Annotated in this window: 96 protein-coding genes and 4 pseudogenes (2 of these 100 only partly in view); 37 read left to right on the top strand and 63 right to left on the bottom strand. The window is 66.6% G+C overall.

The annotated features are described in order from the left end of the window. From fabG to K6L26_RS30210, 9 genes are all read right to left on the bottom strand, one after another. Window positions 1–362, bottom strand: partial view of a 3-oxoacyl-ACP reductase FabG gene (gene fabG / locus K6L26_RS30250; protein WP_019347918.1) — the beginning only. The gene continues 418 nt to the left of window position 1, outside the view; 362 of the gene's 780 nt are visible here — the first part of the coding sequence; its start codon is at window positions 360–362; its stop codon lies beyond the left edge, outside the window. Window positions 363–381: 19 nt separating this feature from the next. Next, on the bottom strand, window positions 382–1,377 hold the full coding sequence (locus K6L26_RS30245) for a phosphotransferase enzyme family protein (protein WP_019347919.1): 996 nt from the start codon (window positions 1,375–1,377) through the stop codon (window positions 382–384). Beyond that, a complete protein-coding gene (locus K6L26_RS30240; protein WP_064896249.1) occupies window positions 1,378–2,040 on the bottom strand; it encodes a microcompartment protein in 663 nt (220 codons plus the stop codon). A 2-nt stretch (window positions 2,041–2,042) separates the two neighbouring features. Further along, a complete protein-coding gene (locus tag K6L26_RS30235) occupies window positions 2,043–2,324 on the bottom strand; it encodes a BMC domain-containing protein (protein WP_019347921.1) in 282 nt (93 codons plus the stop codon). Between the two features lie 12 nt (window positions 2,325–2,336). After that, on the bottom strand, window positions 2,337–2,600 hold the full coding sequence (locus K6L26_RS30230; protein WP_019347922.1) for a EutN/CcmL family microcompartment protein: 264 nt from the start codon (window positions 2,598–2,600) through the stop codon (window positions 2,337–2,339). A 54-nt stretch (window positions 2,601–2,654) separates the two neighbouring features. Continuing rightward, window positions 2,655–3,161: a hypothetical protein gene (locus tag K6L26_RS30225; RefSeq protein ID WP_221852359.1), complete on the bottom strand. Its 507-nt coding sequence runs from the start codon at window positions 3,159–3,161 to the stop codon at window positions 2,655–2,657. 66 nt (window positions 3,162–3,227) lie between these two features. Next, complete coding sequence (locus tag K6L26_RS30220; RefSeq protein WP_019347924.1) at window positions 3,228–3,833, bottom strand: BMC domain-containing protein; 606 nt, start codon at window positions 3,831–3,833, stop codon at window positions 3,228–3,230. Window positions 3,834–3,837: 4 nt separating this feature from the next. Further along, entirely contained in the window at window positions 3,838–5,391 is a 1,554-nt protein-coding gene (locus tag K6L26_RS30215) for an aldehyde dehydrogenase family protein (protein WP_019347925.1), read from the bottom strand. Further along, the gene (locus tag K6L26_RS30210) at window positions 5,388–6,668 is read right to left on the bottom strand and encodes a class-III pyridoxal-phosphate-dependent aminotransferase (protein WP_221852357.1); all 1,281 of its coding nucleotides are present in this window, start codon (window positions 6,666–6,668) and stop codon (window positions 5,388–5,390) included. The genes K6L26_RS30215 and K6L26_RS30210 overlap by 4 nt, the downstream gene beginning before the upstream one ends. Before the next feature lie 184 nt (window positions 6,669–6,852). Between K6L26_RS30210 and K6L26_RS30205 the strand changes: the two genes are divergently transcribed. Both K6L26_RS30205 and K6L26_RS30200 read left to right on the top strand, forming a co-directional pair. Next, on the top strand, window positions 6,853–8,388 hold the full coding sequence (locus K6L26_RS30205) for an APC family permease (RefSeq protein WP_036390517.1): 1,536 nt from the start codon (window positions 6,853–6,855) through the stop codon (window positions 8,386–8,388). Then, window positions 8,389–8,634 (top strand): hypothetical protein, encoded by a 246-nt coding sequence (locus K6L26_RS30200; protein WP_019347818.1) that lies wholly within the window; start codon window positions 8,389–8,391, stop codon window positions 8,632–8,634. It begins immediately after the preceding gene. Here K6L26_RS30200 and K6L26_RS30195 read toward each other — a convergent pair. Next, the gene (locus tag K6L26_RS30195) at window positions 8,614–9,516 is read right to left on the bottom strand and encodes an alpha/beta hydrolase (protein WP_065063128.1); all 903 of its coding nucleotides are present in this window, start codon (window positions 9,514–9,516) and stop codon (window positions 8,614–8,616) included. The two genes, K6L26_RS30200 and K6L26_RS30195, sit on opposite strands and share 21 nt — an antisense overlap. A gap of 74 nt (window positions 9,517–9,590) precedes the next feature. After that, the gene (locus tag K6L26_RS31930; RefSeq protein ID WP_019347816.1) at window positions 9,591–9,725 is read right to left on the bottom strand and encodes a hypothetical protein; all 135 of its coding nucleotides are present in this window, start codon (window positions 9,723–9,725) and stop codon (window positions 9,591–9,593) included. An 88-nt stretch (window positions 9,726–9,813) separates the two neighbouring features. Here K6L26_RS31930 and K6L26_RS30190 point away from each other — a divergent pair, with 88 nt between their 5' ends. Beyond that, a complete protein-coding gene (locus K6L26_RS30190; protein WP_036390515.1) occupies window positions 9,814–10,641 on the top strand; it encodes a MerR family transcriptional regulator in 828 nt (275 codons plus the stop codon). Next, on the top strand, window positions 10,638–11,411 hold the full coding sequence (locus K6L26_RS30185) for an SDR family oxidoreductase (RefSeq protein ID WP_065063166.1): 774 nt from the start codon (window positions 10,638–10,640) through the stop codon (window positions 11,409–11,411). The genes K6L26_RS30190 and K6L26_RS30185 overlap by 4 nt, the downstream gene beginning before the upstream one ends. 28 nt (window positions 11,412–11,439) lie before the next feature. Here the strand turns inward: K6L26_RS30185 and K6L26_RS30180 are convergent, their stop codons facing one another. Next, on the bottom strand, window positions 11,440–13,602 hold the full coding sequence (locus K6L26_RS30180; protein WP_065063126.1) for an acyl-CoA dehydrogenase family protein: 2,163 nt from the start codon (window positions 13,600–13,602) through the stop codon (window positions 11,440–11,442). A 123-nt stretch (window positions 13,603–13,725) separates the two neighbouring features. On the opposite strand from K6L26_RS30180, the gene K6L26_RS30175 reads away from it, so the two are divergent. Continuing rightward, window positions 13,726–14,949 (top strand): alpha/beta hydrolase, encoded by a 1,224-nt coding sequence (locus K6L26_RS30175; RefSeq protein WP_036390511.1) that lies wholly within the window; start codon window positions 13,726–13,728, stop codon window positions 14,947–14,949. A gap of 28 nt (window positions 14,950–14,977) precedes the next feature. Continuing rightward, window positions 14,978–16,396: a WS/DGAT/MGAT family O-acyltransferase gene (locus K6L26_RS30170; RefSeq protein ID WP_047038790.1), complete on the top strand. Its 1,419-nt coding sequence runs from the start codon at window positions 14,978–14,980 to the stop codon at window positions 16,394–16,396. 97 nt (window positions 16,397–16,493) lie between these two features. On the opposite strand, the gene K6L26_RS30165 is transcribed toward K6L26_RS30170, so the two are convergent. After that, on the bottom strand, window positions 16,494–17,399 hold the full coding sequence (locus K6L26_RS30165; protein ID WP_065062318.1) for a LysR family transcriptional regulator: 906 nt from the start codon (window positions 17,397–17,399) through the stop codon (window positions 16,494–16,496). Window positions 17,400–17,505: 106 nt separating this feature from the next. On the opposite strand from K6L26_RS30165, the gene K6L26_RS30160 reads away from it, so the two are divergent. Further along, on the top strand, window positions 17,506–17,919 hold the full coding sequence (locus tag K6L26_RS30160; protein WP_065062407.1) for a cupin domain-containing protein: 414 nt from the start codon (window positions 17,506–17,508) through the stop codon (window positions 17,917–17,919). Between the two features lie 22 nt (window positions 17,920–17,941). After that, window positions 17,942–18,859 carry an NADP-dependent oxidoreductase gene (locus K6L26_RS30155; protein ID WP_065062320.1) on the top strand — a complete coding sequence of 306 codons (918 nt, stop codon included), beginning with the start codon at window positions 17,942–17,944 and terminating at the stop codon, window positions 18,857–18,859. Between the two features lie 7 nt (window positions 18,860–18,866). Here the strand turns inward: K6L26_RS30155 and K6L26_RS30150 are convergent, their stop codons facing one another. From K6L26_RS30150 to K6L26_RS30110, 9 genes and pseudogenes are all read right to left on the bottom strand, one after another. After that, window positions 18,867–19,712 carry a TauD/TfdA dioxygenase family protein gene (locus K6L26_RS30150; protein WP_036390504.1) on the bottom strand — a complete coding sequence of 282 codons (846 nt, stop codon included), beginning with the start codon at window positions 19,710–19,712 and terminating at the stop codon, window positions 18,867–18,869. A 29-nt stretch (window positions 19,713–19,741) separates the two neighbouring features. After that, window positions 19,742–20,077: a hypothetical protein gene (locus tag K6L26_RS30145; protein ID WP_036390502.1), complete on the bottom strand. Its 336-nt coding sequence runs from the start codon at window positions 20,075–20,077 to the stop codon at window positions 19,742–19,744. A 2-nt stretch (window positions 20,078–20,079) separates the two neighbouring features. Next, on the bottom strand, window positions 20,080–21,348 hold the full coding sequence (locus tag K6L26_RS30140; RefSeq protein WP_221852355.1) for an aromatic ring-hydroxylating oxygenase subunit alpha: 1,269 nt from the start codon (window positions 21,346–21,348) through the stop codon (window positions 20,080–20,082). 53 nt (window positions 21,349–21,401) lie between these two features. Next, window positions 21,402–22,145, bottom strand: coding sequence for an SDR family NAD(P)-dependent oxidoreductase (locus tag K6L26_RS30135; RefSeq protein ID WP_036390500.1), 744 nt, complete (start codon window positions 22,143–22,145; stop codon window positions 21,402–21,404). Further along, window positions 22,142–23,197: a ferredoxin--NADP reductase gene (locus K6L26_RS30130; protein WP_081281763.1), complete on the bottom strand. Its 1,056-nt coding sequence runs from the start codon at window positions 23,195–23,197 to the stop codon at window positions 22,142–22,144. The genes K6L26_RS30135 and K6L26_RS30130 overlap by 4 nt, the downstream gene beginning before the upstream one ends. A 68-nt stretch (window positions 23,198–23,265) precedes the next feature. Beyond that, window positions 23,266–23,718, bottom strand: coding sequence for a MarR family winged helix-turn-helix transcriptional regulator (locus tag K6L26_RS30125; protein WP_019348620.1), 453 nt, complete (start codon window positions 23,716–23,718; stop codon window positions 23,266–23,268). A gap of 76 nt (window positions 23,719–23,794) precedes the next feature. After that, window positions 23,795–25,052 (bottom strand): annotated as a pseudogene (locus K6L26_RS30120) (amidohydrolase family protein). Continuing rightward, window positions 25,049–25,378, bottom strand: coding sequence for a hypothetical protein (locus K6L26_RS30115; RefSeq protein WP_019348622.1), 330 nt, complete (start codon window positions 25,376–25,378; stop codon window positions 25,049–25,051). Before K6L26_RS30115 ends, K6L26_RS30120 begins: the two are co-directional and overlap by 4 nt. 4 nt (window positions 25,379–25,382) lie before the next feature. After that, entirely contained in the window at window positions 25,383–26,657 is a 1,275-nt protein-coding gene (locus tag K6L26_RS30110) for an aromatic ring-hydroxylating oxygenase subunit alpha (protein WP_036390498.1), read from the bottom strand. 146 nt (window positions 26,658–26,803) lie between these two features. On the opposite strand from K6L26_RS30110, the gene K6L26_RS30105 reads away from it, so the two are divergent. Together K6L26_RS30105 and K6L26_RS30100 are read left to right on the top strand one after the other, a co-directional pair. Then, window positions 26,804–28,264: an aldehyde dehydrogenase gene (locus K6L26_RS30105; RefSeq protein ID WP_221852353.1), complete on the top strand. Its 1,461-nt coding sequence runs from the start codon at window positions 26,804–26,806 to the stop codon at window positions 28,262–28,264. 10 nt (window positions 28,265–28,274) lie between these two features. Then, a complete protein-coding gene (locus K6L26_RS30100) occupies window positions 28,275–29,417 on the top strand; it encodes an amidohydrolase family protein (RefSeq protein ID WP_036390496.1) in 1,143 nt (380 codons plus the stop codon). On the opposite strand, the gene K6L26_RS30095 is transcribed toward K6L26_RS30100, so the two are convergent. Beyond that, entirely contained in the window at window positions 29,414–30,016 is a 603-nt protein-coding gene (locus K6L26_RS30095; RefSeq protein WP_036390495.1) for a TetR/AcrR family transcriptional regulator, read from the bottom strand. The genes K6L26_RS30100 and K6L26_RS30095 overlap by 4 nt on opposite strands. A 125-nt stretch (window positions 30,017–30,141) precedes the next feature. Here K6L26_RS30095 and K6L26_RS30090 point away from each other — a divergent pair, with 125 nt between their 5' ends. Genes K6L26_RS30090 through K6L26_RS30080 form a run of 3 tightly spaced genes read left to right on the top strand, consistent with a single transcriptional unit; the run spans window position 30,142 to window position 33,802 of the window. Continuing rightward, complete coding sequence (locus K6L26_RS30090; RefSeq protein WP_221852351.1) at window positions 30,142–31,311, top strand: spirocyclase AveC family protein; 1,170 nt, start codon at window positions 30,142–30,144, stop codon at window positions 31,309–31,311. Next, window positions 31,308–32,129: a CbbQ/NirQ/NorQ/GpvN family protein gene (locus K6L26_RS30085; protein ID WP_221852350.1), complete on the top strand. Its 822-nt coding sequence runs from the start codon at window positions 31,308–31,310 to the stop codon at window positions 32,127–32,129. The genes K6L26_RS30090 and K6L26_RS30085 overlap by 4 nt, the downstream gene beginning before the upstream one ends. Then, a complete protein-coding gene (locus K6L26_RS30080; protein WP_221852348.1) occupies window positions 32,126–33,802 on the top strand; it encodes a nitric oxide reductase activation protein NorD in 1,677 nt (558 codons plus the stop codon). Before K6L26_RS30085 ends, K6L26_RS30080 begins: the two co-directional genes overlap by 4 nt. Window positions 33,803–33,813: 11 nt before the next feature. Here K6L26_RS30080 and K6L26_RS30075 read toward each other — a convergent pair whose 3' ends face one another. From K6L26_RS30075 to K6L26_RS30055, 5 genes are all read right to left on the bottom strand, one after another. Beyond that, complete coding sequence (locus K6L26_RS30075) at window positions 33,814–35,187, bottom strand: FAD-binding oxidoreductase (protein WP_085142931.1); 1,374 nt, start codon at window positions 35,185–35,187, stop codon at window positions 33,814–33,816. A 2-nt stretch (window positions 35,188–35,189) separates the two neighbouring features. Next, window positions 35,190–36,443: an alpha/beta hydrolase gene (locus tag K6L26_RS30070; protein WP_019348954.1), complete on the bottom strand. Its 1,254-nt coding sequence runs from the start codon at window positions 36,441–36,443 to the stop codon at window positions 35,190–35,192. Further along, the gene (gene fadD12 / locus K6L26_RS30065) at window positions 36,436–38,073 is read right to left on the bottom strand and encodes an acyl-CoA ligase FadD12 (protein WP_221852346.1); all 1,638 of its coding nucleotides are present in this window, start codon (window positions 38,071–38,073) and stop codon (window positions 36,436–36,438) included. Before fadD12 ends, K6L26_RS30070 begins: the two co-directional genes overlap by 8 nt. A gap of 6 nt (window positions 38,074–38,079) precedes the next feature. After that, a complete protein-coding gene (locus tag K6L26_RS30060; RefSeq protein ID WP_019348956.1) occupies window positions 38,080–38,889 on the bottom strand; it encodes a 1-acyl-sn-glycerol-3-phosphate acyltransferase in 810 nt (269 codons plus the stop codon). 149 nt (window positions 38,890–39,038) lie between these two features. Then, the gene (locus tag K6L26_RS30055) at window positions 39,039–39,611 is read right to left on the bottom strand and encodes an HD domain-containing protein (protein ID WP_221852344.1); all 573 of its coding nucleotides are present in this window, start codon (window positions 39,609–39,611) and stop codon (window positions 39,039–39,041) included. A gap of 60 nt (window positions 39,612–39,671) precedes the next feature. On the opposite strand from K6L26_RS30055, the gene K6L26_RS30050 reads away from it, so the two are divergent. From K6L26_RS30050 to K6L26_RS30040, 3 genes are all read left to right on the top strand, one after another. Further along, the gene (locus K6L26_RS30050) at window positions 39,672–40,511 is read left to right on the top strand and encodes an arylamine N-acetyltransferase family protein (RefSeq protein WP_085142925.1); all 840 of its coding nucleotides are present in this window, start codon (window positions 39,672–39,674) and stop codon (window positions 40,509–40,511) included. 69 nt (window positions 40,512–40,580) lie between these two features. Next, window positions 40,581–41,498, top strand: coding sequence for a helix-turn-helix domain-containing protein (locus K6L26_RS30045; RefSeq protein WP_085142923.1), 918 nt, complete (start codon window positions 40,581–40,583; stop codon window positions 41,496–41,498). Between the two features lie 3 nt (window positions 41,499–41,501). Then, complete coding sequence (locus K6L26_RS30040; protein WP_036390485.1) at window positions 41,502–42,032, top strand: dihydrofolate reductase family protein; 531 nt, start codon at window positions 41,502–41,504, stop codon at window positions 42,030–42,032. Here K6L26_RS30040 and K6L26_RS30035 read toward each other — a convergent pair. The 3 genes from K6L26_RS30035 to K6L26_RS30025 form a co-directional block, all read right to left on the bottom strand. After that, a complete protein-coding gene (locus K6L26_RS30035; RefSeq protein WP_036390484.1) occupies window positions 42,013–42,660 on the bottom strand; it encodes a TetR/AcrR family transcriptional regulator in 648 nt (215 codons plus the stop codon). The two genes, K6L26_RS30040 and K6L26_RS30035, sit on opposite strands and share 20 nt — an antisense overlap. Before the next feature lie 390 nt (window positions 42,661–43,050). Then, on the bottom strand, window positions 43,051–44,526 hold the full coding sequence (locus tag K6L26_RS30030; RefSeq protein ID WP_047038811.1) for an aldehyde dehydrogenase: 1,476 nt from the start codon (window positions 44,524–44,526) through the stop codon (window positions 43,051–43,053). Window positions 44,527–44,581: 55 nt separating this feature from the next. Continuing rightward, window positions 44,582–45,340: a class I SAM-dependent methyltransferase gene (locus tag K6L26_RS30025; RefSeq protein ID WP_412178236.1), complete on the bottom strand. Its 759-nt coding sequence runs from the start codon at window positions 45,338–45,340 to the stop codon at window positions 44,582–44,584. Between the two features lie 48 nt (window positions 45,341–45,388). Here K6L26_RS30025 and K6L26_RS30020 point away from each other — a divergent pair, with 48 nt between their 5' ends. Next, on the top strand, window positions 45,389–46,558 hold the full coding sequence (locus K6L26_RS30020) for a glycosyltransferase family 4 protein (RefSeq protein ID WP_019345095.1): 1,170 nt from the start codon (window positions 45,389–45,391) through the stop codon (window positions 46,556–46,558). A gap of 72 nt (window positions 46,559–46,630) precedes the next feature. Here K6L26_RS30020 and K6L26_RS30015 read toward each other — a convergent pair whose 3' ends face one another. Both K6L26_RS30015 and K6L26_RS30010 read right to left on the bottom strand, forming a co-directional pair. Continuing rightward, complete coding sequence (locus tag K6L26_RS30015; RefSeq protein ID WP_221853497.1) at window positions 46,631–48,277, bottom strand: MmpA family trehalose lipid delivery protein; 1,647 nt, start codon at window positions 48,275–48,277, stop codon at window positions 46,631–46,633. A 20-nt stretch (window positions 48,278–48,297) separates the two neighbouring features. Beyond that, window positions 48,298–49,488 carry a cell envelope lipid trafficking protein PgfA gene (locus K6L26_RS30010; protein ID WP_036390480.1) on the bottom strand — a complete coding sequence of 397 codons (1,191 nt, stop codon included), beginning with the start codon at window positions 49,486–49,488 and terminating at the stop codon, window positions 48,298–48,300. Window positions 49,489–49,723: 235 nt separating this feature from the next. On the opposite strand from K6L26_RS30010, the gene K6L26_RS30005 reads away from it, so the two are divergent. Then, window positions 49,724–50,842: an acyltransferase family protein gene (locus K6L26_RS30005; protein ID WP_245008779.1), complete on the top strand. Its 1,119-nt coding sequence runs from the start codon at window positions 49,724–49,726 to the stop codon at window positions 50,840–50,842. Here K6L26_RS30005 and K6L26_RS30000 read toward each other — a convergent pair. From K6L26_RS30000 to K6L26_RS29985, 4 genes are read right to left on the bottom strand one after another with little or no spacing between them, the layout of a single operon-like run. Then, complete coding sequence (locus K6L26_RS30000) at window positions 50,805–52,289, bottom strand: AMP-binding protein (protein ID WP_221852340.1); 1,485 nt, start codon at window positions 52,287–52,289, stop codon at window positions 50,805–50,807. The genes K6L26_RS30005 and K6L26_RS30000 overlap by 38 nt on opposite strands. A gap of 1 nt (window position 52,290) precedes the next feature. Then, on the bottom strand, window positions 52,291–53,262 hold the full coding sequence (locus K6L26_RS29995) for a phosphotriesterase family protein (protein ID WP_019345100.1): 972 nt from the start codon (window positions 53,260–53,262) through the stop codon (window positions 52,291–52,293). 10 nt (window positions 53,263–53,272) lie between these two features. Further along, window positions 53,273–53,698 carry a PPOX class F420-dependent oxidoreductase gene (locus tag K6L26_RS29990; RefSeq protein ID WP_221852338.1) on the bottom strand — a complete coding sequence of 142 codons (426 nt, stop codon included), beginning with the start codon at window positions 53,696–53,698 and terminating at the stop codon, window positions 53,273–53,275. After that, a complete protein-coding gene (locus K6L26_RS29985) occupies window positions 53,698–54,177 on the bottom strand; it encodes a MarR family winged helix-turn-helix transcriptional regulator (RefSeq protein ID WP_221852336.1) in 480 nt (159 codons plus the stop codon). The genes K6L26_RS29990 and K6L26_RS29985 overlap by 1 nt, the downstream gene beginning before the upstream one ends. Before the next feature lie 120 nt (window positions 54,178–54,297). Here K6L26_RS29985 and K6L26_RS29980 point away from each other — a divergent pair, with 120 nt between their 5' ends. Beyond that, window positions 54,298–54,912: a class I SAM-dependent methyltransferase gene (locus K6L26_RS29980; protein WP_221852335.1), complete on the top strand. Its 615-nt coding sequence runs from the start codon at window positions 54,298–54,300 to the stop codon at window positions 54,910–54,912. Here K6L26_RS29980 and K6L26_RS29975 read toward each other — a convergent pair. Next, window positions 54,909–55,226 carry a GNAT family N-acetyltransferase gene (locus K6L26_RS29975; protein WP_036392445.1) on the bottom strand — a complete coding sequence of 106 codons (318 nt, stop codon included), beginning with the start codon at window positions 55,224–55,226 and terminating at the stop codon, window positions 54,909–54,911. The two genes, K6L26_RS29980 and K6L26_RS29975, sit on opposite strands and share 4 nt — an antisense overlap. A 40-nt stretch (window positions 55,227–55,266) precedes the next feature. Here K6L26_RS29975 and K6L26_RS29970 point away from each other — a divergent pair, with 40 nt between their 5' ends. Genes K6L26_RS29970 through K6L26_RS29960 form a run of 3 tightly spaced genes read left to right on the top strand, consistent with a single transcriptional unit; the run spans window position 55,267 to window position 58,544 of the window. Then, entirely contained in the window at window positions 55,267–56,853 is a 1,587-nt protein-coding gene (locus K6L26_RS29970; RefSeq protein ID WP_221852334.1) for an MFS transporter, read from the top strand. A 54-nt stretch (window positions 56,854–56,907) separates the two neighbouring features. After that, window positions 56,908–57,588: a TetR/AcrR family transcriptional regulator gene (locus K6L26_RS29965; RefSeq protein ID WP_047038833.1), complete on the top strand. Its 681-nt coding sequence runs from the start codon at window positions 56,908–56,910 to the stop codon at window positions 57,586–57,588. A gap of 14 nt (window positions 57,589–57,602) precedes the next feature. Beyond that, window positions 57,603–58,544 carry a R2-like ligand-binding oxidase gene (locus K6L26_RS29960; RefSeq protein ID WP_221852332.1) on the top strand — a complete coding sequence of 314 codons (942 nt, stop codon included), beginning with the start codon at window positions 57,603–57,605 and terminating at the stop codon, window positions 58,542–58,544. A gap of 252 nt (window positions 58,545–58,796) precedes the next feature. Here K6L26_RS29960 and K6L26_RS29955 read toward each other — a convergent pair whose 3' ends face one another. Beyond that, window positions 58,797–63,044 carry an alpha-(1->3)-arabinofuranosyltransferase gene (locus tag K6L26_RS29955; protein WP_245008661.1) on the bottom strand — a complete coding sequence of 1,416 codons (4,248 nt, stop codon included), beginning with the start codon at window positions 63,042–63,044 and terminating at the stop codon, window positions 58,797–58,799. Window positions 63,045–63,051: 7 nt separating this feature from the next. Further along, window positions 63,052–63,225: a DUF2613 domain-containing protein gene (locus K6L26_RS29950; RefSeq protein WP_019346098.1), complete on the bottom strand. Its 174-nt coding sequence runs from the start codon at window positions 63,223–63,225 to the stop codon at window positions 63,052–63,054. Window positions 63,226–63,328: 103 nt separating this feature from the next. On the opposite strand from K6L26_RS29950, the gene K6L26_RS29945 reads away from it, so the two are divergent. Then, entirely contained in the window at window positions 63,329–64,468 is a 1,140-nt protein-coding gene (locus K6L26_RS29945; RefSeq protein WP_221852330.1) for a glycoside hydrolase family 3 N-terminal domain-containing protein, read from the top strand. Between the two features lies 1 nt (window position 64,469). Here K6L26_RS29945 and K6L26_RS29940 read toward each other — a convergent pair whose 3' ends face one another. Continuing rightward, window positions 64,470–65,642: an amidohydrolase family protein gene (locus K6L26_RS29940; RefSeq protein ID WP_221852328.1), complete on the bottom strand. Its 1,173-nt coding sequence runs from the start codon at window positions 65,640–65,642 to the stop codon at window positions 64,470–64,472. Between the two features lie 85 nt (window positions 65,643–65,727). On the opposite strand from K6L26_RS29940, the gene K6L26_RS29935 reads away from it, so the two are divergent. Then, on the top strand, window positions 65,728–66,375 hold the full coding sequence (locus K6L26_RS29935; RefSeq protein WP_036390468.1) for a TetR/AcrR family transcriptional regulator: 648 nt from the start codon (window positions 65,728–65,730) through the stop codon (window positions 66,373–66,375). Here the strand turns inward: K6L26_RS29935 and K6L26_RS29930 are convergent. Beyond that, a pseudogene (locus tag K6L26_RS29930) lies at window positions 66,372–67,461 on the bottom strand (methyltransferase). The gene K6L26_RS29935 and the pseudogene K6L26_RS29930 overlap by 4 nt on opposite strands. Window positions 67,462–67,591: 130 nt before the next feature. Between K6L26_RS29930 and K6L26_RS29925 the strand changes: the two are divergent. The 3 genes from K6L26_RS29925 to K6L26_RS29915 are packed head-to-tail and all read left to right on the top strand — an operon-like array spanning window position 67,592 to window position 73,174. Further along, the gene (locus K6L26_RS29925) at window positions 67,592–69,067 is read left to right on the top strand and encodes a DUF3375 domain-containing protein (protein ID WP_064896188.1); all 1,476 of its coding nucleotides are present in this window, start codon (window positions 67,592–67,594) and stop codon (window positions 69,065–69,067) included. Beyond that, on the top strand, window positions 69,064–69,819 hold the full coding sequence (locus K6L26_RS29920; protein ID WP_064896186.1) for a DUF4194 domain-containing protein: 756 nt from the start codon (window positions 69,064–69,066) through the stop codon (window positions 69,817–69,819). Before K6L26_RS29925 ends, K6L26_RS29920 begins: the two co-directional genes overlap by 4 nt. Continuing rightward, window positions 69,812–73,174: an ATP-binding protein gene (locus K6L26_RS29915; protein WP_221852326.1), complete on the top strand. Its 3,363-nt coding sequence runs from the start codon at window positions 69,812–69,814 to the stop codon at window positions 73,172–73,174. Before K6L26_RS29920 ends, K6L26_RS29915 begins: the two co-directional genes overlap by 8 nt. Window positions 73,175–73,242: 68 nt before the next feature. Here K6L26_RS29915 and K6L26_RS29910 read toward each other — a convergent pair whose 3' ends face one another. Continuing rightward, window positions 73,243–74,058, bottom strand: a complete 816-nt coding sequence (locus tag K6L26_RS29910; RefSeq protein ID WP_048896070.1) for a MaoC/PaaZ C-terminal domain-containing protein — start codon at window positions 74,056–74,058, stop codon at window positions 73,243–73,245. A 13-nt stretch (window positions 74,059–74,071) separates the two neighbouring features. Then, window positions 74,072–75,424 (bottom strand): 3-oxoacyl-ACP reductase, encoded by a 1,353-nt coding sequence (locus K6L26_RS29905; protein WP_047038844.1) that lies wholly within the window; start codon window positions 75,422–75,424, stop codon window positions 74,072–74,074. Between the two features lie 73 nt (window positions 75,425–75,497). On the opposite strand from K6L26_RS29905, the gene K6L26_RS29900 reads away from it, so the two are divergent. Together K6L26_RS29900 and K6L26_RS29895 are read left to right on the top strand one after the other, a co-directional pair. Next, a complete protein-coding gene (locus K6L26_RS29900) occupies window positions 75,498–76,835 on the top strand; it encodes an acetyl-CoA C-acetyltransferase (RefSeq protein ID WP_372514778.1) in 1,338 nt (445 codons plus the stop codon). 489 nt (window positions 76,836–77,324) lie between these two features. After that, a complete protein-coding gene (locus K6L26_RS29895; protein ID WP_019349088.1) occupies window positions 77,325–78,233 on the top strand; it encodes a TIGR03564 family F420-dependent LLM class oxidoreductase in 909 nt (302 codons plus the stop codon). Between the two features lie 46 nt (window positions 78,234–78,279). On the opposite strand, the gene K6L26_RS29890 is transcribed toward K6L26_RS29895, so the two are convergent. Both K6L26_RS29890 and K6L26_RS29885 read right to left on the bottom strand, forming a co-directional pair. Beyond that, window positions 78,280–81,174 (bottom strand): MMPL/RND family transporter, encoded by a 2,895-nt coding sequence (locus K6L26_RS29890; protein ID WP_221852325.1) that lies wholly within the window; start codon window positions 81,172–81,174, stop codon window positions 78,280–78,282. Next, window positions 81,171–81,617, bottom strand: a complete 447-nt coding sequence (locus K6L26_RS29885; RefSeq protein ID WP_019348506.1) for an MmpS family transport accessory protein — start codon at window positions 81,615–81,617, stop codon at window positions 81,171–81,173. The genes K6L26_RS29890 and K6L26_RS29885 overlap by 4 nt, the downstream gene beginning before the upstream one ends. A 156-nt stretch (window positions 81,618–81,773) precedes the next feature. On the opposite strand from K6L26_RS29885, the gene K6L26_RS29880 reads away from it, so the two are divergent. After that, window positions 81,774–82,367 carry a TetR/AcrR family transcriptional regulator gene (locus K6L26_RS29880; RefSeq protein ID WP_036390453.1) on the top strand — a complete coding sequence of 198 codons (594 nt, stop codon included), beginning with the start codon at window positions 81,774–81,776 and terminating at the stop codon, window positions 82,365–82,367. Between the two features lie 10 nt (window positions 82,368–82,377). Here the strand turns inward: K6L26_RS29880 and K6L26_RS29875 are convergent, their stop codons facing one another. Both K6L26_RS29875 and K6L26_RS29870 read right to left on the bottom strand, forming a co-directional pair. Then, window positions 82,378–82,671: a DUF3618 domain-containing protein gene (locus tag K6L26_RS29875; protein ID WP_221852323.1), complete on the bottom strand. Its 294-nt coding sequence runs from the start codon at window positions 82,669–82,671 to the stop codon at window positions 82,378–82,380. Further along, window positions 82,658–83,068 (bottom strand): phage holin family protein, encoded by a 411-nt coding sequence (locus tag K6L26_RS29870; RefSeq protein ID WP_019348509.1) that lies wholly within the window; start codon window positions 83,066–83,068, stop codon window positions 82,658–82,660. The genes K6L26_RS29875 and K6L26_RS29870 overlap by 14 nt, the downstream gene beginning before the upstream one ends. A 139-nt stretch (window positions 83,069–83,207) precedes the next feature. Here K6L26_RS29870 and K6L26_RS29865 point away from each other — a divergent pair, with 139 nt between their 5' ends. After that, on the top strand, window positions 83,208–83,480 hold the full coding sequence (locus K6L26_RS29865) for a DUF4235 domain-containing protein (protein ID WP_061262157.1): 273 nt from the start codon (window positions 83,208–83,210) through the stop codon (window positions 83,478–83,480). A 1-nt stretch (window position 83,481) separates the two neighbouring features. Here the strand turns inward: K6L26_RS29865 and K6L26_RS29860 are convergent, their stop codons facing one another. The 4 genes from K6L26_RS29860 to K6L26_RS29845 all read right to left on the bottom strand — a co-directional run bounded on the left by K6L26_RS29860 (window position 83,482) and on the right by K6L26_RS29845 (window position 88,331). Then, window positions 83,482–83,973: a hypothetical protein gene (locus K6L26_RS29860; RefSeq protein WP_019348510.1), complete on the bottom strand. Its 492-nt coding sequence runs from the start codon at window positions 83,971–83,973 to the stop codon at window positions 83,482–83,484. A 116-nt stretch (window positions 83,974–84,089) separates the two neighbouring features. Continuing rightward, entirely contained in the window at window positions 84,090–84,722 is a 633-nt protein-coding gene (locus K6L26_RS29855; protein WP_221852321.1) for a DUF1361 domain-containing protein, read from the bottom strand. An 89-nt stretch (window positions 84,723–84,811) separates the two neighbouring features. Further along, the gene (locus tag K6L26_RS29850; protein WP_221852319.1) at window positions 84,812–86,401 is read right to left on the bottom strand and encodes a phospholipase D family protein; all 1,590 of its coding nucleotides are present in this window, start codon (window positions 86,399–86,401) and stop codon (window positions 84,812–84,814) included. A gap of 94 nt (window positions 86,402–86,495) precedes the next feature. Continuing rightward, window positions 86,496–88,331, bottom strand: a complete 1,836-nt coding sequence (locus tag K6L26_RS29845; protein ID WP_047038913.1) for an acyl-CoA dehydrogenase — start codon at window positions 88,329–88,331, stop codon at window positions 86,496–86,498. Between the two features lie 236 nt (window positions 88,332–88,567). Here K6L26_RS29845 and K6L26_RS29840 point away from each other — a divergent pair, with 236 nt between their 5' ends. After that, window positions 88,568–89,647, top strand: coding sequence for an NAD(P)H-dependent amine dehydrogenase family protein (locus K6L26_RS29840; protein WP_221852318.1), 1,080 nt, complete (start codon window positions 88,568–88,570; stop codon window positions 89,645–89,647). Window positions 89,648–89,728: 81 nt separating this feature from the next. On the opposite strand, the pseudogene K6L26_RS32090 reads toward K6L26_RS29840, so the two are convergent. Next, window positions 89,729–90,844, bottom strand: a pseudogene (locus K6L26_RS32090) (beta-ketoacyl reductase); the annotation flags it as partial. Between the two features lie 60 nt (window positions 90,845–90,904). Continuing rightward, window positions 90,905–100,804: pseudogene (locus K6L26_RS29835) on the bottom strand (type I polyketide synthase); the annotation flags it as partial. Between the two features lie 230 nt (window positions 100,805–101,034). Between K6L26_RS29835 and K6L26_RS29830 the strand changes: the two are divergent. From K6L26_RS29830 to K6L26_RS29815, 4 genes are all read left to right on the top strand, one after another. Further along, a complete protein-coding gene (locus K6L26_RS29830; RefSeq protein ID WP_047039717.1) occupies window positions 101,035–102,456 on the top strand; it encodes a condensation domain-containing protein in 1,422 nt (473 codons plus the stop codon). Between the two features lie 51 nt (window positions 102,457–102,507). Then, a complete protein-coding gene (locus K6L26_RS29825) occupies window positions 102,508–105,486 on the top strand; it encodes an MMPL/RND family transporter (RefSeq protein ID WP_047039719.1) in 2,979 nt (992 codons plus the stop codon). Window positions 105,487–105,581: 95 nt separating this feature from the next. Then, window positions 105,582–106,715 carry an acyltransferase PE gene (gene pe / locus K6L26_RS29820; protein ID WP_036392441.1) on the top strand — a complete coding sequence of 378 codons (1,134 nt, stop codon included), beginning with the start codon at window positions 105,582–105,584 and terminating at the stop codon, window positions 106,713–106,715. Between the two features lie 44 nt (window positions 106,716–106,759). Then, window positions 106,760–108,514 (top strand): AMP-binding protein, encoded by a 1,755-nt coding sequence (locus K6L26_RS29815; RefSeq protein ID WP_076111551.1) that lies wholly within the window; start codon window positions 106,760–106,762, stop codon window positions 108,512–108,514. 3 nt (window positions 108,515–108,517) lie between these two features. On the opposite strand, the gene K6L26_RS29810 is transcribed toward K6L26_RS29815, so the two are convergent. Next, a complete protein-coding gene (locus K6L26_RS29810; protein ID WP_036390433.1) occupies window positions 108,518–109,180 on the bottom strand; it encodes a GAP family protein in 663 nt (220 codons plus the stop codon). Between the two features lie 74 nt (window positions 109,181–109,254). On the opposite strand from K6L26_RS29810, the gene K6L26_RS29805 reads away from it, so the two are divergent. After that, window positions 109,255–109,740, top strand: coding sequence for a flavin reductase family protein (locus K6L26_RS29805; RefSeq protein WP_019343907.1), 486 nt, complete (start codon window positions 109,255–109,257; stop codon window positions 109,738–109,740). Window positions 109,741–109,764: 24 nt separating this feature from the next. Here the strand turns inward: K6L26_RS29805 and K6L26_RS29800 are convergent, their stop codons facing one another. From K6L26_RS29800 to K6L26_RS29765, 8 genes are all read right to left on the bottom strand, one after another. Further along, a complete protein-coding gene (locus K6L26_RS29800) occupies window positions 109,765–109,926 on the bottom strand; it encodes a hypothetical protein (protein WP_085980353.1) in 162 nt (53 codons plus the stop codon). Window positions 109,927–109,992: 66 nt separating this feature from the next. Beyond that, window positions 109,993–110,841 (bottom strand): hypothetical protein, encoded by an 849-nt coding sequence (locus tag K6L26_RS29795; RefSeq protein WP_131805826.1) that lies wholly within the window; start codon window positions 110,839–110,841, stop codon window positions 109,993–109,995. Further along, window positions 110,838–111,863, bottom strand: coding sequence for a tetratricopeptide repeat protein (locus K6L26_RS29790; RefSeq protein ID WP_047039726.1), 1,026 nt, complete (start codon window positions 111,861–111,863; stop codon window positions 110,838–110,840). Before K6L26_RS29790 ends, K6L26_RS29795 begins: the two co-directional genes overlap by 4 nt. Beyond that, entirely contained in the window at window positions 111,860–112,897 is a 1,038-nt protein-coding gene (locus tag K6L26_RS29785; protein WP_036390430.1) for a VWA domain-containing protein, read from the bottom strand. The genes K6L26_RS29790 and K6L26_RS29785 overlap by 4 nt, the downstream gene beginning before the upstream one ends. Next, on the bottom strand, window positions 112,894–113,970 hold the full coding sequence (locus K6L26_RS29780) for a hypothetical protein (RefSeq protein WP_019346908.1): 1,077 nt from the start codon (window positions 113,968–113,970) through the stop codon (window positions 112,894–112,896). The genes K6L26_RS29785 and K6L26_RS29780 overlap by 4 nt, the downstream gene beginning before the upstream one ends. Beyond that, on the bottom strand, window positions 113,961–114,434 hold the full coding sequence (locus tag K6L26_RS29775; RefSeq protein WP_019346907.1) for a hypothetical protein: 474 nt from the start codon (window positions 114,432–114,434) through the stop codon (window positions 113,961–113,963). Before K6L26_RS29775 ends, K6L26_RS29780 begins: the two co-directional genes overlap by 10 nt. Then, window positions 114,434–115,324: a DUF58 domain-containing protein gene (locus K6L26_RS29770; RefSeq protein ID WP_051752647.1), complete on the bottom strand. Its 891-nt coding sequence runs from the start codon at window positions 115,322–115,324 to the stop codon at window positions 114,434–114,436. Before K6L26_RS29770 ends, K6L26_RS29775 begins: the two co-directional genes overlap by 1 nt. A 9-nt stretch (window positions 115,325–115,333) precedes the next feature. Continuing rightward, window positions 115,334–115,343: the final stretch of an AAA family ATPase gene (locus tag K6L26_RS29765; protein ID WP_064896167.1), read on the bottom strand. Its footprint extends 995 nt past the window's final position; 10 of the gene's 1,005 nt are visible here — the last part of the coding sequence; the start codon falls outside the window, past its right edge; the stop codon is at window positions 115,334–115,336.

The following is a 115,343-nucleotide window of genomic DNA, read 5'->3' as shown; positions in this document are numbered from 1 at the left end:
TAGACGGTGCCTTTGAAGTTGACCGCGAGGACCTGGTCGATGTCTTCCGGGGTGAGGTCTTCCAGGCGCCCGGACGGGAAGATGCCGGCATTGGCGCAGACGATGTCCAGTCCGCCGTGCCGTTCGACGGCGGTATCCACGACGGCGCGGGCATCTTCGGGGCTGGTCACGTCCGCGCGCAGGGCGCTGACCCGCCCCGGAGCGTCGGCGAGTGCGGCGACCGCCTCATCGAGGTCGGACTGGTTGCGCCCGGTGATGAGGACGTTCACGCCGGCGTCGGCGAACGTCTGGGCGATGCCGCGGCCGATGCCCTTGCTGCCACCGGTGACGATGGCCGAGCGGCCCTGAAGCGATGCGAACATGTACGGGATCCTTTGCGAGTCAGGTCAAGGTGAGGCCGTTGGAGCGCAGGTAGCGCTCGGCGAGTTCACAGCTGCCGGCGGCATAGCTGACGGCCTTGGTGGCCGATTCCCTGGAGTGGCTGTGGCTACCCATCCAGGCCAGCAGCAGCAACCGGCGCAGCAACACGAACGAGGCCAGCATGTCCTCGTCCGAGGCCGGCAGGTCACGTCGGGTGCGGTAGCCGCGTACCCAGGCGTCCTGCCATTCCGGCAGCGCCGGGTCATCCTCGATGAACGACACCGCGGTACCGAAATCGTAGAAATACCAGCCGAATCCACAGTCGTCGAAGTCGATGACGGTGATCTTCGACGATCCCGCCGGGTCGGGATCCACCAGCAGGTTGGCCAGTCGCAGATCAGCGTGGATCAGACCGTAGACGTCGGGCCCGGTGCCGTAGGCGTGCAGCCGATCGTGCAGCAACGCCTGGGCGCGTTCCAGCACCTGTTGTTCGGCTGCGCCGACGCCTTCGGCATCGTGCCAGCGGCCCCAGCGTCCGGCCGCGCCCAGGCTGTGCTCCCAGTCCCAGGAGAACCGGCCGAACCCGGCCGGGCGTTCCCACCGCTGCGAATGATCGTGCAGCGCAGCGGTGATCCGGCCCAGCGTGTGGAAATCGTCGAGGGTCAACGTGCTCTCGTCGGGCTCGGCCCCGGCCACCATGCCGAAATGCACGGCATGGCGGTCTGTTCCGTCGGCATTGACGGTGACCAGGCGACGTCCGTCCGGGGTGGGCAGCACCGTCGGAACCGTGACATCACTGTCGGCCCGCAGCGCTGCCAGCCAGTCCAGTTCCGACTCGATCTCGTGGGGCCGGTGATAGTTCTGCCGGTGCACCCGCAGGATGGACTGGGTGCCGGCGTCGTCGACGAGATAGGTGGCATTCTCGGACAGGTTCAGCAACCGCAGCGTCGCGTCCGCCCCGATGTCGTACTGGCGTAACGCCAGGTGGGCGACATCGATCTCGTCGGTGATAACCATCTAGTGCTCCCTGCCTTCGATACCGTCCAGCACCGCGGTGATGCGATCCCGGGCCACGGTGACATCAGCGGTGCTGCCGCCGATGTAGAGCCTCCCAGCGGCTCCGATCATCTGCACGTCAACCACAGTAAGTCCAGGTGCGGCCCGTTCCGCCTCGTTGGCGGCCACCGCCGCGAACAGCGCCGGGGTCATCTCGTAGACCAGCAGGGACTGCCCGGGCAGGATCATCGAGGCCTGCCGGTTGCGGTTGAGGATCACCGCGTGCTGATCGGTGATGTTCTCGATGATGTCGTGGTACAGGATTCGCGGCCGCAGCTGGTCGGAAGCTTTGTTGCCGGTCCCGGCCAGGATCGCCTCGCCGGCCCGCTGGACATCCTCCAGGTTGGCCGAGTGGATCTCGAGCACGCCGAATTGGCGTTCCACGTACAGGATTCCGGGCTGGATGCCGGGGACCTCACGTAGGGCCAGGTCGATCACCCGCTCGATCGCCAAGGCGGGGGACACCTCGACGATCAGCGCGTGCTCACCCTCGTACGGCGGGTAACCCCGGGCCCGGGTCGGTGTTCCGAGGTAGGCGGCGAACTGGCGCTGCAGATCCTCCACCAACAGGTAGACGCGGATCTGGGTGCGAATCCGCGTGCTCTCCTCCGCTTCGGTCGGCATGGCTACTTGCTGGCGACCGAGAAGTGCGCGCCGAGCTCGTTGTGCGGACGCGGGATGACGTGCACGCTGACCAGTTCACCCACCTGTGAGGCGGTCTCGGCGCCGGCCTCGGTGGCAGCCTTGACCGCGCCCACCTCACCGGTGACGATCACCGCGACCAGGCCGTCGCCGACCTGCTGACGATCGGTGATGGTGACGTTGGCGGCCTTGACCATGGCATCGGCGGCGGCCAGCGCAGCCACGAAGCCCTTGGTCTCGATCAGTCCGATTGCGTTGCTGGACATGGGTGTTTCTCCTTATTTGTTGGGGTTGGAGTCGGGTTTGACGTCGATGGATCCGATGATGAGTGCGTCGACCGGAGGTGGGGTGCCGGTGAACCAGCCCGAGGCCACCGAGCCCTGCGCGACCAGAACGTGTTCGCCCACACCGCTGCCGAGGACGTCGAAGGCGATCAGCTTGGATCCGGTGCCGTCGATCTCGACCTCGAGGAACGCCCCGGCCGGGATGCCGTCGATCCGACGGGTCGACCACACGTTGCCGGTGACAACCGCTGAAATCATTTGCGCTCCTTCGTCGCTCGGGCCATCATGTGCGCTCCTCCGTCGCTCGGGCCATCATGTGCGCTCCTTCTCAATCGTGACGCCCAGACTGCGGGCCTTTTCGCGGGCGAGCGGGGTCAGCACCGCCTTGCGACCCAGCACGAGCGTGCCTCCGGCCATGTCGGCGATGTGCCGTTCGGTCACGGCACCGGATTCGATGCGCCTGCTGGCACCGCCGCCGGAGGCCCGAGTGGTCCCGGCCAGCCGGAAGCTCAGCCGGCCTGCCTTGAGATCGGCACGGGTCTTGGGACTTTCGAAGAGCCGCAGGAGCTTTCGGACGAAGTTGTCGAGGTCGCGGTCGTTGGTCAACTGCACGGTCTCGGTGCGGTTCTTGCCCTCGACGGCGTGCGGACCGGTGGGATCCACACCGAACTGGTCCGCGACCGTCGGCGGTGGAGCCGGGGCCGGTGGTGGGGGGACAGCCACCGGCCCCGGGGTCTTGGCGGTGGCCCTGAGATCCCGGACGGCCTCCCGCACCACCTCGCGCACCAGGGCGCGCAGTTCGTCATGGCTGATGCTCATGCGCGATCCGCCTTCGCTACTCGCTGCCAGCTCATGCGCGATCCGCCTTCGCTACTCGCTGCCAGCTCATGCAGTGGCCCTCGCCAGCGCATCCTGGGCGGCCTCGGCCGCGGTACGGACATCGGCTTCGGTGCCGGACAGGTAGACGCGGCCGGTGGCGCCGATCATCCGGAAGTCGACCACCTTGATGTCCGCGGCTTTCTCGGCTTCGTTGGTGGCCAGGATGGCGTAGGACGCGGGCGCCACCTCGAGGACGAACAGTGATTCGCCGGGCAGCACCATCGAGCCGATCTTGTTGCGGTTGATCAGGAATGCGTGCTGATGGTCGACGCTGGAGATGATGCGTGAGGCCAGCACGTTGGGCTGCACCGCGTTGCCAGTGTCGCCGCCCAGTTCGTCCAGGGCGGCGTCGGCAGCGGCCTTGACCGCACCGGTCTCGCCGTGGAACTCCAGATATCCGAATTGCCGCTCCACCACCAGGATTCCGGCCTTGACCTCGGCGTGCTTGAGCGCGACGTCGGTGATGCCCTCGATATCCAGGCCCGGGGCCACCTCGATGATCTGGGCGGCCTGGTTGGCGCGGGGAAGAGCACCCTTGATCCAGGTGCCCAGGTACGACATGGTCTGCGGTTGCAGCCGGTCGATGAAGATGAAGGAACGAAGTTCAGCCACAGCCCTACCTCTTGATCAGTTGTGCGAGTTCTTCGGCGACCAGCGCGCGTAACTCCGCCCGGAGGGCGTCCAAGCCCAGCTCGGTCGTGCGCGCCGGGGTGGACCGGTTCGGTGCGGTCCTTGTCTGAATCGGGCCACCGTGGCGGTCGTTGGAGGCGCGGGGATACTCCGGTACCGGCCCGGCCGGTGAGCGCCACGGGTTGATACCGGCGAAGTTGCCCATGGGCACGGCGGAGTCGCTGTTGTAGGCGATGCGGGCCCAGTTGATCAGGTTCTGCGGTTGCAGGTTCTCCCCGATCGAGCTTCTTCCGACGAACCCGGTGCCGATCGTCATCGACGGCGCGAGGTTGGTGTCCAGGCCGGAGCTGCCGGTCGAGTTGCCGACGTTGACCGATACCCGCAACACCGGCACCTGGGCCGCGAAATCGGTGATGACCGAGGGGTTTTCGCTGTGGATAGCGGCGGAGTGTCCAGCGCCGCCGATCCGTACCACCGCGCGGGCCGCCCGGATGCCGCGTGCGGCGTCGGCGGCGGTCGTCATGCCGAGCACCGGGGACAGCTTCTCGTGCGCCAGCATCTCCTCGGCGATCACGTCGTCGAACGGCGCGATCAGCACCCGGGTCTTGGCGGTGACCCGCAGCCCGGCCTGCCCGGCGATCCAGGCGGCGTCGCGTCCCACCACGTCGGTGTTGAGGTGGCCGTCGGCGAACATGTAGGCCCGTAGGCGGCGTGCGCCGTCCTCATCGAGGATGTGTGCGCCGGCGCGGGTCAGCGCACCGCTGAGCTTGCCGGCGATCGCGTCTTCGGCGATCAGGACGGATTCGTTGGTGCACAACACGGAGTTGTCGAAGGCCTTGCTGTCCACGATCCGCTTGGCCGCAGCGTTGATGTCGGCACTGGCCTCGACGAACACCGGCACGTTGCCGGGACCGACGCCCAGCGCCGGGTTGCCCGACGAGTACGCGGCCCGCACCACGCCGGTACCCCCGGTCGCGACGATGACGTCGGTGCGGTCGTCGGCCATGAGTGCCTGTACGAGTGGGATCGACGGTTCCTCGACCACCTGGACGATGCCGTCCGGCGCACCGGCGGCCACTGCGGCTTCGCCCAGCAGTCGGGCCGCGTCGGCCGAGCACTGCTTGGCCCGTGGGTGAGGGGCGACGACGACGGCGTTGCGCGTCATCAGGGCCAGGATCACCTTGAAATACACCGTGGCGACGGGATTGGTGGTCGGCGTCAATGCCAGCACGACGCCCGCGGGCCGCGGGAGCTCGACGATCTTGCGGGTCTCGTCGACGCGCGGCGACACGTAGTCTTCGCCACGGTAGTAATCGACGATCCCGCGGGAGCAGGCCCGGTTCTTGGTCACCTTGTCGGCCACCACGCCCATCCCGGTCTCGGCTACCGCTTCGGCGGCGAACCGCTCGGCCGCGGAGTAGGCGGCGTCCGCCACGGCGTTGACGATGCCGGTCACTGCGTCCGCGTCGTACTCGGCGTATGCCGCCGCAGCCCACCCGGCCCGCTCCAGCATGTGGCCGGCCTGTGCGGTACTGGTCATGATGCTTTACGTCCTCTCACGACGGTCTCGGCCCGGGCCACCGCGACGGCGAGGCGGTCCAGGACGTCCTCGCACAGCTCGCGCGAGAGCAGTAGACCCGGTTTGAATTGCAGGACACGGGGATCCAGCGTCGAGAAGATCGCCCAGACGCCGTTCTCGTAGAGTTCGCGCATCACGAACTTGGCGCCTTCGGGGTGGTCGAACTCCAGGCCGATCACCACGCCGTTCTGCCGGATGCCGACGAACCAGTCCGGATGGTCGGCCTGGATGCGTTGCAGCCCTTGGTCGAAGATGTCGGCGATGTAGTGCACCATCGAGCGCACCTCGGGGCGGGTGGAGATCTCCAGCGTCTTGAGCGCGGCGACGCAGCCCAGTTCGGCGCCGCCGAAGGTGGAGATGTGGCCGAAGCCGTCCTCGTCGAGCCACTTCGCGGCGCGATCGCTGAGCAGGGCCGCGGTGATGGGGTACATGCCGCCGGACAGACCCTTGCCGGTGACCAGGATGTCGGGCTCGATGCCGTGTTTGGTGATGCACCACAACTCGCCGGTACGCATCAGGCCGGTTTGCACCTCGTCGGCGATGTAGAGGGTGCCGTGTTTCTCGGTGGCGGCCTTGACGGCTTCGAGGTAACCCGGTGCGGGCAGCGGGAATCCGTAGGTGGCCGGGATGGTCTCCATGATGACGGCGGCGACATCGCCGGGCGCCAGCACCCGCTCCATGGCCTCGAGGTCGTTGAACGGAACCTGAAGGAACTCGTCCGGCTGGTCGGCCAGGAAGAACTTGGCGAACCGGTCGTCACCGGTGGCCACCGCCAGGCCGGTGTGGCCGTGGTAGGCCTTGACGATCGAGACGATCTTGCGGCGCTTGGTGGCGTGACGGGCGCTCTTGAGCGCGATGTCGATCGCTTCACCGCCCCCGGATCCGTAGGCCACCTTCGTGATCGAGGCCGGCGCGGTCTCGACCAGGCGCTGCGCCAGGGCGGTGCGGGCCACGGACGGGAAGTGGTGGTTGCCGACGTCGAAGTGCGCCATGCCGTCGGTGATCGCCTGCATCACTTCGGGATTGCGGTGCCCGAGGTTGTAGGTGCCTCCGTTGAGGTGCAGGTCGATCAGGCGGCGGCCGCCCATGTCCCACAGGAAGTATCCTTCGCGGCGGTCGATCACCAGATCGACACCGGTATCGGTCCAGAACTGTGTCTTGTCTGGATTCCAGAACGTCTTCGCCTTGTCCAGCACTTCGGCTTTGGACTCGAACGTGAACGTGCCGTAGTCGTACATGCGGCTCCCTCTCCAGCTATCCGGTAGCTGTGATGGGCCTCACCGTAAACGGTCGCAACCATTTCTGTCAATGGTTGCCGAAAGTGCTTGCCAATCGATTTTGGTAGTGCCAATATACGTAGGTCCCGGCTGTGGTCCAGCCCACATCGGGGGTCCCACTGTTACCTGGAAGGTATCCCGTTAGATGACCGATCAAGCTGTCGCCGGGAGTGAAGACACAGCTCACGACGTCCAAAGACTGAAACGCAACGCCGTCGGCACCGTCGGCGTCATCTTCATGGCGGTGGCGACCGCCGCGCCCATCACCGCAATGGTCGGCAACGTTCCCATCGCGGTCGGGTTCGGAAATGGTTCACACGCACCGGCCGGCTATATCGTGGCAACCGTCGTTCTCGGTCTGTTCGCCGTGGGCTACGCGACCATGGCCAAGCACATCACCACCACCGGTGCGTTCTACGGCTACATCTCCCACGGCCTCGGCCGCATCGTCGGGATGGCCAGCGGCGGCCTGATCACCATGGCCTACGTGGTGTTCGAAGCGTCCCTGATCGGGATCTTCTCGTTCTTCTTCCAGAACTTCATGCAATCCCAGTTGGGCATCCACATCCACTGGATCATTCCGGCGTTGCTGATGCTGGTGGTCAACGCGGTCCTGACCTACTTCGACGTCAACCTGACCGCCAAAGTGCTCGGTGTGTTCCTGGTGACCGAGATCGTGATGCTCGCACTCGGTGCGCTGGCGGTGCTGGTCAAGGGTGGTGGGCCGCAGGGATTCGCGGTCGCCGAGACCATCAACCCGATCGGTGCGTTCTCGCCGGCAGCCGGAATCGCCGGCGCCAGTGCCGGATTGGGCCTGTTCTTCGCCTTCTGGTCGTGGGTCGGGTTCGAATCGACCGCGATGTACGGCGAGGAGTCGCGTAACCCGAAGAAGATCATTCCCCGGGCCACCATGCTGAGCGTGCTCGGGGTGGGGGCGTTCTATGTCTTCGTGTCCTGGATGGCGATCGCCGGGACCGGGCCGCAGCACGCCGTCGAACTCGCTCAGGATTCGGCCACCTCCTCAGAGATCTTCTTCGGCCCGGTACGCAGCACCTACGGTGAGTGGGCCATCACGGTGTTCAACATCCTGCTGGTCACGGGATCGTTCGCTTGCGGCATGGCGTTCCACAACTGCGCCTCGCGGTACCTGTACGCGCTGGGCCGCGAAGGTTTGTCGACCGGCCTGCAGAAGACCCTCGGCGCAACACATCCCACGCACGGGTCGCCCTACATCGCTTCATTCGTGCAGAGTGGGATCGCCCTGGTGATCATCCTGGCCTTCCTCTTCGCCGGGATGGACCCCTACGTGCACATGTACACCCTGCTGGCGATCCTGGGCACCATGGCGATCCTGATCGTGCAGTCGCTGTGCGCCTTCTCGGTGATCAGCTACTTCCACATCCGCAAGAACCACCCCGTGTCCAAGCACTGGTTCAAGACACTGGTTGCTCCCGGTCTCGGTGGGATCGGCATGCTCTACGTCGTGTACCTGCTGTGGGAGCACAAGGATGCGGCGGCGGGCACGGCCTCGGGGACCCTACTGTTCAAGCTCACCCCGTGGATCGTGGTGGGTATCTTCGTCCTCGGCGCGGGTATGGCCACCTACTTCAAGCTGCGCGATCCGCGCCGCTACGAGTTGATCGGCCGGATCGTGTTCGAGGACAACGTTGTTCGAGACTAGATGGACTCGTTCGACCGCATGCTGCTGAAGTTCGTCCTCGCGTGGGCCCCCTATGGAGGTCCGCGCGAGGACGATGTTTGGCTGGAGTTCGGGATGACCGCCGAGCAGTTGTGCGCCCGGTTCGCCCGGATCGTCTCCGGTCACATTCCCAGGGCCAGGGCGCTGTCGGCCGCCGACCGCGGTCTGTTGGAGCGTGCCTGCCGGTACCTGCGGCACCAGCGGGAGTCAGGCAAACGCCGCGCGTAGCCGCTCGCACTGGCTGGCCATGAAGGCTTGGGCCACCGGGGTTTTCGCGGCGATCTGGTCGAAGCCGTGGAACGCCCCGTACACCTCTTCCACCTGGCAGTCGACTCCCGCGGCGCGCAGGCGCTCGGCATAGGCCATGTCCTCGTCGTGGAACAGGTCCAGGGTGCCGACACCGATCCAGGTGGGCGGCAGTCCGGCCAGATCCTCCCGGCGGCCCGGGACGGCGACGGCCGGATCGGCCCCGCCCAGATAGGCCGACCAACCGAACTTGTTGCTGCCCTGCGTCCACAACCGGTGGCCCGGGTTCTCCAGGTCAGGACCCACCGAGCGGTCGTCGAGCATCGGGTAGACGAGGATCTGCGCGGCCAGCGACACCTCGCCGCGGTCCCGGGCGAGCAGGGCCAGGGCGGCAGCCAACCCGCCGCCCGCGCTGGCACCGGCCACCGCGACCCGCGTGGGGTCGACCGCGGGCAGTGCCGCGAGCCATTTCAGTGCCGAGTAGCAATCCTCGAGGCCGGCCGGGTAGGGATTCTGTGGCGCCAGCCGGTACTTGACGGCGGCCACCGTGGCGCCGAGTTCCTTGGCGAAGCGCCGGCACAGGGCGTCGTCCTGCGCCGGGCTGCCCAGCACGTACCCGCCGCCGTGGATCCACAGCAGGGCCGGCGTCGGCTCGGTGACCCCAGTCGGCCGGAACAGGCGTACCCCGGCGCCGGAGCTCAGGGTGAGCACCTCGACGTCCTTGGGGGCCTGCCGGTTCTGCAGGGACGTCAGTCGTTGCAGTAGCGGCAGAGAACGCCTGGTCACCAGCTGTCTCGGGATGTAGCGGGCGATCCGTTCCAGGTCGGGGTGAAACGTCGGCCCGGCGCCTGTGCTTGAAGTCACAATTATTGTTCTACCGGGTGGTCTCGGCGCGATGTCAACCAGGCCCTTCCGTCGTCGGCGCAGCCGGCGGTGTGTCACGGCTTGTTCAGCACGATGAACAACGCGGCGATCAGGTCATCGCGGATCACGATGTAATTGGTGAGGATCAGCTCCTCGGGCAGGTTCGTCTTGTCGTAGTCACCGTCATAGCGGGCGCGCAGCACGGTCACCCCGACAGGGTCGACCGTTCGGTGACCGGAGAGTCAAGGCCGGGCGCAATCTTGAGTCTCCCCTTGGGGGAGCGACCACACTGATCCGGTGACCATCGATCTGTCCATCGGGGACTTCTCCCGTATGACGCAGCTGTCGATCAAGACCCTGCGGCACTATCACGAGGTCGGCTTGCTCGAGCCGGACCACATCGATTCGAGCACCGGGTACCGGTATTACGTGCCCGACCAGGTACCGACAGCCCAGGTGGTACGCCGGCTCCGCGGCTTGGGCATGCCGGTCGCCGACGTGCGTGCGGTGCTGACGTCAGCCCCCGCCGACCGCAATAGGCTGATCGGTGGTCACCTCGAGCGGCTGGAGAACCAGCTCGCAGAGACCCGGAGCGCGGTCGAATCCCTGCGCGCGATTCTCGAACGGCCGACGGAGAATTCCGCCGGTGCGACGATCGAAAACGTCAGTGTCGCAGCGACGCCGGCTGCCGCGATCACCGCGGCGGTCGACCGCGAAGACTTATTGCCCTGGTGGCATGGCGCGATGGGCGAGCTGCGGGCAACGGTGTCCGCAGATACGGGTTCGAGATCGGCCGGCCCTCCTGCGGCGTTGTTCGACTTTGACATCTTCGCCCGCGATCACGGCACCGCAACGGTTTTCATTCCGGTCGAAGGCGAGGTACGGCTGGCCGGACGGGTGCAGGAGGTGGTAATCCCGGCGGCCGAGCTCGCGGTCATACGACATCAGGGGCCACATGACGACGTTGACCTCAGTTACAGCGCGCTCGGCGAGTACGCCAACCGTCACGAGATCAGTATCGAGGGTCCGCTGCGTGAGTACTACGAACGCTTCACCTGGGATACCGACGACTCCGCGCAATGGCGGACAGCCTTGTGCTGGCCGGTCTTTCGGGCCGACGCATGAGCGGGCTGCAGGGACGACGTGCGGTGGTCACCGGCGGCACCAAGGGCGCCGGCGCAGCGATCTCGGCTCAGCTACGGGCAGCCGGCGCGCACGTGACCGCAGTGGCCCGACAAAGCCCGAGCGGCGGACCTTCGCCGGCCGACGATTTCGTTGCTGCAGATCTCACGTCGGTGGCCGACATCGCCGCGCTGGCGGCGCATGTTCGGCGCAACGGGGGTGCCCAGATCCTGGTGCACTGTGCGGGCGGTTCGGGCGCGCCGCCCGGTGGCTTCGCGGTGTTGAGCGAAAGGGACTGGGAAGACGAGCTGAATCTCAACCTGCTCGCAGCGGTCCGACTCGACCGGGCGTTGCTGCCGGCGATGATCGAATCCGGTTCGGGTGTCGTCGTGCACGTCGGTTCGATCCAAAGCCGGATGCCGCTCTATGACGGGACGATGGCGTACGCCGCGGCCAAGGCCGCCCTGCGGGCCTACAGCAAGGGCCTCGCCAATGAACTGGCACCCAAAGGTATTCGGGTGAACACCGTGTCGCCGGGGTTCATCCAGACCTCGGCCGCCGACGCACTGATCGATCGCATCGCCGCGGCCGGCAACGGCTCTCGCGAGCAGGCGCTCGAATCGTTGATATCCGCGCTCGGCGGGATTCCGCTGCGACGTCCGGCCCAGCCCGCTGAGGTTGCCGAGGTGGTGCGGTTCTTGGTGTCCGACGGCGCGTCCTCGATAGTCGGTGCCGACGTGGTGGTCGACGGCGGCACGGTCCCGACGGTGTAAGCCGGCAGGCGTGTATGCGCGCCGCCGACTACTTCAACAGGGGGTCGCGGGGCAGGCCCAGGATGCGCTCGGCGATGGTGTTGCGGGTGATCTCCGACGTGCCGCCGGCGATGGTCATCGCCCGGTTGCCCAAGTAGGCCCGCGTCAGCTTCGGCGTCTGGCCCGTCACCCCGGCCGAGCCGACCAGATCCATGCCCAGCGCCGTCAGATGCTGCGAGTGCTCGGCCACCAGCAGCTTGGTGACATTGCCCTCGGGTCCGGGCTCGGCTCCGGCGATGGCCCGGCTGACCCGCCGCAGGTTCAGCAGCCGCAGGGTGTGGCCGACGCCGATCACCTCGCCGGCCCGGCGCACGTAGCGGGCGCCGTCGGGATCCGCGTCGATCAGGGCCACCAGTTCGTCGGCGTCGAATCCGGTCGGTGCGGCCGAGCCACCGCCGATCGAGATGCGCTCGTTGCCCAGCGTGGCCCGGGCCACCAGCCACCCCTTGTTCACATCGCCCACCACGTCGGCGTCGGGGACGAAAACGTCGTCGAAGAACACCTCGTTGAAGTGCGCGTCACCGGTCAATCCGCGCAGCGGATTCACGGTCACCCCAGGGGCTTTCATGTCGATCGCCATCATGGTGACGCCCGCGTGCTTTGGCGCGTCAGGGTCGGTGCGTACGGTGGCCAAGCCCCACTGGCAGTGCTGAGCCAGGCTGGTCCACACCTTCTGCCCGGTGACTCGCCAGCCGCCGTCGACCCTCTTGGCCGCGGTACGCACCGCCGCGGCATCCGAACCCGCACCCGGCTCGGAGAACAGCTGGCACCACATCACCTGTCCGCGCAACACCGGTTCCACCCAGCGCTCGCGTTGATCATCGGTGCCTGCCTGGGCGATGGTCAGCGTCACCCAGCCGGTGATCCCCATGTCGGCCCGCTCAACGTCGGCGAACTCTTCTTCGATTACCAACTGCTCCAACACATTCGCCGCCCGGCCGTACGGCTTGGGCCAGTGCGGCACCAGATAGCCGGAGTCCACCAGATAATCGCGCCGCTGGTCCTCGGGCAGCGCCTTGACCGCCGACGCCGCAGCCCGTGCGTCCTGCCGGTACTGCTCGGCCTCTGCCGGCAGCGCGAAGGACGCAGCGTGTGCCTGCCCGCTGCGTTGCCCCTCGACGACGTCGATCAGCGGGTCGGCACCGTCACCGAGCACAGCGGCCAGGGTCCGGGCCCGGCGCAGGTAGAGGTGGGCGTCGTGTTCCCAGGTGAAACCGATGCCGCCGTGCAACTGAAGGTTGGTCTCGGCGTTGAACACCACAGCCCGGACGGCATGCGCGGCGGCCACCGCGGCGGCGAACGAAGCTCCGTCGAGGTCGTCGGCGCGGGCAGCGTCCCAGACCGCGGCAGTGGTCTGCTCGGCGTCGACCAGCATGTTGGCGGCGTGGTGCTTGACGGCCTGGAAAGTGCCGATCGTGCGGCCGAATTGCTCACGTACCTTGGCGTATTCGACGGCCATGTCGAGCGCCGCCCAGGCCACGCCGACCGCCTCTGCCGAGCCGAGGATGCGGAACACCGTGCGCGCCGCCCGCGCTGCGCCGCGCAGGATCCGGCTCTCGTCGACGGCCACGGCTCGTAGATCGACCGCGCCGATACTGCGGGTGGTGTCCAGGGAATCCTGTGTGGTGACGGTGATTCCGTCGGCGGTGGCGTCCAGAATCACGATGTCGTCGCCGGCGGCCAGCGCGAGCACATGGGCATCGGGGGCGCCCAGTACCGCACGTGCCTGTCCACCGAGAAGTCCGTCGGGGCCGATGTTCACCGAACCGGCCAGCCCGAGTGCGGCGACCGTCGTCCCGTCGGCGAGGCCCGGGAGCAGTTCGGCCCTCACCGCGTCCGGGGCGTACCGGTCGATGACCACCGAGGCGGACACGGTCGGCAGGAAAGGGCCCGGCGACAGTTCGCGGCCGGCTACCTCGGCGACCACGGCAAGCTCGGCGAGCCCGAAGCCGGAACCGCCGTTGTCTTCGGAGATGGCCAGTCCGTTCCAGCCGAGTTCGGCGCCGGCAGACCAGATTTCATCGGGGTAAGTGCCGGCGGCCTCGAGGGTGGCGCGGGCGGCTGCGCGGCTGTCGAGCCGGCTCAGCTGCCCGAGCGCCGAGTCGGCCAGGTCCTGATGCTCTTCGGTGATGGCCAGCGCAGACTTCGTCATGCTTAGCGAAGCTAACGGGGGTTCTCCGCTACGTCGAGGTGATCCAGGTCACATTTTTACGTCAGGTGGACAAGTCGGCGAAGTTGTCACCGGAGCCGATCGGCTGCGGGGTACGCTCGCGCAATGACGGCACGACCGGATAACCGGTACCCCGCACCGACGCTCGCCGATCGGGCGCGATGGTTGCTACGCGCCAAGCCTGCCGACCATATGCTGGCACTCAGCGTTGCGTCGGCTTCGCTACCGGTGGTGGGTAAGCACCTGGAACCGTTCGGCGCCCTCACGGCGATGAGCGTGTGGGGATTCCGGCACCTTCCCGGATTTGTCACGTCTTCGGCGAAGTCCTGGTTCGCCCCGGGCGACGACGCGCTGCGCAAGGCGGAGCGGGAGCAGACCAACGCCGTCGCCCAGCAGGCGCTTCGTGGCGTGGTCTCGGCGGCGGAGTTGGCCATCGACTGGCCGGCGCCGGACCACATGCCCCCGTTGTGGCACACCCTTGAGTACCGGCGCGACGTGTACCGGACCTCAGTACGCTACGGCGACGATCCGACCCAGTTGCTCGACGTGTGGCGGCCCAAGCAGTTGCCCGCCCAGCCCGCGCCGGTGTTGCTGTTCGTGCCGGGCGGCGCCTGGGTGCACGGCGGGCGCATCCTGCAGGGCTACGCGCTGCTGTCGCATCTGGCCCGGCAGGGCTGGGTGTGTCTGTCCATCGACTACCGGGTTGCCCCGCACCACCGCTGGCCCCGGCACATCACCGACGTCAAGGCCGCAATCGCCTGGGCGCGAGCCAATGTCGACAAGTTCGGCGGTGACCGCAACTTCGTCGCGATCGCGGGCTGCTCGGCCGGTGGCCACCTGGCCGCGCTGGCCGGCCTCACCCCGAACGACCCGGACCTGCAGGGAGACCTGCCCGACGGTGCCGACACCTCGGTCGACGCGGTGGTAGGCATCTACGGGCGTTACGACTGGGAGGACCGCTCGACCGAGGAGCGCGTCCGATTCGTCGACTTCCTGGAACGGATCGTGGTGGGACGCAAGATCGATCGTCATCCGGAGATCTTCCGGGCGGCGTCGCCGATCGCCCGGATCCACCCCGATGCACCGCCGTTCCTGCTCATCCACGGCACCGGGGACAGCGTCATTCCGGTGGCGCAGGCCCGCAGTTTCGCCGACAGGCTCAAGGCGGTGTCGCGTGCCGTTGTCAGCTACATCGAACTGCCTGGGGCCGGGCATGCCTTCGACATGACCGACGGGGCCAGAACCGGGGCGATGGCCACGGCAATTGGCTTGTTCCTCAACCGGATTCACCGGAACCGAGTGATGGGCGAGGCCAAAGCAGTCATCTAGACGTTTCCACACACTGGGGAGGGACACCGTGAAGCGGTTGAGTGGGTGGGACGCGTTCCTGCTGTATACCGAGACGCCCAACGTGCACATGCACACGTTGAAGATCGCGGTTATCGCGCTAGAAGACATGGGGGGTCGGACCTTCGGGATCGACGAGTTCCGCGAGGTGATCCGCGGACGTCTGCACAAGCTGGACCCTTTCCGCTACCAACTCGTCGACATCCCGTTCAAGTTCCATCACCCGATGTGGCGGGAGAATTGCGACGTCGACCTCGAATACCACGTCCGGCCGTGGCGGGTCCGGGCGCCGGGTGGGCGCCGTGAACTCGACGAGGCGATCGGCGAGATCGGCAGCACCCCGCTGGACCGCAGCCGGCCGCTGTGGGAGATGTACTTCGTCGAGGGGCTGGCAGATGGCCGCATAGCGGTCGTGGGAAAGATCCACCACGCCTTGGCCGACGGGGTCGCCTCGGCGAATCTCCTGGCCCGCGGGATGGACCTGCAGGACGGTCCGGAACGCGACGACGACTCGTATGCCACCGATCCCGCACCCACCAGGACCGAACTGGTGCGCTCGGCTTTCGTCGACCACATGCGCCAGCTCGGCCGGTTGCCCGGTACGGTGCGTTACACGGCCAAGGGTTTCGGGCGGGTGCGACGCAGCAGCCGCAAGCTGTCGCCCGAGCTGACCCGGCCCTTTACCCCGCCGCCGAGCTTCATGAACCACATCCTCGACGAGAAGCGCCTATTCGCCACGGCCACACTGGCATTGGCCGACGTCAAAGAAACCAGCAAGAAGCTGGGTGTGACGATCAACGACCTGGTGCTGGCCATGTCGTCGGGAGCGCTGCGCACGTTGTCACTCAAGTACGACGGCAAGGCCGACCATCCGCTGCTGGCCTCGGTGCCGATGAGTTTCGACTTCTCGCCGGACCGTATTTCCGGCAACCGCTTCAGCGGTGTATTGGTGGCGTTGCCGGTGGATGTCGCTGACACGGCCGAGCGGGTGCGCCAGGCCCACGATGCCGCCGCCCTGGCCAAGGAAAGCCATCAACTGATCGGACCGGAACTGATCGCGCGCTGGGCCGCATACATGCCGCCGGCGCCGGTCGAGGCGATGTTCAAGTGGCTGTCCCATCAGGACGGGCAGAACAAGGTTCTCAACCTCAACATCTCGAACGTGCCGGGTCCGCGGGAACGCGGCAAGGTCGGCGGTGCCACCGTCACCGAGATCTACTCGGTGGGGCCGATCACCACCGGCAGCGGGCTCAACATCACCGTGTGGAGCTACGTCGACCAGCTCAACATCTCGGTGCTCTCCGACGATGCCACGGTCGAGGACCCGCACGAGGTGACCGACGGAATGCTCGAGGAGTTCCGCGAAATACGCCGGGTCGCAGGCCTTTCGGATGAGCTGACGGTGGTCGAGTCCGCGATGCCGCAGTAGTTCGCCGGAGGGTCCCCCTGCACCGCGAGCGTGCGTGTCTGTCGCCGACACACCGCGCAACTGCGACAGCCTCTGCACGCTCGCGGCGAGTCGGCGTTCACCGGCTGGTGCGCTGAGCTGGTTGGGCGGAGGCCAGCAGGAATTCCGCGAGCTTGGCGCTGGCCGGTCCGAGTCGCGACGTTTCGGCCGAAGCGAGATAGATCTTCCACGGTATGGCGGGTCGAATGTCGATGGCGCGCAGGTCCGGATAGTGGGCGGCTTCGCTGGCCGGCATGATGATGGTGCCCAGCCCGTGGCGGACCAGACGCCCGGCGATCGAGTACTCGAGGGCGACCTCGTGGGACACCCGCGCCGAAACGCCCGCGGCGGTGAACGCGCCATCGACGAGGCGTCTGAGGCCGAACTCGGGCGGGAAGCCGATCAGGTCCTCATCGCAGAGCTCGGCGACACCGACTGCGTCGCGGTGCGCAAGGAGATGATCGGTGCGGCAGACGAACACCATCGGCTCCTCGCACAGCAACTGCATGTCGACTCGGGTGGGGAACCGGTCGGGTGCCGAGATCAGGGCCAGGTCGAGCGATCCGTCCGCGATCGCCGAAAGATATGCGATGGAGCCGATTTGGCTCTGCCTCAGCCTGATGCGGACAAATGGGTACTCACGGTGGAAGTCGCCGAGCACCATCGGCACGTCGAGCGTGCCGAACGAGATCAGGGACCCGAGATCGACGGTGCCCGTCAGTTCCCCGTGGTAGGCGCTCACCGCGTCTTTGGCCAACCGTGCGGTCTGGACCACCTGGCGGGCGTGCTCACGGAACAACTCGCCTGCCGGCGTGATCCTGATCTGGTGCTTGGAGCGGTCGAACAGTTCGACACCGAGTTCCTTCTCCAGCTTCGCGACCGCCGTCGACAGGGCCGACTGGACCACGTGCGTCTGGTTCGCGGCGCGGGAGAAGCTCATTTCACTGGCGACCGCGATGAAGTATTCAAGCTGCCGAAGTTCCATGCTCTAAGTATCGCGTTCCACGATAGAGATGATCAATATCGTTCGTTGGACTTGATGAGGCAGCGCTGCTCTGATGGAAGGACAAGATTCAAACGAAGGAAAGAGCATGCTGGCTGCAGGCAATGTCATGATCACCGATCTTCTGTGCGTCACCCCGCCCGAGATACCCGACGGCGCACACGCGATGACGCAGTTGGTCGAAATCCCGCCGGCTGACGAGGGCGTGCAACCGCATCGTCATTCCGGGCCTGTTTTCGGCTACGTGCTGGAGGGTTCGATCCTTTTCGAGTTGGAAGGGGAGGCGCCCAGGAAAATTGTTGCGGGTGAGGCCTTTTGGGAACCGGGCGGAGACGTGGTGCACTATCAGGTCGCCAATCTCGACCCGCACCACCGCAGCGTGTTCCTGGCCGTCTGCCTCTGCGCGCCAGGTGTCGACATGATCACCATGCTGGAACCCGACGAGATCAAGGCCCGCGAACACCTTCGCCACCCGAGCGCGCGTCGAACCACGATCAGTTGACCGAAGCAACGAGGAGGCAAACGTGCAGGCAATAATCACCAGCGACCGTGCGGCGGGCTTCGCCGGACTCTCGCTGTCCGACGTACCGTACCCTCACGCGGCGGAGAACGACGTCATCGTCCGGGTGCATGCCGCGGCGTTCACACCTGGCGAGCTCGACTGGCCCGCAACGTGGACGGATCGCGCCGGACGGGATCGGACGCCGACTGTCCCGGGGCACGAAGTGTCGGGGACCGTCGTCGAGCTGGGCTACGGCACCACCGGCCTGACGATCGGTCAGCGGGTGTTCGGGATCACCGACTGGGCTCGCAACGGCACACTCGCCGAGTATGTCGCGGTCGAGGCGCGCAATCTGGCGCCATTGTCGGCCGATGTGGACCATGTTGTCGCGGCGGCACTTCCGATCTCAGGTCTGACGGCGTGGCAGGGTTTGTTCGACCACGGACGGCTCGCAACCGGGCAGACCGTGCTGATTCACGGTGTGGCCGGCGCGGTCGGGTCGATCGCTGCGCAGCTGGCCCAGGCGCACGGAGCCCGGGTGATCGGCAGCGGGCGAGCCGCCCAGCGGGACACGGCGCTCGCCTCCGGCGTCGAGGCATTCGTCGATCTCGAACGAGGGTGGGCAGACGAAGTCGGCAAGGTCGACGTCGTCTTCGACGTGATCGGTGGCGAGATCCTGGATCGCTCAGCGGACGTGGTGCGGCCGGGCGGCACCCTGGTGACCATCGCGGAACCGCCTCGGGTCCAGCCGGCCGAGGCACGGGCGGTCTTCTTCGTCGTCGAGCCCGACCGGACGCAGCTCGCCGCGCTGGAACGCGAGGTTCGCAACGGCCGCCTGCGGCCGTCTGTCGGTGCGGTGCTGCCGCTCGAGGACGCGGTGTCGGCCTTCGACCCGGCGCACCGCGGCGCGGGCAAGACGATCATCAGGGTCGGCTCGTAGAGCGCGCTTACTGAATCGGCTCGTCGCCGAGCACCGTGGTGCGCAACATGTGGCGCGGTGAGTTGGGCTCGTAGGGCGCGGCGCGATGCAGGACGCCCTGGTTGTCCCAGATGACGGTGTCGCCGACGGACCACTTGTGGCTGTAGACCTTGTCCGGGGTGGTGGCGTGCGCGAGAAGCTCGGCGAGCAGGGCCCGGCCCTCGTCGCGATCCATGCCGACGATGTAATCCGCCGATGCGCCGAGCACCAACGACTTTCGTCCGTTGCGGTGCGTCCACACCAGGGGATTTTCGTGGGTCGGCCGGGCTTTCCAACGGCTCAGCTGATCTGGCGTCGGATCGGGGTAGACGCGTCGCTGGGAGGCTTCCAGGGAGTGGACCACCCGCAGTTCGCTGTAGCGCTGCTTCTCGGCCTCGTCGAGTGAGTCGTAGGCGGCATAGGTGTTGGCGAACTCGGTCTCTCCGCCCCGGGCGGCGACTTCCAGCGCGGAGAGCACCGTGGCCTTCTGCGGGCATTCGTCGTGCATGGGCGTGCAGCCGTCGATATGCCAGTCGAAGGTGGCCTTCAGGTACTCGGCGGCCTTGTTCTTCGTCTTGTCGAGGGTGATCGGGTAGATGCCCGAGACCGGGTGATGGCCATCGGCTGAGCGGTCGATCTCCCCGAGGCGCTGCGAAAAGGCCACCTGCGCTTGCGGGTCCAGGTGCAGTCCGTGGAACACCAGCACGCCGTTGTCTTCGAGGGCATCGAGGACGGCGGCCGCCAGGCTGTCGTCGGTGCCCAGCCGTTCCGGGTCGACGCCGACAACCTCGGCGCCCACCGACGTGGTCAGTTTGTTGATGGTCAGCACACTCATCGGTGCGTCCTCTCGGTGCTCGGTCGGGCTTAGGGGCGTGGTTCTCCGGTGCGGATCATGACGGCGTCCGCGGAGTCGGTCGGGGCCGGCTGGTGCATGATCTCGACGGACATCGCGACCATGATCAACGAATAGATCAGGTGCAGCAGGTTGAGCGCGTCGTCCGGAATGTCGTCGAGCGGAAACTTGTCGCAGTACTCGATGGCGTCCTCGACGCGGGGAAAGAAAGCTTCGTAGAACTGGTGCATCTCGGGCATGGTGCTGGCCAGCCGCCGCTCCCAGCGCTCGGTCTCGGTTGGCAGACACCATATTTCGGCGTAGGGCTCCAGCTCGGCGAAGGCGCTGGGCAGTCGGGACGATGGCATGGTCACACCCCTGCCGGGGTGCGTTCGCGCTGGTATTCCTCGACCCAGTCGACCGACATCTTGTGCAGGTGCCGCACGAGGATCTCCTGATCGTTGAGCGGATAGTCGTCGATGACGTCGTACTCGAGGGCGGCCTGGGTGCCGCCGAGCATGCCGGCGTCCTGCAGGGCGAACTCCTTGAGCACCACCGCGGCCACCTCGTGCTCGATGCGTTCGCGCACGGTGCGGGCCGGGTGGAAATAGGTGAACGCCTCGAATCGGTGCGTGTTGTGAGAGGTCGGCCAGTAGCGGTAGAGCAGGTACCAGCCGCCGTAGATCAGGATCTCGAGGTTGGGGAAGATCTGGAAGTTGCTGATGCCCCACGGCTCGATGTTGCCCGGGTTGAGCCCGTGCATCGGCAGTTCGCCGATGTCCGGCGTCCGCCACGGGCCCACCAGGCCGCTCTGGGTGGCCCGCTCGATCGGGTACATGTATTCCGGTGCCAGCAGCCAGCGCCGGGTGCCCGCCGTCGAGACCAGCCGGTGCGGGCCGTCGAGTTGAAAGTGTCCACAGGTGAAGCCGGCGTTGGGGTCTCGGACCTCGGGCGGTACCTGCTGGGTGTGCAGTGACGGCACGTGGTAGTACTCCTGGAAGGCGTCGGCGAAGATCTTCCAGTTGCTGTTGTTGTGCGCCACCCAGTCGTAGCGCTCGGTGAGCTTGCCGAAGGGATAGTCGTCGAGTGCGGTGACCATCGGGCCGAGAAAGTCGCGCAGGCTCTGGCGTGGCTCGCGGTCGAAGTTGACGAACACGAAGCCGGCCCATACCTCACAATGCACTTCGACCAGGCCGTAGTCGGCGGTGTCGAGCCCGGTGAAGCGGTCCGTGTCGGGCACCGCGATCAGACGGCCGTCGAGGCCGTACCGCCATCCGCAGTGCCGGCATGCGAATTCGCTTCCCGTGCTCCGCAGTTCGGTGGCACGGAAATCTGCCGGCACTACGGTGTGGCCGCGTCGGCGGCACACGTTGTGGTAGGCGCGGATGTTGCCGCCAAGGTCTTTCACCAGCAGCAGTGACGCGTCGGCCGCCTCGACCTGGCGGGTGATGTAGCTGCCGGTCTCGGGAGTTTCCTCGACCCGGCTGATGTTGAGCCACGCTCGTTTGAAGATCGCCTCCCGCTCCAGGGCATAGAAGTCCGGGGAGATCGAGTCGCGGAACGGGATCGGGGCAGTGCCCAGATCGGGGTAGTGCTCGGTCCAGGATCCCTCAGCCGGTTTGGGCCACTTGGTTGCCATGAGAACCTCCGGGTGACTAGTGGGTGTGGGGACTGTTTGTGGAGCGGGCCTCGCTACATCACCGAGCCGCCGTTGACGCCGAGTGTCTGTCCGGTGATGAAGCCGGCCTCGTCTGAGCACAGAAATCCCACGGCGGCAGCGATATCCGCGCCGGTGCCCAGCCGGCCGAGCGGGATGTTGGCGGCGATCGTCTCGTTGGACGGCAGGTATCCGGCGGCTTGCGACTGGTGTTGCATCGGGGTCTCGATTCCCGACGGCGGAATGTTGTTGACCGTGATGCCGTGCGCGGCGTACTCGCGGGCCAGTGATTTCGTCAAGGTCAGCAATGCGCCCTTGGATGCGGCATAGTGCGCGGCGAACGGCGTGCCGCGCTGAGCGCTCGACGACGAGATCAACACGATGCGGCCCCAGCCGGCCTCGACCATGTCGGGAAGCGCGACCTGACAGCAGCGGAATGTCCCGCTCAGGTTCACGTCGATCATCTGTGCCCACGACTGTTCGGTGATATCGGCGAAGGAGGCGTAGCCGAACATGCCCGCACTGGTCACCAGGATGCCGACCGGCCCGAGCTCACTGCGGACCTTGCCGAAGGCTTCCTCCACCGCGGCACGATCGGTGATGTCGGCACCGACCGCGAAGGCGGTGACGCCGGCTGACCGCAGGTCGTCGGTCACCCGTTGGGCCGCATCGGCATTCACGTCGAGCACAGCGATCTTGTGGCCGCGCCGGCCCAGCTCATGGCACGTCGCTTCGCCCATTCCCGATGCCCCACCGGTCACCACGGCGACTCTGCTCATTCGTACACCACCTTTACTGTGCGGCTGGTCGGCAGTGCCTGGCAGGTCACCACCCAGCCCTCGGCTACCTCGTCGTCGTCGAGGGCGTCGTTGTTGAGCATGCGCGCGCTGCCCTCGACCACCTGAGCCATACATGTTCCGCACGAACCGGTTTCGCACGATGAAGGTGCTTTCAATCCGGCCAGTCGGGCCGTCTGCAGCAGTGTGTTGCCGGGGCGGTAAGGCGCGGTGACGGTGCTGCGGCCGAGTTCGATGGTGACCTCTTCGGTGACGGCGGGTTCGGCCGGATCGACCGCCGCAACCGCGGCCATCGTGAAACGTTCCAGGTGTATCCGTTGCTTGGGAATCCCGGTATCGAGCAGGACCTGCTCCACGGTGTCCATGAACGGGGCGGGTCCGCAGACGTAGAAGTCGGCGGTGTCGCAGTCGCGGACGAAGTCGGTGATGGCCTGGGCGGTGACGACGCCGTCGAGTTCGTCGAGATGGTGGTGTACCGCGAAGCGGCCGGGGTGGCTGTCGGCGAGGTCTGCCAGGGCGTCACGGAAGATCACCGATTCGAGATTGCGGTTGGCGTAGAACATCCGGGCCTTGCGGCTGGTGGTGGCCAATGCCGAATGGGCCAGGGAGAACACCGGCGTGATGCCGCTGCCGCCGGCGAAGGTGACGATGTCGCGGTCGGTGGCGCTCAGCACGAAGCGACCCTCGGGGGCCGCGGCGTAGATGACGTCACCGGCGCGCACGGTGTCGTTGATCCAGTTGGAGACCAGGCCGCCGCGATCCCGTTTCACGGTGATCCGGAGGTCGGCCCCGCGGTGCGGGGAGGAGGACATCGAATAGCACCGGCGATGCTCGATGCCGTCGATCGTCACCTTCAGCGTGACGAACTGGCCTGCCAGGTAACGGAATTCATCTGAGTGCTGCGGGGCGATTTCGAGTACCAGTGACACCGCTTCCGGGGTCTCGGTGACCACCTGTTTGACCCGCAGGGGGGTGAACCCGTCGGCGTCGGACATGTCGGCGGGTGCGCTGCGCGTTGGGGTCGCGGTTTCCATCGAGAGCAACAATATCAAGTACTTGTCATTAATCTCAAGAGGTTGATACCTAAGGGGGGCATCCGGTTCTACGGGTCGATGTGGTCGGAGTACGGCGTGTGGCCCGTGCCCTGCTCGATCACCCGGCGCAGGAGGGCACGCAGTTGCTCCTGCTCCTGGTCATCGAGCACACCGAACACCCGGTCATGGGCGGCGACCGCGTCGGCCACCACCGCCGACGCCACCGCGCGGCCCTCGTCGGTCAGGAAGACCTGCAGGATTCGTCCGTGCTGGGGGTCTTGCTTACGCTCGATCAAGCCGCGCTTTTCCAGCGCGGTGAGCGCCAGCTGCACACCTTGCGGGGTGATCAGCAGGCGTCGGGCCAGCTCCGCACCGGACAGGCCCGGCTGGTTGCTCAACTGGCGCAGCACACCGATCTGCGCCGTGGTGACGCCGTGCTCTTTCACCGACTCGTTGACCTCGGTGAGTGAGAAGTAGAAGGCCTGCTTGAGCCACCACAGGGTGTTCTCGGTCAGATCCATCCTCGTCTCCTGCCACGCGCGTCACCTCGACGCTAGCGCACCGCGACCGATTCGCGGCACGCACCTGACCCGCAGGTCAGGGACCCTTGTAGACCACCCCGTCCTTCATCACGAACCGGACGTCGAGCATCGTGGCGATGTCCACACTGGGATCGCCCGCGACGGCGATGACATCGGCCAGATATCCCGGGGTCAACTGCCCCAGTTCGTCGGCCGCGTCGACGAGGTCCGCGGACACTGTCGTCGCCGCCTGCAACGCCTGCATCGGGGTCATGCCGCGTTCGACGAGCGCACACAGTTCCTTGGCGTTCTCGCCGTGCGGCACCGCCGGCGCGTCGGTGCCGCACGCGATCCGGACGCCGGCGGCAATGGCCTTGGGCAGCATGGACTTTGCCCGGGGGAACACCTCGAGCGCCTTCTTGCGCAACTCGGGTGCGATGCGGTCGATGGCCATCGCATCGGTCAGATATGTGGTGGACACCAGGAAGGTGCCGTGATCGACCATCATCTGGATCGTCTCGTCGCTGGCCAGGAACCCGTGTTCGATGCAGTCGATGCCGGCTCTGATGCACGCCTGGATCGCGGTGTCGCCGACGGCGTGCGCGGCGACCTTGACCCCGGCGCGGTGCGCCTCGTCGGCGATAGCGGCGAACTCCGCATCGGAGTACTGCTGGGCCCCCCGGGGCGGTGCTGTGTGACATCACGCCGCCGGAGGCCGACACCTTGATCAGCTTGGCGCCGTGGCGAATCTGATAGCGCACGCACGCGATGACGTCCGGCACCCCGTTGGCGATGCCCTCGGCGATCGACAGCGGCATGATGCCCGGCGCCAGGCGCTGGAACACCGTGGGATCGAGATGGCCGCCGTACGGTGTGACGGCGTGGCCGGCCGGGTAGATGCGGGGGCCGTGATGCCAGCCCTGGTCGATGGCCCGCTGCAGCGCGACGTCGAGCAGGTAACCGCCGGTCTTGACCATGAGGCCCAGGTTGCGGACGGTGGTGAACCCGGCCTCGAGCGTGGTGCGTGCGTTGACCGCGCCACGCAGCGTGCGGTACGCCGGGTCGTCCTGCACGCCGTGCATCGGCGTCGGCAGGCCGCCCGGGTTGCCCGGCCCGCCGATCAGCAGGTTGAGCTCCATGTCCATCAACCCGGGCAGCAGAGTGGCGTCACCCAGGTCGATGACGGTGGCCGAATCCGGTGGCGGGCCTTCGGGATTGACGGCGGTGATGCGGTTGCCCTCGATGACGATGACGGCCGGGGACCTGACCTGGCCGGTGGTGACGTCCACCCACCGGGTGGCACGCAGGACCGTCGTGGAGTGCTCCGGCGTCACGGCACCGGCTCGGCGACGCAGTCCAGCGACGTGGCCCCGGAATCGGGTACCCGCGGTTGCTTCCAGCACTCGACCGGGAAGGACACCGTCACCATCGAATACAGCAGGTGCATCAGGTTCAGGACGTCCTCCGGCATATCGTCGAGGGAGAACTTGTCGCAGTAGCTGATCGCTTCCTCCGCCCGGGGCGTGATCGCGTCGTAGAAAGCCTGCATCTCGGTCATGGTGGAACCCAGCCGTTTGGCATAGCGCTGCGGCTCACTGGGCAGGCACCAGTCCGAAAACTGTTCCAGGTCGGCGAATTCGGCCGGCAGTTTGATGCTCATCGGTTCACACTCCTGCGGTCTTGCGCTGGTAGTCCTCGATCCAGGACGCGGTTTCCTTGTGGAGGTGCCGCAGGAGGATCTCCTGGTCGCAGAGCAGGAACTCGTCGACCACCCGAGTCTCGATCGAGGTCTGCGTGGCTTCCAGGGTGTTGGCGTCCTGCAGGCCGTACTCCTTGAACGACACCGCGGCCAGTTCCTGGGCCAGCCGCTCCCGCGGCGTGCGCGGCTGCGGAAAGTACAGCGTGCACTCGAAGGTGTGGGTGTTGAACGAGGTCGGCCAGTAGTGATACGTCAGATACCAGCCCTGGCCCCAGAACAACATGACGAAGTTGGGGAACAACTGGAAGGAGTCCAGCCCCCACGGATCGCACTTGGCGGGGTTGAGGCCGGCCGGCATCTCGCCGAGATCCGGTTTGTCCCACGGGCCGAAAAGCCCGCTCTGGCAGATGTCTTCGATCGGCTTGCGCATCTCGTCGGCCATCTCCCACGCGCGCACCCCGGACGTGCTGACCAACCGGTGCGGCCCTTCGATCCGGTAGTGCGGTGCTTCGAATCCGGCCTCTGCGGCGGCCTTCGAGTAGGCGGTCGGGGATTGGTTCGCGTGCAGGATGGGCGCGTGATAGAACTCCTGGAAGGCATCCATATAGAGCTTCCAATTCGCCTTCACCTCAGAGCGATAGGTGAATCGCGAGGTCATCTTGTCGAACGGGTAGCCCTCCAGTCCCGTGATCATCGGGCCGAGGAATTCGCGGAGGGATTGTTCGGGCGCTTCGGCATGGCCGGCGAAGTTGACGAAGATGAACCCCTCCCATACCTCGCAGTGCACCGGCACCAGGCCGTAACGGCTCTTGTCGAGGTCGAAGAACTCCGACTCCTGCTGGACGAAGGTGAGCTCGCCGTCCAGGTCGTAACGCCAGGCGTGGTACTTGCAGGTGAACTGCCGGCATACGCCGCTGGTCTCCTCCAGAGGCATGTCGTCCCACACCAGCTTGTTGCCGCGGTGGCGGCAGACGTTGTGGAAGGCCTTGACCTCGCCGGACTTGCCGCGCACCAGGATGATGGAGGTGTTCGCGGCCTTCATCTCCCGGGTGAAGTAGCTGCCCTTGCGTGGAAGCTGTTCCACCCGGCCCACATTCAGCCAGGCACGCTTGAAGATCGCCTTGCGTTCCAGTTCGTAGATCTCCGGGCTGATCGAGTCTTCGTAGGACACCGGGCCGGTGCCCAACTCGGGATAGTGCTGAGTCCAGCTGCCTTCAGCCGGCTTGGGAAACCGAGCCATGCCCGCTCCTTAAGCGATGTGATGCGGCCGGCGGTGCTCACGATGGGCTGCGGCTGCCGGCCAGGGCTTCAAATCGACCGTAGACGCCGGTTCCGTCAATGACAAGTAGTTGATACTCTGGGCCGGACTGAGGCGGGAGGATCCGAATGGATCAGCATCTTGGGGAGTTCCTCGGAGTCGAGGCGGACTGGTCATCGAGTGGTGACCCCGCCGAAACGATCGAGGTCATCTCACCCCACACCGAGCAGCCGATCGCTCGGGTGGTGGCGAGCCGGCCGGCCGATGTGGACGCGGCCGTCGCGGCCGCCCGCGTGGCCATCGACCAGGGGCCGTGGCCACGGCTCGACCCGGCCGAGCGCATCGCGGCGATACGGCGTCTCGGCGAGCTCTACACCCAGCGACGCAGCGAGATGGCGCAATTGATCTCGGCCGAGATCGGCGCGCCGATCACTTTTGCCCAGCGGGCGCAGGTCGGGCTGCCCACGATGATGATGTCGGCGTTCTGCGACCTCGCCGAGAACTACCCCTGGCATGAGGCCCGGGCCGGGTTCTTCGGCTCCGATGTCCGCATCAGCAAGAGCCCGGTCGGTGTCGTCGCAGCCGTCGTGCCCTGGAACATGCCGCAGTTCCTGATCGTGACGAAACTGGTGCCCGCACTGCTGGCCGGCTGTGCGGTGGTACTCAAACCGGCACCGGAATCACCATTGGACGCACTGCTTCTGGCGCGGATCCTCAAAGAGGCCGGGCTGCCCGACGGTGTCGTCTCCGTCGTACCGGGGGATGCCGCCGTGGGCGCGCACCTGGTGGGTCACCCGGGCGTCGACAAGGTCTCGTTCACCGGCTCCAGCGCTGCCGGCCGGGCCGTCGCCGCGGCCGCCGCGGCCAACCTGACCAAGGTGAGCCTGGAGCTCGGCGGCAAGTCGGCGGCGGTGATCCTCGACGACGCGGACCCGGAAACCGTTGCGGCCGGCGTCCGGTCGGCCAGCTTGTCCAACAGCGGGCAGATCTGCAATGCGCTGACCCGGATCCTGGTACCGGCTTCGCGTGAACACGAGTTCGTCGACGCCCTGGCGGCCCGGATGACCGCGCTCAACGTCGGGGATCCCGCCGACCCGGCGACCGAGCTGGGGCCGCTGGTGTCGCGACGGCAGCAGCAGCGCGTTCGGGACTACATCGACCTCGGCCAGAAGGAAGGTGCCAGGCTGGTCTGTGGTGGCACCGACCTGCCGGACGGCGTCGAAGCCGGCTGGTACGTCCGGCCCACCCTGTTCGCCGGGGCCGACAATGCGATGCGCATCGCCCGCGAGGAGATCTTCGGGCCGGTGCTCACTGTGATCGGCTATCGCGACGAGGACGAGGCCATCGCGATCGCCAACGACTCCGACTACGGGCTGGCCGGCTCGGTCTGGACGGCGGACACCGACCGCGGGATCAGCGTCGCCGAGCGTGTACAAACCGGAACTTTCGGGGTAAACCAGGGGTACACAATGGATCCGTTCGCACCGTTCGGCGGCATCAAGGACAGTGGATACGGCCGGGAACTCGGCCGCGAAGGCCTTGAGGGCTATCTCGAGACCAAGTCCATAGCCGTCGCAACCGCACGTTGAGGGGACGAGTATGACCGTCACGGCATCGCCGAGGATTCCGGCCGAAGAGCGCATCGCCGTGCGATGCGTCGACTCCGATGTGCACCCGGTGCCGCGTCGCGGCGTGTTGGGGGAGTACATCCCGGAGCCATGGCGCAGCAGGTATTTCGGTACTCACGACGTGGGCGAGCTGATCTATTACGACGCGCCCGACTATGCGCACGCCTACGCCATGCGCACCGACACGTTCCCTTCCGACGGCGAGTTCGCCGGCAGCGACCCGGATCTGGCCTTCCGGCAACTGATCATGGAGGCCGGTGCCGACATCGCGATCCTGGAACCCGCGGCGTACTCGGCGCACATCCCCGAGGCCAACCATGCGATGAACTGCGCGTTGAACGACTGGCAGGCGAACCACTGGCTGGACAGTCACAACAACTGGCACGAGCGGTGGCGCGGGTCCATCTGCCTGGCCGTCGAAGCCCCGGAGCTCGGGGCTCAGGAGATCGAGCGGTGGGCCGGCCATCCGTACATGGCACAGATCCTGATCAAGGCGGAGCCGCGCCCGTCCTGGGGGGACCCGAAGTACGACCCGATCTGGGCCGCGGCCACCAAACACGACATCACCGTGAGCTGCCATCTGTCCCGTGGCGAATACGACGAGCTGCCGTTACCCCCGGTCGGCTTACCCAGCTACAACCACGATTTCATGGTCACCTACTCATTGCTGGCGGCCAACCAGGTGATGAGCCTGATCTTCGACGGGGTCTTCGACCGGTTCCCGACGCTGCGCATCGTGTTCGTCGAGCACGCTTTCACCTGGATCCTGCCGCTGATGTGGCGCATGGACGCCATCTACGAAGCCCGCAAGAGCTGGATGGACATCAAGCGCAAGCCGAGCGAATACGTCAAGGACCACATCAAGTTCACCACCCAGCCGCTGGACTACCCCGAGGACAAGACCGAACTGTCGCGGGCCTTCGAATGGATGGAATGCGACAAGATCCTGTTGTTCTCGTCGGATTACCCGCACTGGACCTTCGACGACCCGCGCTGGCTGGTCAAGCATCTGCCCGAGCACGCCCGTGAGAATGTGATGTTCCGCAACGGGATTGCGACCTACAAGCTGCCCGAGACCGTCCCCGTGCTCGAAGGGCAGGTGCGGGTCTTCTAGGGCAGCTTGATCGCCGACACGTACATGTCGACGATCGGCCGGTAGAGGTCGACGTCATCGAGTTCGCTGCCCAGCACCACCGAGTCGCTCGTGGCGATGAGCACCTGAGCGAACGTCTTCGGCGGTATCAGCAGGGTTGCTCCCCAACGTTCCATCCCGGTGGTGATGAACCTGCCCAGCGCCTCGACGACTTCTGCGCGCTTGGCAGCCACCCGTTCCCGGGCATCGGGGTTGCGCAGTAGGTAGAGGGCGAACTCGTGCCCCAACGCGGCATGCTCGGCGCCCCGGTCCCGGCTGAGCTGGCGCCAGCGCTTGGCGATTTCGTCGAGCTCGGCTTCACCGATCTGACTGGCGCTGGACATCACCTCGGAGAAGTTGTCGAAGTAGCGGCGCCAATAGCGGTCGCTGACGGCCAGGAACAGGTCTTCTTTGGTGGCGAAGTGCTTGTAGATGGCGCCCTTGGTGTAACCGGCGGCGCGGGCGATGTCATCGAGAGTGGCTGGTGCGAAGCCTTTTTCGGCGAACACCTCCTCGGCGGCGTCGAGCAGCACCGAGCGCGTGTGCTCAAGCCTGCGTTCCCGGGTCCAACGTTCCGCCATGGCAGAAGTCTGCCACAGAATCTGAGTGACCTATTGGAATCCCAGATACCCATGAGTATATTTGCATCCGGTCGGTCAGCTTCGAGCCGCCGACTGCTTCCGCGATCGTCAAGGGGAAACCGATCATGAGTGATCTGTCCAGGAAACCCGTCGTCACCGAATCCGTCAGCGACATCGCTGACCTCGAAAAGCAAGGCCCGTCGTCGTCGAACGCGTTCAAGATCTGGGCGACCGTCGGCGGCTTGGTCCTGGTGCTGACGTTGTATCTGTTCATCCGCTGGGTCACGGGACCCTATTTCGAGCCGGTGTCGGGTGGTCCGACCGAACCGCCGATGTACATGAAGATCCCGCTGATCGCCAACGCCGTCGTGCTCTGGGTGGGCCTGCCGGTCGCCTTGTGGTTCTTCATCGTTCGGCCGTGGCTGCGGGAGCGGCGGATCACCCTCGACGGCATGCTGCTGGTGTCGATGGCGCTGATGATGTTCCAGGACCCGATGCTCAACTACTACAGCACCTGGTGCACCTACAACGCGTGGCTGTTCAACCGGGGGTCCTGGGCGCCCTACATTCCGGGCTGGGTGGCCCACGAAGAACCGGGGCATACCGTTCCCGAACCGCTACTGACCAACATCCCCGGCTACGCCTACGGTGTCCTGCTGCTGACCATCGTCGGATGCGCGCTCATGCGCAAGATCAAGAACCGCTGGCCCGGCATCAGCACTCTCCGGCTGATCCTGGTCACCTATGGCATCGCCATCGTCTTCGACTTCGTGATGGAGGCGCTGGTCATGTTGCCGATCGGGTTCTACTCGTATCCCGGTGCCATCCAATCGCTCTCGTTCAACGCCGGGACCTACTACCAGTGGCCGATCTACGAAGGTTTCATGTGGGGCGGCGTCCAGGCGGCGCTGTGCTGCTTGCGCTTCTTCACCGACGACCGCGGGCACACTGTCGTCGAACGCGGAATCGACCGGCTCCGAGGCGGTTTCGTCAAGCAGCAGTTCGTCCGCTTCCTGGCGATCTTCGGCGGTGTCAGCGCGTGCTTCTTCCTGTTCTACAACGTTCCCGCGACGTGGCTGGGCATGCACGGCGATGCGTGGCCGGAAGATGTGCAGAAGCGCTCCTACTTCAACCCCGGCATCTGCGGCGAGGGAACCGACCGACCATGCCCGAACCCTGACCTGCCCTTGCCGACCAACCGCTCGGGGTACGTCAACCACGAAGGCCAACTGGTGCTCCCGGAAGGGGTGACGCTCCCGCCCGTCGTACCGATCCTTCAAGGCGAACAACCATGACGGTCAGTAAGTTTCGGCCGGTCACCGAACCGGATTCGCCGGCTCCGTTCTACCGAGCAGCCGGCACGGAAGTCGAAACCTTCCGGGCGGCTGCCCGCCGCGGCGCGCCGGTGCTGCTCAAAGGGCCCACCGGCTGTGGAAAAACCCGGTTCGTCGAGGCGATGGCGCACGAACTCGGCCGTGAGCTCATCACCGTCGCCGGTCACGAGGACATGACATCGGCGGATCTGGTGGGCCGCTTCCTGCTCAAGGGCGGCGAAACGGTCTGGGTGGACGGCCCGTTGACCAGGGCGGTGCGCGACGGTGCCATCTGCTACCTCGACGAGATCGTGGAGGCCCGTCAGGACACCACCGTGGTCATCCATCCGCTTGCCGACCACCGGCGTGAGCTGCCCATCGACCGGCTCGGCGCCACCTTGTCCGCGGCACCGGGCTTTCAATTGGTGATCTCCTACAACCCCGGTTACCAGAGCATCCTGAAGAGCCTCAAAGACTCGACCCGGCAACGGTTCGTCGCGATCAGCCTCGATTTCCCGGCTGCCGAGATCGAGACCGAGATCGTGGCCGTGGAGGCCGGGATCGACACATCCACCGCTGCGTCGCTGGTCGTACTCGGAAACGCCATCCGCGACCTCGACGGCTCGGCACTGAGCGAGGTCGCCTCGACCCGCATGCTGATCCTGGCCGGGGGCCTCGTCGCCGAAGGCCTCAGCGTGCGTGACGCCGTCCAGTCCGCCGTGGTGGAGGTACTGTCCGACGATCCCGACGTGATTCGGGGCCTCGGCGAACTCGCCGACGCGGTCCTGCCGCCACGGTGAGCACCGGCCCGGAGCCGCACCACTTCCGGTTTCTGGCCGGATACCTCGCCGGGCGGCCCGTCGACGTCGCGGTGGCCCGTGCGGGTGAGGCCGCTCACACCGACGGGCGGACCGTCTTCGTGTCGGCGAGCGCCGATCCGGACATCCAGCGGCGCGAGGTGCTGGTCCAGAGCGCGCTTCTGGGTGCCGGGAGCCTCGACGGCCGGCACGTGAAGCGCCTGCGGGCACGACCCTCGCCGGGCCGCCGTTACCTGATGCTCGAAGGGTGCCGGGTCTTGGCCGAACTCGGTCCCAGGATTGCGCTGGCGTCGGCGGTCGGTCCCGCCTGCGCTCCGCAGTCGGCCAGCTCCGAGGAGTCGTTGCGGATCGCCCTGGGCAACACCAGGCTCGCCCCGGCGCCGGATTGGTTCGGCACGATCAAACCCGGTGTGTTGATCCGCACCCACGCTGAAATCGGCTCGCGGGCCACGGATTCCGACGTCCGGATGAACTTCGAGCAGTCGTCCGACATGGATGAGGACGACGGCGACGACGGACCGACAGAGAAGAGTTGGATCCTCAAACTGTTCGAGGTCCCCGTCGGCACGCAGACACCCGCGAAATTCCTGCGCACCCTGTTCGGTAGCGCCCGCTCCTCGGGAAGCGAGGGGGCGGGCGGCGAACTGGGAGTCGGCTCGACCCGGCGCACGTCACGCGTCGGCATGACCGCTCGCCCGATACCGACCCCCATTCGCTTCACCGGAGCCGAGAAGCCCGGCGCGGCAATCGCGGTCGGTGGGGCCAGGTACCCGGAATGGGATGTCTTCGGTGGCCGGTATCGGGAGGACTGGTGCCGTGTCATCGACTTCCCCGCCACAGCCGTCGTGGATGGTTCCGCCGCCGGTGTACCGCGGGACACCGTGCTGCGCCGCAGGCTGGCGCGAGTAGGTCTCGGCCCCAAGGTCTTACGCGGCCGAGCCGACGGCGACGACGTGGATACCGAGGCCCTGATCGACCTGTTCGTCGATCTACACTCGGGATATTCACCAGCCGAGCATGTGTACACCGAACGTCGCAAGCTGGCCCGCAACCTCGGGGTACTCATTCTCGTCGACGCGTCGGGATCAGCGACCGATGCCGATGGAGACGGCCTGGCCGTCCACGACCACCAACGCCGTGCGGCCGCCACGCTCGCCATGACGCTGGAGGAACTCGGTGACCGGGTCGCGGTGTACGGGTTCCGTTCCCAGGGTCGGCACGCTGTGCATCTCCCTGCTGTCAAGACCTTCGGTCAACGATTCGGTGCCGGCGCGCGGACCAGGCTCAACCAGCTGCAACCATTCGGCTACACGCGGCTCGGGGCGGGAATTCGCGGTGCCGGCGAGATTCTGAAAAGTCGAGCGGGAACGCCACATCGGTTGCTGGTGGTGCTTTCCGACGGCTATCCCTACGACGACGGCTATGAAGGGCGCTACGCGCAGGCCGACGCCGCCAAGGCTCTCGAGGAACTGCGTGCGGAAGGCGTGGCCTGCCTGTGTCTGTCGATCGGGGCGGCGGGAGACGCCGACGCGCGCGATCAGGTGTTCGGCGCCGCCAGCTACGCCAGTGCCGCGACATTGGGCGAGCTGAGTCCGCGCATGGATGAGTTGTTCTTGTCGGCACTGGCCGAGTTGGCTGCGCCCCGGCGCCGGTGAAGGTGCCCGGGTCAGCGCAACACCGCACCCGGGTTCAGGATGCCCTGTGGATCCAGGGTATCCTTGATCCGGCGGGTCAACATCATCACGTCGTCGCCCAGTTGTAGTGGTAACCAATCCCTTTTGAGCCGGCCGATGCCGTGTTCGCCGGTAATGGTGCCGCCCATGGCGATCGCCAGTTCCATCACCCGGGCGAACGCCTGCCGGGCCCGCTCGCTCATGTCGGGGTCCTCGGAGTCGAAGATCACCACCGGGTGGGTGTTGCCGTCCCCGGCATGTGCGACGACGCAGATCAGCACGTCGCAATCCTCGGCGATCCGCTTGATCCCGGCTACCAGCTCGGGCAGATCGGGGATCGGCACCGTGACGTCTTCGAGGTAGAACGTGCCCAGCTGCATCAGGGCCAGGCCCACCAAGCGCCGGGCCGCGGTGAACGCCGCGCCCTCTTCCGGGTCGTCGGTGGCGTAAACCTCGGTGGCCCCGCACTTCTCACAGGCTTCGACGATGTGGGCGATCTCCTCGACGGCCGCGCCTGGGGCATCGGATTGCACCAGCAGCATCGCTTGCGCGGTGCGGTCCAGGCCCATCCGGCGGTAGTCCTCGACCGCGTTGATGGTGGCATGGTCCATCAGCTCCAACATGGCCGGTCGCACCTTGTCGGTGATGGCCACCACGGCGTCGGCGGCATCCTGCACCGAACTGAACAGCGCGACCGCCGTCGACGCCGGGGGTTGGGCCGGAATCAGCCGCAGGGTCAGTTCGGTGATCACCCCGAGAATGCCCTCGGAGCCGACGAACAGCTTCGTCAACGAAAGGCCGGCAACGTCTTTCAAGCGTGGGCCGCCCAACCGGACGGCTGTGCCGTCGGCCAGCACCACCTGCATGCCGAGCACGTAGTCACTGGTGACGCCGTACTTGACGCAACACAGCCCGCCGGCGTTGGTCGCGGCGTTGCCCCCGATCGAGGAGATTTCGACCGAGCCGGGATCCGGCGGGTACCACAGCCCGTGCTCGGCGGCGGCCTTCTTCACTTCGGAGTTCAGCAGCCCGGGTTGCACCACCGCGGTGCGGCTGGCGGTATCGATGCGGATGTCGCGCATCCGCTCGGTGCTGAGGATGATGCCGCCGTCGACTCCGTTGGCGCCGCCGGCCAGCCCTGATCCCGCGCCGCGGGCCACTACCGGCACATGATGCGCGCTCGCCCACCGCAGCACGGCCTGGACGTCCTCGGTGCCGGCGGCTCGCACCACAGCACGTGGCCGGCCCGCTTCCGGATCGAGCGCGGCGTCGCGGCGATAGCCCTCGATCACAGCGGGATCGGTGATCACCGCATGAGCGGGCAGATCGGCGATCAGCCTGGCGATCTCGGAGTCCGGTGCGGACATCTTCAGGAGCTTAGTGAGTCCGCAGAGGTGTCCGCGGTCAGTTGAGCCCTGGCCCGCGCCCACGTCAGAAACTCGGCGACGGCATCGGCGGTGTAGTGCCCGCGCGGTGAGCCGAAGATGTCGAATGCGTGCTGCGCATGCGGGATCTCGGCGTAGACCACCGGCGAGTTCGACACCTTGCGCAGGGCGTCGACGAATTCGCGGCCCTCGACCACCGGGATGAGGGAGTCGTTGGTCCCGTGTAGGACGAAGAAGGGTGGCGCATCGGGATGGACCAGCGTGATCGGCGAAGCATCCCGGTACACCTGGTCATCGGTGGCCAGCGGAAGCTTGACGATCAGCCGCTCCAGGATCTCCATGAACTCTTGGCGCCCGGGCCCGGTGGTGCTGAACCAGTCGTAGCGACCATAGACCGGAACCGCGGCCGCCACGGAGGTGTCAGCGTCCTCGAAGCCCGGTTGCCACTTGGGATCGTTGGGGGTCAGTGCGGCCAACGCAGTCAGATGCCCACCTGCCGAGCCGCCGGTGATGCACACCGCGTCCGGGTCACCGCCGTACTCGGCGATGTTGGCCTTCACCCAGGCCAGTGCGCGCTTGACGTCGATGATGTGGTTGGGCCAAGGGTGGCGCGGGCTGATCCGGTAGCCGATCGACACACAGATCCAGCCCTGCTCGGCCAGGTGGCTCATCAGCGGGTACGACTGCGGCCGGCGCATCCCGATCATCCAGGCCCCGCCCGGAACCTGCAGCAACACCGGTGCTTTGCCGTCGCGCGGCAGGTCCGGACGCATCCAGATGTCGGCCAGGTTGGCCCGGTGCGGGCCGTAGTGGATGGTCTTGCGGGCGTAACGGCGCCGGCTCATCGCGGTGGTGTACACCTCACCCCGACGCCGGGGACGGACCGTTGTGGGGTACTCATCAGCCAGGGCCTCGTGCACCGGATCCTCGAAATAGGGCCGCGATTGCACGTTGCGACGGTGAACCAGCACCAGCAGCGCCCAGGAGACCGCTTTGAGCAGCAGAGAGATTCGGCCGCTCACCGAGCGGTAGTCGCCGCGAATGCCGCGGCGCAGCGCGTCGAGGGCGGAACCGGTGATCACCAGCGGTGCGTTCTCCGAGGTCGGCCAGCCGAAGGCGAAGGCCAGCACGGTGCTGTAGCCCCGGCGTCCGATCGGTTTCACCGCGTTGGCGGCGTTGAGCAGCTCGGCGGCCGCTAGGAGCAGCCGGCTTCTTGGTCCAGGATGGCGGTCAGCCATTCACCATCTCCTGCAGTTGTCGGCGGTCGATCTTGCCGGTGCTGTTGCGCGGCAACTCATCGAGCACAGTGATGTCCCGCGGCACTTTGTAATTGGCGAGGTTCTCCCGAACATACGCCTTGAGCCCGTCGGCGGTGATCGTGCCGGCGAGCACTACGAACGCGGCGAGTCGCTGCCCGTACTGCGGGTCTTCGACGCCGAGCACGGCGGCCTCCGCGACGTCGGGATGCCCGGCGATCACCTTCTCCACCTCGATCGGGTACACGTTCTCACCGCCGGAGACGATCATCTCGTCATCGCGGCCGACCACGAACAACCGGCCCGCCTCGTCCAGGTAGCCGACATCGCCCGAGGACATGAAGCCCTCGTGGAAGTCCTTGGTGCTGCCGGAGGTGTAGCCGTCGAACTGGGTCGAGTTGCGGACGTAGATCGTGCCCACCTCGCCGGTGGGGACCTGCTTGAACTCACTGTCCAGAATGCGAATCTCGGTGCCCTCGGCCGGTTTACCCGCGGTATCGGGTGCGGCGCGCAGATCGGCCGGTGCCGCGGTGGCGATCATGCCGGCCTCGGTGGCGTTGTAGTTGTTGTAGATGATGTCGCCGAAGCGGTCCATGAAAGCGGTGACGACGTCGGGACGCATGCGCGATCCGGATGCCGCGGCGAACCGCAGCGTGCGCCCGTCGTAGCGATTCAGCACGTTCTCGGGCAGGTCCATGATCCGGTCGAACATCACCGGCACCACGCACAGCCCCTTGGCCCGGTGCCGGTCGACGAGCTCGAGAGTGGCTTCTGGATCGAACTTGCGCCGGGTGACGATGGTGCAGGCCATTGACGCCGCGAACGCCAACTGGGAGAAACCCCAGGCGTGGAACATGGGTGCCACGATCACCACCCGTTCCTCGGTGTGCCACGGCGTGCGATCCAGGATCGCCTTCAGCACCTCGGGGCCGCCGCCGGAATGCTTGGCGCCCTTGGGAGTTCCCGTGGTGCCCGAGGTCAGCAGGATCACCTTGCCCTTCTCGCTCGCGCGTCGCGGCTCCTCACCCCGGTGCTGCTCGACGAGTTTCGCGACGGTGAGGTCGTGGGCGTGGGTGTCGGTCCATGCCACGATCCGCGCGGCGCCGGGCCGGTCGGAGAGGGCCAAGGCGGCGGTGTCGGTGAATTCCTCGTCGTAGATGACCGCGTCCACGGATTCGCGGTTGATCACCTCGGCCAGCGCCGGTGCCGCGAACGACGTGTTGAGCAGCAGCACGTCGGCCCCGATGCGGTTGGCCGCGATCAGCGACAGCACGAACCCGCGGTGATTGCGCGCCATGATCCCGACCACTTTGGGCGCACCGGCCGGCAGCGCCTGCAGGCCGGTGGCCAGGGCATCGGCCTGCTGGTCGACCTGCTGCCAGGTCAGCGTCCCGAGTTCGTCGACCAGACCCGGCCGGTTCGGGCACCGCTGCGCCGAGGCCGCGAAACCTGAAGTGACGCTCATGTTCTCGCGGGCCATGGCCGAGGCGATGCGCAGGTATTTGTCCGGGCGCATCGCGGTGATGATTCCGGCTCGGCGCATGGTGGCCACCAGGCCGGCGGCGTCGGTGACTCGGTCCAGCGGTCCCGTCAACAGATCGAGCGGATTCACCGGTGTTCAGCCGATCACCGGGAAGCGGCGTTCTTCGGCCAACTCGTCCAAGGCGCGTTGCATGACGCGGCGGACGTGTGCGTCGACCTCGTCGATATCCGGGTTCTCGCCGAACTCGGCGATGATGTCGATCGGCTCCAGTGTCTTCATCACGATCTTGGCCGGCAACGGCACATTGAGCGGCAGCACGGCCGACAGGCCGAACGGGAATCCGAACGACAGCGGCACGATCTTGGTGCGGGCCAGCCGAGCGATCGGGCCCAGCGCCTTGGCCACCCCGGTGCCGCGGGACAGGAACAGGTGGGTCTCCTGGCCACCGATTCCGACCATCGGCACGATCGGCACGCCGGCGTTGATGGCCGCCTTCACATACCCGGTACGTCCGGCGAAGTCGATCTTGTTCGCCGACAGCGTCGGCCGGTAGACGTCGTAGTCGCCGCCCGGGAACACCACGACCACACCGCCCGAGCGCAGCGCCTCGTCCGCGTTCTCGTGGCTGGCCCGGATGAAACCGGTCTTCTTGAAGAACGCCGCCGTCGGGCCGACCATCAGCATGTCGTGGCTGAGGGTGTACACCGGGCGCGTGTAGCCGAACTTCTCGTAGAAACCCGTCGCGAACACCGGGATGTCCAGCGGGAACAGGCCGCCCGAGTGGTTCGACACCACCAGCGCGCCGCCGTTGGGGAAGCTGTCCAGCCCGCGCACCTCGGCGCGGTGATAGCCCTTGATGAGCGGGCGCAGGAAGCCCATGACCTTCTCGGTCAGGCCCGGATCCCACTTGGTGATTTCGGACGGGTCGATGTCGGTCGCGGCCACAGGGTCCCCCTGGTGTGGATTGGAACGTGTTCTAGTTTTGCCAGTGTACCCAGGTCGAGGGCAAAAAACCCATTTGCTATGTGCGCCCGTTCACCTACCGTCGGGTAGCTGCGGTCAATCCTCTCAAAAGCACAGGTCGAGTGCCGTCGCTATGAGCTGAGCTCCCGGACTTCGTCCCCGACATTGCGCCGCGCCTGTTCTTCCCAGCGTTGCCGGCCGGGCGCGGTGTGGAAGATCGACCCGTCGAGCAACGCCGCCAACACCCGGGCCCGTGCGGGCCGGAATACCTCATCGGGCACCGCCGCGTACTCCGCGCGGACGGCCTCGGCGTACTGCCGGTAGCGCAACGCCGGCGCCCCGAGCACCGACAGATCCGCATCGCTGAGCACCGCGGCATTGACGTCGTGGTCCTCGACCTTGTGTGACTTGGTGGCCAATACCAGCCGAGCGACTTCGTCGCGATCGGCAGACTCGGCCAACAGTCGGCGGGCCAACGCCGCGGAGCGATCTTCGTTGTCGTCGCTACCGACGTCGTAGATCGCATCGTGGAACCACGCCGCGAGTTCGACGGCTTCCCGGTCGAACTGCAGACCGTCCCCGGCCAGGGCGTCGATCGCGTCGAGCACTTCGCGCAGATGCGCGACGTTGTGGTGCTTGCGGTGCGGTTCGGACCAGCGGGCCAGCAGGTCTTCCCGCAACCGCTCGGTGAGATGTGCAGCCATAGAGGCCAGTGTCCTCCGGGATTGACCTCAACCGCCGTTGAGGCCGCATCATTGGCGGTCATGGGAATAGACCTCGCTGCCTACTTCGACCGGATCGGTCTGACGGGTTCGGTGTCGGCCGATGTGGACACGCTGCGTAACGTTGTCGCCGCGCACGGCCGCTCGATCCCGTTCGAGAACCTCGACCCGCTGTTGGGCATCCCGGTCGCCGACCTCGGTGCGGAGGCTTTGGCGGACAAGCTGATCACCCGGCGCCGTGGCGGCTACTGCTACGAGCACAACGGCCTGCTCGGGTATGCACTCGACGAGTTGGGTTACGGCGTCGACCGGCTGGCCGGGCGGGTGGTCTGGATGAAGGAACCTGACGCACCGTTGCCCGCGCTCACCCACAACGTGCTGGCCGTGACGGTTCCCGGAGAGGCCGGGCGCTTCCTGGTCGACGTCGGTTTCGGCGGGCAGACGCTGTCGTCGCCGATCCGGCTGCAGACCGGCGCGGTGCAGCAGACCCGCCACGAGCCCTACCGGCTGATGGAGGTGGCCACGCAAGGTGTGCCGGAATACGAACTGGCCGCCCAAGTCCGGGGACAGTGGCAGGCGCTGTACCGGTTCACCGCCGTGCCGCAGCCGCGGATCGATCTGGAAGTCGGGAGCTGGTATGTGTCAACGCATCCTGGCGGGATCTTTGTCGTGGGCCTGACCGCGGCGCTGGTCACCGACGACGCCAGGTTCAATCTGCGTGGCCGCAACTTGGCGATCCATCACCACGATGGCACCGAGAAGATCCGATTCGACACGGCCGTAGAGGTTCTCGATGCGCTCACCGAGCGGTTCGGCATCAATCTGTCCGATCTCGCCGGTGTTGACGTCGAGGCCAGGGTGGCGCAGGTGCTGGACAGCTGAGCGTGTTCGGGTAACCACAGCAGGAAATGTCATGGTCCCGCGGGTCGCGGCCGACCATACTCGGTTGACGTGGAGGACCAACCGAACCGACGTGATCGGCTTCGAGAACTGCTCGACGCCGTCGTCGACGACGAGAACTCGGGCGTCGGCGACATGGCGCGCAGCAGTTACGCCTCGGAGTTTCACTTCTCCCGGGAGGTGCGCCGGCTCACCGGAGAACCGCCCGCGGCGCTGCGACGACGGGTCATGTTGGAGCGGGCGGCCTGGCGGTTGCAGCAGGGGGCCGGGGTGGCGGAGGTGGCGGCAGCCGAGGGCTGGTCGTCGGCCGAGGTGTTCTCCCGGGCGTTCCGGCGGGCTTTCGGCGTGCCGCCGTCCCGCGCCGACGACGTCGGGTTTCGGTTGACTGCTCCCAACGGCGTTCACTTTCACCCGCCGCAGTCGTTGTGGTGTGATGCCGACTCGGGCGAGGCCTCGGGCCCGGATATCGCCCAGTTCATGCTCGTACACGACGTCGCCGATACCCAGTACCTGATCGATTCCGCGGCCCGTCTCTCCGAACAGCAGTGGGCCCAAGACATTTCGCCGGGTCAGGTGGTGCTCGACTGGGACGGTCCCGAGCCCAGCGTCGCCGCGGTGCTCGGGGCGATCGTGTGGACCAAAGAGGTCTGGCTGGCGACCATCGAGGGTCGCGATTTTCCGTCGCGCGACACGACCCGCAACGCGACCGCCGAGCAACTCGCGGCCCATCACCACGTCATCGGAAAACGCTGGACCACACTGATATCGGAGTACTCGGCGGCAGGGCGGCTGGGGGACACCGTGATCGACGCGCTGTGCGATCCGCCGGAATCCTTTCAGCTGTACGGGATCGTCGCGCACGTGCTGACGTACTCGGCGCACCGGAGATCGCTGGTGCGCGGCATGCTGGCCCGACATGGTGTCGAGGTCGACCGGGGCGACCCATTGGAATGGATGAGGAAGGACTGACCGGTGAAGACCGTGTACTACACCGCATCGAGCCTGGACGGTTTCATCGTCGACGCCGAGGACAGCCTGGATTGGCTGATCTCACGAAACATCGACCAGCAGGGCCCTTTCGGCTACGACGAATTCATCAAAACCATTGGCGCCCTGGCAATGGGGTCGGCGACGTACGAGTGGATTGTGAAGAATCAACCCGACGACTGGACGTACGAGCAGCCGACCTGGGTACTCACCCACCGCCCGGAGATCGTCATGGCCGGGCATCCGGTCCAGGTTCATGCCGGGGACATCGGCGAACTGCATACCCGATTGGTGACGGCGGCGGCGGGTAAGGACGTCTGGGTGGTCGGCGGGGGAGACGTTGCCGCCCAATTCGTCACGGCCGGGCTGCTCGACGAGATGATCGTCAGCTATGCGCCGTGCACTTTGGGAGCGGGGGCACCGGTGCTGCCGGTCCGCTCTGAATGGGTGCTGGCCGAAACCGCGCCCAACGGTGAGTTCGTCTGCGCCCGCTGGGTCAGGGCGCCGGCCGACTGACGCCCGGGACACCGTTGCGGCGAACGAATTCCCGTGACTTGATCAGGAATTCGAGCTGACGGGCGACGTCGCGCAACGGGTCGACCGACCTCGACGATCGACACAGCACCACGGCACCTTCCAGTGCGGCGATGCACATGACCGCCAGGGACGATGCGTCGGATTCGTCGAAACCGTCGGCGATGAAGTTGGCGGTGAGGGCCGCTCGCCAGCGATCGAAAATGCCGGCGGCCGCCGCGGCGAGGTCGGGCTCTTCGTCCGGTGCGGCGACCGCGACCGCCACCACTGGGCAGCCGGCGGCGAAATCGCTCCCCGCGAGTACGTGCTCCCAGAATCCGACGAACCGCTCCACGAGATTCCATGCGCTGTCAGAACTTTCGGCACCGATGGCGTCACCGATCTTGTCGCCGGCGTATCGCAGTGCCTCCATCAGAATCTGACGACGACCACCGGGGAAGTGGTGGTACACCGAACCGCGGGGCGCCTCACTGCGGGCCAGCACTTCATCGATCGTGACGCCTGCGGCGCCTCGTTCACGCAGCACCTCGACCGCGCTGCTGAGCATGCGGGCCCGGGTTGAGCCGCGCTTGTTTCGCGGCTTCGTGGCGGTGTCAGGCGACCCGGTCATGCAGGAATTGCGAGGAACAGCGGAGGAGCATCCGCGGCGTGATGGGGCGCACCGGGGTGTGTGGTGTGCGGACCCGACGGGTGAACCGGTGACCGGCGAGGTTGAGCTCAACGACCCACATCGCGCACCGCCCTTCTATGTGATCCACCATAGAAATGATGGAATCCTCGCATGGTGTCGAGTATCCAACGAGCATGCTTGTGCACAAGAGACTAGCAGGTGAACTGCGTCTGAACAGGTTCACCGCGCGCCGCCGTCTCGCCCCATAATTATGGTGTATTTCATATTTCCGCGCCCGCTGAGTCCCTCGCCGAACAGACGCAAATGTCCCGGAAAACCAGGGTTTTCCGGGACATTTGCGTCTGTTCGCGGGGGAATCTCGCGGCGGTTTTACTCCGGGGTGTAACCGAACGGCAGCAGCACGCTCTTGGCCTGGGTGTAGGCGTCGATGCCCTCGGGGCCGTTCTCGCGGCCGATGCCCGAGTTCTTGAACCCGCCGAACGGTGCGCCCGGGTCGAAGGCGTACATGTTCACCGCATAGGTGCCGGTGCGGATCTTCGACGCGATCTCGATGGCCTTCGGGAAGTCCGTGGTGTAGACGCTACCGGCCAGGCCGTACGGCGAGTCGTTGGCGATGCGCACCGCGTCGTCTTCGTCGTCGAACGGGATCACCACGAGCACCGGCCCGAAGATCTCCTCCTGCGCGATCGTCATCGAGTTGTCGACGTCGGCGAACACCGTGGGCTGCACGAACCAGCCCGAATCCAGGCCCTCGGGGCGGCCACCGCCGGTGACGATGCGCGCACCCTCCTCGACGCCCTTCTTGATGTAGCCCTCGACCCGGTCCCGCTGCTTCTCCGAGATCAGCGGGCCGATCATCGAAGCCGGGTCGTCGGGCAGGCCGACCGGCATGGCGGCCACCGCGGCCGAGAGCTTCTCGACGATCTCGTCGTAGCGCGACCGCGGCGCCAGGATGCGGGTCTGGCCCACGCAGGCCTGGCCACAGTTCATCAGGCCGGAGAACACGAGCATCGGCAGCGTGGAATCCACGTCGGCGTCTTCCAGGACGATGGCCGCGGACTTGCCGCCGAGCTCCAGCGTGCATGGCTTGAGCTTCTCGGCCGCGATCTTGCCGATCTCCTTGCCGACGCCGCTGGAGCCGGTGAACGTGAACTTGTCGAGCTCGGGGTTGGCGGTCAGGGCGCGGCCCGTCTCGGGGCCACCCGGCACCACCGAGAGCACGCCCTCGGGCAGGCCGGCCTCGGTCAGCACCTCGGCGAACAGGTTGGTGGTCAGCGGGGTCTCGCCGGCCGGCTTGAGCACCACGGTGCAGCCGGCGAGCAGCGCCGGGCCCAGCTTGTTGCAGGCCAGGAAGAACGGCACGTTCCAGGCGATGACGGCGCCGACGACGCCGATGGGCTCCTTGATGACCAGCGTCTGGCCGTAGATGCCGTCGCGGATGTCTTTCCAGTCGTACTTGTCGGCCGCGCCGGCGTAGTACTGCAGGCTCGACACGCCCGCGCCGAACTGCATCATGTCGACGATGGTCGGCGGCTGGCCGGTCTCGAGCTTGAGCAGGTGCTTGAACTCCTCGGCCCGCGCGTTGATGAGCTCGACGGCCTTGGCCAGCACAGCCTGGCGCTCTTCGGGAGACATGTGGGGCCAGGGGCCCTCGTCGAACGCCTTGCGGGCCGCGGCGCATGCGGCGTTGACATCGGCCTCGGCGGCCAGCGGCACCTGGCCGACCTTCTCGCCGGTCGCGGGGGAGAAGACCTCGATGACCTCGGAGGTCGAGGGCTCGACCCACTGGCCACCGATGAACAGCTTGTCGAATTCCGTCCTTATGGCGGCTGCGCTTTGTGTCATGGGCGTCACATTACCTAGGTTTCGGAAAAACGAGAACCTGTTCCAGTTACCCGTTTCAGGACGGCCGCAGAACCAACACCAGATTGCTCACCAGGAACTCCCGCAACCCCGGCACCGAAGTCATCCACCACGCCCATCGCGGGTGGTAGCGGGGAAATGCGGCGATCAGCGCGCCGGTGGCGGCGGCCCACTGCAGGCCGTCGGCCGCCGACACCGCGAACAACGACGAGCCGTAGTCGTTCTTGGGCCGATGGCCGTGTTTGCGGGTGTAGCGCTCGGCGGCCCGGGCTCCGCCCAGATAGTGGGTCAAGCCCATCTCATGGCCACCGAACGGGCCGAGCCACACGGTGTAGGACAACACCACCAGCCCGCCGGGCTTCGTCACCCGCAGCATCTCGTTACCCAGCCGCCACGGCTGCGGCACATGCTCGGCGACGTTGGAGGACAAGCAGACGTCGACGCTGTCATCGGCGAAGGGCAGGGCCATCCCCGAAGCCCGCACAAAGGTGCCTTCCGTGGCGTCTCCGGCCGGCCCGGCGTGCATTTCGCGAGGATCCGGCTCCACGCCGATGTAGTGCATGCCCGCGGCGTCGAATGCGGAGGCGAAGTAGCCGGGACCGCCGCCTACGTCGAGCACGGTGCGTCCCGCGGCGGATTCGCCGGTGGCCGCCGTCCACAAATCCGTGGTCATCGCGACGGTGTCGGCGGCCAGCGCGCCGTAGAAGCGGGCGGGTTCGCTCTGCTCGAAGCGGAACTGCGCGAGTAGGCGCACCGACCGGTTCAGGGTTGCCCGGCGGGCGAAGTGGGCCAAGATGTCGCTGGGCTGCACCCGCCCAACCTACTGACCGGTACCCTCAACACGATGTCTGCCCGTCCTGACCCTCGCTTGCGGAGCGTCCTGTTGCTCTGCTGGCGCGATACCGGGCACCCCCAGGGCGGCGGCAGCGAGGCTTATCTGCAGCGCATCGGCGCGTGCCTGGCCGACGACGGCGTCGACGTCACGCTGCGTACCGCGCGGTACCCGGGCGCCGCCCGGCGCGAGGTGATCGACGGCGTCAAGATCAACAGGGCCGGTGGACCCTACAGCGTGTACATCTGGGCTGGGCTGGCCATGGTGGCCGCCCGCGTGGGCCTCGGACCGTTGCGCAAGGTCCGGCCCGACGTCGTCATCGACACCCAGAACGGGCTGCCGTTCCTGGCCCGGCTGGCGTTCGGTCGCCGGGTCGCGGTGTTGGTGCACCACTGCCACCGGGAACTGTGGCCGGTGGCCGGCCCGATGAAGGGTCGCATCGGCTGGTTCGTCGAATCCAAGCTCTCCCCGCGGCTGCACCGCCGCAACCAGTACGTCACCGTGTCACTGCCCTCGGCCCGCGACCTCAACGAGCTGGGGATCGATTCCGGCCGGATCGCTGTGGTGCGCAACGGCCTTGACGAGGCTCCCGGCCCCACGCTGGAGTTGCCTCGGTCGACCAGCCCGCGGCTCGTGGTGCTGTCGCGACTGGTACCGCACAAGCAGATCGAAGACGCGCTGGAGGCGGTCGCCGCCCTGCGCGCGGAGGTGCCAGGGCTGCACCTGGACATTCTCGGCGGTGGCTGGTGGCAGCGGCGCCTGGTCGAGCATGCCGAATTACTCGGCATCTCCGATTCGGTGACATTTCACGGCCACGTCGATGAAGAAACCAAACACCGTGTGCTGCAGCAGAGTTGGGTGCATGTGCTGCCCTCGCGCAAAGAAGGCTGGGGCCTGGCCGTCACTGAGGCCGCCCAGCACGGGGTGCCGACCATCGGCTACCGGGCATCCGGCGGGCTGACCGACTCGATCGTCGACGGGGTCACCGGACTGTTGGTCGAGGACCGCGAAGGCCTGGTCGCGGGGATCCGCCAGCTGCTGAGCGACCCGGTGATGCGTGTGCAGCTGGGAAGCAAGGCGCAGACCCGCAGCGACGAATTCTCGTGGCGGCTCAGTGCGGACGCGATGCGGACCGTGCTCGGGTCCGTGCGCGAAGGGCAGTACATCAGCGGGCTGGTGTAAATCGCCGAGACGCGAGTGCGACGCACACGTCGTCACAGGCCGGCGCCGGCGACGTTTGCGTCACTCTCGGCGTCACTCTCGGCGTCGCGCTCGCGACCTACCGACCACCATCCCGACCGCACCGGCGGCCAATACCCCCAGCCAGACCAGGTGTGCGGCGATCAACACGCCGCGGTGAGGTGAGGCCGGGTGATCGCCGCCTATCCGGTACACGGCGATATCGCCGTCCCGGTACGCCGCCGGAAGATCCAGTTCTGCTGGTACACCGTTGGTTTCGACCACCAGCCAGCCGACACCGGCGTCGGCGATGGCGTGGCTGTCGGCACCTGAGCGCAGCAGTTCCTGCACCGCGCGCGCTCGCCTTCCCTCGCCGGGCACCACCCGCCCGCCGATCACCAGGTCTCCGGTCGACAGCACGTCGGCGCGCAGCCAGCGGGGCAGCGGATCGAGTACCGGCGCGGTGCCGGACCAGTAGAACAACCGCATGCTGTCCGGCGGCAGTACCACCACCGGGCGAGGGTCGTCGTTGATCGCTGTCGCTGCGGCGGCCCACCCGGACGGGTACTGCACGGCGCGCATCTGATTGCCCACGCCCCAGGCCAAGTCGGGCAGCACCGCGATCAGCGCCGCACAGCCCACCGCAGCCGAAGCGGCCACGGGCACTCGCAGCCGGCGCAAGGTGTCCGGTGCGGCGGCGGCAGCCAGTACATAGCCCGGCATGGCCAGGGCCACCCATTTCTGTCCGTCGCGCACCACGCCGAGGCCGGGTACGGCCCGAATCGTCGCTTCGACGAACGCCAGCCCGGGACCGGTGGCCATCGCCGCCGGGATTACGACTGCTACCCCGGCCAGTACCAGCAGCGGGACCGCCGCGCGGTTACGCAGCACCCGCGGCAGGCCGAACGCCACGATGCCGAGCAGTACCACCGTGGCGACCAGCGCGAAAAGTGTTGTGCGCGAGGCGGGTACCGCCTCGCCGTTCCAGATGCCGGCCAAACCGGCCAGGCTGCCCAGGGTGGCCAGGCCCGGCTCGGCCCTGGCCGCGAAGGCCTGAACCCCGGCCGCCGAGTCCGGGGAGGAGACCGCGCCCCCGACGGCCGCGGCCACCAGCCACGGCGTCGCGGCCAATACCGCGGCTCCCAGACACAGCCCGGCCACGCGCAGCCGTGCCCACCCGTCGCCGGGCACCGCGACGCACACCAGCGCAACCGTGGCGGCCAGCATCAGGCCCGTCGGCGTCAGTCCGGCCAGCGCGACCCAGAACAGCAGCCCCCACATCGGGCCGCCCACGGCGCGCAGGCGCAGCACGCACACCGCCACCCAGGGCAGGCAGCCATAGCCGACCAGCAGGCTCCAGTGCCCCTGCAGCAACCGTTCGGCCACATACGGGTTCCAGATCGCCAGCGTCGCGGCCAGGAACTGTCCGGGCAAACCGCATTCCAGCGCCGCCGAGGCCAGCCGGGCGGCACCCCACCCGGCCAGCCACAACCCCGCCACCAACAAGACCTTGACCACGAGTCCGCCGTCGATCACGGCCGAGGTGACGGCGACGAAGAAATCCTGCGGCAGTGCCCGCGGTGCGGCCTCGCTCAGCCCGAGCGCCGCGTCGGTCAGATGCGACCGCGGAGTTGAGACAGCGTCGCGCAAAAGCAGGTAGCCGGGCCCCAGCAGGGGCCCGGCTACCAGTAACGACAGCGCCAGCGCATAAGCCGGCGGCAGGGCGGAGCGCAGACGCAGATCTACCGGTCCGGCGGTAGATCGGACGGCCGCTGTGCGGGCAGTTTCTCGGTCTTGGCCTCCGCGCCCGGCACCTGGAAGCCCTGGGTGTTGAAGAACCCGTGGTCGGCGGTGTCGAGGCCGGGATCGATCAGCGTCGACTCGGCGCGCAGCGCGAACGAGCCCACGACGGCGCCACCGACCAGCGCCAGCAGGCCCAGCGCGGCGAACGTGATCGGCAGGACCCGGGTCCACAGCGACACCCGGTCCCGTTCATCCTGAGCGGCCGCGACCTGCGACTCGACCGTCTCCTCGTTGTAGGTGACCTTGTAGTCGACGTAGGTCACCTCGGGCTTGAGCGCGTCGCGCGCGTAGTACTGGTAGCCGTGATCCTGGGCCTTGACGATGGTGCCCGACACGGGGTCGACCCAGAAGGTGCGCTGCGCGGCGTAGAAGCGGTCCATGGTGATCCGCTCGTCGGGTTCGCCGGGCACGCCCCACATCGCGGCGGTGGCGGTGACCGAACTGTCCGCGTCGTCCTCGTACAGCGACGAGTACTTCACCGGCTCGGCCAGCTTGCCGTCGGAGTCGTAGCCGACGTTCTGGATGAACCGGTAGGTGGTGAGCCCGTTGACGTCCTCTTCGCCGTCATAGTTGGCGTCGAACGCCTTCTGCGCGATCGGGTCGAAGAACGGGTAGGTCTTCTTCTCGGTGTCGAACGGGAACCGGTAGGTCAGGCCCTCGTGCGGGAGCGCGACGTTGGTCGGCGGCTTCTCGTCCTCGATGGCCCGCGGCTTCTGCAGGGCCCCGCCCGGGTTGTTGTCGCTCGACACGGCCAGCGCGGAGCTTCGATTCATGGTGACGGTGTCCACCATCGCCAACAGCAGGCCGGAGTCCTTCTGCCGGTCCGTGCGCCGCAGCGTGCTGCCCACCTGCAGCGTCACCACCTCGGCGTTGGACGGTGATTCCACGCTGACCTGCTGTTGAAGAGCGACCGGCACGTTGCGGTCGACGGAGAACTTCTCGGCCACCAGCGATTCCGGATCAAAAGCGGTCGCGGTGCCATCGCTGACCAGGCTGGTATCCAGGTTGAGCGGGATCTTGGCGATCTTGCCCTTGGTATAGGTGGTCAGCAACAGTGCGGCGATGAGTAGGGCTGCACCCAGCCCCATCAGTCCGCATGCTGCGATACGCAGCGCCACTGCGCGGTTCAAACCGGGCCTCCTTCAGTGTGGGCCAACTCGTCGTGAGGCAAACCCGTTCGACCCTAACAGCACTATTTAAGGCCATTACTTACTCCGGTGGCACGCCGCGGGTGCATTGACCCGCAGTTTGGCGGGGTTGCCATCGCGCGGCACACTGGTCGCCGTGGCGACGGCAGCGTCGGATCCCGAAAACGATCCGGAGCAGGTCGGCGGAACGCGCAGCTTCCTGCCGGCCGTCGAAGGCATGCGCGCATGCGCGGCCATGGGTGTGGTGCTCACCCACGTGGCCTTCCAAACCGGGCACACCACAGGGGTGAGCGGCCGGTTCTTCGGCCGGTTCGACCTCGCCGTCGCGGTGTTCTTCGCGCTCTCGGGTTTTCTGCTGTGGCGGGGCCACGCCGCGGCCGCCCGTGGTCTGCGTCCCCGCCCACGCACCGGGCACTACCTGCGCTCCCGCATCGTGCGCATCATGCCCGGATACGTGGTGGCCGTCGTGGTGATCATCCTGCTGCTGCCCGAGGCCAAGGCCGATGTGACGGTGTGGCTGGCGAATCTCACCCTGACCCAGATCTATGTCCCGCTGACGTTGACGGCAGGCCTTACGCAAATGTGGAGCCTGTCGGTCGAGGTCAGCTTCTATCTGGCGTTGCCGGTGCTCGCGATGTTGGCGCGGCGGCTGCCCGTGCGGGCCCGCATCGGCGTCATCATCGCGGTGGCGGCGCTGAGTTTGTTGTGGGTGCGCATTCCGTTCGACGGCACCACCGGGCTCAACCCGTGGAACTGGCCGCCCGCGTTCTTCTCGTGGTTCGCCGCCGGCATGGTGCTCGCCGAACTCACGGTGAGCCCATTCGGTTGGGTGCATCGGCTGGCCCGGCGCCGCATCCTGATGGGCGTCATCGCCGCGGGGGCGTTCGCGATCGCGGCCTCGCCGCTGGCCGGCCTGGAGGGGCTGCGCCCGGGCTCGGTCGGTCAGGTGACCCTGAAGACCGCGATGGGCGCGATCGTGGCGGGCGCACTGCTGGCCCCACTGGTCCTCGACCACCCCGACACCGGGCACCCGATTCTGGGCAACAAGGTGATGGTCACGCTGGGCCGTTGGTCCTACGGGCTGTTCGTCTGGCATCTGGCCGCGCTGGCAATGGTGTTCCCGATGATCGGCGAGTTCTTGTTCAACGGGCAGATGGTGGTGGTGCTGATCCTGACGCTGGTGTTCGGCTTCGCGTTGGCCGCGGTGAGCTATGCGCTGGTCGAATCCCCGTGCCGGGAAGCGTTGCGGCGGTGGGAGTACCGCAACGAGCGCCCGGTGCCGCCGCTGGACAGCTCGATCACCGACGAGCCGGAGCCTGCCCCAGCCGCGCGATGACCGCGTCGCGTACCGCGGTGCGCCGGGCCTTGCCCGCGTCGTCACGCAACGGGGTGTCGACGAACTCCACGTCGACCGGCACCTTGTAGCCCGACAGGCGCTCGCTCAGGAAGTCTTGCACCGCCGCGGCGTCAAGGGCTGAGTCCGCGGTGGCCTGCACCAGCGCGTACGGCACCTGACCCAGATCTTCGTGCGGTACGCCGACGACCAGGCATGACAGCACGTCGGGATGCTCGGCGAGCGCCGCTTCGATCTCGGCCGGGTACACGTTCTTGCCGCCGACGGTGAACATGTCCACCCGCCGGTCGTTGAGGTAGTAGAACCGCTCCTCGCCGTCGTCGACGTAGTACCCGAGATCGCCGAGGGAATCCCAGCCGTCACGGCTCTTGGCCGTACTGCCCACGTAACGGTAGGTCGGTGCACTGCCGGGGCCGGGCCGCATGTAGATCTCACCGGTCACACCCGGCGGGCATTCGGTGCCGTCGTCGTCGAGCACTTTCATCTCACCGGCCACCACCACGCCGACCGAACCCGGATGCCGCAGCCACTGCTCACCGGAGATGAAGGTCAGCGCCTGCAGTTCGGTCCCGCCGTAGAGCTCCCACAGTGCGTCCGGGCCGAGCAGGTCGATCCAGGCCTGTTTTACCGCGGGCGGGCAGGGTGCCCCGACGTGCCAGAAGCGTCGAATGCTGGACAGGTCAAAGGCATTCGGGTCGGCGCGGTACACCGGCAGCAGGCGCTGCATGATGGTGGGCACGGTGGTCAGGAACGTCACGCGGTGCTCGGTGACCAGCGCCAGGAATTCGGCCGGGTCGAAGCGCGGCATCAGTACGAGGTGGTGGCCCTGCAGCAGGGCGATGGCGAACGTGGTGAAACCGGTGTTGTGGCTCATCGGCACCGACATCAGCGTGACGTCACCGGGTTGGGCGCCCAGCGGAACGCCGATCAGGGCGGGCACCCGGCTGTCGCCGCCTGCCTCGATCAGCTTCGGCCGCCCCGTGCTGCCGCCCGAGGCCATCGACTTCCACGTCGGCGAGACTGCGTCGGGCAGTGGTGCGTCGGACAGATCGGCATCGGGAGTGAAATCCGCCGAAACCCAAGGAGTTTCGCCGGCGTCGCGGCCGACCACCAGGGCTCGGGGACGTAGTGCGAGGATCCCGGCGAACTCGGCGTCCGGCAGCCGGGGTGACAAGGGTTGCGGCACCGCACCGAGCTTCCAGGTGGCCAGGACTGCCTGCACCCAGCCGATCGAGATGGGCAAACTGATGGTGACGTAATCGCCTTGTTGCACACCGAGTTCGGCATAGGCCCGGGCGAGTCGATTGGTGGAACGGTCCAGTTCTGCCCGGGTGAGCGTGACACCCTGGCAGGTCACCGCGGGCCGGTCGGGCTCGGCGTCGGCCAGTTGCGCGAACTGGGTGGGGATCGTCGGAATGGCGTCGGTCATCTCAGTAGCCGCCCTTGCGCTCGAAGATCCGGCGCGGATTGTCGACCAGCATCGTGGTGATCTGCTCCTCGGTCACCCCGCGCTCCCGCAGGGCGGGCAACACGTCGTTGTGGATGTGCAGGTAGTGACTGTTCGGAAGGGCTTGGGCGGTGAGCTCGTCGGGCAACGCGTCGAAGTAGCACCAGGTGTCGTGGGAGAGCACCATCTTCTCGGCGTGGCCGCGCTCGCACATGGTCGCCACTGTCGCGACCCGCTGCTCGAACGGGAGAAATACGTCGACACCGAAGCGGTCCATGCCGAGGTAGGAACCGTTGGCGATCAACTCCTCGAGGTAGCCGATGTCGGTGGTGTCGCCACAGTGACCGATGACCACCCGGGACAGGTCCACGCCTTCCTCGGCGAAGATGCGCTGCTGTTCGAGACCGCGCCGGCTGGCTGCGTGGGTGTGAGTGGAGATCGGCACCCCGGTTTGCCGGTGGGCCTGCGCGACGGCCCGCAGCACCCGTTCGACGCCAGGGGTGACGCCGGGCTCGTCGGTGGCGCACTTGAGGATCGCCGCTTTGATGCCGGTGTCGGCGATGCCGTGGTCGATGTCGCGGACGAACATCTCGGTCATCGGTTCGGGCAGACCCACGGCTGGTCCGTTGAAGTGGAAGGTCAGCGGCAGGTCGTTGTAGGTGTAGAAGCCGGTGGCGACGACGATGTTGAGGTCGGTGGCCGCGGCGATCCGGGCGATCCGCGGAATGTAGCGGCCCAGTCCGACCACGGTCAGGTCCACGATGGTGTCGATGCCGCGGGACTTGAGTTCGGTGAGCCGCGCGATCGCGTCGGCCTCCCGGCTGGCGTCGTCACCCCAGGACTCGGGGTAGTTCTGGGTGAGCTCGCTGCTCATGATGAAGACGTGCTCGTGCATGAGCGTGACGCCGAGGTCGGCGGTATCGATGGCTCCGTGAGCGGTGTTGACTGTCGGCACGCGCCCGATGCTAGGTGGGTCGGTCCGCCGCGTGTGGGGATTCGGCCCAGTTGCGGGCGGTGGTGCCCGCGCCGTCGAGCCCCCAGCTGATGACGCGGCGCGGCACGATACGGATGATGTCACCGGACAGTCCGCCGTCGGTGCTGCCGGCTCCGGGCAAGGCCGTTGCCGTACCGCGGATTTCGATGCCGCGTGCGTCCGGTGGCCGCACCGAGAGCACCGTGTCGACAATGAATGCCACCTGCGGGTTGCCGACGACGTTGCGCCACTTCTGCGTCGAGGCGAGGGAGTGGCCGACGATGTCGATGCCGTTCCGGTCCGGACTCAGGTGGACACCGACCGGGCGGATTTGCGGGTCCCCGTCACGGCCGATCGTGCACAGGCGGCCGATCGGCTGCTCGCGCAGATAGGCCAGTTCGGCGGCGGTGAAGGTCATTACGTCTGCCTTTCGTCGTCGGGTTTCCGGTCGTGCTGCAAGGTGCTGTGGAGCCGGGTGAATACCCGTTCGATGCAGTCGAGTTCGCCGGGCTGGATGTGGTCGAAGAACAGTTCGCGCACCGACGCGGCGTGCAACGGCATGGCCTCGCGGAGCACGTCGGCGCCGGAGGCGGTCAGCACCGCGCGGTAGCCGCGGCGGTCTTCGGGAACTGGTTCGCGCAGCACCAGACCGCGTTTGGTCATCGAGTTGATCTGGTAGGTGATCCGGCTGCGGGAGAACACCATTTTCTCGGCGAGTTCGCTCATCCGCAGGCGGCGGTCAGGGGCGCCGGCCAGCAACATCAACAGGTGATAGTCCATCAGGGCCAGGCCCGTCGTCTCCCGCAGGCGCTCGTCCAGCAGTGTCTCCAGTCTCAGGCTGGACTCGATGTAGGGCCGCCAGGCCCGCGTCTGGGCGGTGGAGAGCGCTCGCGTCATGTTCCTCCGATCGAGCAACTAGTTCAGATCGCAACAGTGTGAACCATCGCCTTGTCACAGCCTCATTCCCGGCCTACAGTCAATATAATACAAATTTGAACTAAACAAGGAGCAGGTGACATGACACACCGGATCGACTGGGATGACGCCTATCGCGGACAACAGACCCCGCCCTGGAGCATCGGTGCACCGCAACCGGAGTACGCCGCGATCATCGACACGGAGGGTGCTGTGGCCGGTGAAGTACTCGATGCCGGCTGCGGCCATGCCGAGCTGGCGCTGGCATTGGCAGCGCGAGGCCATACCGTCGTCGGCGTCGACCTGAGCCCGACGGCTGTTGCTGCCGCCGCCGCTGCCGCCGAGGACCGCGGCCTGGCCAACGCGACGTTCGTGGCCGCCGACATCTCGACGCTCACCGGGTACGACGGGCGGTTCGGCACGATCTTCGACAGCGGGCTACTGCATGCCCTGCCGGACGAGCTGCGCGACGGCTACCTGCGCTCGATGTACCGTGCCGCTGCTCCCGGTGCGCGGTTCTACATCCTGGCGTTCGGCGTCGGGGCGTTCGGGGAGCACGACGGGCCCGGTCCGACTCAGTTCACCGAAGAGCAACTGCGCGAAGAGGTTTCGCGTTACTGGCAGGTCGACGGCATCCGTCCGGCCCAGTTGCACGCGGCCCTGCCCGAAGGCCGCGCACAGATGCCGGGCTTCTTGGTGACGGCCAGAAAGGCCTAGTTGGCGGCTTGGGCCGCGGCCACCGCCTCGGGTGTGACCGGGTCGAGGGCGTCGTCGAAGTCGTGGTGCTTCTGCACGTACTTGGCGACGTACGGGCACACCGCGACGAGGCGCTTGCCGGCTGCGCGGGCATCGGTCAGTGCGGCCGAGACCAGCTCACCGGCGAGGCCCTGGCCGCCGAACTTGTCGTCGATTTCGGTGTGATAGAAGATGCGCTGATCGCCGGAATCGGTATAGGCCGCCAAGCCGGCATGCTCGCCGTCGACGGTGATCTCGTAATGGCGCGCTTCGGGAATGTTGCGGACTTCAGCCATGTCCTCACTATGCCGCAGGAGCGCTGGCAGCATCAGGCAGATGGCCGTCACTGCAACGTCGACGTGGGCGCCGCTGGCGTCGCCGATTTACCGCGCACTGTGGATCGCCCAGTTCGTCTCCAATCTCGGCACCTGGATGCAGACGGTGGGAGCCCAGTGGATGCTGGTCGGGGATCCGCGTGCGCCCGTACTGGTGCCACTGGTGCAGACCGCCACCACGCTGCCGGTGATGTTGCTGGCGCTCCCGTCCGGCGTGCTCGCCGATCTCGTCGACCGGCGCCGGCTGCTGCTCGCCACGCAGGGGGCCATGACGGCCGGTGTGGCCGCGCTCGCGTCTTTGACGGGTGCCGGACTGGCCACCCCGACAGTGCTGCTGACCCTGCTGTTCCTGATCGGCTGCGGGCAGGCGCTGACCGCCCCGGCCTGGCAGGCGATTCAGCCGGACCTCGTTCCTCGCGAACAGATTCCCGCTGCGGCCGCACTGGGCAGTATGAGTATGAACGGTGCCCGGGCGATCGGCCCGGCGATCGCCGGCGCACTGGTGTCGCTGTCCGGCCCGACGCTGGTGTTCACGCTGAACGCGGTCTCGTTCGTCGGCATCGTCGTGGTGCTGTTGCTCTGGCGCCGGCCTCCCACCGAACAGTTGTTGCCTGCCGAGCGGCCGTTGGCGGCACTCGGTGCGGGTGGCCGGTTCATTCGCAGGTCGCCGATCATCAGGCGAATTCTGCTGCGGGCGGTGCTGTTCATCGCGCCGGGTAGCGCCCTGTGGGGCCTGCTGGCGGTCATCGCCGAGAGGCAGTTGGGTTTGACCTCCTCCGGCTACGGGCTGCTGCTGGGTGCGCTCGGAGTCGGGGCGGTACTGGGCGCACTCGTCCTGGGGCGCTTGCAGTTCGCCTTCGGCCTGAACACGTTGTTGATCGTCGCCGCGCTCGGATTCGCCGGTGCCACCGCGGTTCTGGCCCTGGTGCACAATTTCGGCATCGTCCTGGCGGCGCTCGTCCTCGGCGGCACTTCCTGGCTGCTGGCGCTGTCCACGCTGAACGCCTCCATGCAGTTGAGCCTGCCCGCCTGGGTCCGGGCCCGCGGGCTCTCGGTGTATCAGCTGACGTTCATGGGTGGTCAGGCCATCGGCTCTCTGGTGTGGGGCCTGGTCGCCGGCGGCACGTCCACCGTCACCGCGCTGCTGATCAGTGCCGGCCTGCTGGTGTTCTGCGCGGTGTCGGCGTGGTGGTGGCCCTTGCACGCGCGGACCGGCGATCTCGATATGACGCCCTCGGCGCACTGGCCCGAACCGGCCCTGGTGTTCGAACCGGAGCCGCCCGACGGTCCGGTCCTGGTGCTGACTTCCTACCGGGTGGCGCCCGAGCAGGAGGCCGAGTTCTTCGCTGCGATGGGCGTATTGGGCCGGTCGCGCCAGCGCACCGGGGCCACGCAATGGCGGTTGTTCCGGGCCGTGGAGCGCGAACGCGTCTTCGTCGAGGCGTTCGTGGTGCGGTCCTGGGACGAGCATCTGCGCCAGCATCGCACCAGGCTGACGAGTAACGACCTGCTCATCGAGCAGGCGGTCGAGCGCTGGGTCGAGGGTGAGCCCGTCTCGCACCATCTGATCGCGGTGAAGACTCCTTGACTGTGAGGCCCATCACAGTAATATGACCAGTGGTCATACAGGCTGGAGAGTCAGATGCCGACAGTCACCTGGGCACGTTTGGATCCCGCGCGCAGAGCCGCGGTGGTCGAAGCCGCCGAGGCGGAATTCGGGGCGCACGGATACTCCCGCGGCAGCCTCAACGCAATCGCCCGCAAAGCCGGCGTCGCCAAAGGCAGTCTGTTCCAGTACTTCGCGGACAAGCGCGATCTGTACGCATTCATCGCTGACATCGGCAGTCAGCGTGTGCGGGGCTACATGGAGGAGCGCATCCGCATCCTCGACCCGGATCGACCGTTCTTCGAGTTCCTCACCGACCTGCTCGACGACTGGGTGGCCTACTTCGCCGATCATCCCCAGGACCGATCGTTGCATGCCGCGGCCAGCTTCGAGGTCGACACCGAGGCCCGGGTCAGCGTGCGGACCGTGATCCACCGTCACTATCTGGAGGTGCTGCGGCCCCTGGTGCAGGCCGCCCAGGCCCGTGGTGACCTGCGGGCGGATGCCGACACCGGCGCGTTGATCTCGTTGCTGTTGATGATCTTTCCGCATCTGGCGCTCGCACCGTACGTGCGCGGGATGGATCCGATCCTGGGCCTGGACGAGCCCAGCCCCGAGCAGCCGGCACTGGCCGTGCGCAGACTCGTCGCGGTGCTGGCGGCCGCATTCGCGGTACCCAACATCCCGACGCCCACCGAAGCTGCCCACCCGGGCTGAGGAGGTCAATTCCCATGTCACACAATCAATTCGGCTCACTGGCCAAGGGCGGGCTCAACTGGGACAGCGTGCCGTTGCGTCTGTTCGCCGGCGGAAACGCGAAGTTCTGGAATCCCGCGGACATCGACTTCTCCCGGGACCGGGAGGACTGGGAGGCGTTGACGGACCGGGAACGCGAGTACGCCACCCGGCTGTGTGCGCAGTTCATCGCCGGAGAGGAGGCGGTGACCAAGGACATTCAGCCGTTCATGAGCGCGATGCGGTCCGAGGGCCGGCTGGGCGACGAGATGTACCTGACGCAGTTCGCTTTCGAGGAGGCCAAGCACACGCAGGTGTTCCGGATGTGGCTCGACGCCGTCGGGATCACCGAGGATCTGCACAACTACTTCGACGACCTTCCGGCCTACCGGCAGGTGTTCTACCAGGAGCTGCCGGAGTCGCTCGACGCGTTGTACTCCGACCCGTCGCCGGCCGCGCAGGTTCGCGCGTCGGTCACCTACAACCACATCGTCGAAGGCATGCTGGCGCTCACCGGCTACTACGCGTGGCACAAGATCTGCGTCGACCGCGCGATCCTGCCAGGGATGCAGGAACTGGTCCGGCGGATCGGGGACGACGAGCGTCGCCACATGGCATGGGGCACTTTCACCTGTCGGCGCCACGTCGCCGCCGACGACGCCAACTGGACGGTCTTCGAGAACCGGATGAACGAGCTCATCCCGCTGGCGTTGCGCCTCACCGAGGAAGGCTTCGCGCTCTACGCCCCGGACATCCCGTTCGGTCTGGTGCAGGACGAGTTCATGCAGTACTCCGCGGACAAGGGCATGCGCCGATTCGGCACCATCAGCAGCGCCAGGGGACGCCCACTCGAAGAAATCGACCTCGACTACTCACCGCTGACGCTGGAGGACACATTCGCCGACGAGGATGCACGCGCTTTGGTGGCGACCGCGTAGACCGCGAGCGTGCGGTGTCGGCGAACCCCTCAGTCGCCGACACCGCACGCCGTGCGCACCACTTAGTGCGCAGTCACGCGAACACAGCTAAGCCTGCGGCTCAGCCCGCCCAACTGACTGCGTAGTTAGTTACTGCATCCAGTCGGGCGCAATCCAGGTCGACAACTTGCGATGCCTCGCACAGCAAAGTGTTTCCGGGACTACGCCACGCGTGCCGGTACCGTAAGTACTGCATACCTGTGTTGTCAACAGCTAAGCGGAATCCTGCGGCTTCGGGCGGCGCACGCCCAGCTCAGGGGTGACTGCGGACGCCGCTACGAATACCACCGACAGCAGCGCCGCCAGCTGCACCCACGGCGAGTGCCCGACGTAGCCGTCGACCGACCGCCACGGGTATTGGCTCAGCGCTGCCCCGGCCAGGATGAGACCGCCCGCCGCCACTGTCACGGTCAGCCTCTCGCACCACCGCTGACGACCGCGCAGCAGATAGCGCGACCCCAGTGCGGCACCGGCGACCAGCAATCCGGGCAGTCCGGAAATCGCCGCCCCCACCGCGAGCACCCCCGCCCCGGCGAGCAACGGGGACGGTTGCCACGGCCGCACGGGTTCGAGATCGGGACTGCGGCGACGGGCCGGCCACTGCGCCAGCAGCGCCAGCACCGGCAGCAGGGCGAGCCCGCCGATCAACCCGAGGCGGTATGGCCGGTTCGTGGGAAACGACAGCGTCACGGTGTCGGCGCCGCCGGCCGGGAGCACCCAGCCCTGCTGCCAGCCGTTGATCTTCACCGGGGTCAGCTCGGCACCGCCGGCGGTACGGGCGAGCCAGCCCGGGTTCACGCTTTCGGGCACCACCAGAACCCGGGTGTGCGTGCTGGCGGGTACCTCGGCCTGGCGCCGGTCCGGAGTCCAGACCGGAGTCTCGACGGGAGACGTTGTCGCCGTGCGCAATTGGGTTGACGCAGGGGTGTTGAGCACAACGCCGTCGACGACGAACGCCGCGCCAGGGCTGACCAGCAGTTCCTGTTGCCCGGCGGGCAGCGCGATCGGATCGGTCCGACATGGCTGGGCCGGAATTGGATCACCGTCGAGCAGGGCTCCCACGGTGGTGCGCACCGCGGTCTGGACGAACTCGCCGGCCACGCCGATGATCGGCCCCTTCCCACACGGCAGTGACACTGTCCGTTTGCGATTGGCGGCCGAATCGGCCGCGGCGACTGGCTTGCCGCGGACGTCGAGCACCGTCAGTTCCGCCAGCCCCGGGGGCTTGAGCTGATCGAAGCCCAGCGAGGTGCGGTCGATGATGTCGTTCCACGCCAGCAACGACACCGTGATGGTGTCCGTCACCCGGGGTTTGAGCTTCGCCGTCTGGACGTCACCGTTGCCCGCCAGCTTGTGCACCTGCGGGCCGTCGCCGAGGTCGATCGAAACCAGCGTCGGGTGCGCCGGCGGTTGGTTGGCGCCGGGATCGATCCGCAGAGCGCCGACTTCGGTCGGGGCGGGCAATTTCAGTGTCAGCGTGGGCGGCGCCTTGAACTGGACGACGCGTTGCGGAGCGGTCCACGACGTGCGCGGGTCACCGTCGGTGGCCGCATACGAAGAACCGAGCACATCGATCGGGTCGGCATCACCGGAGGCCCGGGTGGTCCCCGGTTGGGCGACCAGATCGGCCAGCTGGGGACCCTGGCGCGCCCGGATCCACACCGTCGGCTCGACTTCGGTGTGGGCCGGCACCGTCAGCGTGCGACTCAGGTTGACCGGCTCCTCGGATGCCAACGCCAACGCCGCGGCGCACCGCACCCCGACCGGACTGTCCGCACATCCTGGCCGGCCCAGCAGTTCGGTTCCCAGATCCCATTGAGCGACAACGGAATCGGCCGGAGGTGCGGGCACTTCTACGGTGTGGCGCAGGTTGATGGGATGAGCGAATCCCGACGCGTCGTACTGGGTCACCGACAGGTCGGTGATGCCGAACTGCACCCCGGCGGAGCCGTCGTCGGTGGCGACCGCGGTGATCCGCACCCACGGGGTCTCGCCGACCGGCAGCGGCACGGTCAACTGCTGACCGGCGGTGTCGAAACGCAGGCTGCTGGTGCCGGTCGCGGTGGCCACCTCGATACGGCGCACCTGGGCGCCGACGGCGGTCGCGCTGGGGGTGATGGTCAGGGTGGCGTTGGTGACCGGATGATCGAAATCGACCTGAAGCCATTGGCCGACCGCGGCCTGCAAGGCATTCGACACCCATGACGTCGACCCGTCGTTGTCGATGGCCGCGGCCGGTCCGGTGGCCGGCGCCACGTTGGGCAGGGCGGTGGAGTCCGCGGCCGAACTCGACACCGATATGCGTCCGCCGTTCCACTTGCCGTACACCGGCGCGGCCCCACCGGCCGGGTAGTCGGGCACCCGGTTGTGGGTGTGGCGGGCGTCGTCGGGGGTGCGGATCGCCGAGGCATGGTCGTCCACGCGGCCGTAGTCGACCTCCCGCGCGGTAGGGGTGTCGGTCACGATCACGCCGGCGGACCCGGGCGGTTGTACCGGCAGGCCGGCCCGTTGGGCATCGGCGGCCAGCAGCATCGGCCCCAGCGGCGGCAGCCGGTCCAGCCGGCGTCGCTCGTCGAGTCGCAGCAGCGCCTCGGGGGCGCCGGCGACTCGGGTCATCGCGTCGGCGTCGACGAGATAGGGCGCGCCCGGGTTCGTCCCGCCGGCGTCGACCCGGTAGATCTCCACGGCGGGGTACCGCGGCCGCAAACCGCTGTCTGCGACGAAGCCCTCTAGCGTCCCCGGACCCACCGGGGCGCCGAACTCCGCCACCTTCGTCAGCCCGGGGGAGCCGTCGATCGACCGGTGTACCAGCAGCGGGCGGGCCGACCGGGACACGTCGGGATCCAGGTCGTTGCGCAGCACCACATACGAAATGCCTTGGCGCGCAAGGCTGTCGGCGAGCCCCGCGGAGGGCCGGCCGGCGGCGAACAGCCGCTGCACCGAATCAAGGGCGCGGATCGTCTCCGGCGGGGTCAGCGGGATCGAATCCCGCACACCCCACGGGCTGGACCCGAGCACCTGTAACGGCTCATCGTGGCTGTTACCCCACGTCTGGGTGGCGAACGGCGCACCCGGGGCCACCAGCACCCGGCCCCGCTCGGTGTTGTGCTCGTCGAGCCAGTCGGCGGTGTCGTGCCAGTACTGCGGGATCGCGGTGAAGGTTCCGGCCGGGGCGATGCGGCCGGTCCAGGCCAGCGAGGTCCCGGCCGCCAGGGCCGCGAGCACCACGATCGCCACCGCGATCCGTTTGTCACGTTCGGGCCGGGAGAACGCCCGGACCCACACCGCGCGAGGAGCGCTGCCCGGCAACGGAATTCGGCCCAGCAGATGCGCCAGGCCCAGCGCCAGCGGCAGTCGCAACACCGGATCCAGCTTGGCCAGGTTGCGCAGCGGCGTGCCGGTTCCGTCGAGGAAGTCCTGAACGGCCGTTCCCACCGGAGAGCCCAGTCCCCCGGAATAGCCCAGCGCCAGCAACACCACGCCGATCGACAGCATGGTGATCAGCCGGCCCCGAGCGGGCATCGAGCGCAGGGCGAGGCCCGCCAGCCCGGCGGCGGCCACCAAGGTGGTGGCCAGCACCGCGACCGTGCTCGTCACGAGCGAGGTCGCCGCCGTGGCGGTCGAGGCCACGAACGGGGTCCAGGTGTGGGTACCGCGCAGCATCTCGGTCAGCGACATCCACTGGGTGGTGACGCCTGAGGATTCGATGAAGTCCAGGAACGGCGGGCTGATCCGGCCCAGCATCACCAGCGCCACCACCCACCAGGCGACCGCCAGTGCCGTGCAGCCGAACCACCACGCGGTGAACCGCCACCACAGCCGGTTCGGCCGGTGACAGGCCCACCAGATGATCGCGGCCAGGCAGCCGGTCAATGTCGCGACCGCGTTCACCGCGCCCATCAGCGCCACCGCGCCCGCCGAGCGGGCCGCCATCAGGCGTAGATTCCGGTCCCCGCGAAACGCCAGGATGATCGGCAACAGCACCCACGGCGTCAGCATCACCGGCAGGGTTTCCGACGAGATGGCCCCGAGCGTGGTCAGCACCCGCGGTGACAGCGTGAATGCCAGCGCACCGAGCACGCGTGAGCTGGTGCTGCCGATGCCCAGTGCTTCGGCGACCCGCACCACGCCCCAGAAGCCCACGGTCAACAGCAGGGCCCACCACAAGCGCTGGGTCACCCACCCGGGAACGCCGAGCAGGTCCCCGGCCAGAAAGAAGGCGCCGTGGGGAAACAGGTAGCCGTAGGCCTGGTTCTGCGCCTGCCCGAACGGCAGATCGCTGTTCCAGAGATTGAACGCGCGCGCCAGGAACCGCAGTGGATTCGCGGTCAGGTCGAGCTTTGTATCGGGTGAGATCTCTCCGGGCGACTGGGCGAAAGTCAGGAGCAGTGTCGCCGCGGCGACCACCCACAACCAGTGCCGCGACAGTGGCGCATCGAGCGCCCGCCGCGTTAGCGGCACATCCAAGCTACGACCGGTCGCCGTACTCGACCCTGTTGAGCACCGATGACGCCGGGTCGCCCGCTTGCAGCGGAGGCTTCGTGTCCTGCTGCACCATTAGCGTCACACCGAAGACGGCAGCCGCTCCCAACAGCAGGCCGACCACAACGCTGGCCGCGGAGGGGATGACGAACCGGTTCACCCGGCCAACCTAGCACGGGCGTGCCCCGAATCCGGGTGAGGTGGACCTGGGTCGACACGCAGAGAATCGATTACCGCCTATTCAGCGGCTAAGGTCGGGGCCCATGGCTTCACCGCGTCTCGTCGCAACCTTCGCAGCGTTGTCCGGGCTATTGCTGGCCTGCTCTCCGAGCACCCCGGCCCCTGAGCCTCAATCTTCGGACACGAAGCCGCTGTCGACCCACGCGCCGATGCCGGCGGCCCCGGTCTGCGACGTGGCCGCCCTGTCGCCCCGCGACAAACTGGCCCAGCTGCTGACCGTCGGCGTCAAAGACGCGGTCGATGCCCGCTCCGTGGTGTCCGAGCAGCACGTCGGCGGCATCATGATCGGCAGCTGGACCGACCTGTCGATGCTCAGCGACGGGTCCCTGCCCGACATCTCGGCGGCCGGCCCGGTGCCGCTCGCGGTCACCGTGGACGAGGAAGGCGGCCGGGTGTCGCGGCTGGCCTCGTTGATCGGTGAGCAGCCGTCGGCGCGGGTGCTGGCCCAGACCAAATCCGTCGACGAGGTGTACGGCATCGCGCTGGAGCGCGGCAAGAAGATGCGGGGCCTCGGCATCACCGTCGACTTCGCTCCCGTCGTCGACGTCACCTCCGACCCCGACGACACCGTCATCGGTGACCGCTCCTTCGGGGACGACCCGGCCAAGGTGACCGAGTACGCCGGTGCGTATGCCCGCGGACTGCGCGACGCCGGCGTGCTGCCGGTGCTCAAGCACTTCCCCGGCCACGGCCACGGCTCGGGTGACTCGCACACCGCTGGCGTCGTCACCACGCCGCCGCTGGCCGAACTGCAGAACAACGACCTCGTGCCGTACCGGACCCTGACCACTCAGGCTCCCGTCGCGGTGATGGTCGGGCACCTCGAAGTCCCGGGACTGACCGGATCCGATCCGGCCAGCCTCAGCCCCGCCGCATACGACCTGCTGCGCTCGGGCAATTACGGTGGCCCGGGCTTCAACGGCGTCATCTACACCGATGACCTGTCCAGCATGGCGGCGATCAACCAGCGCTACGGCGTCGCGGCAGCGGTGCTCAAGGCTTTGCAGGCCGGGGCCGACAACGCCCTGTGGATCACCACCGACGAAGTGCCCGCAGTGCTCGATGGGCTGGAGAAAGCACTGGCCGACGGCCAGTTGAATCAGGCCGCCGTCGACGCCGCGGTGCAGCGCAATGTCGACGCCAAGGGCGGAGTGCACTGCTGATTCACAGCGCGTAGACCCGCTCGGCGTTGTGCACGCCGAGCATGTCCACGATGCGGATCGCGTCGGACTCGCCGCAATCGCCGGCCCGTACCCACCCGCCCAGCACCACACCCATGGCGCGTCGCCACAGCACCGAACCGAGCAGATGGAGTTCGGGCGGTCCGAAACCATCTGACGAGTACAGCTGCTTGGCGAAGGGCGCCGTCTCCAGAGCCTCGGCGACCAGGCCGGTCGATCGTGTCCCGAGGTGATTGACGGCCAGGCCCACATCGAAATGCACGTTGTCGAAGGCCTGGGCCAGATAGCCGGCCTGCCGATGGAACGGATAGCAGTGCAGCAACAGCACGGGTACCGGGGGCATCGCGCGCAACAGCGGCAGCAGCAACATGGGATCGGTGCGGTGCAGGTCCAGATCGCGGTCGCCGAACCCCACATGCACCTGCAGTGGCAGTCCGAGATCGGTGGCCTCGTATATGCCGAAGGCCACGAGCACCGGGCTGTCGACCCGAATCGTCGCGCGGGCGGCAAGTTCGCCTGCCTGCTCGGCCACCACTGCATCGGTCGGACGCGACCAGTCGATGTCGAACGAGGTGCGGTAGGCGGCGATGGTCTTGGTGCCTACCACCGACGACGAGCCCGCCGCTTCCTGTAGGGCGGCGCGGAAGGCGTCGGGAAAATCGGCTGCCGGGGTCCCGGATTCCAGGAGCTGCTCGGTCAACCGTTCCAGCCGCAGGATCTCCGACGACGGCCGGCCGCTGAGCTCACCGAGACGCTGCGGGGTGGTGAGTGCCGCGCCGTGGAAACCGGTATCGACGATCCACCGGCCGATCCGGGCCGGCGGCAGAAACACCCGGGTCAGTTCGGCCGGGCTCAGCCGGCTGCGTCGGCCCCAGTACTCGTCGGCACCGGCATGCGCGGGCAGGCCGAGCAGCGGGGCGCACCAGCGGCGGATCGACAGCCCGAGCGGTGAGTCGAACTGCGTCATGAAACCGGGCACCGGGTCGGTCGACGCCTCGTTGAGGGACGCTTCGAAGGTGCCCCGGTCGATCGGCCGGTCGAAGCAGCCGTGCACGTGATGGTCGATCAGCTCGACCGTACGCAGATGCTCGGCGAGGGCCCCTGGAATCTCGGCGTCGACACCGTCGAAGATGTCGGTGAGCTCGCCATCGGGCATCGGGGGCCACCTCCGACCTCAATACACCACATCCGACCTGCGGGCGCGCGGGTACGGGCGATCAGACGGTGTTTATCCTGTTCGGATGGCAGGTGGAACGAAGAGGCTGCCGCGGGCCGTACGCGAACAGCAGATGCTCGACGCGGCGGTGCAGATTTTCTCGGTGAACGGCTATCACGAGACGTCGATGGACGCGATCGCCGCGGAGGCCGAGATCTCCAAGCCGATGTTGTACCTCTACTACGGCTCCAAAGAAGAGCTGTTCGGCGCCTGCCTGGACCGCGAGCTGACCCGTTTCGTGGACGTGGTGCGTGGGGAGATCGACTTCACCCAGAGCCCCAAGGACCTGCTGCGCAGCGCGGTGCTGGCCTTCCTGACCTACATCGATGCCAACCGCGCCTCATGGATGGTGCTCTACACCCAGGCCACCAGCTCGCAGGCATTCGCGCACACCGTCCGGGAGGGTCGCGATCGGATCATCGATCTGGTGGCCCGGCTGCTCAGTACCGGGACGCGTAATCCTCAGCCCGACAGCGACTTCGAGATGATGGCGGTGGCGCTGGTGGGTGCCGGTGAGGCGATCGCCAGCCGGGTCAGCACCGGGGACGCCGACGTCAACGACGCCGCCGAGCTGATGATCAATCTGTTCTGGCGCGGCCTGAAGGGCACCCCGTCCGAGGGTGCGCCGCATTCAGATCACGGGTCGGCCCTGGACGCGGAGTCGGCGCACTAGACGGCCACGCCCTCCACGACGCTGAACGGTGAGGCCGTCTCGACCACTCGGGTGAGCCGGAACCCGGCTTGCTCGTAGAGGCGCCGGTATTCGGCTTCGCTGCGCTCGCGGGCCGCGAGGCCGATCAGCATCTCCATGTCGGTCCACTTGCCCAGGTATTCGCGGTCATGTTCCGGGATGACCGTCTCGACGAGCAGCAGTGTGGTCCCCGGTGTGGCGGCCGCGCGCACATTGCGCAGGATTTTGACCGCGTCGTCGTCGGGCCAGTCGTGAATGATGCTCTTCAACAGGTAGGCGTCGGCGCCTTCGGGCACATTGTCGAAGAACGACCCGGCAAGCACCTGCACCCGGTCGGCCACGCCGTACCTGCCGAGGAGTTCCGGTGCGCCGTCGACCACCTGCGGCAGGTCGTAGAGCATCCCTCGAGCGGCCGGGGCGGCGGTCAGTACCGCGGCCAGCAGCCGGCCGTGCCCGCCCCCGACATCGGCGACGGTGCTGAAGCGGGTGAAGTCGTAGGCGGCGGTGACCGGAACGATCGCGAGTTCGGAGACGCTGGTCATGGCGTCGTTGAAGATCGCCGACAGCTCCGGCTGGGATCCGATGTAGTCGAACGTGGCCTGGCCCCGCAGCTTGGGAATGACGGCCTCACCGGTGCGGACCGCGTCGGCGAGGTGGCTCCAGTGCTCGCGATGCTGCGGCGAGCCGACGAATTTCGCCATTCCCGCGACCGAGACCGGCGCGTCGCTGCGCAGGGTGTCTCCGAGGGCGTTGAGCGCGTAGCTTCCGTCGCGGGTGCGACGGAAAATCCCCCTCGCTGACAAGGGCTCTCATCAATCGGTCCAGGGCGTCGGTGTCGGCCCCGACCCGTCGGGCAAGCTCGTCGGCGCCCAGCGGGCCACCGGCGAGCGCGTCGGCCACGCCGAGCTGCGCAGCCGCCGAGATGCCCTGGGCGATCCAGGCGCCGAGAATCATCTCCAGCATCGCCGCCGGCGGTGGCACGGCACGTCGATAGAGCTGGTGCAGATGATGGCGGACGCGTTCGATCACTCGAACCACACCGGCGGGCGGCACCTTGTCGGGAGTCACCGGACGACTCTAGAGCAGGTTGTTGAGGCGTGGGTCACCCTGAGCAACAGCAAACCGAACTGGCGTCGGGGCTTCTCGGGTCAGCCGCCTAAAGTGGTGCCAATGTTCACCGCGACGGAAGCTCCCGGCCATGCCTGAACCGGGTATGAGCGGCCCCTCGCTGGACCAGCTCTACCAGCTCAATCGCGAGGTCGCCGACTCGCGTTCGGCCCGGCTGCTGGTGACGAACAACCTGGCCACCTATCTCACGCTGATGGAACGCCACCTGGACCGCGGCGCCAAGCTCACCGAGATGGAACTCGTGGTCCGACTCGAACGTGATCTGGCCGACCTGGGCACGGAAACCGAGCAGTCCGGCCTGGCGCTGATCAAGTACTGGGCCAGCCAGGGCTGGCTGCATCGGATCACCGAGCAGTCCGGCGATACCGAACGCAACGTCTGCTACCTCACCTACGAGGCGCGGGCCGTCCTGGATTTCGCCCGCCGAATGCGTCGGGAGGACACCCTCGCCACCGGCGGCTCGATCACGGGCATCGCGGCTGGGTTGCGCCGGGTGGCGGGTCAGGTCAGCAACGATCCGGAACGCATCCGGGCTGACATCGAAGCCGAAATCGCCAAGCTCCGCGACGAATTGGATGCCCTGGACCAAGGGCAGCGTCCCGAGCCGGACCTGGTGGACGTCGAGGACGAGGCGCGCGCCATCGCGTTGCAGATGGAACAGATCATCTCCGACATCGGCCAGTACGGCAGCATGCTCAACCGCATCACCACCCGGCTGCTGGATGCCTCCGCCGACACCGATCTCGGGTACCGGGAGCGGCAGCGCCAGTTGTTCGACGACTACGAGTCACTGTTCGCCTCCCGTGAGAGCGCGTCGTACACCGCCTTCACCCGGATGATTCAGGACCCCGAGCAGCGGGCGGCGTTGGTGGCCGACATCGACGCGGTCACCCGTGAGCTCCCACATCTGGACCCGGGCCTGCGTGAGGTGATGACGGGATTCTTCAGCCTGGTGTCAGCGCAGACCGCAGAGGTCGGCCGGACGCGGCAGCGTTGCGCCCGTCGTATCAAACGCTTCGTCGCCTCCGGAACCCTGGAACACAGCCGCGGCGTCACCCGCCAGCTCAACGATGCCTTGGCCAGTGCGCACGACCTGCTCAGCGTCTCCCTGGCCGACAGCCGCATCGGTATCGAGGTGCCGTTGGTGCGCACCGACTTCAATTCGATCGGTGCTGTGGCGTTCAAGATCCGTGACGCGATCCCGCCGTCGCAGGCCGAGCCGTCGGAAGGTGAGGTGAATCTGTCGGCGTTCTCGGCCCTGGCCTCGCAGGTGGATGCCGCCGAACTGGCTCAGCTGGTCAACGGTGCCCTCGCTCGGGGGCCGTTGCCGCTGCCCGATGCGATCGGCATGCTGGACTCGGCCTACCTCGGGCATGTGATCGTGCTGTGGTCCTGGGCGCTCAAGCAACAACCTGCTGACGGAACCGAATCCGGGAATTCGGTGCGGGTGCGGTTCCGGTCATTGGAGGGCGCCGACCGCGAAATCGAAATTCCCCGACTGGTTTTCACCGAACCGATCCCTACTGTCAGCGAGAGCCTGCTATGACCGACAACCCGGACCCGTCGCCCGTCAAAGACGGGGTGATCGATTTCGACGCCCTGCCGAGCATCGACGCCGTCGAGCGGTCCACCGACCAGCGGCGTGCACCCCGCTTCGACGGGGATGTCAGCGAACTGCCCGACCGCGCCTGCTGGGCCTTGCAGCACCTGTTGTCGCGCCGCTACATCAGCAAGGACAACCACTCCGAGCTGTGGTCCTGGGTCACCCGCTACCGCACCGAGCTCACCGTCCGGTTGTCGGAACTCGATATGCGACTGTGCATCTCGGACGATCACGACATCGCCTACGTCGAGCAGGCCGACTACGAATCGCAGTGGCGGCGCCGCCTGCTGCGGCGTGAGACCCTCAATACCTACGACTCGATCCTGGCGCTGCACCTGGCCAAGCTCATGCGCGCCGCGGCGCGCGACGAGAACGTCTTGATCAGCCGTGACGAGATCCACGAGCTGTTCGCCGGGGTGAACAACGACACCGATCGCGACACCGCCTCGTTCGACAAGCGGATCGACAACGCGATCGAGCGGCTCACCGACATCGAGATGCTCGCGCGCAACCGGGAGGACGAGGACAGTTTCACCATCAGCCCTGTGGTCAACGCGATCATGACGGCATCGATGATCACCGAATTGCAGCAGCAGTTCGAGCAGCTCAAGCGGGCCGCGAACGGCACTGTCGATGATCCCGACGACCCCGATGTATCCGACCGGCTCTCCGACGATGTGGACGCTCATGGCTGAACCGACCAACCAGTTCTCTCTGTCGCGCCTGCAGGTGATCAACTGGGGCGTGTTCGACGGGTATCACTCGATCCCGTTCAGTCCGCACGGCACCCTGATCACCGGCTCCTCGGGTAGCGGTAAGTCCTCACTGCTGGATGCGATCTCGCTGGCTTTCCTGCCGTCGCACCGCCGCAACTTCAACGCTTCGGGCGATACCACCGCGGCGGGCTCGGGCACCGGCAAGCGCACGGTGGACAAGTACGTCCGCGGCGCGTGGGGCGAGCGTCGCGAGGGCACCAGCCGCCAGATCATGTACCTGCGCGGGACGGGTCCGGCCTGGTCGGCGGTCGCGGTCACCTACAGCGATCGAACCGGGCGCTCGGTCACCGGTTTGGTACTCAAATGGCTTGCCGCCGAGAAAAATTCGGATCCGGGCAGCCGCTACTACCTGATCGACGCCGACCGTGACATCTTCGGGCTGTGCAACCGGTGGGCGGCCAACGGGTATGACGCCGCGGTGTTCCGCGATGACGGTTGGACCGGTGGCCGCAGTGAGAGCCAGTACCTGGCCCAGCTGTACTCCAGCATCGGCATCCGTGCCTCCGACGCTGCCCAGCAGCTGCTCGGCAAGGCGAAATCCCTCAAAAGTGTCGGCGGCCTGGAGCAATTCGTCCGGGAGTTCATGCTCGACGAGCCGGCCAGCCTCAGCGGCGTAGAGGAAGCACTCGAACAGATCAACCCGCTGGTCGAGGCCCGCGGCTTGCTCGACGTGGCCCGGCGTAAGCGCAACACCCTGGGCAACATCGCCGCGGTACAAGCACGTTACGCCGACGAGGCGGCCAAGTTCGGGGTGATCGACACCATCGACAACGCGATGATCCGCGATTACGTCGACCATGTGCGGCTGGCTCAGGCCGGTCCGGAGATCGCCAATCTCGACGATCAGATCACCCAACTCGGCGCCCAGCGTGATGAGTTCGGCACCCAGCAGCGTCAGCTGAAGAATGAGCACAATTCCCTCATGGCCCAGATCAACACGGTCACCGTGGATCTGGTGCCGCTGCAGCAACGGCTGACCGAGGCCGAGCGGATCAGCGAGGAGGTGTCGCGCCGACGCAGCGCCTACGAGGACAAGGTCACGTCGCTGGGCCTGACCCCGCCGGACAACGGTGAGGAGTTCTGGTCGCTGCGTGAGACTTTGATGGAGGAAGCCGACCGGCTGCACCGCGAACTGTTCACCGGCAACCAGCCCTACGTCGAGGCCTCGGCCAAGGAAGTCCGGGCCCGCGAGGCGCGGGAGAGTGTGGAGGCCGAGCTGGAACGCGTGCAGCGGCTCGGCTCGCCGCTGCCGAAGACCGAGTACGAGATGCGGGCCCGCATCGCCCGCGCCCTCGACATCTCCGAACGCGATCTGGTGTACGTCGCCGAGTTGATGGAGCTCAAGCCCGACGAGACGCGGTGGCGGCTGGCCGTCGAAAAGGTGTTGCGCGGTGCGGGACTGCGCTTGCTGGTGCCCGATGCCTACATGGAGCGAGCGTTGCGCTTCGTCAACGAGAACGACATGCGCGGCCGGATCCAGTTGCAGCACGTCCAGCACGGCGCGCAACTGCGTACCCCCGCCCCGGGAACGCTGGCCACCAAACTTCAGCTGGCCGACCCGACACACGACAGCGCGGTGGAGGCACTCAACGTGGTCGCCGCTGTCGGCGATTACGTGTGTGTCGACGGGCCCGGGGAGTTCACCGAGCAATCCCGTGCGGTCACCGACCAGGGTCTGCGCAAAGACAGCGGTCGGCTCTCGATCAAGGATGACCGCTCGAGGCTGCGACCGTCGGACTACATCTTCCTCGGCGGCACCGCCGCCAAAGTCGAAGCGCTGCAGGATGATCTGGCGGCCGCGCACGATGTGTACCAGGTGGCCCGTACCGCGCGTGAGCGGCTCGACGAACACCGCGGTCAGCTGCAATCGCGGGAGCGGGCCTGCCGGGCGCTGTGCGATCAGTACATGCAGTGGAGCGACATCGACACCGATTCGGTCGATGAGATGCTCGAGCGGCTGCAGGACGAACACGATCTGCTGGTCTCTGACAACCCGGACGCCGAACGGCTGCAACAGCGGGCCGACGAATGCTGGGAGCGGGTGGAGAAGGTCATCCAGCAGATCGGCTCGCTCAACGAACGTGAGACCGCGCTGGATCGCCGGCGCACCGCGTTGCTGGAGCTGAGCGAGGCCTTGACCGAGCGGCTCGGGTCCAGTGAGTTCCCGTCGCATGCCCGCGACACGATCGACGGATATGCCGCCGACATCGCGCTGACCCTGGAATTGCTCGAACCTGAGCCGTACCGAAACGAGCTGATCCGGGTCATCAGCCGGGAGCGAGATCGGCTGCGGGCGGATCGCAACCGCTCGCACGACGAGCTGGCCGGCATCATGGCCGCCTACGACAGCTCGTTCCCGGATGCGATCCCCAACGACAGCGATGTCTTCGACGAGCGGGTGCACGACTATGTGGCGCTGTGCCGTCGGATCGACGAGCGGGAACTGCCCGACGCCTATGAGCGGATGCAGCGGCTGATCACCGAGCAGGCGCCGGGCGCGATCCTGAACCTGCACATGATCGCCGACAACGAGGCCCGGCGGATCACCGAGCAGATCGCCCTGGTGAACACGGGCCTGGGCGCGGTGGAGTTCAACCGCGGCACCCGGCTGACCCTGCACGCCGGGACCCGGCACCTGGCGGCGGTCGACGAACTGAACGAGAAGGCTCAGCGCATCTCGGCGCGGGTCTCGCTGGTCAGCTTCGGTGACGAGACCGCGATGTTCGAGCAGTACACCGACATTCTGCAATTGCGAAAGTTGTTGGCCGGCAACACACCCGAGGACCGACAGTGGACCCGCGACGCACTCGATGTGCGCAACCGGTTCGTGTTGTACTGCGAGGAGCGCGACGCCGAAACCGGCGAGGTGATCCGCACCTACAGCAACTCCGGTGACAACTCCGGTGGTGAGCAGGAGAAGCTGATGGCGTTCTGCCTGGCCGGCGCGTTGAGCTTCAACCTGGCCAGCCCTGACAGCAACGACACCCGGCCGCTGTTCGCGCAGCTGATGCTGGACGAGGCGTTCTCCAAGTCGGATCCGCAGTTCGCCCAGCAGGCGCTCTCGGCGTTCCGAAAGTTCGGCTTCCAGTTGGTGATCGTCTCGACCGTGCAGAACAGCACGACGATCCAGCCCTACATCGACAACGTGGTGATGGTGTCCAAGTCCGACGCGTCGGCGCCCAACGCGCGGCCGGTCGCCTCGGTCACCTCGGCATCGATCTCCGAATTCGCGGATCTACGACGGACTTCGGGGGACGCGGTACCGAGCGCCTGAATTCCGCCGAGCGTGCGCACAGATCGCGAATTCGCGTGAAAACGCGATCTGTACGCACTCTCGATGGGTCAGAGAGGCTGCACCGTTGCCGACAGGTGCGGGTAGCCCTTGGACAGGTTGCGCAGAGTCAGTTCCCAGCCGTCGGCGTCGCGCTCGACATAGAGCCCGGCCTTGGCCGGCAGTACCACGGGCTTGGCGAATCGCACCGAGTACTTGACCGCATCGGGGATCTGCCCCTCGATGTTGGCCAGAACCGCTGCCGCGCTGAACATCCCGTGCGCGATCACGGTGGGGAAGCCGAACAGCTTGGCGGCGATCGCGTTGGTGTGGATGGGGTTGTGGTCCCCGCCGATCGACGCGTAGTTGCGGATCTGGCCTGCGGTGATGCTCAGAACCGCGTTCGGCGGCGGCAGTTTCGGCTGCTTTTGCGGTTCCGGCTTCGGTTCACCGGACAAGCTGGTCTTCTGCTGGTGCAAAAACGTCGTCACCTGGTGCCAGGCCACGTCGTTGCCGACCTTGAGTTCGGTGACGATGTCGACCAGCAGACCCTTGCGGTGCTCGCGCAGGTTCTCCGCATGCACCGCCGCGCTGACGGTGTCGGTCACCTTGATCGGCTTGTACTGCGTGATGTGGTTTTCGATATGCACCGACCCCATTGCGGCGAACGGGAAATCGAAACCGGTGACCAGTGACATCACCGTCGGGAAGGTCAGCGCGAACGGGTAGGTCAGCGGCAGAGTGTCGCCGAACCGCAGCCCGGTCACCTGTGCGTAGGCCGCCACGTTGGCCGGGTCGATGGCTAGTTCGTCGACCGTGACGGTGCGGGCCGGCAGGGTGTCGTCGCGCGGGATGAACGGCAGGGCACCGACGACGGCGCGCAGCATGTTGTTCACGTGCTCACGCCCCCAGCATGGCCTGGCCGCAGACCCGGATGGTGTTGCCGGTGACCGCATTCGACGCCGGGCTGGCGAAGTACGCGATCAGCTCGGCCACGTCCACCGGCTTGCCGCCCTGGAACAGCGAGTTCAACCGACGGCCCACTTCTCGGGTGGCCAGCGGGATGGCGTCGGTCATCTTGGTCTCGATGAAGCCGGGAGCCACCGCGTTGATGGTGATGCCCTTCTCGGCCAGCACCGGGGCCAGAGCCTCGGTGAGCCCGATCATTCCGGCCTTGGTGGTGGCGTAGTTGGTCTGCCCGCGGTTGCCGGCGATGCCGGCCATCGAAGACAGCCCGATGACCCGGCCGCCCTCGCCGAGCGCCCCGGCTTCCACCAGGCCCTCGGTCAGCCGCTGCGGGGCAAGCAGATTCACTGCGATCACCGAATCCCACCGGCTCTCGTCCATGTTGGCCAGCAGCTTGTCGCGGGTGATGCCGGCGTTGTTGACCAGCACGTCGACCTTGCCGCCGTGCTGCGCGGTGACGTGGGCGACGATCTGCTCAACCGCGTCATCGGCAGTGACGTCCAGGGTCAGCGCACTGCCGCCGACCTTCTCGGCGACCTTGCCCAGATCCTCGGCGGCCTGGGGAACGTCCACCGCGACGACGGTCGCGCCGTCCCGCGCGAAGACCTCGGCGATGGTCGCCCCGATACCGCGGGCCGCGCCGGTCACCACGGCCACCTTGCCGGCCAGCGGCTTGTCCCAGTCGGCGGGCGGGGTCGAATCGGCGGCGCCCACCCGGTAGACCTGGCCGTCGACGTAGGCCGACTTGGCCGACAGGATGAACCGCAGGGTGGACTCCAGGCCGGTGGCGGCGGGCTTGGCATCGGCGGCCAGGTACACCAGGGACGCGGTGGCGCCGCGCTGGAGCTCCTTGCCGAGCGAGCGGGTGAAGCCCTCGAGGGCGCGCTGCGCGATCTGGGCGTGGACGCTGCCGGCCTCATCCGGGGTGGTGCCGATGACGACCACGCGGGCACACGAGGAGAGGTTGCGCAGCACCGGGGTGAAGAACTGGTAGAGCTCTTTGAGCCCGGCGGCGTCGGCGATGCCGGTGGCGTCGAGCACTACGCCACCGAACGAATCGGCCCAGCGACCGCCGATGTTGTTGGACACGACGTCGTAGTCGTCGGCCAGGGCGGTGCGCAGGGGTTCGACGACGCGGCCGTCACCGCCGATCAGCAGGGATCCGGCCAACGGCGGATCACCGGCGCGATAGCGGCGCAGGGTCTCGGGCTGCGGCACGCCCAGCTGCTTGGCCAGGAACGATCCCGGCCCGGAGTTGACCACTTGGGAGAACAGGTCGGAAGCCACTTCAGCTGCCTTTCGCTTCGCAGTACTGCGTTGTCAATACCGAACTTACTCCAGAGTAAGAACAGTGGGTAATATGGCCCCGGACAACCCGACAGTGGAGGGCAAACAGATGGCCAACAACACGACCCGGCGACGCGTTGCCGTTTTGGGTGGCAACAGGATTCCGTTCGCACGGTCCGACGGCGCGTATGCCAACGCCTCCAACCAGGACATGTTCACCGCGGCGCTGGACGGGCTGATCGACCGTTTCGATCTGGCCGGTGAGCGCCTTGGCGCGGTGATCGGTGGTGCGGTGCTCAAGCACAGCCGCGACTTCAACCTCATGCGTGAATGCGTGCTGGGCAGTTCGTTGTCGCCCTACACGCCCGCGTACGACATCCAGCAGGCGTGCGGCACCGGTCTGCAGGCCGCCACCGCGGCCGCCAACGCCATTGCGCTGGGGCAATACGATTCTGCGGCGGCAGGCGGAGTGGACACCGCGTCGGACGCGCCGATCGCGTTCGGCAACGACCTGCGTCAGGTGCTGCTGGGCCTGCGGCGGGCGAAGTCCAACGTCGAGCGGCTGAAGCTCGTGGGCAAGCTGCCAGCCGCCCTCGGCGTGGAGATCCCGGTCAACAGCGAGCCCCGCACCGGTATGTCGATGGGGGAGCACGCCGCGGTCACCGCCAAGAAGATGGGCATCAAGCGCGTCGACCAGGACGAACTGGCCGCTGCCAGCCACCGCAACATGGCTGCCGCGTACGACAGCGGATTCTTCGACGACCTGGTCACCCCGTTCCTCGGCCTGTACCGGGACAACAACCTCCGTGCCGATTCCTCGGTGGAGAAGCTGGCCAAGCTCAAGCCGGTGTTCGGCGTCAAGGCCGGCGACGCGACCATGACCGCGGGCAATTCGACCCCCCTGACCGATGGCGCCTCGGTGGCGCTGCTGGCCAGTGAGGACTGGGCGCAGGCCCACGGCCACGAGCCGCTGGCCTACTTCGTCGACTCGGAGACGGCCGCCGTGGACTATGTCAACGGGCCCGACGGCCTGCTGATGGCTCCCACGTACGCGGTGCCGCGGTTGTTGGCCCGCAACGGGCTGACGCTGCAGGACTTCGATTTCTACGAGATCCACGAGGCATTCGCCTCGGTGGTGCTGGCCACGCTGGCGGCCTGGGACTCCGACGAGTACTGCAAGGAACGGCTCGGCCTGGACTCCGCGCTGGGCACCATCGACCGCGCCAAGCTCAACGTCAACGGCTCGTCGCTGGCGGCGGGTCACCCGTTCGCGGCCACCGGTGGCCGAATCGTGGCTCAGTTGGCCAAGCAACTGAGCGAGAAGAAGAAGGCGACTGGCCAGCCGGTCCGCGGGCTCATCTCGATCTGTGCGGCGGGTGGGCAGGGCGTCGCGGCGATTTTGGAGGCGTAGCTTGCGGAGCCCGACCATCAGGCTGGAGGCGTAGCTTGCGGAGCCCGACCATCAGGCTGGAGGCGTAGCTTGCGGAGCCCGACCATCAGGCTGGAGGCGTAGCCCCGTCCTGACCTCCGGAAACTGTGGCCGCGAAAACATCCGAAAAGTTTGTTTTCGAGATGTGTAACGGCTGCGGCATAGGGGTCGATACATGGGTAGCTCCGTGTTGCCGTCTGACCCCCCGACCCGACGGCAACACGGGGCACCTAACTTTTAAGTCTCGGCGAAATCGGCCGTACTTTTCTCTGGTTTGAGGGGTACCCGAGGCGTACGATCGAGCCTACGACGGGTTCGGGAGTGACTGATCCAAAGAGTCGGCATTGGGGTGAAAGTCCGGCTGCGTGAGACAAATTGAGACGCCCCCAAGTGCCCTCCCGAACCCGCCCTTTTTGTCTACAGCCCGCCCCTTCTGGCCCGATCGGTCCGGCCTACGCATAGCGTGGTGCCATGCAGATCAGCCTTATCGCCTCACTGAGTGACACCGGGGGCCGCTCCCCGATCGACGCCACCGTAGAGAACCTCGCGCAACTGCACGAAGAGGGATTCCGGCGGGTCTGGATGACCCAGATGCCCTATGAGCCCGATCTGCTGACCGTCCTCGCGGTCGCTTTTCGTGAGGTCGACGGGATCGAGGTGGGCACCGGTGTCATCCCCATTCAGAATCAGCACCCGATGCTGCTGGCCCAGCGCGCGCTCACGCTCAGCCTGATCAGCGGCGGGCGGTTTCTGCTGGGCCTCGGAATGACGCACGCGGCGGTCACCGAGGGCATGTGGGGCATTCCGTGGGACAAGCCGGTCCGCCGGCTCCGTGAGTACCTGGACGGGCTGCAACCGCTGCTGGCCGGCGAGCCCGCTGATGCGCCGGGCGAGACGGTCACCACGCGCGGCGCACTACAGATCCCAGGGGCGACGGCACCGGAGGTGTACATCGCCGCGCTGGGGCCGCAGCTGCTCAAGCTCGCCGGCCGCCGCACCGCAGGCACCGTCACGTGGATGACCGGCCCGACGACGCTGGCCGAGCACGTCGCGCCAACGCTGCGCGAGGCCGCCGGAGAGCGACCGGTTCGGGTGGTCGCCGCGCTTCCGGTCAGCGTCACCGACGACGTCGACGGGGCCCGCGCCCAGGCCGCCAAGCAATTCGCGATGTACGGCCATCTGCCGTCCTACCGGGCCATGCTCGACCGGGAGGGTTACGCGGGCCCCGAGGACGCAGCCATCATCGGCGACGAAAGCACTGTGGCCGAACGCATCCGAGCCCTCGGGACGGTCGGTGTCGATGAGTATGTCGGGGTGGTGTTCGACGCGTCGCCCGAAACTCGGGCCCGCACCCGGGCACTGCTGCGCTCACTTTCCTGACGCGAGCAGACGCAACCTGCCCGAAAAACCGGATTACAGGGCAGGTTCATGTCTGGTCGGCGGGTGTCGGCTCCGGTTTGAGCAGTTCGTGTACCGAGGTGCGCGTGCCGTACGGGCGCAGCATGCGGCTCGCCGGCCGCGGCCGCACGATCTGTGGCCACCAGAACCACCGGCCCAGCAGGGCCGCGATGGACGGTGTCATGAACGACCGCACGATCAGGGTGTCGAAGAGCAGGCCGAGACCGATCGTGGTGCCGATCTGGCCGAGGACGATGAGGTCGCTGAAGATGAACGAGGACATGGTGGCGGCGAACACCAGGCCGGCCGCGGTCACCACCCGGCCGGTGCCGGCCATGGCTCGGATGACGCCGGTCTTGAGCCCGGCCCCGATCTCTTCCTGGAACCGGGATATCAGCAGCAGGTTATAGTCGGCACCCACGGCCAGCAGCAGGATGATGGCCAGGGCCAGCACGATCCAGTACAGCTGGATGCCGAAGATGTACTGCCACACCAGGACCGACAGGCCGAACGACGCGCCCAGCGACAACACCACGGTGCCTACGATGACCATCGCGGCGACCAGGCTGCGGGTGATGAACATCATGATGAGCAGGATGAGGCTGATGGCCGCCAATGCGGCGATCAGCAGGTCGTACTTGGCACCGTCCTGAATGTCCTTGTAGGCGGACGCTGTTCCGGCCACATAGATCTTGGCGTCCGACAGGGGAGTGGCTTTGATCGCGTCGAAAGCGGAGTCTTTGAGAGCGTCGATGTGTGAGATGCCTTCTGGGGTAGCGGGAGTGCCCTCATGCGTGATGATCATGCGGGCCGCTTTGCCGTCGGGCGAGAGGAACAGTTTCAGCCCGCGCTTGAAGTCGGGGTTGTCGAAAGCCTCCGGCGGCAGATAGAACGAGTCGTCGTTCTTGGCAGAGTCGAATGCCTGACCCATGGCGGTCGCATTCTGCAGGGCCTCCTGGGACTGCGCGTTGGTGCCCGCCGTGGTCGCGTAGTTCGACAAGGTCAGGTCGCGGTTGCGTTCCTGGATGGCGATCTGCGGCGGCAGCAGCGCCACGAGCTTCGGCTGGAGCGCGTCGAGCTTGTCCAGGCTCGCGGTGATCTGCCCGAACTGATCGCTGAGTTTGTCGATCCCGTCGAGCGCGTCGAACACCGACCGCAGCGCGGCGCACATGGGGATGTCGAAACAGTGTGGCTCCCAGTAGAAGTAGTTGCGCAGCGGCCGGAACTGATCGTCGAAATTGGCGATCTTGTCGCGCAGGTCGTTCACGATCGCCACGGTGTCGTGGAACGCCTGGGTCTGCTCATGGGTGGCGGCAGCGCTGGCCTGCTGCAGCGCGACCTGCTGCTTGAGGATGTTGATGGTGTTGGACAGCTCGTTGGCCTGCTTGAGCAGATCGGCGGCGCGGTCCTGCTGGTAGCCCAGATTCATGATCTGGCTGGCGCTTTGCGCGCTGATCTGAAAAGGGATGGAGCTGTGCTTGATCGGGGTGCCCAAGGGCCGGGTGATCGACTGGACCAGGGCGATACCGCGGGTGTGCAGCACGGCTTTCGCGACGCGTTCGAGGACCAGCATGTCCGCGGGGTTGCGCATGTCGTGATCGGTTTCGATCATCAGCAGTTCGGGGTTGAGCCGGGCTTCCGAGAAGTGGCGGGTGGCGGCGGTGTACCCGATGTTGGCCGGTGCCGAATCCGGTAGGTAGGGCCGGCCGTCGTAGCTGGTCTTGTAGCCCGGGAGGGCGAGTAGTCCGACGAGCGCGATCAGACACGACACCACCAGGATGGGGCCGGGCCACCGCACGATCGCGGTCCCGATGCGGCGCCATCGCGGTGCTCGCGGGTTGCGTTTGGGCTCAAGGAGCCCGAACCGGCTGCCGATGGTCAAGACTGCGGGCCCCAGGGTCAGCGCGGCCAGGAGCGTCACGAGCACGCCGATGGCGGCCGGTATCCCCAGGGTCTGGAAGTAGGGCAGTCGGGTGAAGTGCAGGCAGGCAACGGCGCCGGCGATGGTCAGCCCGGAGCCGACGATGACGTGCACGGTGCCGCGAAACATGTCGTGATACGCGGCTTCGCGGTCCATGCCGCGGCTACGCGCTTCGTGATAGCGCCCGACGATGAAGATGCCGTAATCCGTGCCCGCGGCGATCGCCAACAGGGTCAACAGGTTCGTCGAATACGTGGACAGGCCGATGACCCCGTAATGCGCGAGGGCAGCGACGATGCCGCGTGCGGCGGCCAGTTCGATCAGGACCGTCACGAGCATGAGCAGCATCGTGATCAGCGATCGGTACACCACGAGCAGCATCACCGCGATGACCAAAAAGGTTATCCCGGTGACCTTTTCGGTGCCCTCGCTGCCGACCTCGAAGTTGTCGGTGATGAGCGGGGCGGCGCCGGTGACGTAGGCCTTGACTCCGGGCGGTGGCGGGACGCTCGCCACGATCTCGCGGACGGCGTCGACGGATTGGTTCGACAGCGCTTCGCCCTGGTTGCCGGCCAGATATACCTGCACCAGAGCGGCTTTGCCGTCCTTGCTCTGGGAGCCGCCGGCGGTGAGCGGGTCGCCCCAGAAGTCCTGGATGTGTTCGACGTGCTTGGTGTCCTCGGCCAGCCGCTTCACCAGCGTGTCGTAGAAGCGGTGGGCGTCGTCGCCGAGCGGCTGGTCGCCCTCGAGCACGATCATGGCCGCACTGTCGGAGTTGAACTCGTCGAAGACCTGGCCGATGTGGCGCATCGCCATGGTCGATGGTGCGTCGGGGGCGTTCAATCCGACCGAGCGGGCTGCGCCGACGACTTCCAATTGTGGCACAAGGATATTCGTCAACGCTGCGATGGCGACCCACACCAGCACGATCGGTACGGCGAGCGCACGGATGGTCCGCGCCGACCTGGAACGTTCGACGCGTTCGGTGCCGTGGGCGCTCATGCTGACTTGTCCAAGCAGGCGATATAGCCGTTCACGTTGTCGGTGGACCTTTCGTCCTTGACCACACCGTTGACGGTGATGCGGCACCCGATGTAGTCGCCATCGCCTTGTGCTCGCAGGTCGGCGAAGAGGGTCGGGTCATCGGTGACCAGCGTCTGCGACCACGGCAGCGGCACGTCCTCGGCGCGCTGCGGTTGGGCGTCGATGTCGAGGTAGTTGATGGTTGCGACCGAGCCCGGTGAGCCGAACACTTCGAAGAGGACCCGCTTCGGGTTGTAACCGGTGTTCTCCAAAGTGTCGGCGCTGGGTCGCGATACCTCGTTGTCCGAACCGAAAATTGCGTGCAACCTGCTGACGGTAAAGGCGACGACGGCTACCACGAGTACGGCAACGATCACCGTCCAGCGCCGCTTCACCAGGCTGCCTACCGAGATCCCCTGCATCTCAGAGCCTTTCAACAACGGCGCGCAGCGCGCCGGAGGCGTGAGTCTTTGGCCGTTCGAAGCACCTGAACGGTACCGTACGGTACTCTTTGAGATAGGGCAATACCTATGGGCAACCCATAGGTAGCGGACATAGATGGTCACGAAAGGTTTTCGGTGTCTTCCACTTCAACAGCGCACGATGTTTCGGCGTCTCAATGGACCGAACGCGAGTCGGAGTTGTTGGCGGTGACCTTGCGGCTGTTGCAGCAGCACGGATACGACCGGTTGACCGTGGAAGCCGTGGCGACAGAAGCCAAGTCGAGCAAGGCCACCATCTACCGGCGGTGGCCCTCGAAGACCGAGCTCGTCCTGGCCGCCTTCATCGAAGGCACCCGGATTCAGCTGGTCCCGCCCCGCACCGGCTCGTTACGCACCGATCTGCTGAGCATCGGCACCTCGGTATGCGCCCAGGCGCGCGAGCATGGCAGCACGATGAGCGCGATCATGTCGGAGATCGCGCACAGCCCGGAACTCAGTGCGGCGCTGCAGAACCAGTTCGTGCTGCAGCGCAAGAAGCTCATGCGCGAGGTGTTGACCGAGGCAGTGGAGCGCGGCGAGATCAAGGCGGCGGCAATCCATGACGAACTGTGGGACGTGATGCCCGGTTACCTCGTGTTTCGATCTTTGATACCGGGCCGCCCGCCGACGGAGGCGACGGTGCGCGCGCTGGTCGACGACGTCCTGATGCCCAGCCTCACCCGGTTCTGAGATCACCGCCTCAGCGGCGGCGCCACCACACCAGCAGGCCGATCGCCGCGACCGCAGCGATGACAGCGGCGACCGGGATCGCCGGCTTGGACTTCGCGGCCTCGGTTGCCGCGTGCGCCCGGTCGACGACGGCTTCCTTTGTCTCGGCGGCCTTGTCCTGCGCGCGGCCCTTGACATCGAGCTTGTCGGACAGTGCGGCCACGGTCTGACCCAGCTCGTTGCGGGTCTTGTCGATGTCGGACTGAAGTTCGTCGATGCCGGCGTCCGGACCCGGTTCGGGCGGAAGGCGATCAGCGCTGGCCATGTCGTGCCTCCTTGAGCTCATCGAGATCCTGCTTGACGCTGTCGACCGATTGGGCGGCAGGCGGTGGCACCTGCTTCGCGTGGCTTCGGCTGACCATCGCGGCCACTGCGGCACCGATGAACAGCACGGCAGCGACGATGATCGCGGCCGCCCACACCGGCAGAACCAGCGAGATCGCGGCCACCGCGGCGGCGATGGCCGTCATCAGGCCCAGCACCGCCAGCAGGCCGGCGGCGCTGATCAGCCCGGCGCCGATCCCGGCGTGGCGCGCAGATTCCTGGAACTCGCGTTGCGCCAACCGCAGCTCATCGCGGACCAGCCGCGTCGTCTGCTCCTGCAATTGGCCGAGCAGCTGGGCCGTCGACGGTTCGTTGATGGTTTTCTGTTGAGTAGTCATGATGGGCCTTTCCCAGGCGTACCGCTTCTCTCACAGCAGTGCCCGACACTGGCTCGGGCAAAACCTGAACCGGGCAGGAGAACCGTTAGAACCGGTCGGTTCCGGGTATCCGCACTGTCAGCCGTTGTGAGGAGAACCCGTGAGCCGAGTCTCGAAAGTGCTGTACATGCCGCTGTCGATGGCGACAAGCGTGGGCGGGGGCCTGTTGGCCGGCGCGTTGTTCACCCAGATCTGGAAGCGCATCGATGAGCCGAACCGCGAACCACCCGATCCAAAGGATTTGAATCGGTCTGCCGCCAAAGCCTTGACGGCAGCAGCTATCCAGGGACTGGTGTTCGGATTGGTCCGAGCCGCCGTCGACCGGGCAGGCGCCAAAGGCTACCGGGCGTTGGCCCACGAATCGCCGGTTTAGTTCATTCGGACCAGGCCCGCCGGCCTGTTGCCCGAACGCGGCTGAGGGCCACCTGGTGCGTCCGGTCGCAGTGCCCATCGTTGATGAACGCGTCGTTTCGGCGCCCTTCGATCCGGTTGATGTGCCGGCTGAGGGCTCGTTTTTTCTGCTTGGACAGCGACTGGCCACGGTGGGCGAGGAGGTCGAGCTGCTGCCAGCTGAGTCCGTCGAGTTCACCGTCGGCGTCGTGGGTGGCTACGACGACACATCCGCGCAGCAGGGGAACCGTCTTGGCTGAGAAAGATGTTGTGGCCAGCAGCAGTTCGGTCGCCTGACGGTTCACGTGGCGCTGGCAGGAGTGGGTAGCAGGGCTGAACCAGAAGTCGAATTGCCGGTCATCGGAGGTCAGGCAGTGCAGCCCGCGATCGTGTACGAGTTGGTCGATGTCGGCAGTGGTGTAGGCCCGGGTCTCATAGATCGCGCCGTTGACGCTGAAATACAGGACTGTGTTCATGGTGATGTTCCATTCGCCTCTTTCTTTCCAGGGTCACCGCAGGTGCGCGGTGCTGTTACTGAAGTTACCCGTGTGGCAAATGGGATAAACCTTGGTAACGATCGGAACACGGTCGTTCAGCGCAGGCCGTTGAGCGCCCAGATCGTCAGATACGCCAGTCCGAAGAAGGCCGCGACAGCTACCGCCACTCCGGTCGACTGCACGTAGGACAGCGGTCCGCGCATCCAGTCGAACGTCGCCGCGACGACCGCGTCGGGACGGGTCACGAGGTCCCAGGAGTTCCAGCGCTGGAACCGTCCGATGACCACGCCGACCGCGCACAGCCCGACCGACATCACGGCCACCAGCCAACCCCAGACCGGGCCGAACTCGTCGTCCAACCGGCGGTGCACGAGCAGCAGCGACACCACTCCCAGCAGAATCCCGGTCCACGCGGCGAACCCGTACTGCAGCACGTGACGCCACAGTTCGTAGCCTTCACCGAGGTGAACCAGATCGGTCACCAAGTACGGGGCGTTCGGCAGGAAGGCCAACCAGACGGCACCCAGCGGCAACAGCCACAGCCGGCGCTCGACCAGATCGAAGGCGATTGCGAAGACCATCGGAATCCAGGCCAGTACGAGGTTCCACACCAAGAACTTGGTGGGGTAGGACATCGGTGCGGCCGGGTCGGTGATCCCCAGTGCGAGGGTCAGTGCCGTCGTCGCCATCAGCGAGACGACCAGCAGGATGCCGCGGGCTTCGGTCATGGGACCAGTTTGTCATCCGCCGAATGTTGGCTTGTGTCCGATAGTTTGGCCGGATTTCAGGACAACCCGACGTTGGGCTTGGCCATCGGCTACCAGCGCCGGCGTAGCCGGTCTCGGTAAGACCGTCCGTCAGGGTCGTAGACGGCGCGGTACACGGGTTCGGCCCACGCCCGGGTGAGCCGGCTGAGGCGCTCAGGCCGATGCGGCCGCAGGCGCCCGGGCGGGCGCGGGCCGGTCCGCCCGCCGTCGTGCCAGTCCTGCAGCGCCTGCGCCGACGCCGTGACGGCCTCGACCGCTGCCGCCGGATCGACCAGGTCGCGGTCGTCGTGGGCGGGGCGGTCGAGATGTTCGGCGAGCAGCCGCAGCCGGAGATCGCGGGCGAACACGCGGGCGCCGTCACCGAGGCCGGCCGGGTCACGGGGTTCACGTTGGTCGCGGGTGTCGTCGAGTACTGCGCACGACAACTCGCTGTCGTGTGTCCAGGACCGCCGGTTGAAGTTGTCGCTTCCCACACTGGCCCAGACGTCGTCGATGACACACACTTTCGCGTGTACGTAAACCGGTGTCCCCATGTGGTTTTCGATGTCGAAGATATGGACCCGCCCAGGGTCGACGGCGCGGCACGTCTCGATGGCCTGCTGGCGCCCAACCTGGTTGGGCGGCAGGGCCAGGCGGCCGTCGACATCGGGGTGTCGCGGCACCACCGCGATCAGGTGCAGGTCAGGGTTGTTCGCCAATGCCTCGGCGAACAACTGCGAAACCTGCTTGGACCACAGGTACTGGTCTTCCAGGTAGATCAGCCTTTTGGCCCGCTGCACGGCTTTCGTGTAGCCGCGTGCCACGCTGCGCTCGCCGCGCGGGGCAAACGCGTACTCGAAGTGGGCATCGGGATAGGTCCGCAGTACTTGCACCGCCGCTCGGCCGCACGGTGGGGGATCGGGCGGCTGCGGCGGCAACGCGCCGGCGCTCAGGTCGGCGCGGCGAAGTTTGTCGGCGATCCAGGCGATCGGCGACAGCATGTCCAGCGGTGCCGGGTCGGTCCAGCGCTCCCGGAACGTGAAGTCCAGCGAGCCGACCGCGGGTCCCTGGATGCGTAGCTGGACGTCATGCCACGGCGGGTGTTCGCCGTACTGGCGGGCCATCCGCATCGGCTGGGGATCCCCGTGATGGCTGGCGTCGTCGCGGCGCGAGTGGCACAGGTCGATACCGCCGGCGAAGGCGACGTCGCGTTCGGGTGCGCCGGGATGGCGCAGTACGACGAGCTTTTGGTGATGGGAACCGCCGATGCGTACCCGTTGGTCGAGCAACACCTCACCACCCGCTGCCTCGATCGCGTCTCCGAGATGCCGGTTCTCCTCCTCGCTGTAGGCGAATCGATCCAGGTGCGACCGCCACATCAAGCCCTTGACGACGACACCACGTTCCGCGGCCCGGCAGAACAACTCGGCGATCGTCGGTCCGTCCTGGCGCATCTTTTCGTCGGGGTCGCCGCGCCAGTCGGTGAAGAACAGATGGTCGCCTCGGCGCATCTCGGACACCTCGGCGGCCAGCCGATCGAAGTAGGTCGCACCGTGGATCAGCGGTTCCACCCGGTTGCCGGCACACCAATCCGGCAACGAGGTGTCCGGATTGTCGCGTTCGTCGGTCGTGAGGAACCAATTCGTCAATTCCGCGAGCACCGCCCGGGAGTACCCGTTGGCGGTCGTGTCTGCACCCGGCGCCTCAAAAGCGAACGCCCCCGGGATAACCCGGGGGCGTTCGACTTCGCAGCTCTTAGAATGCGGCCTCGTCGAGCTCCATCACCTCGTTGTCGATGGTCTCGATGACCTGACGGGTGCTGGTGAGCAGCGGCAGCATGTTCTTGGCGAAGAACGAGGCTGCGGCGATCTTGCCTTCGAGGTAGGTGCGGTCCTCGCCGGTGGCGCCGGCGTCGAGCTTCTCGATCGCCACAGCGGCCTGGCGGGCCAGCAGCCAGCCGAGCAGCAGGTCGCCGACCGACAGCAGGAAACGAACCGAACCCAGGCCCACCTTGTAGATGCTCGCGGCATCTTCCTGAGCGGCCATGAGGTAGCCGGTCAGGCTGGCGGCCATGCCCTGGACATCGGCCAGCGCGGTGCCGAGCAGTTCACGCTCGGTCTTCAGGCGGCCGTTGCCGGTCTCGTTCTTGATGAACTGCTCGATCTCGCCGGCCACGAACGCCAGGGCCTGGCCCTTGTCGCGGACGATCTTGCGGAAGAAGAAGTCCTGCGCCTGGATGGCGGTGGTGCCCTCGTAGAGCGAGTCGATCTTGGCGTCGCGGATGTACTGCTCGATCGGGTAGTCCTGCAGGAAGCCGGAACCGCCCAGGGTCTGCAGGCTCTCGGTCAGCTTGGCGTAGGCCTGCTCCGAGCCGAAGCCCTTGACCACCGGCAGCAGCAGGTCGTTGACCTTGTGCGCGAGCTCGCCGTCGACGCCGTGCAGCGCCTTGGCGACGTCCTTGTCCTGGAAGGTCGCGGTGTACAGGTACAGCGCGCGCATGCCCTCGGCGTAGGACTTCTGCGTCATCAGGCTGCGACGCACGTCGGGGTGATGGGTGATGGTGACGCGCGGAGCGGTCTTGTCCATCATCTGGGTCAGGTCGGCACCCTGCACGCGCTCCTTGGCGTACTCCAGAGCGTTGAGGTAACCGGTCGACAGGGTGGCGATGGCCTTGGTGCCCACCATCATTCGGGCCTGCTCGATAACGTCGAACATCTGCGCGATGCCGTTGTGCACCTCGCCGACCAGCCAGCCCTTGGCAGGCTTGTCGTGCTGGCCGAAGGTCAGCTCACAGGTGGCCGAAACCTTCAGGCCCATCTTGTGCTCGACGTTGGTGACGTAGACGCCGTTGCGCTCGCCCAGCTCGCCGGTCTCGAAGTCGAAGAGGAACTTCGGTACGAAGAACAGCGACAGACCCTTGGTGCCGGGGCCGGCGCCCTCGGGGCGGGCCAGCACCAGGTGGAAGATGTTCTCGAACAGATCGTCGGAGTCGGCGGAGGTGATGAATCGCTTCACGCCGTCGATGTGCCAGGAGCCGTCCTCCTGCTTGACCGCCTTCGTGCGGCCGGCGCCGACGTCAGAACCGGCGTCGGGCTCGGTGAGCACCATGGTGGCGCCCCAGCCGCGCTCGGAGGCCAGAACGGCCCACTTCTTCTGCTCTTCAGTGGCGTTGTCGTAGAAGATCTGCGCGAAGGCGGCACCGCCGGCGTACATCCACACGGCCGGGTTGGCGCCCAGGATGTGCTCGTTGAGGGCCCACAGCAGAGCCTTGGGAGCGGGCACGCCGCCGAGCTCTTCGTAGAGGCCGACCTTGTCCCAGCCGCCGTCGATCGCCGCGCGCACCGACTTCTTGAAAGACTCGGGCAGCGTGACGGTGTGGGTCTTCGGGTCGAACACCGGGGGGTTGCGGTCACCATCGGCGAACGAGTCACCGATCGGGCCCTCGGCCAGGCGAGCCATCTCGTTGAGCATCTCGCGGGCCGTATCGGCGTCCAGGTCGGTGTAGTCACCGGACCCGAGGGCCTTGTCGAGGCCGAAGACGTCGAACAGGTTAAAGACCTGGTCACGGACATTGCTCTTGTAGTGGCTCACTTTTCCTCCTTGTGAGAATGCCACCTGAGGTTGGGTACTTCGGATAAGTTACCCACCAGTAACTGTGCCCAACTATACCGTTCAGTAACTTCAACGCAAAGAGACTCTGAGCAATTTCTGGGAGCTAACCAACCCAGCGGTTGATCGACCTATGTACCGTCCGGTGAAAATCCCTCTGAACTGCGGTTTCTATCTATTGTGACGATCCTCACGAATATCGCCATTAGGGTGGGCGGATGCGTCGAGTCGCGGTGTGGGGTACGGGAAATATGGGTGCAACGGCGATCCGGTCGGCCACGGCCTTCCCGGGCCTGGAGTTGGCCGCCGTCATCACGTCATCTGAGGACAAGGCTGGTCGCGACGCCGCGACCTTCGCCAAGCTCGACGGCCTCACCGGCGTCAGTGCCACCACTGACGTGGACGCGGCGCTGGCCCAGTGCGACGCCGTCGCCTATATGTCTTCCGGCGATATCCGGCCGGAGGAAGCCATCGCCGAGATCGAGCGATGCCTCCGAGCCGGCAAACAAGTGGTGACGCCGTCGCTCTATTCGCTCTACGACCCGGCCTCGGCTCCGGCGGAGTGGGTCGAGCGGCTCACCGACGCGGCGGTGGCCGGCAACTCTGCGCTGTTGGTCAGCGGCGTCGACCCGGGCTGGGGCAATGACGCCCTGGCTGTGATCGCCGCCGGGCTGTGCACCCGGATCCGCACCATCCGATGCCAGGAGATCTTCGACTACTCCACCTACAACCAACCCCACGCGGTGCGAGTGCTCTGCGGCTTCGGCGGCTCGATGGACGAGACCCCGATGATGTTGCTGCCCTCGATCCCCACGATGGTCTGGGGCGGAAACGTCCGGCTGATCGGCCGCGGGTTGGGCCTGGAGATCGACGACATCACCGAGACCGTGGAGCGGCTGCCGCTGACAGAGCCTGTCGACAACGTCCTCGGCCACTTCGAGGCCGGTACCCAGGGCGCGTTCCGGGTTCAGGTCATCGGATGGGCCGACGGCGTCGAGCGCGTCGTCATCGAACACATCACCCGCATCGACCCGGGCTGCGCCCCGGACTGGCCGCAACCCGATCAGGGTGTGGGCGACCACCGCGTGATCATCGACGGTGACCCGCAGCTGAGCATCGTGGTCCGGGCCGACGTGCCGGGCGGCACTCGCGCCGACGGCGGCAATACCACTGCGGCCAACCGGCTCTTGGGCGCGATCGACTGGCTGGCGACCCAGAAACCCGGCATCTACGACGGGCTCGACGTGCCGTTGCACCCGCCGCTGCCACCCGAGGTCGAGGCCACCCGCTGGATCTGAGCACAACTCTTCTCTGCCGAACAGACGCAAATGTCCCCGCACGCGCGGCGTGTCGGGGACATTTACGTCTGTTCGCGGGTTCTAGTCCGCTGCCGCCGGCTCCGGCTCCGGCTCCGGCTCCGGCTCCGACGGTTCCGTCGTCGCCTCAGCCGGCTCCGCGTCAGGCAACTGAGCCACCAGATACTCGGCGAGTCCACCGATGGTCGGGTAGTCGAACACCGCGGTCGCGTTGAGCGTGAACTTGCCGCCGAACTGACTGTGCAGCCGGTTGCGCAGTTCGATCGCCATCAGCGAGTCCGTGCCGAGATCCAGGAAGCGGCTGGTCGCTGCCGGAGGCGAGGCGAGCCGCAGGAAGTTCTGCACCTCCTTCTGCAGGAACTCGGTGACGAACCCGGCCCGCTGCGGCACGGGGATCTCGAGCAGCTGCTTGAGCACCTCGCTGTCACCGACGACCTCACCGGCTGCACTGGGTAACACCAGATCGAGGATCGGCGGTCGCTGGCTGCCCAGCACCTTGGCCGCCCGCTGCCAGTTCGCCTTGAGGACGGTGGCCTGGCCGGTGCCGTTGGCCACGACCTCACCCAGCGCGGCCAGTGCCGCTGAGGGCTCCAGCGGAATCAGGCCCTGGGCACTGATGTTCGCGGTTGCCGCTTCCGAGGACGCCATACCGCCCTGGCCCCACGGACCGAAGTTGATGCCCGTGGCCGGCAGGCCCTGCGCCCTGCGCTGCGCGATCAGACCGTCGAGCAACGCATTGGCCGTCGCGTAGTTTGCCTGGCCCGGTGAACCGAACAGGCTCGACACCGAGGAGGAAACGATGAAGAAGTCCAGATCGTCGTCCTTGGTCAACCTGTCCAGGAACTCGGCACCGAAGGCCTTGGGCGCCAAGGTCGTCCGGAACCGTTCCACGCTCTGCTGGCCGAGCAGCGCATCATCGAGCACACCGGCCAGATGCGCGACACCCGCCAGCGGTGGCAGCTCCGCACGGATCCGCTCCAGCAGCTTGGCCACTTCAGCCTCGTCACCGACGTCGGCGGTGAAGACGTGAATGCGGGTCTTGTTGCGCTCGGTGATCTCCTCGATCAACCGCTGTGCATCTGCATCGGGCTCACGACGGCTGGTCAACACGATGTCCCCGGCGCCACGTTGGGCCAGATACGCCGCGGTGTGCAGACCGATCGCACCGAGCCCGCCGGTGATCAGGTAGGTCCGGTCCGGTTGCGGTGCAAGCGGAGTGGGAATCTGCAGCACGATCTTGCCGATGTGCCGGGCCTGCTGCATCCGCCGGAACGCCGTCCTGGCCTCGGTCAGCGGGTAGATCTCGGCGGGCAGCGGCTTCCATTCACCCTTGGCGAGGCCATCCGACACCTCGGTGAGCAGGTCGCGAATGCGATCGGGGTCGGTGAGCATCACCGTGTCCAGCGCGACGATCTCGTAGGAGATGTCGGGCCGCGCTTCGGCCATCTTTTCCGTTGACCAGATGTCGCGCTTGGCGATCTCGGCGAAGCGGCCGTTGCGAGCAGTGGCCTTCAGCGTCGCCTCGATGAACCCTTCGCTGGTCAGCGAGTTGAGCACCACGTCCACGCCGGCCCCACCGGTGTCGGCCAAGATCTGGTCGGCGAAGTCCGTCGTCCGCGAGTCGTAGACGTGCTTGACACCCAGCTTGTGCAACGTCGCGCGCTTGAACGTGCTTGCCGTCGCGTAGACCTCAGCGCCGCACTGCTGGGCCATCTGGACGGCCGCCAGGCCCACGCCGCCACTGGCGGCGTGGATCAGCACCTTGTCACCCGACTTGAGCTGGGCCCAGTCGAACGACAGCCGAACCGTCAGCGCCGCAGCTGGAATCGTGGCGGCCTCGACCGCGCTGACCCCGTCTGGAATCGGCGCCAGGAACTGGGCCGGCACGTTGAACCGGCTGGAGAACGCGCCCTGCATCGAGCCGTAGACCCGCTGGCCCACCTCGACGCCGGTGACGCCATCGCCCAATTGGGTTACCACGCCGGCGAAGTCGCCGCCGATCGGCCCGGGGTCACCCGGGTACAGGCCCAGGACGTTGAGCACGTCGCGGAAGTTGAGGCCCGCGGCCTCCACCCGCACCTGTACATAACCTTCGTCCGGTGCGGGCACCTCTTTTTCGGTGATCCGCAGGTTGTCGATCGCGCCGCGCTCGGTGGGGGCGAGTACGTAGTCGCTCCCGCGCGGCACCGTGAGGTGCCCGCTTCGTGACCAGGGCAGCAACCGGGAAGCCAGCAGCTTGCCTTGCCGCACTGCAATTTCCGGCTCCTCGACCGGCGTGGCCAGCAGGTTCGCCAGCGCCTGCACGGCCTCGCCAGATCCGTCGGTGTCGACGAGCTTGGCGCGCAGCGCCGGTTCCTCGTTGATCGTGGTCCGCCCGAATCCCCACAGCGCCGCCTGAACCGGGTCGACCGGCTCACCGGATTCGGTGGCGACGGCCCGCTCGGTGACGATCCACAGACCGCCTGGCAATTTCACCTCACCGCCCTGCACGGTGTGCACCGCGCTGAGCAGGTTGGTGATCTCGGTTTCGAGCCGGGCCTGGCTGCCTGCACTCGTTTCCTCTGCATCCGCTGCCGCAGCCCGCCAGACGACACCGGAGAACGGCAGGCCGCGTTCCTTGGCCTGTACCAGCACCTGTCCGAGGAGCTCGGGATCGGTGCTCCGGTCGAACGGGATGCAGCCGGGCACCTTGGCGGCCAGCTCGTCGAATCCGGCGACCAGCCAAGTGCCGGAGGCGGTTTCGGCCCCTTCCTCGGAAGCAGGTACCGGAACCTCGTGCCAGCCGAGGGTGTACAGCAGGCGGGTGGCGTCCCCGCCGAGGCCACGCAGCAGCGCTTCGCGAGGTGCACGCTTGACGGTGAAGTCACGCACGCCGCCGAGGTAGCGGCCGTCGCGGTCGAGGTAGTCGAGATCGAAGACCTGGGTTTCGCTGTCCAGGGCGCTCTCGTGCCAACGGGCGCGGCAGTAGAAGCGCCGAGGCATCTTCTCCTTCAAGGTCACCTGCCCGTACCGCAGGGGCAGGAACAGGTCGTTCACGCCCTGCTCGGCGGCCAGCAGCGCGGGGAACGCGGGGAAGGCGACACCGGTGCACAAGTCCATCAGGACCGGGTGCATGGGTTCGGTTCCGAGTTGTTCGGCGAGTTCCTCACCGACCAGGATGTCGCCGATCGCCTCACCTTCACCCAGCCACAACGACTTCAGCGAACCGGACCACGTCGGGCCCCAGGCCAGTTCCAGATCGGCGAAGGTCTCGAACAACTCCTGCGGACGCATGCGTTCGAGGCGTTCGATCGCCTCGTCCACCGGATCCGACTGATCGGGTTCCGGTTCGTCGGAGAGTCCGGCGGCAACAGTGCCTTCGGCATTCAGCGACCAGTCGGCGCCACGTTCCCCGTAGGGGCGGCTGTGCACCTGGAACTTCCAGCCGTCGCCGTCGTCCAGTGGGTGCAACGTCAGCTGCACCTCACGAGAACTCTTCTCAGGCAAGATGATCGGCTCGTAGAAGAAGACGTCCTTGGCGTGCGCGGGAGTACCGACCGCGGCCAGCGCCATCGCGGCGTAGGTCGCCCCTGGGACGACCACGGTGCCGTAAATGACGTGGTCGGAGAGCCAGGGCTGCGATTTGACCGACAACCGACTGGTGTAGACGGAATCGCCGGAGGCGAGTTCCTTTCCACTGCCCAGGATCCCCGATCCCACGGCACCGTTGCTGTCGGCGGTGATGCCGCTTCCCTTGGGCCAGAAGCGACGTCGCTGGAACGGGTAGGTCGGCAGCTCGAGCCGGCGACGGGGCCGGCGGTGCAGTGCGCTGAAGTCGGGTCGGTGGCCGCCGACGTAGGCCGAGGCCAGCGCATCGGCGATCTGCCGCCGATCAGCGACACCCTTGCGCAGCGAGACGATCGCGCGAGGCGCCGCCAAGTGCTCCGGCCAGACCTGCACAGCGGCCCCGGTGAGCACCGGCTGCGGACCGATTTCCATCAGGATCGAGCAGCCCAGAGCCGCCACGGTGCGTACGCTTTCGGCGAACTGCACCGGCTGGCGGGAATGCCGACGCCAGTACTGGGCGTCGAGCGGGGTCTGGGCGGTGAGTACGGTGCCGGTGCGGTTGCAGACCAGCGGCATCGTGGGCTTTGCGAACTGCAACTGCGCCGCGTATGACTCGAATTCGTCGAGCACCGGATCCAGCAGTTCGGAGTGGAACGCGTGGCTGGTCTCCAGCCAGGTGCACCGGATCCCCTCCTCCTCTTCGAACTTCTCGACGATCCGCTCGAGATCTTCACCCGGGCCGGAGAGCACGGTGTTGGGCCCGTTGTAGGCGCCTACCGAGACCCGCGGAAACCCGCCGGCGACCTGTTCGACGTGCTTGGGGTCTGCGAACACCGCCACCATGCGCCCACCTTCGGGCAAGCTGCCGAACAACCGTCCGCGTTCGGCCATCAGCCGGGCGCCGTCCTCCAGGCTGAACACGCCGGCCACGCATGCCGCGGCGTACTGGCCGACGCTGTGGCCGAGCACCACGTCGGGTTCGATTCCCCAGGACTGCCACAGCCGGGCCAGGCCCATTTCCACGGCGAAGATGGCTGGTTGCGCAAACGACGTGTGCCGCAGGGTTTCTGCCGCTTTGCCCCCGGTTTCGCGGTTGTCGGCAAGCAGCACGTCGAGCAGTGGTTGCGGCAAGATGTCGTTCACCGCGTCCGCGCAACGGCGCACGGTTTCGGCGAATACCGGTTCGGTGTCGAACAACTCACGCGCCATCCCGGCGTACTGGCTGCCCTGCCCGGTGAACAGCCAGGCTGTCATCGGGTGATGCGGGCGCTCGCCGCGTACGACACCGAGCCGCAGCCGATTCTCGGCCAGATCGGCCAGGCCCGCGCGGGCTTCGGCGACCGAATCGACGACGAGGGCGGCCCGATGTTCGAAGTGCGAACGGCCCGTCCCAGCGGTGAGGCACAGGTCGGCGAGGTCGACGTCGGGATGGTCCCCCAGCCAGGCGTCGTATCGCTGGGCCAACGCCGCCAGCGCTTCCGGTGACCGGGCGGACAAGGTCAGCACCTCAACCTGTCCCTGCTTTGTTTCCGTCGTTGCACCGTTGTTTTCCGGTGCGGCACCCTCGGCGAGTTCCCCGTCGGTGCGGGGCTCATCAGTGGGTGTGAGTTCGGGTGACGGTGCCGGTGAGGGTGCCTCCTCGACCAGCACGTGAGCGTTGGTCCCGGTGAATCCGAAGGAGCTGACGCCAGCGCGGCGCGGCCTGCCGTTGGGTTGCCATGGCATCGCTTTGTCCACCACCTGCACGGGCAGTGAATCCCACGGGATGTGCGGAGACGGATTCTCGAAATGCAGGCTTTGCGGCAGAGTTTCGTGCTGCAGCGACAGCACGACCTTGATCAGGCCTGCGGCCCCGGATGCCGACTCGGTGTGGCCGATGTTGGTCTTCACCGATCCCATCAGCAGCGGCCGGTCGGCTTCACGCGAGCCACCGAAGGCGGCGGCTGCCGCCTGCACCTCGATCGGATCACCCAGCGGGGTGCCGGTTCCGTGTGCCTCGAGGTAGTCCACATCGCTACCGGTCAGGCCGGCCCGGGCCAGCACCGACCCGATAAGACGTTGCTGTGCACCGCCGTTGGGCACGGTCAGGCCGCTGGAAGCGCCGTCCTGGTTGACCCCGCTGCTCGGGATGACCGCGCAGATCCGATCGCCGTCGCGTTGAGCGTCGCTCAGTCGCTTGAGGACCAGGATTCCGCAGCCTTCGCTTCGGACGTACCCGTCGGCGGACGCGTCGAAAGTCTTGCACCGCCCGACCGGCGACAGCATCCGGGCGCGGGATGCGGCGACCACGGTCACCGGAGACAGCAGGACGTTCACGCCGCCGGCGACTGCCATGTCGCAATCCCCGGATTGCAGTGCCTGGCAGGCCTGGTGGACTGCCACCAACGCCGAGCTGCACGCGGTGTCGACTGCCACCGCTGGTCCTTCGAACCCGAGCGCGAAGGCGACGCGCCCCGAGATGGCGTTGAGCGCATTGCCGGTGATGAAGTGCGGCTCGATCTTTTCGATGGGCTCCGACGACAGCAGGTGCGCGTACTCGTTGGCCGCCACACCGACGAATACACCGGTGCGGCTGCCGCGCAGTGCCTCGGGGGAGTGACCGGCTCTTTCGAGTCCTTCCCATACCGTTTCGAGCACGAGGCGCTGCTGAGGCTCGATCCAGACCGCCTCGCGGGGCGAGATCCCGAAGAACTCCGGGTCGAATCCGTCGATACCGTCGAGGAATCCGCCGTAGCGCGTGTAGGTCTTTCCGGGAGCATCCGGATCTTCGTCGAAGAATTCGTCGATGTCGAATCGCTCCTCCGGCACTTCCCGGATGGCATCGACACCGCCGGACAACACATCCCAGAACGCCTCGGGGTTCGGGGCGCCGGGGAATCGGCACGACACCGCGACCACCGCGATCGGGTCGTCCGTGCGCGTCGCGGCCGTCGATGCCGCGGCCGGGTCGGCCTTCTGCTCGGCAAGCCCTAGAACCTCGCCGAGCAGGTAGTCGGCCACGTCGGAGATCCGGGGGTGATCCATCACCACGGTGACCGGGATTTCCTTGCCGACGCCCTGTTCCATGCGGCGGCGCAGTTCCACGGCCATCAGCGAGTCCATGCCGAGGTCGAAGAACCCGGCGTCTTCACGGATCTCCCCGGCATCGACCCGGGTGACCTCTGCCACGGAGTCCCGCAGGTAATCCGTCAGGAGCTTCTTGCGCTGCTGCACAGGGGCATTCGTGAGCTGCTCGACCAGCTTGGTCTTGCCGGACGCGGTGACCGGCGACGCCGCACCCGTCGCGGGCAGTGCGGCCTCGAGCTCTGCCAGGAACCCCCGCCGGCCCGCCTGCTGGTAGAGGGGCAGGAAACGGGACCAGTCGATGCGGGCGATCACTCCATGGGCGGGTCCGTGCGCCGACGAATTCGCCACCACGTCGGCCAGACCGGCCAGCGCGTCCGACGGCGACAACGTCTTGATTCCGCGCTGCTCGAGTCGGGCCCGGGATTCCGCGTCGGCCATGCCGGCCGACCAGGGGCCGAAGTTGACGCTGGTGCCGGCGATGCCTTGCCGGCGCAGGCGCCAGGCCAGCCCGTCCAGGAATGCGTTCGCCGCACTGTACGCGGTCTGACCGAATCCGCCCCACACCGCGGCGATCGAGGACGTGCTGATGAAGAAGTCGAGGTTGTCCTCGGCTACCGCCTCGCTGAGATGCCAGGCACCCCAGACCTTTCCGGCGAAGACCCGGTCAACCTCGGCGTCATCGAGTTCGCTCAGCGGTGTGGTGCCGTTCTCGCCCGCGGCGTGCACGATCCCGGCCAGCGGAGGCAACTCGGCCCGCACGCCGGCCAGCAGGCGGGCGACGTCGTGGGCATCGGCGACATCGGCCGTGGCGACCCGGATCTCGCAGCCGTGCTGGTCACGCAGGGCATCGATGCGCTTCTGCGCGGCCTCACTGGGCTGACGCCGGCTGGTCAGCACCAACTGCTTGGCGCCGTGGGCCGCGAGGTACCCGGCGACCTCGAGCCCGATGGAACCGAGCCCGCCGGTCACCAGATACGTTGCGCCGTCGCGCAGTTCCAGCGGCTTGCCGCTCGGCAGATCCGTCGGCCGCACCAGTCGGGGTACGTAGACCTCCTGACCGCGCAGTGCGATCTGGTCTTCCTTGACCGCGGCGTCGGATCCCGACGTGATGCGGTTGAGCAGCGCGGACCATTCGCCGGACGTGAAGTCCGACAGGTCGGCCAGTCCACCCCACAGCGCGGGTAGCTCGAGGGCTGCGGCACGGCCGAATCCCCACAGCGCACTCTGCTCGGGCATCACGATGTCCGCGTCGGTGACGTGTTGCGCTCCATGGGTGACGAGCCAGATGGGTGCCCGCAGATCAGCGGCGACCGCGGCGCGGAAGAGCCGCCTGGTTCCTGCCAGGACCTGATGCTGCATCCGCAGCAGCGACCGCATCGATGGTGCTGCACCGGAATCCAAGCCCGCGACGTGAAGGATTCTGAGCGCCGTACCGCCTGTCGCCGCCGCGCGCAACACGTCTGCGAGCTGCTCTTCGTCTGCGTCCGACGCCGGCAATCCGAGAATCCGGCACTGCTGCCCACGCGCGGCTAGTGCATCCACCAGAGGCTTGACGGCCTCGGATTCCTCGCCGATCAGGATCCAGGAGCTGTCCGCGGCATCAGTGCCGGACAGCGGAGTAAGGGCCTTGTCCCAGCGGAACTCGTAGCGGTCGTCGGCGATGGACTGGGTCGAGCGTTGTTGATTGTGTTGCGCGGCAAGCTTGGTCAGTACCGTCAGCGTCGCACTGTCGTCGCCGGCGCCACCGAGCAGGGCAGCGAGCTCTTCGATCCGGCCGTCCTCGAGCAGTCGGACGGCCTGAGTGCGGGCGGCCACGTGCTGCTGCTGGTTCGGCTCTTCCCGATTGTCGCGGTACCAGTACTGGCGGTGCTCGAACGGGTAGGTCGGCAGGTCGAGCTTCCGCGCATGCGGCCGGCGGAAGGCGCCGAACTCGGGCAGGTGGCCCAGCACGTACGCGTCGGCCACGGCTTCGGTGATCTGGCGGTGGTCGGCGGTGTTCGGCCGCAGCGAGGCGATCACCCGCGGGGCGGTGGCCGGGTCGGGCCAGGCGCCCAAGGCCGTCGCGGTGAGCACGGGACGTGGACCGATCTCCAGCAGCACCTTGCAGTTCAAATCGGCGAGGGTGCGCACGCTCTTGGCGAATTCCACCGGTTGCCGGGCGTGACGACGCCAATACGCGCCGTCCATCTTGACGCTGCGTCCCAGTGCCGCGCCCGTACGGTTGTCGATCAGAATCCGTTGAGGTGCTTGAAAAGTGAACTGGTTCGCGTATGCCTCGAACTCATCGAGGATCGGTTCCAGCAACGCCGAATGGAATGCGTGGCTGGTTTCCAGCCAGTCGCACCGGATGCCGTCGGCGGCCAACCCGGCCACCGCTTTCTCCAGGTCCGCGGCCGGTCCGGACAGTACGGTGTTGGCACCGTTGTACGCGGCGACCGACAGCGTGGGGTACTCGTCGGTGAGGTTTTCGACCCGTTCGGCCGCCGTGAACACCGCCACCATGCGGCCGCCTGCGGGCAGACTGCCGAAGAGGCGTCCGCGTTCGGCCATCAACTGCATGCCGTCTTCGAGGCTGACCACCCCTGCGACGCAGGCTGCCGAGTACTGACCGACGCTGTGGCCCAGCACCACGTCCGGTTCGATTCCCCACGACTGCCAGAGCTGCGCCAAGCCCATTTCCACGGCGAACAGCGCGGGCTGAGCGTACGAGGTCTGCCGTAGCGTCTCTTCGGCCTCAGGGCTGTCCAGCGTGAAAATGACATCCAGCAAAGGCTTTTCGAGTACATCGGCGACCGCGGCCGCACACCGGTCCAGGGTCTCGGCGAACACCGGTTCGGTGTCGTACAACTCGCGGGCCATGCCGGGGTACTGGCTGCCCTGGCCGGTGAACAGCCAGGCCGTCTTCGGGACGTCGTGGGATTCCCCGCGCACCAATCCGGGAGCCGGACGGTCGTCTGCCAGTGCGCCGAGGAGTTCGACCGCGGCTTCTCGGGAATTGACCACCAGCGCGGCGCGGTGTTCCAGGTGGGCTCGGCCCACGCCGGCGGTGAAGCACACATCGGCCAAGGTGGCCTCGGGGTGCGCGGTCAACCAGCTGCGGTACTGGTCAGCGAGCTGCACGAGAGCTGCGGGCGTGCGCGCCGACAGCGGAAGCAGGCTGAACCGCTGGTCGTCGGAAACCTCCTCCGGCGCAACCACCGGCGTCGGTGCAGGAGCTTCTTCGAGGATGACGTGCGCATTGGTGCCGGCGAACCCGAATGAGCTGACGCCGGCGATGCGCGGCTGACCATTGCGTTCCCAGGGCCTCGACTCCTTGACGACCTCGACTGCCAGCCGGTCCCACGGAATGTGCGGCGACGGGTTCTCGAAGTGCAGGTGCTTCGGCAACGTCTCGTTCTCGAGCGACAGGATCACCTTGATGACGCCGGCGATCCCCGCTGCGGCTTCCAGGTGCCCGATGTTCGTCTTGGCCGAGCCGATCAACAGTGGTCGTTCGGCGTCGCGGCCGGCGCCGAGCACTGCGCCGGCGGCCTGGGCCTCGATCGGATCGCCCAGTGACGTGCCGGTGCCGTGAGCTTCCAGGTAGCCGACTTCGCTGGGTGCGACGCCTGCGCGTTTCAGCGCGGCGCTGATAACCCGTTGTTGCGCTACACCATTCGGTACCGTCAGCCCACCGGACGCGCCGTCCTGGTTGATTGCGCTGCCGCGGATCACGGCCCGAATGTGGTCGCCGTCGCGGATCGCGTCGTCGAGGCGCTTGATGACGATGACGCCGCAGCCCTCGCCGCGGACATAGCCGTCGGCGGCAGCGTCGAAGGTCTTGCAGCGGCCGTCGGGCGCCAGCATGTGGGCGCTGGAGAAGGTGATCATGGTGGCCGGAGTGAGCAGGACATTCGCTCCGCCGGCCAGTGCGAGATCGCATTCACCCAGGCTCAGCGCCTGGCATGCCTGGTGGATCGCCACCAGCGACGAGCTGCACGCCGTATCGACAGCGACCGAGGGACCTTGCAGTCCCAACCGATAGCTGATCCGGCCGGCTGCCGCGGCATTCGAGGTGCCGATGGCCATGTAGGCCTCGATCTCGGGGTATGTCAGCTCGTCAGAGGCCATTCCCAGGTAGTCGTGGGTGGCCAGGCCGACGAACACACCGGTGTTGGAGTCGGCCAAAGCTGTTGGTGCAGTGCCTGAATGCTCGACGGCTCGCCACGCAGTCTCAAGCAGAAGTCGATGTTGAGGGTCCATCAACCGGACTTCGCGGGTCGACATTCCGAAGAACGGAGCGTCGAACCCGGTTACGTCGTCGACGAATCCGGCACGACGCGTGACGACCTTGCCTGGTGAGCCCGGTTCGGGGTCGAAGAATTCGTCGGCGTCCCAGCGATCCTGAGGTATCTCGGAGACCGCATCGCGGCCTTCGCGCAACACGTCCCAGAACGCTTCAGCGTCCGGAGCACCTGGAAAACGCGCTGCGTAGCCGATTACGGCAAAGCCAGCGGTGGTTTCGGTCGGATGGTCGGCGGTTCCCATGCCGTTGTCCTCCTTGCATCGGCGGTCACACGGTGACTACGCGGGACATTTATCGCACGCGAAAATTGTCCGCCCCCCGACGGCATTACGCACTATTGCAGATGAACCTGTGACGTGTGGACCTAGGTTCTGCTGTCAGCCGGGGTAGGCGGTTGCCGGGGAGCCCGGGGTATGTTGGGCAACCACCGGGGTGATCACGGCCACTGCGGCCAAACTGGGAGGGCGACGCTTTGCGCATCGGCAAGATAACTGTTGGGGCACTTGAGGAATGGACGCTGAGTCCGGGCTCGGTAACTTCCTGGCATCCGACGGCGGCGGCTCAGGAAACTGCGAAACGAGCTCCGCTGAGCGCGGTTCCAGTTAGCTACATGCAGAGCCAACATCTTAAGAATTACTGCGACAGAACCGCTGCGGGCCTGAACTTTTCGCGGCAGATCATCGCCAGTTGTGAAGTTCCCGGACAGTGTGATATCGCGGCCATGGACCACGCCGTCAACTCATACCTGCGCCGGCACGACACATTTCGAAGTTGGTTCGAGCAGGCCGACGACGGCAAATTTGTTAGGCATGCGATCGAAGACCCCGCGGACATCGAGTTCATGCCGGTCGATCAGGGTCACATGACCGTCGATGAAATACGCGACCACGTTGTGGGGATACCGAATCCTCTGGAATGGGGCTGCTTCACTTTCGGCATTATTCAGAACGAGAATCATTTCACGTTCTTCGCCGCCATGGATCACGTGCACGGGGACGCCACCTTGATCGGCACGACGATGATGGAAGCCAATGGCATGTATTCGGCGATGAGTGGAAGCGGCCATGCCCTCGAGCTACCGGAAGCGGGAAGCTTCGACGATTTCTGTGTCCGCGAACGCGAATACACATCGGCGCTGACCCTCGACTCGCCGGGCGTGCGGGCATGGATCGAGTTCGCCGAGAACAACCGTGACGGTTTTCCGGAATTCCCCCTGCCGCTGGGCAATCCGGACAAATCGTTGAGCAGTGCCTGGAGTTCTCAGGTGTTGATGGACAACGCGCAAACGGAGCGCTTCGATGCGGCCTGCGCGGCCGCCGGTGCCCGCTTCGTCGGCGGTCTGTTCGCCTGCCTGGGCCTGGTCGAGCACGAGTTCACGGGCGCGCTCACCTATTACGGACTCACCCCGAGAGATTCGCGTACCGCGAGCGACAATTTCATGACGCAAGGGTGGTTCACCGGCCTGATCCCCATTGTCGTGCCGGTCGCGGCAACCTCTTTCAGCGACGCTGCCGGCGCGGCCCAGGCGTCGTTCGATTCGGGCCTCGACATGGCGAGGGTGCCCTACTACCGCGTGTTGGAGTTGGCACCGTGGTTGAACTGGCCACAGCCGAACTTCCCGGTTTCGAATTTCCTGCACGGCGGCGCGGCGCCGCTCAACGCTATCCTCGCCGCAGGCGATCTCGGCCTCGCGAACAACATCGGGATGTACCCCGACAATCGGTTCTCATACCAATTGACGATCTACATCTTCAGGTACGGCGAGGGCACGGTCATGGCGATCATGCATCCGGATAACGCCGTTGCCAAGAAATCGGTCACGCGGTACATGGACGCGATGAGGTCGGTGTCGTCTCGGGTTGCTGACAGCGGGCACTGGGGGCGCGTCGCGTAGCGGCGAGCAAATCGATGGAATGCGCAACGTGGGCGCGAGGGTGAGGACGAGATGCGACGGCTAGCCGATTTCGTGGTGCGGTGGCCCTGGGCTGTGATCGGGGTCTGGGCCGCACTGCTGGTGGCGCTTCCGCTGGCATGCCCGTCGCTGAGTGACATGGCGCAGAAGCATCCGCTCGCCATCCTGCCCAGCGACGCGCCGTCGAGTATCACCGCGAAAAAGATGACCGAGGCGTTCCACGAATCGGGGAACAACGACCTGCTGTTGGTGGCCCTGATCAATGAGAACGGGCTCGGGCCTGCTGACGAGGCGACCTATCGCAAGTTGGTGGACGCGCTGCGCGACGACGTCACAGACGTCGAAAGTGTTCAGGATTTCGTCGCCACCCCACAACTGCGGCAGTTCCTGACCAGCAAGGACAAAACCACCTGGGTCCTTCCGGTGGGTCTGGTCGGTGAGTTGGGCACACCGCGGGCCATCGACTCCTTCAACCGGGTTTCCGAGATCGTCAAGATCAGTACGGCCGGCAGCCCGCTACAGGTGCACCTCACCGGGCCTGCGGCCACCGCCGCCGACCTCACCGTCGCGGGGGAGAAGGATCGGCTCCCGATCGAGATCGCCATCGCGGTCCTGGTTCTGGCCGTATTGCTGGTGGTCTATCGAAGTCCCGTCACGATGCTGTTGCCACTGGTGACCATCGGGTCGTCTCTGCTGATCGCCCAAGCGCTGGTGGCGGGGTTCTCCGAGTTGACTGGTGCCGGCGTCTCGAATCAGTCGGTCGTGTTCTTGAGTGCGATCATGGCCGGCGCCGGCACGGATTATGCGGTGTTCCTGATCAGCCGATATCACGACTATCTGCGTTCGGGGGACGACTTCGACCAGGCGGTTCGCGCGGCGATGTTGTCGATCGGGAAGGTGATCACGGCGTCGGCGGCGACGGTCGGAGTCACCTTCCTGCTGTTGAGCTTCACCAAGATGGGTGTGTTCAAGACGGTCGGAACCGCGGCGGCAATCGGTATCGCGGTCGCCTATCTCGCCGGTCTGACTTTGCTGCCGGCCATCCTGGTGCTGGTCGGCCCGCGCGGATGGGTGAAGCCGCGACGTGAGCTGACCTCCCGATTCTGGCGACGTTCGGGAATCCGCATCGTGCGTCGTCCGGTGCCGCACCTCGTTGCGAGTCTGCTGATACTCGCCTTGCTGGCCGGTGCCGCGATCTTTGCCCAGTACAACTACGACGACCGCAAGGTCGTGGAAGCGTCGGCACCGAGCTCGGTCGGATACGCCGCGGTCGAACGTCATTTCCCGATCAGTCAGTCGATTCCCGAGTACATCCTGATCCAGTCGCCGCACGACCTGCGCACGCCCAGGGGCATGGCCGATCTCGAGCAGATGGCGTCGCGTGTTGCTCAGCTACCCGACGTCGGCCTGGTCAGCGGCATCTCCCGGCCACTGGGGGAGGTACCCGCGGAATTTCGGGCGACGTTCCAGGCCGGCATCGTCGGCACCCGGCTGGCAGACGGTTCCCAGCAGATCGATCAGCGCTCCGGCGACCTCAATCGTCTGGCCGCCGGGGCCAATACGCTGGCCGGCAGTCTTGCGCAGGTGCGGACTCAGATCAACCAGATCGCACCCAGTCTGCAGAGTGTGGTCGACACGTTCTCCTCGGTGCGCACCGAATACGGCGGCGACAAACTGGTGAAGGACGTCGAAACCGCGGCCAAGCTGGTACAGAGCATCAACACGCTCTCGAACGCGATGGGTTACAACCTGTCCGCGGTCAAGAACATCTTCGGTTGGATCGAGCCGGTTCTGGCGGCGCTGCAGAACAACGCCGTCTGCGACAACAACCCGTCCTGCGCCGAGACCCGTATCCAGTTTCAGCGCCTGGTCGACGAGAACAACGCCGGCAGCCTCAACGAGATCAACGATCTCGCCCATCAGCTCAACGGTGCCGGTGACGACAAGCAGACGCTCAACTCCACGGTCACCAAGTTGAACAAGGCCCTGGCCAGTGTGAACAAGGCGGTCAGCGCCATGGGGCTGAACAAGCCCGGCGGTCCGCAGTCTGGTTTGAAGGATCTGCAGTCCGGCGCCAACCGCCTGGCCGGCGGAAGCCGCGAAGTAGCCGGGGGCGTGGACGAACTCGTCAAGCAGGTCAAGGTCATCTCTGCCGGATTGGACCAGGCCTCCTCATTCCTGCTGACGATGCGTAACGAAGCCACAGATCCGTCCCAGGCGGGGTTCAATATTCCGCCCGAGGTGCTGAACATGCCGGAGTTCAAGAAGGCGTCGGCGGCGTACGTCTCGCCGGACGGTCGGACGGTGCGGTATCTGGTCCAGACCAAGCTGAACCCGTTCAGTTCGGAGGCGATGGATCAGGTCAATCAGATCCAGGACATCGCCCGGGGCGCCCAGCCGAACACCACGCTTGCTGACGCGTCGATCTCGATGGGTGGTTTCCCTGCCGCACTTCGGGACACGCGTGACTACTACCAGCAGGACATCAAGTTCATCATGATCGCGACTCTCGTCGTCGTCCTGCTGATCCTGATGTTGCTGTTGCGTTCCATCATCGCGCCCCTCTACCTCGTCGGGTCGGTGGTGGTCTCGTACTTCGCGGCGTTGGGTATCAGTGTCCTGGTCTTCCAGAACCTGCTCGGCCAGCAATTGCATTGGAGCGTGCCGCCACTGGCGTTCGTGGTGCTCATCGCGGTCGGTGCCGACTACAACATGTTGTTGGTATCGCGATTGCGGGACGAGTCTCCGCACAGCACGCGCTACGGCGTCATCCGCACCTTGAGTTCGACCGGAGGCGTGATCACCGCGGCCGGCCTGATCTTCGCGGCCTCGGTGGCCGGCCTGATGTTCTCTTCGATCGGCATAGTGGTGCAAGGCGGTTTCATGATCGGGGTCGGAATCCTGCTGGACACGTTCGTGGTGCGCACCATCACGGTGCCCGCCATCGCTGCGCTGGTCGGCAAGGCGAACTGGTGGCCGTCGCGCGCCACCGGGAGGAGGCTGCGCACGTGAGGAGCAAATTGGATCCTGCGCACGTGAGCACGGGTGAGCGCGCACGCGGGATGTGTGTGAAACTACGAAACGAAGCGGGGCGATCGGGAGTGGAGATGAAGAAACTCCTTGCGGGGCTTGCATTGGTGATGACCACCAGCGTCACCGGATCCTTCGGCGTCCTGGGCAATGCGTGGGCCGATGACACTCCGCCGCCTACGCCGCCACCTGGCGGCCCGGCCGCACCGACGCCGTCGAACCCGGGTACCGCGTACGCGTTGGGCGGCGCGCATGTCCTCGGGATCCCGTACGACGAGTACATCCGGATGACGGGTGAGCACTGGTTCCCCGGGATGAAGCGGACGAAGGTCGACTACCCGGCGGGCCAGGTTCAGGGTCACACCCTGGAGCGGTTCTTCCCCGGTATCGGTGCGCTCGGAGAGCGGTTCTATCCGGGAATCGGTCTGGATGGCCCCAGCATCGGTGAGTCCGTCGATGAGGGCGAGGGCAACCTCGATGCGGCAATCCGCAACGGCGGCAAGGGAACAGCGATGGGGCTGTCCGAGGGCGCGCTGGTGCTCAACGCGGTGAAGGCGCGCCTGGCCAATGACCCGACCGCTCCGCCGCCAGATCAGCTGAGCTTCGCGACATTCGGCGACCCGATCGCCAAACATCCCTTCGGTGAGAGCTTCCTGACCCAGAACTTTCCCGTCGGCAGCGTCGTGCCGTTCATGGACTACCGCATCCCGGCCCCGGTGGAGAGCCAGTACCACACTGACCAGTTCATCTCCGCCTATGACAGCATCGCCGACTGGCCGGACCGGCCCGACAACTGGATGAGCGTCATCAACGCGATCGCCGGGTTGGCCACCGGTCACACCGCGATCGCGTTCACCAATCCGAGCAACGTCCCGGCGCAGAACATCAGGACGACGGTCAACTCCAAGGGTGCGACGACGACGACGTACCTGGTGCCCGAGGAGCACCTCCCGCTGGTACTGCCCTTCAAGTACCTCGGCTATGACCAGCACACGCTCAACGAGCTGGATCGGGTGCTGCTGCCCATGGTGGACGCCGGTTATTCACGAAACGACGATCCGGCGACCGCTCCGATCACGGTGGACCCGGTACACGGGTTCGACCCCGCGGAAGTCACCGCACCTGCGAATGAGGCGACCTTCGGCGGCGGCACCGACCCGATGTCGGAGCTGGCCAACGCTGCGTTGTCTGTGCTGAACCCGCACGGCTGACGCCGACTCCAACCGATGATTCGACGAGTAACGGACGTGATGTGATGCCTAGCCCCCAGTCATCAATTCTGTCGATGCTGCACGGACGCGCCAGTCTGCGCCCGGACGACGTTGCCTTCACCTTCACCGATTACACCGCTGACCCGGCGGGCGTCGTCGAGACGCTGACGTGGTCTCAGCTATCGCGCCGGACGATGAACGTGGCACGGGAGATCAGCCTGCACGGGTCGGTCGGGGACCGGGCCGTGATCCTGGCCCCGCAGGGCCTCGAGTACATCCTGGCGTTCCTGGGTTCGATGCAGGCCGGGTTGGTGGCGGTTCCGCTTCCGCTTCCGCATCGCGGTTCGAGTCACGACCGTGTCAGTGCGGTCTTCGTGGACACGAAGCCTTCAGTGGTGCTGACTACGTCCGAGGTCGCCGAGGACGTCGGTGACTACGTGGATCAATCGCGGATGACCACCGCGCCGAAGATCGTTACGGTCGATTCGCTGAATTTGGACGCCGACGACGGATCAGCCGAGTTCGACAGCGGCGCAGTCGAATTCCCGACTACAGCGTATTTGCAGTACAGCTCGGGCTCGACGCGGCTGCCCACCGGGGTGATGATCTCGCACCGCAACGTCCAGGCGAACTTCGAACAACTCATGCGGGGGTTTTTCGCGGACACGCAACTCGGGTCCATCAAGGACGCCACGATCGTGTCGTGGTTGCCCTTCTACCACGACATGGGACTGGTGCTGGGCGTCTGCGCCCCGATCCTGAGCGGCTATCGCGCGGTGCTGACCAGTCCACTGGCGTTCCTGGAACGGCCGGCCAGGTGGATCCAGGCACTCGCCGAGAATCCCCGGACGTTTTCCGCGGCACCGAACTTCGCCTTTGATCTGGCGGCTCGCAAGACCAAGGACGCCGATCTGGCCGGAATGGACCTCAGCAACGTCGTGGGCATCATCAACGGTGCCGAGCGCGTCGAGCACGCCACTTTGGAAAGATTTGCAGATCGCTTCGCCCACTTCGGTTTTCGTGATCACATGCTGCGCCCTTCGTACGGCCTGGCCGAGGCGACCGTGTTCGTGACGACCGGCACGTGGAGTGAGTCGTCGGAGCCCGCTGCATTCGATGCCGATGAGCTGTCCGCGGGCCGGGTGCGCCGCTGCAGCACCGGAAAGGGCTCGTCGCTGGTCAGATACGACCTGCCACAGTCGCCTACGGTGCGCATCGTCGATGTCGAGACGAACCGGGAATGTGCCCACGACGTGGTCGGTGAGATCTGGGTGCACGGCGAGAACGTCGCTGCCGGTTACTGGAGCCGATCGCCGGAGGAGCAACAGTGCTTCGGCGCCACCCTGGTGGACCCGGCCCCGGGCACACCGGAGGGGCCGTGGCTGAAAACCGGTGACCTGGGCTTCGTCTCGGGCGGTGATCTGTTCATCGTCGGGCGCATCAAGGACCTGCTGATCATCCGCGGCCGTAACCACTACCCCGAGGACATCGAGGCGACGGTCCAACAGATCACCGGTGGCCGGGTCGCGGCGATCGCGGTTCCGGTGAACAGCACCGAGAAGCTGGTGACCGTGATCGAGCTCAAGAAGCAGGCAGAGTCTCAGGTGGAGGCGGTGCACTGGCTCAAGGAGATCAAGAGCGACGTCACCTCCGCGATCTCCAATGAGCACGGCCTGAATGTCGGGGATCTCGTTCTGGTACCTCCGGGCTCGATTCCCACGACCACGAGTGGCAAGGTCCGCCGTGCGGCCTGTGTCGAGCAGTACCGGCAGGATGAGTTCACCCGCCTGGACGCCTGAGCGTTACAGCCCGGCGATCCCCACGGCGAGCAGCACAGCGCCGACCGTGGCGACCACGGCGGCCACCTTTTGTCGGCGTTGGGTCTGCAGCCAATCGTGTAGGGCGGCCAGGCCGGCGCGGGTGCGCTCCGGGGCCACCAGATAAGAGATCAGCGGGATTTCCACGAGACCGAACGCCACCACGTTGAACAGCAGGAGCGCCCCCACCTGGGTTGCGGCCGCGGCGCCGGAGGCGACGATGAGCGCCAGCGCGGCCAGATAGTCGACCGACGGCAGGGCGATGCCGAGCCCTGCAGCACTCGCGGTCCACAGTGAATGACCGCCCAGCAGCTCCTTGATGCGCGTCACGATTGGCCCGGGCTGTCGGTCGGGCTTTGGACCGAACATGCGGGCGGGCCTTCCGACGGCCAGGACGGCCGCGGCCAGCAGGGCCAGTGCGCCGACTGCCAACTGGACCCTGGGTAGGGTGAAATGCGCCGACCCCAGGGCGGGCCGCAGCAGGAACAACACGATCACGCCGACCGCCGTGCCCATCGCGAAACCGCCGATGAGGAACGCCAGCAGTTGCAGCAGAGGTCGTGGCCGGTTGAGCATCACGACGGTCATCCCGATGCGGAACGGCTCCAGGCTGACGGCTGCGGCCATCACCAGAAGCGGAATCCACATGATGGACGCCAACCTACCGGCCAGTGGAACGGCGGGCCGCCCGGGGAGACGAGCTGTGTGAAGATGGAGGTGCTATGAGTGCAACAGAATTGAGCCCGACGTCGCTGCGTGAAGCGTTCGGCCACTTTCCGTCAGGTGTCATCGCGATCGCGGCCGAGGTGGACGGCACCCTGGTCGGCTTGGCTGCCAGCACCTTCGTGCCGGTATCGCTCGACCCGCCGCTGGTGTCGTTCTGCGTGCAGAATTCGTCGACCACCTGGCCAAAGCTCAAGGATCTGCCGTCCCTGGGGATCAGCGTGCTCGGCGAAGCCCATGACGAGGCGGCTCGCACCTTGGCGGCCAAGACCGGTGACCGGTTCGCCGGCTTGGAGACCGAGTCACGCGAATCCGGCGCGGTGTTCATCCACGGAACCAGTGTGTGGCTGGAAAGTGCCATCGAACAGCTGGTCGAGGCCGGTGATCACACCATCGTGGTGCTGCGGGTCAGCGATATCACCGTCAACGCCGACGTGGCACCAATCGTTTTCCACCGCAGCACGTTCCGCAAGCTCGGCGGCTAACCCGCCGCCGGCGGACCGGCGGCGTCAGGGCCGCGCGGCCAGTTCGTCGCGATACTTGGCGATGCGCTGCTCTATCTCGCCGGCATCGTCCGGGCGGCCCTCTTTACGAGCCAGGTCGGCCCGGACCGACAGTTCCCGGATCGCGGTCCGGATCTCGTTGATGCTGTGAGTCTGTCCCATGCTCATAGAGCTGCCTTTCGACGCTGATTGGCTGCTTTTCTCGAGCCTACGCGTCGAACGCCGGCCGGCGGTTCAAACTTCCTGGAGCCCGATCACAACCTTGCGGAACAACTGCGCGCCGGCATCCTTCTGGTCGGGCGGGCAGGTCACGTTGACGATCATTCCGCGGACCAGACCGTAGTAGTTACACCTCTCCTTCCCGTCTTTCGTCATCGCGAAGGAGTCATCGGCTGCCGATTCCGGTGCGGCAACCGTCCCGAAGTCGATCGTGATGACTTCGGTCTCGATGACCTGACCGTGCTTGCTGACGACGGTGGTGACCTTGGCGCCTTTGCAGCGCTCGTACCACTGCCGGGCGAAATCGAGGCTGGTCGGATCTTTCGACGGGAACACCGCCAGTGAGAACGACTTGCTGTCTTCCTTGTTTCCGCCGGGGTCGTCGACCGGGTACATCAGGCGCGAGATCTTCGAGTCCTGGTACCGCTCGGGATCATCGTCGGTATCCAGACCCAATTCCGCGGCGTACAGCGGGTCGTCGCTCGCTGTGCAATCCGGCGGTTCCGATGTCGACTTGTAATCACGATCGGGGTCGTAGGTGTAGCCCGAATCCTTGTTCATCTTCGTGTAATCGAACTCGGTGTAGCCCGGCGGGTACAGCGAGTCGAAGTCGATCGCGTTGAGGATCATCGTGGGCGGCTTGTCGCTCAGAAGCGGTCTGCCCTTTTCGGGTGCATCCGCGTGCTCGATGGGCGCCGAGTGCGGCCAGGCGAGCCAGGCCACCAGCGCCGCGACCAGTACCACCACCACGCCGATGCCGACGCCGCCGAGGACGATCGTTCGCCTCGACAGTTTTCGAGTACTCGCCGCACTTGGCGGAGCCGAGTATGACCACTGGTCGGGCATCCCGTTGGGTCCGGTCACGGCTGCGGTCCTGCCGTGCTGCACAGCGCTGTGGTCAAGTGACCGAGCGGAGTTCCGTCCGGGTCGCAGAAACCCGGACCGTCGGCTGGACGGAGCTCCACGTGGTCGGGGTATTCCAGGGGTGCGTCGGTTCCCGGACCCTGACCCGGCCCCGGTACTTGGACCGGCGTCGGCGGCGGTGGCGGAGGTGGGGCATTGGGAGCCGGTGGCTGATTGGGATCAGCCGGGGGTTGCTGGGCCTGTTCCTGCTGTTGCTGAGCCTGGCGCGCTGCCTCCGTCTTCTGTGCCACCTCCCGGTCCTTCATCTCGATGCATTCCTTCATACGGGCTTCGTCGTCGGGATACGGGCAGGGACCGGTCTTGGACTCGGTGAAGTCGATTCCGCCGCCGGGCGCACGCTTGTAGTCGTAGCCGTCGGGCGTCTTGGTCAGCGCTCCATTTTTGAGGGCGGCGAGCTTGTTGGCCAGTCGCTCGGGCGTTTCGCCGACGAATGCGCGGACGTCGGGGCTTGCGGAGGGGAACGTAGTGAAGCACCCGGTGTCGCCGTCGGCGGCTTCCACCGCGGGCGTCAGGAATTCCCGCGCCTTGGTGAAATGGCCCTGTTTGAGTTCGCTGTCACTGAGCTTCTCGGCGATCAGGGCGAAGTTGCCGCGCGGTGGGCAGGCGCTCGGTTCTTTCTCGTGCGCAGCCTTGAATTGTTCGAAGGCGCCGGGGACGTCGCCGCGAAGCATCAGCAGGTCGCCTTGGGCCAACTCTTCACGGAAGCCGCGCCCGATGTTGCCGACATCGATCCACTCGAGCGTGTTCTGCATGGCCGCATCGTCGCGGGCCGCGAACTGGCCGGGCAGTCTGTTGCCGAGGATTCCGACGCTGGCGATCTTGACCGCCAGCAGGAGCAGCAGTACCAGCACCGGAATCGACCAGAGCAGAAGCTTGCGCCGCAACTGCAGGCGGCTGGGCCGGGGAGCAGCCGGTTTCTGCTGCGCCTCACTGGATTCGGCGGGCGGGAGCGTTTGTGTCATTTCCGTACCGTCCCCCTTCTGCGCCGCAGCCAATGACCGGCCAGCCCGTACAGTTCGACACCGAACAGCGCTGCGGCGATCGCGGCAAAGAACCAGTAGAACTCCGTCCGGTCCGGGTGCGGGACTTTGGGATTGATCGGGTCGGCGGGGGCGGCCTGTGGCACCGCTGAGGGCAGTTCGTCGGCGCTGACCAATCCGCTCTCACGCTTCTGGAACGGAATTCCCAGACTGTCGGCCGCGGTGGTCAGGGCCTCTTCGTTGAGTGGGACGTCGACCGTGTCGTAGTTCGGGCCGGCGTAGATGCGTGGTTTGGTGTCGTTGGTTCCGTAACCGAACACCGCCCCGCCGGACACCTGGGCCAGTGGGATGTCGAACTCGGCATCGTCCGAGTCACTGCCCGCGCCGAAGATGAAGACGAGATTCGCCGATCCCGGATACGTCCGGGAGGCCGCGTTGAGTTGCTCTTTGAGAAGCGAATTCGCCGCCGTGACATCGGTTTTCACCACGCCATCGGTGGACCGCTCGCCGTATGGTCTGAAGTTCTGCAGAAATGGGGCCAGGCTCCACTCGTCGCGGGAGATCGGCCAGTCGACGCGGGCGGTGTCGGCATAGGAGATCACGCTGAACCGGGCGTCCGGATACTTCGTCAAGACCACCTGGGCGTCTTTCACAGCGCCCTCCAAACGGGTTTCGCTGTCGCCGTAGCTGGTTCCCGCCGAACGGCCGAAGCCGCTGGCATTCATGCCCGCAGAGCGGTCGATCACGAGGAACACATTGATGTTGGACTCTTCTGCGGTGGTGGTGAGCCGGGGCGGGCGCTCGGCATCGGACTCGTCGCCGAGGCGGGTGGCAGCCAGGCCGAGACACACGATGGCTACCAGTGCCATGCCGATGCGCAGCCACTCCCGGCCGTCGGGCATCCGCCCTCTGCGGCGGGCGCTGATGATGGCGGCGGCGATTCGCAGGCCGACCGCCACGAGCACGAACACGACGATCAACCAGATCGGGAACACCGGGGCGACACTGAGTTTCACAGCCGCATCCCCAGCCGTGCTGCAGCCAGCGCGACAGCCGCGATCAACGCGATCTGCAGGAGCAGGTCAGGCACATCCCACCGGAACGGATGCTTCTCCTCCTGGCGTTCTTCATCGAGCTTCGACGGTGGCGGATTCGACATGATCTTGTCGAGTGCGTTCGACAGCTCTTCCTTCTGATTCTCGATCTTCCTGGGTGTCGCGTCGTCACCGACAAGCCCGCCGACCTCGGTGTAGAGATACTGCTTGCCGCCGGAATCCTTCACCAACTGGTCGATGAACTTTCCGGGGTGGGTTCCCGGGACGATGGTGTTCACCTGGATCTTCGAATCCTTCACGACGGCGCTCAGCATGGCGTCGGAGTATGTCGGGGGAGTGTCGGAGTAGGTCTTGGTTCCGCCGATGTAGATGATGGCCCGGCCTCGGCCGTTGTCCGATCCGACGGCGGGCAGGCCCATCGCGCACATCGCGATCGTGTCGTTGATCGTGGACCTGGTGTCGGCATAGCGGTTGAACAGTTCGCTGTCCGAGGAAAACGCCGCTGCCGGATTGTCTTTGGACCCGGCCGCCTCGGCGACTTTGCCGATCTCGGCCAGACGTTGTGATACCCACGGCAGGTCCGAGGTGACCGGGAAGTTCCGGTAGAACTCCTTGGTCATCCCGATGCGTTGATTGCCGAAGCCGCCCACCTTCTCGCCCAGGATGGTCATCAACTGGGATATGGCAACGCTGTCGGTCATGCCGATGTTGTAGAGCGGCCCGAAGCACAGCATGATGTCGACGTTCGGGGTGTCCGACCCGGCCAGTTGCGGTTCGTATGTCTTGGTCGGACGGAGCGTGGCGCCGATGAGCATGAACACCGCGATGACCGCCATCACCAGTGCCACCACGGAGAGGCGTTCGTGCAGCCGCAGTGCGCGCTGGTATTCGGGCAGCGTCGTGATCCGAAACGACCTTGCCAGGTAAGGCAATTCGCCCTGCCAGCCGAAGCGCGTGCGTCGCGTGGCGTACCACAGCGCGACGCCGATGGCGATCGCGATCGGCAGCAGTAGGAGCGGCCATTTCACGCCCATGTCAGCACCGCCGTCCGTGCTGCCTGCACGACGTCGGGAACGCTCTGCGGATCGACTTCGTGGAACTGGCCCGGATAGGTCATGGCCAGGACATTGAGAGCAGAGCCGGCCAGCGGGCTGTATGCGACGTCGGTCGCCGTCATCCTGCGGGCCTGGAATCCGGTACGAAAGTCGATGAAATTTCTGAAGATTCGGCTGATCTCATGAAACGCGTCACGGGTGGAGAGCTGCCCTTCGCGATGCTGTTGCTCAACCTTGGTCAGTGACCGGGAGAACTTGAACCGCAGCACTTTGTAGCTGATGTCGCGGATCACCGGGATCCGCCGTAGCACCTCTATGGGCAGGGTCCACACGATCACCCCGACGATCCAGCCGATGACGAGGACGACCAGGAACGCGGCGCCGATCACCCACCACACCGGGTAGGCCATGGGGGGAAACAGGAAGTCGATCGCGTCGTGCATCAGCGGCGTCCCTCCGACAGCGTAGACAGGGCCGGGCCGATGTCTGCCCGCGACGAGATGCGTACACACGGGCTGTCGAGTTGCGCGATGAACGACTCCCATTCGGCCCGCCGCGCGGCCTCGGCGCGGCGGTAGGACTCCAGTACCTTGGTTCCGAGGACCGACGGGGTGAGCAGGGCCTTGCCGGTGGCGACGTCGAGCACTTCGTCGGCAGCGTGCGGTTGCCCGAGGATGTCGAGGTCTTCGATCAGGATCCAGTGAATCGCGTTGCGGCCCCGCAAAGTCATTGCCGCTGCCACGAGTTCAGGTGTGACGGCGGGCTGGTCGCACACGATGTAGATCGCGTACCGCTTGTCCAGATTGCCCGCTACGAACTCGAGCTGCCTGACGATGTTCGACGGGTTGCCGACCTCGATGTTGATGTGGCTGAGCAGGTTCAGGATCTGCTCAAGATGGTCCTCGCCGGTCTTGCCCGGTTCGATGGATGATCCGCGGTCGTCTCCGTAGACCAGGCTGATCTTGTCGGCCTGGGCCGAGGCGACCAGCCCGACCGCGCCGAGGGACAGGATCGCCAGGTCGCGTTTACTCTCCCCGCTTGGGGAATGGGCCAGCAGGTTGGCCCCGGTGTCGGCGATCAGCAGGAACTCCTGGGCCTTCTCGGCGACGTACCGGCGGACCACCAGGTGGGTGTTGCGCGCCGACGCCTTCCAGTCGATATCGCGGACGTCGTCACCGATGGTGTACTCGCGCAGGTCGACGAAATCATCGCTGCGGCCGAACTGCAGCGAGGTGTGCCCGCCCTCCAGGACCCGATGTGACCGCAGGCGCATCCCGACGGCCCGAGGGTCGAAATTGAGTTGGGCCCGGACCCGGTTGAGAATGTCCCCCATCGTGGCTCGCTACGGCGTC

Origin of the sequence: Mycobacterium farcinogenes, from assembly GCF_019739075.1 — a bacterium.
Classification (GTDB): Bacteria; Actinomycetota; Actinomycetes; order Mycobacteriales; family Mycobacteriaceae; genus Mycobacterium; species Mycobacterium senegalense.
Note: the sequence above shows the minus strand (reverse complement) of the source record. Positions and strands in the feature narration are given on the sequence as shown.

What these genes read in the sequence shown, in the direction of transcription:
- K6L26_RS30245 (WP_019347919.1), bottom strand. Translation starts at nt 1,377, where the DNA reads ATGGTTATCACCGACGAGATCGATGTCGCCCACCTGGCGTTACGCCAG.
- K6L26_RS30240 (WP_064896249.1), bottom strand. Translation starts at nt 2,040, where the DNA reads ATGCCGACCGAAGCGGAGGAGAGCACGCGGATTCGCACCCAGATCCGC.
- K6L26_RS30235 (WP_019347921.1), bottom strand. Translation starts at nt 2,324, where the DNA reads ATGTCCAGCAACGCAATCGGACTGATCGAGACCAAGGGCTTCGTGGCT.
- K6L26_RS30230 (WP_019347922.1), bottom strand. Translation starts at nt 2,600, where the DNA reads ATGATTTCAGCGGTTGTCACCGGCAACGTGTGGTCGACCCGTCGGATC.
- K6L26_RS30225 (WP_221852359.1), bottom strand. Translation starts at nt 3,161, where the DNA reads ATGAGCATCAGCCATGACGAACTGCGCGCCCTGGTGCGCGAGGTGGTG.
- K6L26_RS30215 (WP_019347925.1), bottom strand. Translation starts at nt 5,391, where the DNA reads ATGACCAGTACCGCACAGGCCGGCCACATGCTGGAGCGGGCCGGGTGG.
- K6L26_RS30210 (WP_221852357.1), bottom strand. Translation starts at nt 6,668, where the DNA reads ATGTACGACTACGGCACGTTCACGTTCGAGTCCAAAGCCGAAGTGCTG.
- K6L26_RS30205 (WP_036390517.1), top strand. Translation starts at nt 6,853, where the DNA reads ATGACCGATCAAGCTGTCGCCGGGAGTGAAGACACAGCTCACGACGTC.
- K6L26_RS30200 (WP_019347818.1), top strand. Translation starts at nt 8,389, where the DNA reads ATGGACTCGTTCGACCGCATGCTGCTGAAGTTCGTCCTCGCGTGGGCC.
- K6L26_RS30185 (WP_065063166.1), top strand. Translation starts at nt 10,638, where the DNA reads ATGAGCGGGCTGCAGGGACGACGTGCGGTGGTCACCGGCGGCACCAAG.
- K6L26_RS30180 (WP_065063126.1), bottom strand. Translation starts at nt 13,602, where the DNA reads ATGACGAAGTCTGCGCTGGCCATCACCGAAGAGCATCAGGACCTGGCC.
- K6L26_RS30175 (WP_036390511.1), top strand. Translation starts at nt 13,726, where the DNA reads ATGACGGCACGACCGGATAACCGGTACCCCGCACCGACGCTCGCCGAT.
- K6L26_RS30165 (WP_065062318.1), bottom strand. Translation starts at nt 17,399, where the DNA reads ATGGAACTTCGGCAGCTTGAATACTTCATCGCGGTCGCCAGTGAAATG.
- K6L26_RS30160 (WP_065062407.1), top strand. Translation starts at nt 17,506, where the DNA reads ATGCTGGCTGCAGGCAATGTCATGATCACCGATCTTCTGTGCGTCACC.
- K6L26_RS30150 (WP_036390504.1), bottom strand. Translation starts at nt 19,712, where the DNA reads ATGAGTGTGCTGACCATCAACAAACTGACCACGTCGGTGGGCGCCGAG.
- K6L26_RS30145 (WP_036390502.1), bottom strand. Translation starts at nt 20,077, where the DNA reads ATGCCATCGTCCCGACTGCCCAGCGCCTTCGCCGAGCTGGAGCCCTAC.
- K6L26_RS30140 (WP_221852355.1), bottom strand. Translation starts at nt 21,348, where the DNA reads ATGGCAACCAAGTGGCCCAAACCGGCTGAGGGATCCTGGACCGAGCAC.
- K6L26_RS30135 (WP_036390500.1), bottom strand. Translation starts at nt 22,145, where the DNA reads ATGAGCAGAGTCGCCGTGGTGACCGGTGGGGCATCGGGAATGGGCGAA.
- K6L26_RS30130 (WP_081281763.1), bottom strand. Translation starts at nt 23,197, where the DNA reads ATGGAAACCGCGACCCCAACGCGCAGCGCACCCGCCGACATGTCCGAC.
- K6L26_RS30125 (WP_019348620.1), bottom strand. Translation starts at nt 23,718, where the DNA reads ATGGATCTGACCGAGAACACCCTGTGGTGGCTCAAGCAGGCCTTCTAC.
- K6L26_RS30115 (WP_019348622.1), bottom strand. Translation starts at nt 25,378, where the DNA reads ATGAGCATCAAACTGCCGGCCGAATTCGCCGACCTGGAACAGTTTTCG.
- K6L26_RS30110 (WP_036390498.1), bottom strand. Translation starts at nt 26,657, where the DNA reads ATGGCTCGGTTTCCCAAGCCGGCTGAAGGCAGCTGGACTCAGCACTAT.
- K6L26_RS30105 (WP_221852353.1), top strand. Translation starts at nt 26,804, where the DNA reads ATGGATCAGCATCTTGGGGAGTTCCTCGGAGTCGAGGCGGACTGGTCA.
- K6L26_RS30100 (WP_036390496.1), top strand. Translation starts at nt 28,275, where the DNA reads ATGACCGTCACGGCATCGCCGAGGATTCCGGCCGAAGAGCGCATCGCC.
- K6L26_RS30095 (WP_036390495.1), bottom strand. Translation starts at nt 30,016, where the DNA reads ATGGCGGAACGTTGGACCCGGGAACGCAGGCTTGAGCACACGCGCTCG.
- K6L26_RS30090 (WP_221852351.1), top strand. Translation starts at nt 30,142, where the DNA reads ATGAGTGATCTGTCCAGGAAACCCGTCGTCACCGAATCCGTCAGCGAC.
- K6L26_RS30085 (WP_221852350.1), top strand. Translation starts at nt 31,308, where the DNA reads ATGACGGTCAGTAAGTTTCGGCCGGTCACCGAACCGGATTCGCCGGCT.
- K6L26_RS30075 (WP_085142931.1), bottom strand. Translation starts at nt 35,187, where the DNA reads ATGTCCGCACCGGACTCCGAGATCGCCAGGCTGATCGCCGATCTGCCC.
- K6L26_RS30070 (WP_019348954.1), bottom strand. Translation starts at nt 36,443, where the DNA reads ATGGCTGACCGCCATCCTGGACCAAGAAGCCGGCTGCTCCTAGCGGCC.
- K6L26_RS30055 (WP_221852344.1), bottom strand. Translation starts at nt 39,611, where the DNA reads ATGGCTGCACATCTCACCGAGCGGTTGCGGGAAGACCTGCTGGCCCGC.
- K6L26_RS30050 (WP_085142925.1), top strand. Translation starts at nt 39,672, where the DNA reads ATGGGAATAGACCTCGCTGCCTACTTCGACCGGATCGGTCTGACGGGT.
- K6L26_RS30035 (WP_036390484.1), bottom strand. Translation starts at nt 42,660, where the DNA reads ATGACCGGGTCGCCTGACACCGCCACGAAGCCGCGAAACAAGCGCGGC.
- K6L26_RS30030 (WP_047038811.1), bottom strand. Translation starts at nt 44,526, where the DNA reads ATGACACAAAGCGCAGCCGCCATAAGGACGGAATTCGACAAGCTGTTC.
- K6L26_RS30020 (WP_019345095.1), top strand. Translation starts at nt 45,389, where the DNA reads ATGTCTGCCCGTCCTGACCCTCGCTTGCGGAGCGTCCTGTTGCTCTGC.
- K6L26_RS30005 (WP_245008779.1), top strand. Translation starts at nt 49,724, where the DNA reads ATGCGCGCATGCGCGGCCATGGGTGTGGTGCTCACCCACGTGGCCTTC.
- K6L26_RS30000 (WP_221852340.1), bottom strand. Translation starts at nt 52,289, where the DNA reads ATGACCGACGCCATTCCGACGATCCCCACCCAGTTCGCGCAACTGGCC.
- K6L26_RS29990 (WP_221852338.1), bottom strand. Translation starts at nt 53,698, where the DNA reads ATGACCTTCACCGCCGCCGAACTGGCCTATCTGCGCGAGCAGCCGATC.
- K6L26_RS29985 (WP_221852336.1), bottom strand. Translation starts at nt 54,177, where the DNA reads ATGACGCGAGCGCTCTCCACCGCCCAGACGCGGGCCTGGCGGCCCTAC.
- K6L26_RS29980 (WP_221852335.1), top strand. Translation starts at nt 54,298, where the DNA reads ATGACACACCGGATCGACTGGGATGACGCCTATCGCGGACAACAGACC.
- K6L26_RS29975 (WP_036392445.1), bottom strand. Translation starts at nt 55,226, where the DNA reads ATGGCTGAAGTCCGCAACATTCCCGAAGCGCGCCATTACGAGATCACC.
- K6L26_RS29970 (WP_221852334.1), top strand. Translation starts at nt 55,267, where the DNA reads ATGGCCGTCACTGCAACGTCGACGTGGGCGCCGCTGGCGTCGCCGATT.
- K6L26_RS29965 (WP_047038833.1), top strand. Translation starts at nt 56,908, where the DNA reads ATGCCGACAGTCACCTGGGCACGTTTGGATCCCGCGCGCAGAGCCGCG.
- K6L26_RS29960 (WP_221852332.1), top strand. Translation starts at nt 57,603, where the DNA reads ATGTCACACAATCAATTCGGCTCACTGGCCAAGGGCGGGCTCAACTGG.
- K6L26_RS29945 (WP_221852330.1), top strand. Translation starts at nt 63,329, where the DNA reads ATGGCTTCACCGCGTCTCGTCGCAACCTTCGCAGCGTTGTCCGGGCTA.
- K6L26_RS29940 (WP_221852328.1), bottom strand. Translation starts at nt 65,642, where the DNA reads ATGCCCGATGGCGAGCTCACCGACATCTTCGACGGTGTCGACGCCGAG.
- K6L26_RS29935 (WP_036390468.1), top strand. Translation starts at nt 65,728, where the DNA reads ATGGCAGGTGGAACGAAGAGGCTGCCGCGGGCCGTACGCGAACAGCAG.
- K6L26_RS29925 (WP_064896188.1), top strand. Translation starts at nt 67,592, where the DNA reads ATGCCTGAACCGGGTATGAGCGGCCCCTCGCTGGACCAGCTCTACCAG.
- K6L26_RS29920 (WP_064896186.1), top strand. Translation starts at nt 69,064, where the DNA reads ATGACCGACAACCCGGACCCGTCGCCCGTCAAAGACGGGGTGATCGAT.
- K6L26_RS29915 (WP_221852326.1), top strand. Translation starts at nt 69,812, where the DNA reads ATGGCTGAACCGACCAACCAGTTCTCTCTGTCGCGCCTGCAGGTGATC.
- K6L26_RS29910 (WP_048896070.1), bottom strand. Translation starts at nt 74,058, where the DNA reads ATGCTGCGCGCCGTCGTCGGTGCCCTGCCGTTCATCCCGCGCGACGAC.
- K6L26_RS29900 (WP_372514778.1), top strand. Translation starts at nt 75,498, where the DNA reads ATGGCCCCGGACAACCCGACAGTGGAGGGCAAACAGATGGCCAACAAC.
- K6L26_RS29895 (WP_019349088.1), top strand. Translation starts at nt 77,325, where the DNA reads ATGCAGATCAGCCTTATCGCCTCACTGAGTGACACCGGGGGCCGCTCC.
- K6L26_RS29890 (WP_221852325.1), bottom strand. Translation starts at nt 81,174, where the DNA reads ATGAGCGCCCACGGCACCGAACGCGTCGAACGTTCCAGGTCGGCGCGG.
- K6L26_RS29885 (WP_019348506.1), bottom strand. Translation starts at nt 81,617, where the DNA reads ATGCAGGGGATCTCGGTAGGCAGCCTGGTGAAGCGGCGCTGGACGGTG.
- K6L26_RS29875 (WP_221852323.1), bottom strand. Translation starts at nt 82,671, where the DNA reads ATGGCCAGCGCTGATCGCCTTCCGCCCGAACCGGGTCCGGACGCCGGC.
- K6L26_RS29870 (WP_019348509.1), bottom strand. Translation starts at nt 83,068, where the DNA reads ATGACTACTCAACAGAAAACCATCAACGAACCGTCGACGGCCCAGCTG.
- K6L26_RS29860 (WP_019348510.1), bottom strand. Translation starts at nt 83,973, where the DNA reads ATGAACACAGTCCTGTATTTCAGCGTCAACGGCGCGATCTATGAGACC.
- K6L26_RS29855 (WP_221852321.1), bottom strand. Translation starts at nt 84,722, where the DNA reads ATGACCGAAGCCCGCGGCATCCTGCTGGTCGTCTCGCTGATGGCGACG.
- K6L26_RS29840 (WP_221852318.1), top strand. Translation starts at nt 88,568, where the DNA reads ATGCGTCGAGTCGCGGTGTGGGGTACGGGAAATATGGGTGCAACGGCG.
- K6L26_RS29825 (WP_047039719.1), top strand. Translation starts at nt 102,508, where the DNA reads ATGCGACGGCTAGCCGATTTCGTGGTGCGGTGGCCCTGGGCTGTGATC.
- pe (WP_036392441.1), top strand. Translation starts at nt 105,582, where the DNA reads ATGAAGAAACTCCTTGCGGGGCTTGCATTGGTGATGACCACCAGCGTC.
- K6L26_RS29815 (WP_076111551.1), top strand. Translation starts at nt 106,760, where the DNA reads ATGCCTAGCCCCCAGTCATCAATTCTGTCGATGCTGCACGGACGCGCC.
- K6L26_RS29810 (WP_036390433.1), bottom strand. Translation starts at nt 109,180, where the DNA reads ATGTGGATTCCGCTTCTGGTGATGGCCGCAGCCGTCAGCCTGGAGCCG.
- K6L26_RS29805 (WP_019343907.1), top strand. Translation starts at nt 109,255, where the DNA reads ATGAGTGCAACAGAATTGAGCCCGACGTCGCTGCGTGAAGCGTTCGGC.
- K6L26_RS29800 (WP_085980353.1), bottom strand. Translation starts at nt 109,926, where the DNA reads ATGAGCATGGGACAGACTCACAGCATCAACGAGATCCGGACCGCGATC.
- K6L26_RS29790 (WP_047039726.1), bottom strand. Translation starts at nt 111,863, where the DNA reads ATGACACAAACGCTCCCGCCCGCCGAATCCAGTGAGGCGCAGCAGAAA.
- K6L26_RS29780 (WP_019346908.1), bottom strand. Translation starts at nt 113,970, where the DNA reads ATGGGCGTGAAATGGCCGCTCCTACTGCTGCCGATCGCGATCGCCATC.
- K6L26_RS29775 (WP_019346907.1), bottom strand. Translation starts at nt 114,434, where the DNA reads ATGCACGACGCGATCGACTTCCTGTTTCCCCCCATGGCCTACCCGGTG.
- K6L26_RS29770 (WP_051752647.1), bottom strand. Translation starts at nt 115,324, where the DNA reads ATGGGGGACATTCTCAACCGGGTCCGGGCCCAACTCAATTTCGACCCT.